105 protein-coding genes and 1 other RNA gene (1 of these 106 running past the window's edge) are annotated in these 114740 nt (G+C 70.2%); 34 read left to right on the forward strand and 72 right to left on the reverse strand.

The window, feature by feature from the left end; translation table 11 throughout:
- Positions 1 to 216 precede the first annotated feature (216 nt).
- The 3 genes from BA895_RS03015 to BA895_RS03025 form a co-directional block, all read right to left on the reverse strand.
- The gene (locus tag BA895_RS03015; RefSeq protein WP_070190429.1) at positions 217 to 1032 is read right to left on the reverse strand and encodes a DUF6299 family protein; all 816 of its coding nucleotides are present in this window, start codon (positions 1030 to 1032) and stop codon (positions 217 to 219) included.
- Positions 1033 to 1181: 149 nt separating this feature from the next.
- Positions 1182 to 1847 carry an IclR family transcriptional regulator gene (locus BA895_RS03020; protein ID WP_070190430.1) on the reverse strand — a complete coding sequence of 222 codons (666 nt, stop codon included), beginning with the start codon at positions 1845 to 1847 and terminating at the stop codon, positions 1182 to 1184.
- Between the two features lies 1 nt (position 1848).
- The gene (locus BA895_RS03025; protein ID WP_070190431.1) at positions 1849 to 3138 is read right to left on the reverse strand and encodes a homogentisate 1,2-dioxygenase; all 1290 of its coding nucleotides are present in this window, start codon (positions 3136 to 3138) and stop codon (positions 1849 to 1851) included.
- 88 nt (positions 3139 to 3226) lie between these two features.
- Here BA895_RS03025 and BA895_RS03030 point away from each other — a divergent pair, with 88 nt between their 5' ends.
- Complete coding sequence (locus BA895_RS03030; RefSeq protein ID WP_070190432.1) at positions 3227 to 4078, forward strand: hypothetical protein; 852 nt, start codon at positions 3227 to 3229, stop codon at positions 4076 to 4078.
- Positions 4075 to 5301: a fumarylacetoacetase gene (gene fahA / locus BA895_RS03035; protein ID WP_254666295.1), complete on the forward strand. Its 1227-nt coding sequence runs from the start codon at positions 4075 to 4077 to the stop codon at positions 5299 to 5301. Before BA895_RS03030 ends, fahA begins: the two co-directional genes overlap by 4 nt.
- Positions 5302 to 5343: 42 nt before the next feature.
- Here the strand turns inward: fahA and BA895_RS03040 are convergent, their stop codons facing one another.
- The gene (locus BA895_RS03040; RefSeq protein ID WP_070190434.1) at positions 5344 to 6237 is read right to left on the reverse strand and encodes an RDD family protein; all 894 of its coding nucleotides are present in this window, start codon (positions 6235 to 6237) and stop codon (positions 5344 to 5346) included.
- Positions 6238 to 6318: 81 nt separating this feature from the next.
- Complete coding sequence (gene hppD, locus BA895_RS03045) at positions 6319 to 7551, reverse strand: 4-hydroxyphenylpyruvate dioxygenase (RefSeq protein ID WP_070190547.1); 1233 nt, start codon at positions 7549 to 7551, stop codon at positions 6319 to 6321.
- 108 nt (positions 7552 to 7659) lie between these two features.
- Here hppD and BA895_RS03050 point away from each other — a divergent pair, with 108 nt between their 5' ends.
- Positions 7660 to 8160 (forward strand): Lrp/AsnC family transcriptional regulator, encoded by a 501-nt coding sequence (locus BA895_RS03050; protein ID WP_070190435.1) that lies wholly within the window; start codon positions 7660 to 7662, stop codon positions 8158 to 8160.
- An 85-nt stretch (positions 8161 to 8245) separates the two neighbouring features.
- Entirely contained in the window at positions 8246 to 9565 is a 1320-nt protein-coding gene (locus BA895_RS03055; RefSeq protein ID WP_070190436.1) for an alpha-amylase family glycosyl hydrolase, read from the forward strand.
- Here BA895_RS03055 and BA895_RS03060 read toward each other — a convergent pair.
- The 3 genes from BA895_RS03060 to BA895_RS03070 all read right to left on the reverse strand — a co-directional run bounded on the left by BA895_RS03060 (position 9553) and on the right by BA895_RS03070 (position 13284).
- The gene (locus BA895_RS03060; protein ID WP_070190437.1) at positions 9553 to 10824 is read right to left on the reverse strand and encodes an SLC13 family permease; all 1272 of its coding nucleotides are present in this window, start codon (positions 10822 to 10824) and stop codon (positions 9553 to 9555) included. The two genes, BA895_RS03055 and BA895_RS03060, sit on opposite strands and share 13 nt — an antisense overlap.
- The gene (locus BA895_RS03065; protein ID WP_070190438.1) at positions 10821 to 11318 is read right to left on the reverse strand and encodes a CBS domain-containing protein; all 498 of its coding nucleotides are present in this window, start codon (positions 11316 to 11318) and stop codon (positions 10821 to 10823) included. The genes BA895_RS03060 and BA895_RS03065 overlap by 4 nt, the downstream gene beginning before the upstream one ends.
- A 79-nt stretch (positions 11319 to 11397) precedes the next feature.
- Entirely contained in the window at positions 11398 to 13284 is a 1887-nt protein-coding gene (locus BA895_RS03070; RefSeq protein ID WP_070190439.1) for a bifunctional UDP-sugar hydrolase/5'-nucleotidase, read from the reverse strand.
- A 161-nt stretch (positions 13285 to 13445) separates the two neighbouring features.
- Between BA895_RS03070 and BA895_RS03075 the strand changes: the two genes are divergently transcribed.
- On the forward strand, positions 13446 to 13703 hold the full coding sequence (locus tag BA895_RS03075) for a hypothetical protein (RefSeq protein ID WP_139142494.1): 258 nt from the start codon (positions 13446 to 13448) through the stop codon (positions 13701 to 13703).
- Between the two features lie 5 nt (positions 13704 to 13708).
- Here BA895_RS03075 and BA895_RS03080 read toward each other — a convergent pair whose 3' ends face one another.
- The 7 genes from BA895_RS03080 to BA895_RS03110 all read right to left on the reverse strand — a co-directional run bounded on the left by BA895_RS03080 (position 13709) and on the right by BA895_RS03110 (position 21624).
- Positions 13709 to 15490, reverse strand: coding sequence for a DEAD/DEAH box helicase (locus tag BA895_RS03080; RefSeq protein WP_070190441.1), 1782 nt, complete (start codon positions 15488 to 15490; stop codon positions 13709 to 13711).
- Between the two features lie 94 nt (positions 15491 to 15584).
- Positions 15585 to 16556 (reverse strand): zinc metalloprotease, encoded by a 972-nt coding sequence (locus BA895_RS03085; RefSeq protein WP_070190442.1) that lies wholly within the window; start codon positions 16554 to 16556, stop codon positions 15585 to 15587.
- Between the two features lie 129 nt (positions 16557 to 16685).
- Positions 16686 to 17009, reverse strand: a complete 324-nt coding sequence (locus BA895_RS03090; RefSeq protein ID WP_070190443.1) for a DUF3039 domain-containing protein — start codon at positions 17007 to 17009, stop codon at positions 16686 to 16688.
- 52 nt (positions 17010 to 17061) lie between these two features.
- Positions 17062 to 17859, reverse strand: coding sequence for a glutamate racemase (locus BA895_RS03095; protein ID WP_070190444.1), 798 nt, complete (start codon positions 17857 to 17859; stop codon positions 17062 to 17064).
- Position 17860: 1 nt separating this feature from the next.
- Positions 17861 to 18421, reverse strand: coding sequence for a YqgE/AlgH family protein (locus tag BA895_RS03100; protein ID WP_070190548.1), 561 nt, complete (start codon positions 18419 to 18421; stop codon positions 17861 to 17863).
- 40 nt (positions 18422 to 18461) lie between these two features.
- Positions 18462 to 20963 carry a DEAD/DEAH box helicase gene (locus BA895_RS03105; protein WP_070190445.1) on the reverse strand — a complete coding sequence of 834 codons (2502 nt, stop codon included), beginning with the start codon at positions 20961 to 20963 and terminating at the stop codon, positions 18462 to 18464.
- 289 nt (positions 20964 to 21252) lie between these two features.
- Complete coding sequence (locus BA895_RS03110) at positions 21253 to 21624, reverse strand: VanZ family protein (RefSeq protein WP_070190446.1); 372 nt, start codon at positions 21622 to 21624, stop codon at positions 21253 to 21255.
- 89 nt (positions 21625 to 21713) lie between these two features.
- Here BA895_RS03110 and BA895_RS03115 point away from each other — a divergent pair, with 89 nt between their 5' ends.
- The 3 genes from BA895_RS03115 (at position 21714) to BA895_RS03125 (ending at position 23318) form a co-directional block, all read left to right on the forward strand.
- Positions 21714 to 22385 carry an SIMPL domain-containing protein gene (locus BA895_RS03115; protein ID WP_070190447.1) on the forward strand — a complete coding sequence of 224 codons (672 nt, stop codon included), beginning with the start codon at positions 21714 to 21716 and terminating at the stop codon, positions 22383 to 22385.
- 80 nt (positions 22386 to 22465) lie between these two features.
- A complete protein-coding gene (trxA, locus tag BA895_RS03120; RefSeq protein ID WP_070190448.1) occupies positions 22466 to 22858 on the forward strand; it encodes a thioredoxin in 393 nt (130 codons plus the stop codon).
- A 10-nt stretch (positions 22859 to 22868) separates the two neighbouring features.
- Entirely contained in the window at positions 22869 to 23318 is a 450-nt protein-coding gene (locus BA895_RS03125; protein ID WP_070190449.1) for a YccF domain-containing protein, read from the forward strand.
- Between the two features lie 93 nt (positions 23319 to 23411).
- On the opposite strand, the gene ssrA is transcribed toward BA895_RS03125, so the two are convergent.
- Positions 23412 to 23778, reverse strand: a transfer-messenger RNA (tmRNA) gene (gene ssrA, locus BA895_RS03130).
- A 211-nt stretch (positions 23779 to 23989) separates the two neighbouring features.
- On the opposite strand from ssrA, the gene BA895_RS03135 reads away from it, so the two are divergent.
- The gene (locus tag BA895_RS03135) at positions 23990 to 27364 is read left to right on the forward strand and encodes a pyruvate carboxylase (protein ID WP_070190450.1); all 3375 of its coding nucleotides are present in this window, start codon (positions 23990 to 23992) and stop codon (positions 27362 to 27364) included.
- A gap of 128 nt (positions 27365 to 27492) precedes the next feature.
- Here BA895_RS03135 and BA895_RS03140 read toward each other — a convergent pair whose 3' ends face one another.
- From BA895_RS03140 to BA895_RS03180, 9 genes are all read right to left on the reverse strand, one after another.
- Positions 27493 to 29451, reverse strand: a complete 1959-nt coding sequence (locus tag BA895_RS03140) for a DUF2207 domain-containing protein (protein ID WP_254666296.1) — start codon at positions 29449 to 29451, stop codon at positions 27493 to 27495.
- Between the two features lie 71 nt (positions 29452 to 29522).
- Entirely contained in the window at positions 29523 to 29996 is a 474-nt protein-coding gene (gene smpB, locus BA895_RS03145) for an SsrA-binding protein SmpB (RefSeq protein ID WP_070190452.1), read from the reverse strand.
- Positions 29997 to 30129: 133 nt separating this feature from the next.
- On the reverse strand, positions 30130 to 31719 hold the full coding sequence (locus tag BA895_RS03150) for a M23 family metallopeptidase (protein ID WP_070190453.1): 1590 nt from the start codon (positions 31717 to 31719) through the stop codon (positions 30130 to 30132).
- Between the two features lie 119 nt (positions 31720 to 31838).
- Entirely contained in the window at positions 31839 to 32744 is a 906-nt protein-coding gene (gene ftsX, locus BA895_RS03155; RefSeq protein ID WP_070190454.1) for a permease-like cell division protein FtsX, read from the reverse strand.
- A gap of 12 nt (positions 32745 to 32756) precedes the next feature.
- The gene (ftsE, locus tag BA895_RS03160) at positions 32757 to 33734 is read right to left on the reverse strand and encodes a cell division ATP-binding protein FtsE (protein WP_070190549.1); all 978 of its coding nucleotides are present in this window, start codon (positions 33732 to 33734) and stop codon (positions 32757 to 32759) included.
- Positions 33735 to 33896: 162 nt separating this feature from the next.
- Positions 33897 to 35009, reverse strand: coding sequence for a peptide chain release factor 2 (gene prfB, locus BA895_RS03165; protein WP_070190455.1), 1113 nt, complete (start codon positions 35007 to 35009; stop codon positions 33897 to 33899).
- A 59-nt stretch (positions 35010 to 35068) separates the two neighbouring features.
- On the reverse strand, positions 35069 to 35431 hold the full coding sequence (locus BA895_RS03170; protein WP_139142495.1) for a hypothetical protein: 363 nt from the start codon (positions 35429 to 35431) through the stop codon (positions 35069 to 35071).
- 160 nt (positions 35432 to 35591) lie between these two features.
- A complete protein-coding gene (locus BA895_RS03175) occupies positions 35592 to 37046 on the reverse strand; it encodes a C2 family cysteine protease (protein WP_070190457.1) in 1455 nt (484 codons plus the stop codon).
- 79 nt (positions 37047 to 37125) lie between these two features.
- Positions 37126 to 37698 (reverse strand): heme-binding protein, encoded by a 573-nt coding sequence (locus BA895_RS03180; protein ID WP_070190458.1) that lies wholly within the window; start codon positions 37696 to 37698, stop codon positions 37126 to 37128.
- A 113-nt stretch (positions 37699 to 37811) separates the two neighbouring features.
- Here BA895_RS03180 and BA895_RS03185 point away from each other — a divergent pair, with 113 nt between their 5' ends.
- Together BA895_RS03185 and BA895_RS03190 are read left to right on the forward strand one after the other, a co-directional pair.
- Positions 37812 to 38171: a hypothetical protein gene (locus BA895_RS03185; RefSeq protein WP_139142496.1), complete on the forward strand. Its 360-nt coding sequence runs from the start codon at positions 37812 to 37814 to the stop codon at positions 38169 to 38171.
- Entirely contained in the window at positions 38171 to 38743 is a 573-nt protein-coding gene (locus BA895_RS03190) for a hypothetical protein (RefSeq protein ID WP_070190460.1), read from the forward strand. Before BA895_RS03185 ends, BA895_RS03190 begins: the two co-directional genes overlap by 1 nt.
- A 26-nt stretch (positions 38744 to 38769) precedes the next feature.
- On the opposite strand, the gene BA895_RS03195 is transcribed toward BA895_RS03190, so the two are convergent.
- The 8 genes from BA895_RS03195 to BA895_RS03230 form a co-directional block, all read right to left on the reverse strand.
- Entirely contained in the window at positions 38770 to 39234 is a 465-nt protein-coding gene (locus tag BA895_RS03195; RefSeq protein ID WP_070190461.1) for a lamin tail domain-containing protein, read from the reverse strand.
- Between the two features lie 167 nt (positions 39235 to 39401).
- Positions 39402 to 39896, reverse strand: coding sequence for a pilus assembly protein TadG-related protein (locus BA895_RS03200; protein ID WP_070190462.1), 495 nt, complete (start codon positions 39894 to 39896; stop codon positions 39402 to 39404).
- Complete coding sequence (locus BA895_RS03205) at positions 39893 to 40360, reverse strand: pilus assembly protein TadE (protein ID WP_070190463.1); 468 nt, start codon at positions 40358 to 40360, stop codon at positions 39893 to 39895. Before BA895_RS03205 ends, BA895_RS03200 begins: the two co-directional genes overlap by 4 nt.
- Positions 40357 to 40728 (reverse strand): TadE family protein, encoded by a 372-nt coding sequence (locus BA895_RS03210; RefSeq protein ID WP_256388427.1) that lies wholly within the window; start codon positions 40726 to 40728, stop codon positions 40357 to 40359. The genes BA895_RS03205 and BA895_RS03210 overlap by 4 nt, the downstream gene beginning before the upstream one ends.
- Before the next feature lie 106 nt (positions 40729 to 40834).
- Positions 40835 to 41056 carry a hypothetical protein gene (locus BA895_RS03215; protein ID WP_070190465.1) on the reverse strand — a complete coding sequence of 74 codons (222 nt, stop codon included), beginning with the start codon at positions 41054 to 41056 and terminating at the stop codon, positions 40835 to 40837.
- A gap of 54 nt (positions 41057 to 41110) precedes the next feature.
- Positions 41111 to 42088: a type II secretion system F family protein gene (locus BA895_RS03220; protein WP_070190466.1), complete on the reverse strand. Its 978-nt coding sequence runs from the start codon at positions 42086 to 42088 to the stop codon at positions 41111 to 41113.
- Positions 42085 to 42954: a type II secretion system F family protein gene (locus BA895_RS03225; RefSeq protein WP_070190467.1), complete on the reverse strand. Its 870-nt coding sequence runs from the start codon at positions 42952 to 42954 to the stop codon at positions 42085 to 42087. The genes BA895_RS03220 and BA895_RS03225 overlap by 4 nt, the downstream gene beginning before the upstream one ends.
- Positions 42954 to 44192, reverse strand: a complete 1239-nt coding sequence (locus BA895_RS03230) for a CpaF family protein (RefSeq protein WP_070190468.1) — start codon at positions 44190 to 44192, stop codon at positions 42954 to 42956. Before BA895_RS03230 ends, BA895_RS03225 begins: the two co-directional genes overlap by 1 nt.
- A 261-nt stretch (positions 44193 to 44453) precedes the next feature.
- Between BA895_RS03230 and BA895_RS03235 the strand changes: the two genes are divergently transcribed.
- Entirely contained in the window at positions 44454 to 48767 is a 4314-nt protein-coding gene (locus tag BA895_RS03235; protein WP_070190469.1) for an FtsK/SpoIIIE domain-containing protein, read from the forward strand.
- Between the two features lie 72 nt (positions 48768 to 48839).
- Here the strand turns inward: BA895_RS03235 and BA895_RS03240 are convergent, their stop codons facing one another.
- Positions 48840 to 49781 carry a DNA-3-methyladenine glycosylase gene (locus tag BA895_RS03240; protein WP_070190550.1) on the reverse strand — a complete coding sequence of 314 codons (942 nt, stop codon included), beginning with the start codon at positions 49779 to 49781 and terminating at the stop codon, positions 48840 to 48842.
- An 82-nt stretch (positions 49782 to 49863) separates the two neighbouring features.
- Between BA895_RS03240 and BA895_RS03245 the strand changes: the two genes are divergently transcribed.
- A complete protein-coding gene (locus tag BA895_RS03245) occupies positions 49864 to 50298 on the forward strand; it encodes a nitroreductase family deazaflavin-dependent oxidoreductase (RefSeq protein ID WP_070190470.1) in 435 nt (144 codons plus the stop codon).
- 18 nt (positions 50299 to 50316) lie between these two features.
- Here the strand turns inward: BA895_RS03245 and BA895_RS03250 are convergent, their stop codons facing one another.
- From BA895_RS03250 to BA895_RS03260, 3 genes are read right to left on the reverse strand one after another with little or no spacing between them, the layout of a single operon-like run.
- On the reverse strand, positions 50317 to 51321 hold the full coding sequence (locus BA895_RS03250) for a lysylphosphatidylglycerol synthase domain-containing protein (protein WP_070190551.1): 1005 nt from the start codon (positions 51319 to 51321) through the stop codon (positions 50317 to 50319).
- A 13-nt stretch (positions 51322 to 51334) separates the two neighbouring features.
- A complete protein-coding gene (locus BA895_RS03255; RefSeq protein ID WP_070190471.1) occupies positions 51335 to 53326 on the reverse strand; it encodes a glycosyltransferase family 4 protein in 1992 nt (663 codons plus the stop codon).
- A 41-nt stretch (positions 53327 to 53367) separates the two neighbouring features.
- Positions 53368 to 53913, reverse strand: coding sequence for a hypothetical protein (locus tag BA895_RS03260; protein WP_070190552.1), 546 nt, complete (start codon positions 53911 to 53913; stop codon positions 53368 to 53370).
- 280 nt (positions 53914 to 54193) lie between these two features.
- On the opposite strand from BA895_RS03260, the gene BA895_RS03265 reads away from it, so the two are divergent.
- On the forward strand, positions 54194 to 55147 hold the full coding sequence (locus BA895_RS03265; RefSeq protein WP_139142497.1) for a LysM peptidoglycan-binding domain-containing protein: 954 nt from the start codon (positions 54194 to 54196) through the stop codon (positions 55145 to 55147).
- Positions 55144 to 55668: an Rv3235 family protein gene (locus BA895_RS03270; RefSeq protein WP_083282920.1), complete on the forward strand. Its 525-nt coding sequence runs from the start codon at positions 55144 to 55146 to the stop codon at positions 55666 to 55668. The genes BA895_RS03265 and BA895_RS03270 overlap by 4 nt, the downstream gene beginning before the upstream one ends.
- 106 nt (positions 55669 to 55774) lie before the next feature.
- On the opposite strand, the gene secA is transcribed toward BA895_RS03270, so the two are convergent.
- The 17 genes from secA to BA895_RS24295 all read right to left on the reverse strand — a co-directional run bounded on the left by secA (position 55775) and on the right by BA895_RS24295 (position 75887).
- Complete coding sequence (gene secA / locus BA895_RS03275; RefSeq protein ID WP_070190473.1) at positions 55775 to 58630, reverse strand: preprotein translocase subunit SecA; 2856 nt, start codon at positions 58628 to 58630, stop codon at positions 55775 to 55777.
- 176 nt (positions 58631 to 58806) lie between these two features.
- Entirely contained in the window at positions 58807 to 60024 is a 1218-nt protein-coding gene (locus BA895_RS03280; RefSeq protein ID WP_254666297.1) for a winged helix-turn-helix domain-containing protein, read from the reverse strand.
- A gap of 38 nt (positions 60025 to 60062) precedes the next feature.
- Positions 60063 to 60884 (reverse strand): response regulator transcription factor, encoded by an 822-nt coding sequence (locus BA895_RS03285; protein WP_083282921.1) that lies wholly within the window; start codon positions 60882 to 60884, stop codon positions 60063 to 60065.
- Positions 60885 to 60913: 29 nt separating this feature from the next.
- On the reverse strand, positions 60914 to 61555 hold the full coding sequence (gene hpf / locus BA895_RS03290) for a ribosome hibernation-promoting factor, HPF/YfiA family (protein ID WP_070190476.1): 642 nt from the start codon (positions 61553 to 61555) through the stop codon (positions 60914 to 60916).
- A 219-nt stretch (positions 61556 to 61774) separates the two neighbouring features.
- The gene (locus BA895_RS03295; protein ID WP_070190553.1) at positions 61775 to 62533 is read right to left on the reverse strand and encodes a ComF family protein; all 759 of its coding nucleotides are present in this window, start codon (positions 62531 to 62533) and stop codon (positions 61775 to 61777) included.
- A gap of 97 nt (positions 62534 to 62630) precedes the next feature.
- On the reverse strand, positions 62631 to 64616 hold the full coding sequence (locus tag BA895_RS03300; RefSeq protein WP_070190477.1) for a GerMN domain-containing protein: 1986 nt from the start codon (positions 64614 to 64616) through the stop codon (positions 62631 to 62633).
- Complete coding sequence (gene mtrB / locus BA895_RS03305; protein WP_083282923.1) at positions 64499 to 66310, reverse strand: MtrAB system histidine kinase MtrB; 1812 nt, start codon at positions 66308 to 66310, stop codon at positions 64499 to 64501. Before mtrB ends, BA895_RS03300 begins: the two co-directional genes overlap by 118 nt.
- A gap of 1 nt (position 66311) precedes the next feature.
- A complete protein-coding gene (gene mtrA, locus BA895_RS03310) occupies positions 66312 to 66989 on the reverse strand; it encodes an MtrAB system response regulator MtrA (RefSeq protein ID WP_070190478.1) in 678 nt (225 codons plus the stop codon).
- Between the two features lie 129 nt (positions 66990 to 67118).
- Positions 67119 to 67670 (reverse strand): hypothetical protein, encoded by a 552-nt coding sequence (locus tag BA895_RS03315; protein ID WP_070190479.1) that lies wholly within the window; start codon positions 67668 to 67670, stop codon positions 67119 to 67121.
- A 136-nt stretch (positions 67671 to 67806) separates the two neighbouring features.
- The gene (locus BA895_RS23835) at positions 67807 to 68397 is read right to left on the reverse strand and encodes a hypothetical protein (RefSeq protein ID WP_175442244.1); all 591 of its coding nucleotides are present in this window, start codon (positions 68395 to 68397) and stop codon (positions 67807 to 67809) included.
- 127 nt (positions 68398 to 68524) lie between these two features.
- The gene (ahcY, locus tag BA895_RS03325; protein WP_070190480.1) at positions 68525 to 69961 is read right to left on the reverse strand and encodes an adenosylhomocysteinase; all 1437 of its coding nucleotides are present in this window, start codon (positions 69959 to 69961) and stop codon (positions 68525 to 68527) included.
- 188 nt (positions 69962 to 70149) lie between these two features.
- The gene (locus tag BA895_RS03330) at positions 70150 to 71082 is read right to left on the reverse strand and encodes a DUF808 domain-containing protein (protein ID WP_070190481.1); all 933 of its coding nucleotides are present in this window, start codon (positions 71080 to 71082) and stop codon (positions 70150 to 70152) included.
- Positions 71083 to 71124: 42 nt separating this feature from the next.
- Positions 71125 to 72552, reverse strand: a complete 1428-nt coding sequence (locus BA895_RS03335; RefSeq protein ID WP_254666298.1) for a mycothione reductase — start codon at positions 72550 to 72552, stop codon at positions 71125 to 71127.
- A 28-nt stretch (positions 72553 to 72580) separates the two neighbouring features.
- The gene (locus BA895_RS03340) at positions 72581 to 73768 is read right to left on the reverse strand and encodes an SIS domain-containing protein (RefSeq protein ID WP_070190482.1); all 1188 of its coding nucleotides are present in this window, start codon (positions 73766 to 73768) and stop codon (positions 72581 to 72583) included.
- A 7-nt stretch (positions 73769 to 73775) separates the two neighbouring features.
- Positions 73776 to 74009, reverse strand: a complete 234-nt coding sequence (locus BA895_RS03345; RefSeq protein ID WP_070190483.1) for a Trm112 family protein — start codon at positions 74007 to 74009, stop codon at positions 73776 to 73778.
- Entirely contained in the window at positions 74006 to 75460 is a 1455-nt protein-coding gene (locus BA895_RS03350) for a phosphomannomutase/phosphoglucomutase (protein WP_070190484.1), read from the reverse strand. Before BA895_RS03350 ends, BA895_RS03345 begins: the two co-directional genes overlap by 4 nt.
- Positions 75461 to 75476: 16 nt before the next feature.
- Positions 75477 to 75887 (reverse strand): DUF3499 domain-containing protein, encoded by a 411-nt coding sequence (locus tag BA895_RS24295; protein ID WP_070190555.1) that lies wholly within the window; start codon positions 75885 to 75887, stop codon positions 75477 to 75479.
- Between the two features lie 76 nt (positions 75888 to 75963).
- On the opposite strand from BA895_RS24295, the gene BA895_RS03360 reads away from it, so the two are divergent.
- Positions 75964 to 76464, forward strand: a complete 501-nt coding sequence (locus tag BA895_RS03360; RefSeq protein WP_254666299.1) for a metallopeptidase family protein — start codon at positions 75964 to 75966, stop codon at positions 76462 to 76464.
- Here BA895_RS03360 and BA895_RS03365 read toward each other — a convergent pair whose 3' ends face one another.
- The 3 genes from BA895_RS03365 to BA895_RS03375 are packed head-to-tail and all read right to left on the reverse strand — an operon-like array spanning position 76465 to position 81531.
- Complete coding sequence (locus BA895_RS03365) at positions 76465 to 77952, reverse strand: DUF5719 family protein (RefSeq protein WP_070190485.1); 1488 nt, start codon at positions 77950 to 77952, stop codon at positions 76465 to 76467.
- On the reverse strand, positions 77949 to 81215 hold the full coding sequence (locus BA895_RS03370; protein WP_070190557.1) for a glycosyltransferase family 2 protein: 3267 nt from the start codon (positions 81213 to 81215) through the stop codon (positions 77949 to 77951). The genes BA895_RS03365 and BA895_RS03370 overlap by 4 nt, the downstream gene beginning before the upstream one ends.
- A gap of 52 nt (positions 81216 to 81267) precedes the next feature.
- A complete protein-coding gene (locus BA895_RS03375) occupies positions 81268 to 81531 on the reverse strand; it encodes a WhiB family transcriptional regulator (protein ID WP_070190486.1) in 264 nt (87 codons plus the stop codon).
- A gap of 426 nt (positions 81532 to 81957) precedes the next feature.
- Between BA895_RS03375 and cofD the strand changes: the two genes are divergently transcribed.
- A complete protein-coding gene (gene cofD / locus BA895_RS03380; protein ID WP_070190487.1) occupies positions 81958 to 82953 on the forward strand; it encodes a 2-phospho-L-lactate transferase in 996 nt (331 codons plus the stop codon).
- Positions 82950 to 84035 (forward strand): coenzyme F420-0:L-glutamate ligase, encoded by a 1086-nt coding sequence (locus tag BA895_RS03385; protein WP_070190488.1) that lies wholly within the window; start codon positions 82950 to 82952, stop codon positions 84033 to 84035. Before cofD ends, BA895_RS03385 begins: the two co-directional genes overlap by 4 nt.
- A 163-nt stretch (positions 84036 to 84198) precedes the next feature.
- Here BA895_RS03385 and BA895_RS03390 read toward each other — a convergent pair whose 3' ends face one another.
- From BA895_RS03390 to BA895_RS03405, 4 genes are all read right to left on the reverse strand, one after another.
- Positions 84199 to 85167 (reverse strand): zinc-binding dehydrogenase, encoded by a 969-nt coding sequence (locus BA895_RS03390; protein ID WP_070190489.1) that lies wholly within the window; start codon positions 85165 to 85167, stop codon positions 84199 to 84201.
- 9 nt (positions 85168 to 85176) lie between these two features.
- Positions 85177 to 86391 carry an NADP-dependent malic enzyme gene (locus BA895_RS03395; RefSeq protein WP_070190490.1) on the reverse strand — a complete coding sequence of 405 codons (1215 nt, stop codon included), beginning with the start codon at positions 86389 to 86391 and terminating at the stop codon, positions 85177 to 85179.
- 178 nt (positions 86392 to 86569) lie between these two features.
- Positions 86570 to 87865 (reverse strand): HD-GYP domain-containing protein, encoded by a 1296-nt coding sequence (locus BA895_RS03400; RefSeq protein WP_083282924.1) that lies wholly within the window; start codon positions 87863 to 87865, stop codon positions 86570 to 86572.
- Positions 87865 to 89205: an HD-GYP domain-containing protein gene (locus BA895_RS03405; RefSeq protein WP_070190492.1), complete on the reverse strand. Its 1341-nt coding sequence runs from the start codon at positions 89203 to 89205 to the stop codon at positions 87865 to 87867. The genes BA895_RS03400 and BA895_RS03405 overlap by 1 nt, the downstream gene beginning before the upstream one ends.
- Before the next feature lie 447 nt (positions 89206 to 89652).
- Between BA895_RS03405 and BA895_RS24850 the strand changes: the two genes are divergently transcribed.
- Entirely contained in the window at positions 89653 to 89727 is a 75-nt protein-coding gene (locus BA895_RS24850) for a 50S ribosomal protein bL37 (protein ID WP_371327687.1), read from the forward strand.
- 85 nt (positions 89728 to 89812) lie between these two features.
- Here BA895_RS24850 and rsrA read toward each other — a convergent pair whose 3' ends face one another.
- Genes rsrA through BA895_RS03425 form a run of 4 tightly spaced genes read right to left on the reverse strand, consistent with a single transcriptional unit; the run spans position 89813 to position 92499 of the window.
- Positions 89813 to 90097 (reverse strand): mycothiol system anti-sigma-R factor, encoded by a 285-nt coding sequence (gene rsrA / locus BA895_RS03410; protein ID WP_070190493.1) that lies wholly within the window; start codon positions 90095 to 90097, stop codon positions 89813 to 89815.
- Positions 90094 to 90876: a sigma-70 family RNA polymerase sigma factor gene (locus tag BA895_RS03415; protein WP_083282925.1), complete on the reverse strand. Its 783-nt coding sequence runs from the start codon at positions 90874 to 90876 to the stop codon at positions 90094 to 90096. Before BA895_RS03415 ends, rsrA begins: the two co-directional genes overlap by 4 nt.
- Positions 90877 to 90917: 41 nt before the next feature.
- Positions 90918 to 91658, reverse strand: coding sequence for an alpha/beta family hydrolase (locus BA895_RS03420; protein WP_175442245.1), 741 nt, complete (start codon positions 91656 to 91658; stop codon positions 90918 to 90920).
- A gap of 4 nt (positions 91659 to 91662) precedes the next feature.
- Positions 91663 to 92499: an SOS response-associated peptidase gene (locus tag BA895_RS03425; RefSeq protein WP_070190495.1), complete on the reverse strand. Its 837-nt coding sequence runs from the start codon at positions 92497 to 92499 to the stop codon at positions 91663 to 91665.
- Between the two features lie 125 nt (positions 92500 to 92624).
- Here BA895_RS03425 and BA895_RS03430 point away from each other — a divergent pair, with 125 nt between their 5' ends.
- From BA895_RS03430 to BA895_RS03455, 6 genes are all read left to right on the forward strand, one after another.
- Entirely contained in the window at positions 92625 to 93140 is a 516-nt protein-coding gene (locus BA895_RS03430; protein WP_070190496.1) for a DoxX family membrane protein, read from the forward strand.
- A gap of 31 nt (positions 93141 to 93171) precedes the next feature.
- Positions 93172 to 94551: a 3-phosphoshikimate 1-carboxyvinyltransferase gene (aroA, locus tag BA895_RS23840; RefSeq protein WP_070190497.1), complete on the forward strand. Its 1380-nt coding sequence runs from the start codon at positions 93172 to 93174 to the stop codon at positions 94549 to 94551.
- Complete coding sequence (gene rsgA / locus BA895_RS03440; RefSeq protein WP_070190498.1) at positions 94548 to 95585, forward strand: ribosome small subunit-dependent GTPase A; 1038 nt, start codon at positions 94548 to 94550, stop codon at positions 95583 to 95585. Before aroA ends, rsgA begins: the two co-directional genes overlap by 4 nt.
- An 89-nt stretch (positions 95586 to 95674) precedes the next feature.
- Positions 95675 to 96454, forward strand: a complete 780-nt coding sequence (locus tag BA895_RS03445; protein ID WP_070190499.1) for a bifunctional 2-polyprenyl-6-hydroxyphenol methylase/3-demethylubiquinol 3-O-methyltransferase UbiG — start codon at positions 95675 to 95677, stop codon at positions 96452 to 96454.
- Between the two features lie 103 nt (positions 96455 to 96557).
- Positions 96558 to 97358 (forward strand): histidinol-phosphatase, encoded by an 801-nt coding sequence (gene hisN, locus BA895_RS03450; protein WP_070190500.1) that lies wholly within the window; start codon positions 96558 to 96560, stop codon positions 97356 to 97358.
- Positions 97351 to 97926 carry a GNAT family N-acetyltransferase gene (locus BA895_RS03455; protein WP_070190501.1) on the forward strand — a complete coding sequence of 192 codons (576 nt, stop codon included), beginning with the start codon at positions 97351 to 97353 and terminating at the stop codon, positions 97924 to 97926. The genes hisN and BA895_RS03455 overlap by 8 nt, the downstream gene beginning before the upstream one ends.
- 79 nt (positions 97927 to 98005) lie before the next feature.
- On the opposite strand, the gene BA895_RS03460 is transcribed toward BA895_RS03455, so the two are convergent.
- Genes BA895_RS03460 through BA895_RS03470 form a run of 3 tightly spaced genes read right to left on the reverse strand, consistent with a single transcriptional unit; the run spans position 98006 to position 101337 of the window.
- A complete protein-coding gene (locus tag BA895_RS03460) occupies positions 98006 to 99391 on the reverse strand; it encodes a pitrilysin family protein (RefSeq protein ID WP_070190502.1) in 1386 nt (461 codons plus the stop codon).
- Positions 99388 to 100677 (reverse strand): pitrilysin family protein, encoded by a 1290-nt coding sequence (locus tag BA895_RS03465; protein ID WP_070190503.1) that lies wholly within the window; start codon positions 100675 to 100677, stop codon positions 99388 to 99390. The genes BA895_RS03460 and BA895_RS03465 overlap by 4 nt, the downstream gene beginning before the upstream one ends.
- A gap of 9 nt (positions 100678 to 100686) precedes the next feature.
- Entirely contained in the window at positions 100687 to 101337 is a 651-nt protein-coding gene (locus BA895_RS03470; RefSeq protein WP_070190559.1) for a class I SAM-dependent methyltransferase, read from the reverse strand.
- Positions 101338 to 101474: 137 nt separating this feature from the next.
- Here BA895_RS03470 and BA895_RS03475 point away from each other — a divergent pair, with 137 nt between their 5' ends.
- Positions 101475 to 102974: an NAD(P)/FAD-dependent oxidoreductase gene (locus BA895_RS03475; RefSeq protein ID WP_083282927.1), complete on the forward strand. Its 1500-nt coding sequence runs from the start codon at positions 101475 to 101477 to the stop codon at positions 102972 to 102974.
- A gap of 33 nt (positions 102975 to 103007) precedes the next feature.
- Here BA895_RS03475 and BA895_RS03480 read toward each other — a convergent pair whose 3' ends face one another.
- A complete protein-coding gene (locus BA895_RS03480; protein ID WP_070190504.1) occupies positions 103008 to 103643 on the reverse strand; it encodes a CDP-alcohol phosphatidyltransferase family protein in 636 nt (211 codons plus the stop codon).
- A 226-nt stretch (positions 103644 to 103869) separates the two neighbouring features.
- Between BA895_RS03480 and BA895_RS03485 the strand changes: the two genes are divergently transcribed.
- The 5 genes from BA895_RS03485 to BA895_RS03500 are packed head-to-tail and all read left to right on the forward strand — an operon-like array spanning position 103870 to position 108063.
- On the forward strand, positions 103870 to 104862 hold the full coding sequence (locus BA895_RS03485) for an ABC transporter substrate-binding protein (protein WP_217493809.1): 993 nt from the start codon (positions 103870 to 103872) through the stop codon (positions 104860 to 104862).
- Between the two features lie 21 nt (positions 104863 to 104883).
- Positions 104884 to 105180, forward strand: a complete 297-nt coding sequence (locus BA895_RS24130) for a hypothetical protein (RefSeq protein WP_217493810.1) — start codon at positions 104884 to 104886, stop codon at positions 105178 to 105180.
- Complete coding sequence (locus BA895_RS03490) at positions 105177 to 106034, forward strand: ABC transporter permease (RefSeq protein ID WP_070190505.1); 858 nt, start codon at positions 105177 to 105179, stop codon at positions 106032 to 106034. Before BA895_RS24130 ends, BA895_RS03490 begins: the two co-directional genes overlap by 4 nt.
- Before the next feature lie 5 nt (positions 106035 to 106039).
- The gene (locus tag BA895_RS03495) at positions 106040 to 106960 is read left to right on the forward strand and encodes an ABC transporter permease (protein WP_217493811.1); all 921 of its coding nucleotides are present in this window, start codon (positions 106040 to 106042) and stop codon (positions 106958 to 106960) included.
- Positions 106957 to 108063, forward strand: a complete 1107-nt coding sequence (locus tag BA895_RS03500; protein WP_070190507.1) for an ABC transporter ATP-binding protein — start codon at positions 106957 to 106959, stop codon at positions 108061 to 108063. Before BA895_RS03495 ends, BA895_RS03500 begins: the two co-directional genes overlap by 4 nt.
- A 94-nt stretch (positions 108064 to 108157) precedes the next feature.
- Here the strand turns inward: BA895_RS03500 and BA895_RS03505 are convergent, their stop codons facing one another.
- Entirely contained in the window at positions 108158 to 109576 is a 1419-nt protein-coding gene (locus tag BA895_RS03505; protein ID WP_070190508.1) for a radical SAM domain-containing protein, read from the reverse strand.
- 188 nt (positions 109577 to 109764) lie between these two features.
- On the opposite strand from BA895_RS03505, the gene BA895_RS03510 reads away from it, so the two are divergent.
- Entirely contained in the window at positions 109765 to 110424 is a 660-nt protein-coding gene (locus BA895_RS03510) for a hypothetical protein (RefSeq protein WP_070190509.1), read from the forward strand.
- 225 nt (positions 110425 to 110649) lie between these two features.
- On the opposite strand, the gene spxB is transcribed toward BA895_RS03510, so the two are convergent.
- Both spxB and gap read right to left on the reverse strand, forming a co-directional pair.
- Positions 110650 to 112407 carry a pyruvate oxidase gene (spxB, locus tag BA895_RS03515; RefSeq protein ID WP_070190510.1) on the reverse strand — a complete coding sequence of 586 codons (1758 nt, stop codon included), beginning with the start codon at positions 112405 to 112407 and terminating at the stop codon, positions 110650 to 110652.
- A 69-nt stretch (positions 112408 to 112476) separates the two neighbouring features.
- Positions 112477 to 113481 (reverse strand): type I glyceraldehyde-3-phosphate dehydrogenase, encoded by a 1005-nt coding sequence (gap, locus tag BA895_RS03520; RefSeq protein ID WP_070190511.1) that lies wholly within the window; start codon positions 113479 to 113481, stop codon positions 112477 to 112479.
- A gap of 320 nt (positions 113482 to 113801) precedes the next feature.
- Here gap and BA895_RS03525 point away from each other — a divergent pair, with 320 nt between their 5' ends.
- Both BA895_RS03525 and BA895_RS03530 read left to right on the forward strand, forming a co-directional pair.
- On the forward strand, positions 113802 to 113990 hold the full coding sequence (locus BA895_RS03525; RefSeq protein ID WP_070190512.1) for a hypothetical protein: 189 nt from the start codon (positions 113802 to 113804) through the stop codon (positions 113988 to 113990).
- 101 nt (positions 113991 to 114091) lie between these two features.
- Positions 114092 to 114740: the 5' end (the start) of an aminotransferase class V-fold PLP-dependent enzyme gene (locus BA895_RS03530; protein ID WP_070190513.1), read on the forward strand. Its footprint extends 1058 nt past the window's final position; 649 of the gene's 1707 nt are visible here — the first part of the coding sequence; the start codon lies at positions 114092 to 114094; its stop codon lies beyond the right edge, outside the window.

The raw sequence follows: 114740 nt of genomic DNA on the forward strand, positions 1-114740 counted from the left end.
CGCAAGCGATCCACCGCTCAGCCCGTTCGAGCGCTACCTCACCGACCTCATCGCCAGCTGAGGCGGGCACACGGTGGCATGTCTGGTGGCTGTCCATCTCTAGGGCCCGGCTAACGCAACCTGATCCCCGCATCCTGACCCCGGGTGCTGGACGCGTGAAGGGGTGCGCCACGACCCCGAGCGGTCTTGGCGCACCCCTTCACCGAGGCCCTGGCGTCAGTGAGCCTTGGTGACCGTGAGCTTGCGGTCGACGGACTGCTCGGCGCACTCGAGCAGCCCGCAGGCGAACACGGTCGACGAGCTGGTCGCCCGACCGGAGGCGAAGTAGCCGTTGTCGCTCGTGGCCGTCGCCTTCCACGCGCGCACCTTGCCGTCGCAGGTCAGTCCGTCGATGAAGAAGTAGCCGTTGATCTTCAGCCGCCCGGCGCGCTGGGTGGCCTGCCCCTGGATGGCACTGTTGAAGGAGTCGGCGTTGGTGCACGAGTAGGTGCCGTGCACCTTGAGGCTGCCGTTCTTCGTGGCCACGGCGTCCTTGGCCACGGTCAGGGTCGCGGTCGGCGACGGGGGAGCCTCCGAGAAGGTCGCCTTCAGCTGTCCGCCGGTGACGCCGGCGGTGTCGGAGAAGGCCATGACGAAGTACGTGGTTCCGGCTGCGCCGGTGGCCGCAGCCATGCCCGGCCCGCAGGCGACGAGCGCGCCCCCTGAGGTCGGGTTACCGGCCACGATCATGACGCCGGTGGCGTAGTTCGACGCGGACGTGTCGACGAGCAGGCCCTTGCCGCTCTTGTCGACGTACTTGAACCAGACGCTGCCGTTCGTCGCGGGCGCCCCGCAGAAGGCGTTGAGGTCACTGTCCACCGAATCGGTCGTGGCCGACGTGGTGTTCTGCGTGATCGTCTTCGGCGGCGAGGCGATGGTGCGCGCCCCCGAGACCGTGTCGTTGTTGGGCGGTGCGGCGACGGCGACGAGCGCCGAGGCGGGAACGAGCAGTGCGGTGGTGGCCGCTGCGACGAGAACGTGCCTGATCTTCATGTCTACCCCTTGTCAACAGGATGCTCGCCGTTGAGCACCTGCGACAAGAACTACTCCCTGTCGTCTTCACGCGCCGGACTAAACGCCCATTTCCTGACCAACTCTTTACGGTGTGAACAGGCTTGGTACCAGAAGACATGGCTGCCGGCTCAGCGCAGCAGTTCACCCAGGGTTCGGGCGGCCGCGAGAAGCCGGGGGCTGACCTCGGGGGCCAAGGGTTCGAAGGAGACGACTCCCACCGAGGCGTCCAGCGTCGGCGCCGCAGGGGTGCTGGGTTGCAACGGGCATGCAAGACCGTGGGCTCCTGACTGCAGCTCGCCGTCGGTGGCCACGACCTCGAACCTTCCGGCACGACCGGCCAGGATGGCCCGGCCCGCGGCACCCTGAGTGAGCGGGTGGCGAGCGCCGGACCGGTAGGCGACGTGCACGTCGGTCCACGTCGGTTCCACGACGACGAGGGCGAGCGCCTGGTCGCCATCGGCGACGGTGAGGTGCGCCGTGGCACCGCAGGCATCCGCCAACCGCCGCAGCACCGGCAGGGCCTCCGTCTGGATCACCGGCGTGACCCCCGCGGCGAGACGAGTCAGACCGAATCCCAGGCGAACTCGGCCCCCGTCACGTCGCACCACGAGACGGTGCTGCTCGAGGGTCGCGACCAGTCGATAGACGACCGGCCGCCCCACCTCGAGCCCGGCGGCGAGCTGAGTGATGGTCAGGCCGGCTGCGGCGTCGGGGGTCAGCAACAGCTCGAGCAGTCGGATGCCGCGGTCGAGGGTCTTGGACGACTCCCCCGCAGACGTCGCCCGGTCTACCACCTCACCCCTCGCTGTGGATGCCGTTGACCTGAGGTGGGGCCGCGGCGCCCCGAGCAGCGCCGCTGCGCGACCACGAGAGCGCGTACTGCCCGTCGTCGACCGCGGACCCACCCTCGCCGAGCTCGAGAGGTCGGAAGGTGTCGACCATGACGGCGAGCTCGTCGAAGCTGTGCACGCCGATGGAGCCCTCGGTGGCGCCCGGCTGGGGGCCGTGGGCGTGGCCGCCGGGGTGCACCGAGATCGAGCCCTTGCCGATGCCCGAGCCCTTGCGGGCCTCGTAGTCGCCGTCGACGTAGAACATGATCTCGTCGCTGTCGACATTCGAGTGGTAGTACGGAACCGGGATGGCGAGGGGGTGGTAGTCGACCTGGCGCGGAACAAAGTTGCAGATGACGAAGTTCGCGCCCTCGAAGACCTGGTGCACCGGCGGCGGCTGGTGGATGCGACCGGTGATCGGCTCGAAGTCACGCACGTTGAACACATAAGGATAGAGGCAGCCGTCCCAGCCGACGACGTCGAGCGGGTGGTGCGGCAGGGTGTGGATCGTGCCGACCACCCCGCCGGGGCCGTTGCCACGGTGCTTGATGAGCACCTCGGTCGTGTCGTCGGCGGAGGCCCCGACGTCTTCGGCCAGCAACGGCCCGTCGGGCAGTCGGAGGTCTCGCTCACAGTAGGGCGAGTGCTCGAGCAGCTGACCGTACTTGCTGAGGTAGCGCTTCGGCGTCGCGATGTGGCTGTTGGCCTCGATGCAGTAGGCGCGTAAGGGGTCCTTCGTCGACCTCTTCGGAACCCACCGGTGCGTCGTGGCCCGCGGGATGACCACGTAGTCGCCCTCCCCCACGTCGAAGGCGCCGAACACCGTCTCGACCCGTGCTCGGCCGCGCTCGACGTAGACGCACTCGTCGCCGATGCCGTTGCGGTACCAGGGGCTCGGCCGGGCCGCGACGGCGTACGAGATGCGCACGTCACCGTTGCCGAGCACCAGGCGCCGACCGGTGACGACGTCAGTCTCGCGAATCGTCTTGGCGTCGAAGAGGTCGTGCAGTTTCAGGTGCCGCGGCACGAGCGGATGGTTCGGGCTGGTCGACTGGTCGGGCAGCTGCCAGATGCGCGACTCGCTGATCGTCGAGGGGATGTTGCGGTGGTACAGCAGCGAGCTGTCCGAGCTGAACCCCTCCTCGCCCATGAGCTCTTCGTAGTAGAGCTCGCCGACCTTCTTGCCCCGCGACGGGCGACGGTGCTGTGTGTGCCGCTTCGGTGGGATGCTGCCGACCGCCTGGTAGTGCGCCATGTCGCTCCTTGCTCACCTGCATGACCACAACGTCCGCTCATCGGACGTCGATGTCTCTTGAGAGAAACACTGCGATACGCTGGCCCGCATGTCAAGGACGCCGCTGTTCGACCATCTCGTCGACGACGCTGCCGTTTTCCCGCCGGGTGACGCTGCACTCGAGGTAGCCGTCTCCGAACACCTGCAACGACGCGACGGCTCGGATGCCGCTCACCTCGGCCCGCTGCTCCTGCGCGCTGCCGACGCGGCCGGGGTGGCCCGCCTAGCGGTGGCCGACGACCGCACCGAGAAGCGCCCTCTTGAGGTCGCCCTCGTCGTGCGACCGGGCTCGCCGGTCTCGCTGCTGACCGATGGCGTAGTGGTGTTGAGTCGCGAGCCCCGGGTGCACGTCGTGGCCGTGGAGCTCGGCTGGTCTCCCGGCTGGCGCTCGGCCCTCGCCCTCGACCTGCCGGTCGTCGTCGAGGTCGCTCGTGGCCCCGAGCAGAAGAGCGCCCTCGACGACATTGCCACCGCCGTCGACGAGAACGCCACGGTGCTCGCCAAGTTCCGCACCGGAGCGACCCCGGAGTGGCCATGGCCCGATGAGACCGCGCTGGCCGAGTTCCTCGACGCGACCATCCTGCGCGGTCTGGCGTTCAAGCTGACCGGCGGTCTGCATCACGCGGTGCGCGGCGACCACGAGGGCGGGGCCCAGCACGGCCTGCTCAACGTCATCCTCGCCACCCACGAGGCGCTTGACGGCGCCGAGGCACACGAGCTCGCCGAGATCCTCGGGAACCGCAACGCCGAGGTGCTGACCGAACGGGTCTCTCGACTCACCGCCGTCGAGGCAGCACGGGCCCGCGGCAGCCTCACCGCCTTCGGCTGCTGCGGTGTGCTCGACCCCCTCACCGAGCTCGAGGCGCTCGGTCTGATCCCATGCGAAGGACGAACATCGTGAACACCTGGCTCGACGTGCCACCGAACCACCCCTTCGGCCCACAGACCCTCCCCTACGGGGTCTTCAGCACCGGGCCGGACGGGCGAAGGCGGGCCGGGGTGCGCGTCGGCGACCACGTCATCGACGTCTCAGCCGTGGCCGCGCTCGGTGGAGACCCGGGTGACGGGCCGAGTCTCGCTGCGGCGTGGGCGAACCCGACCCTCAACCCGTTCATCGCCCTCGGGTCCGAGGTCTGGCGGATCGCGCGCGAGTGGCTCACCGAGATCGTCACGAACGACGTGCACCGTGAGGCCATGCTGCCGCACCTCTACCCGCTCGAGGCGGTGAGCCTGCACCTGCCCATCGAGGTGGCCGACTACGTCGACTTCTACGCCAGCGAGCACCACGCGAGCAACGTCGGGAAGGTGTTCCGTCCCGACAACGCCGCGCTGCCCCCCAACTGGAAGCACCTGCCCATCGGCTACCACGGTCGCGCCGGCACCGTCGTCGTCTCAGGCACCGATGTGGTGCGCCCCTCCGGTCAGCGCAAGGGCCCGAACGACCCCCAGCCGGTGTTCGGGCCGAGCATCCGCCTCGACATCGAGGCCGAGCTCGGCTACGTCGTCGGCGGCGCCACCGAGCTCGGCACGAGGCTGAGTGTCGACGAGGCCGCCGACCACCTGTTCGGCGTCGTCATCCTCAACGACTGGAGCGCCCGGGACCTGCAGGCTTGGGAGTACGTGCCGCTCGGCCCGTTCCTGGGCAAGTCGTTCGCGACCTCCATCTCAGCCTGGGTGACGCCCTTGGCCGCGCTGGATGCCGCTCGGGTTCCCCTCCCCGGCCAGACCGACCCCCTGCCCCTGCCCTACCTGCGCGGCGACGCCTTCGGCCTCGATGTGCACGTCGAAGTGTCTCTCAACGGCGCCGTGATCTCCCGCCCCGAACACGCGGCCATGTACTGGTCGCCCGCCCAGATGCTGGCCCACCTGACGGTGAACGGTGCCTCGACGCGCACCGGCGACCTGTTCGGTTCGGGAACCATCAGCGGGCCGACGAAGGGCTCGCGCGGAAGCCTGCTCGAGCTTACGTGGAACGGCACCGAGCCGCTCGAGCTGGCGGATGGCAGCAGACGCGGCTTCCTGGAAGACGGTGACACCGTGACGATGACGGCGTGGGCGCCTGGCCCTGCCGGCAGTCGGGTCGGTCTGGGCGAGGTGACCGGCACCGTCCGAGCCAGCCCCTGACCCTGCCCTGCCCCTGACCTGCCCTGACCTGCGTTGGCCGTGTCAGCCCCGGGGACCGGCACCGGCCTTGGGCTGCTTGCCCATCACGACCTGGGTCTGGGCGACCTTGTCGTGCAGCGACTGGCGCTTGTCGTCCCACAGCGGCCAGAGATAGTCGATCAGGAAGATCAGGAAGTAGATGCCGCCCACGACCGGCAGGATCTGCACGATCGAGATCAGCCGGCGTCGCACTGAGGTGAGCAGGTCGAGCGGCCCTGGCTGGCCGGCCCGGCGCACGCTGATGCCGACCGCCATCTTGCCGGGGGTCTGCGCCGTGGTCGTCCAGAAGGCGATGCAGTAGACCGCCGTGATCACCCAGGAGAGCAGACCGGCCTTGGCCGACTCACTGGTGAGCTGGCTCACCAGGGCGTTCATCGCGGCCTGGTCCTGGTTTCCGGCCGCGTCGACGAACTGCTGCACCGTGTCGAGGTAGCTGGGCACGAAGACTCTCGCCCCGATGTAGGTGAGGATCACCAGGATGACCCCGTCGATGAGCCACGCCCCGAGCCGGCGGCCCCACGACGCCAACGGGACCCCGTCGGAGGTGACCTTGATGCTGTGCATCCAGTTCGCCGCTCCCGGAGCGCCCGGGTACTGCGGCTCCTGACCGAACTGACCCTGCTGGACCTGCTGCCCCTGCCAGCCCTGCTGAGGCGGCTGCGACTGGTCCTGCCAGCCGCTGCCCTGGGGCATCGGGGGCGGCGGCGCCTGGCTCGGCTGCCGAGGTGCCGAAGCGGCACTCGGTCGCTGACCCTGGTAGTCAGGCCCGCCCGACGACGACGACGCGGTGGGTGACTTGCGCGGCGCTGTGTGGCTGCTCCACGTGACGCCGTCCCAGTAGCGGAGCATGTCGGGGTTGCTCGGGTCGTCGTACCACCCGGCGGGCTGCTGGCTCATGCGCCAACTGTGTCACGAAACAGGGCTCGCCCCGCACACGAGGTGCGGGGCGAGTCGCCACGGTCTACCGGTGGCCGAGAGTCAGAGGTTGCCACGCTTGTCCTGCTCGCGCTCGATCGCCTCGAAGAGGGCCTTGAAGTTGCCCTTGCCGAAGCCGAGCGACCCGTGCCGCTCGATGAGCTCGAAGAACACGGTCGGCCGGTCGCCGAGCGGCTTGGTGAAGATCTGCAGCAGGTAGCCGTCCTCGTCGCGGTCGACGAGGATCTTGCGCTTCTGCAGCTCCTCGATCGACACCCGTACGTTGCCGATGCGCTCGCGCAGGGCGGGGTCTTCGTAGTAGCTGTCGGGGGTGTCGAGGAACTCGACGCCGTTGGCCCGCAGCGCGTCGACCGAGGCCAGGATGTCGCCGGTCGCGACTGCGAGGTGCTGGGCACCGGCGCCGCGGTAGAACTCGAGGTACTCATCGATCTGGCTCTTCTTCTTCGCGATGGCCGGCTCGTTGAGCGGGAACTTCACGCGGTGGTTGCCGTTCGCGACAACCTTGCTCATCAGCGCGGAGTAGTCGGTGGCGATGTCGTCGCCGATGAACTCGGCCATGTTCACGAAGCCCATGACGCGGTTGTAGAAGCTGACCCACTCGTCCATGTGGCCGAGCTCGACGTTGCCGACGATGTGGTCGAGGGCCTGGAAGAGGCGCTTGGGCTGCCCGTCGCGCTTGACGAACGTCGAGGCCGCCGCTGTGTAGCCGGGCAGGTAGGGACCGGCATACGTCTGGCCGTCGACCGTGCGCTGCACGAGGGTGTGGCGCGTCTCGCCGTAGGTGGCGATCGCCGCCAGGCGCACCGTGCCGTGCTCGTCGGTGTGGTCGGCCGGCTCCTCGAGCACGGTCGCACCCGCCCGACGGGCCTGGGCGATGCAGCGGTCGACGTCAGGCACCTCGAGGGCGATGTCGACCACGCCGTCTCCGTGGCGGCGGTGGTGGTCGGCCAACGGGCTGTCGGGTTCGACGGCGCCCTTGATGACGAAGCGGATCGAGCCGCTCTTGAGCACGAACGCCTTGTGGTCGCGGTTGCCGTTCTCGGGGCCGGAGTAGGCGACCAGCTCCATACCCCAGGTGTTCTGGTAGTAGTGCGCGCTCTGCGTGGCGTTGCCCGACACGAAGACGATGGCGTCCCAGCCCGTCACGGGGAAGACGTCCTTGTCCTCGTCGTACTCGACGAGGCCGACGAGCTGCTTGAGCTGGTCGAGGTCGAGGTTGGCCTCGCGCTCCTGGTCGGTGAGTTCGCGTTGCGGGTTCGAGATCGTCTGGCTCATGAGTGCGAGCGTGACCCACCCGAACCGACTGGTCAAGAGTGGCAGTTTACGGTGCGCATCCTGCGCAGGTTGTTGCCCGGATGACGGTCGAGGCTGGACAATGTGCCTATGTCCAACCCGACTCCACCCAGCGTCGACGCCCTCGACTGCCGCATCCTGCTCCTGCTGCTCACCGAACCGGGGGTCGGCGTTCTCGGGGCCTCCCGCCGGCTCGGGGTGGCCCGCGGCACGGTGCAGGCACGCCTCGACCGGTTGCAGGAGCGCGGGGTGCTGCGCTCGCTGGCTCCGCAGGTCGACCCTGCCGCGCTCGGCTACCCCGTCACGGCCTTCTGCACCCTCGAGATCCGGCAGGGGCAGGGGCACCAGCGCGTCGTCGACCACCTGGCCGGCATCCCCGAGGTGCTCGAGGCGCACACCATCACCGGCTCCGGCGACGTGCTCATCCGCATCGTCGGGCGCGACAACGCCGATCTTCAGCGGGTCATCGACCAGGTGGTCGACGACTCACACGTCACCCGGGCCTCGACGGCGATCTCGCTCGCGACCCGTCTCGACCCGCGCACGGTGCCCCTGGTCGAACACCTCCTCGCCGAAGCCACCCGATCCTGACGACCATGAACTCCGACGGGTCGCGACGTGAGGCTCAAGGCGCGCCGGTTTCACCCGTCGACGCCTGGGACGACAGGATGGGCCCGTGAGTGACAACCCCTACCGGCCGACCCCCGACGTTCAGCTGACCCACCCGGAGTGGTCGAAGGACGCGACGATCTACCAGATCAACCAGCGTCAGTTCACCCCGGAGGGGACCTTCCGGGCCGCCGAGGCGCACCTGCCCCGCATCCGTGACCTCGGCGTCGACATCGTGTGGCTCATGCCGGTCAACCCGATCGGCGCGCAGAACCGCAAGGGCCCGCTCGGCAGCCCGTACGCCGTCTCGGACTACCTCGCGGTCAACCCCGAGTTCGGCGACCTCGACGACCTCAAGCACTTCGTGGCCGTGGCGCACGACCTCGGGCTGCACGTCATCCTCGACTGGGTCGCCAACCACACCGCCTGGGACAACGTGCTCGTCGAACGGCATCCGGAATGGTACGTGCGCGACTGGAAGGGCGACTTCTGCCCGACGCCCTGGTGGGACTGGGACGACGTGATCGACCTCGACTACAGCAACGAGGGTCTGCGCGAGTACATGACCGAGGCCATGAAGTTCTGGGTTCGCGAGGCCGGCGTCGACGGGTTCCGTTGCGACGTGGCGGGCTACGTGCCCGTCGACTTCTGGAACAACGTGCGCCGCGAGCTCGATCAGATCAGGCCGGTGTTCATGCTGGCCGAGTGGGAGACCCGCGACCTGCACAGCCGCGCCTTCGACCTCACGTATGCGTGGAGCTGGAACGAGACCATGCACAAGATCGCCCACGGCAAGGCCGACGTCGATGCCCTCAAGGTCTACTACGCCTGGAACGAGCGGGCGTGGCAACGCGACGCCATGCGCATGACGTTCGTCAGCAACCACGACAAGAACGCGTGGGAGGGCACCGAGTACGAGCAGTTCGGCGAGGCGCTCGAGGCCGCGATCGTGCTGTCCGTCGTCGGCGAGGGGATGCCGCTGATCTACAACGGCCAGGAGGCCGGCAGCGACAAGCGGCTGGAGTTCTTCGACAAGGACGAGATCCAGTGGCGCGAGCACGAGCAGGGGCAGCTCTACCGCACCCTGTTCGCCCTGAAGAAGGCGCACCCTGCCCTGTGGAACGGCGCCTGGGGCGGGCGGATGGTCCGCGTGCCGAACGACGCCGAGAGCTCGGTGCTGAGCTTCGTGCGCGCCGTCGACGACGACCGGGTGTTCGGCGCGTTCAACTTCACCGCGGCCGAGGCAACCGTCACCCTGGGCGACGGCCCGCAGGCCGGTGACTGGGTCGATGCCTTCACCGGCGAGCCGGTAACGCTGGCCGTCGGCGAGCCGCTCACTCTCCCGGCGTGGGGCCACCTCGTGATGACCGCAGCTCAGAGGGCGTAGCGCAGCAGCACGTAGGCCCAGGTGATCAGCAGGGTCACGGCGGTGACGACGAGGCCGTAGCGGGTGAAGTGCCAGAAGCTGATGCGGATGCCGTTGCGCGCGGCGATGCCGATGATGACGACGTTCGCGCTGGCTCCGACTGCCGTGGCGTTGCCGCCGAGGTCGGAGCCGAGCGCCAGCGACCACCAGAGCGTGGGGTCGCCGGTCGAGGAGACGAGCTGCTCGACGATGGGGCTCATCGTCGCCACATAGGGGATGTTGTCGACGATCCCCGACAGCACACCCGAGCCGATGAGCAGGGCCGAGTGCGCCACGACGAGGTTGTCGCCGATGAGCCCCGCCGCCCACTGGCCGACCGTCTCGATGACACCGACCTTGACCAGGGCGCCCACCATGATGAACAGGCCCGCGAAGAACACCAGCGTCGGCCATTCGACCTCGTGGAGGTAGACGGAAGGCTGGCTGCGCGAGAGGGCGACGAGCAGGCCGGCGCCGAGCAGCGCCACCATCGAGGGCTCGATGCCGATCAACGGCCGCAGCACGAAACCCGCCAGCACGAGCAGCAGCACGACGCCGCAGAGCACGAGCAGTCGCTTGTCCTCGATGGCCTCACGTTCGTCGAGATCCATGATCGACTCGGCCCGCTCGATGTCGACCTGCAGCTTCCGACCCCAGAGCAGCCAGGCGAGACCCACGAACACCACCAGCAGCAGCACCACGATGGGGCCGAGGTTGACCAGGAACTCGTTGAAGGTGATCCCGGAGCGACCCGCGATGATGATGTTGGGCGGGTCACCGATGAGCGTCGCGGTGCCGCCGATGTTCGAGGCCATCGCCTCCGCGAGCAGGAACGGCACCGGTGAGGTGCCGAGCCGCTCGCACACGAGCAGCGTGACGGGCGCGACGAGCAGCACCGTGGTCACGTTGTCGAGCAGGGCCGACGCCACGGCGGTGAGCACGATGAGCATGACCATCACCCGGAAGGGCCGGCCGCGGGCGCGCTTCGCCGACCAGATCGCGATGAACTCGAACACGCCGGTCTGTTTGACGATTCCGACGATGATCATCATCCCGAGCAGCAGGAAGATGACGTTCCAGTCGATGCCGGTGTCTTCGGAGAAGAAGGCGCTCTCGGCGTTGACGGCGCCGAGCACGACCATCGCCCCGGCGCCCCACAGTGCCGCCGCGACCCGGTGGATGCGCTCGGTCGCGATGAGCACGTAGGCCGCGACGAAGGCGGCGATGACCAGGAGTGTCACGCAGGCGACCGCTCATCGCCCAGGGCCGGGTTCGAGGCAGGGCCGGCTTCCGGAAAGAGCACCTCCAGCAGGCGTCGGATCGTGATGGTGCCCACGATCTGGTCGCCATGCCCCACGACGACGATGGGGCTGTGGTGCGACGCCATGACGGCACAGACCTCGATCAGGGTGTCGTCGTCGTTGACCCGCGGAACGGCCGCCAGCTCGCGACGGGCCGGCATCACATCGCCGACGGTGCGCCCAGCGAGCTTGGTGGCCATCAGGTCAGCAGCCTTCTCGTCGAAGACCCGGGCGAGTGCCGGGTTCTCCTGCACGTACGTCGGGATGACGAAGCGCAGCACCTGCGAGGCCGGCAGCACGGTGTACGGGTGCTTCGCGTCGCCGCGGATCACCAGCCCGGGCAATGACAGGCGGGCCATCAGCCGGGCCGCCTCGAGGGCGTCGGTCGACTCGTCGACCATCGGATGCTGCTCGGTGATGTCGATGGCGCGCAAGAGTTCCCCTTCATCGGCTGACGTGTTCGGCGGGCACCCAGCCTAGTGGGGCCCGCCGAACCGTCGAGAACGCAACCGCTCAGCCGGTGATGGTGATCGAGCTGCCGTTGCTGACGAGCTTCCAGTCGATGCTGGCGAACACGCTCGGGTCGATCTCGCCGTTGGCGGTGGCCCAGTCGATGAGCAGCTGACGGATCTCGATCTGCCGGTTGTAGACCACCGGGGCCGTCTTGACGTGCGGGAAGCCGCCCCCGCCCGACTGCCGGTAGTTGTTGATCGCGATCACGAACCGTGCGGCCGGGTCGATGGGCGACCCGGCGTAGGCCAGGTTGGCGATGCGCGAGCCCGGGGCCTGGGCGATGTCGATGTCGTAGGTCAGGTCGGCGTCGAGACCGCCCATGATGTCGTAGTTGTAGTCGGGCGTGCCGTTCGGGGCGAGCACCGTGACCGCGTTGGTCAGCTGGTCGGGCGTGAACGGCCCGGTGCCGCTGACCTGCTTGAAGTAGGTGGCCGACTGCTCGAGGTAGTCCTTCACCTCTGCACCGGTCAGGGTGATGCCAAGCAGGGTGTTGTCGTAGATGTAGAGACCGGCGACGTCTCGCACCGTCACCTCGCCCGCCGGGATGGCCGCCTCCTTGTTGAAGGGCGCCGCGATCGAGAGCACCGGCAGGTCGGCCTCGGGGGTGCCCGCGAGGGCGGCCTTGACGGCATCCGCCTGCACGTAGTTGATGAAGTCGATGGCCGCGGTGTCCTCGTAGCGCGACGTGGCCGCCGACATGGCCGTTGTCGAGGTGCCGATCACTCCGTTGACGTAGGCCAGCACGGTGCGGTGAGCCTTGCGCACGGCGCCGATGACGGCGGCGTCGGGCTCCACCTCGTTGGAGTTGTAGAGCCGAGAGGTCGACCCGACGACGTGCCAGCGGCCCCGGCGCTCCTCGACGTCGATCGACATCTCGGTCACCCTCATGCCCCAGTAGTAGGGCTCAGAGAGCAGCACCTGCCTGCCTGTCGTGGTGTTGGTGACGTAGCGCTGCTCGATCTCCTTGTGGGCATGCCCGACGAGGATGGCGTCGATGTGGGGAACCTGCTCGGCCAGCAGGCTGCTCGCGTTCTCGGGGTAGGGCAGCGCGTCACCGTACGACGACGAGGTGTCGGCGCCCGAGTGGCACGAGACGATGACGACGTCGGCGCCGGCTCGCTTGAGTCGCGGCACGAAGATCTTGGCCTGCTCGACGATGCCGGGGAAGCGCACCTTGCCCTCGACGTTGGCACTGTCCCAGATCGCGACCCCCGGGGTGACGAGGCCGAGAATGCCGACCTTGATCGGGGCGCGACCGCGGCGCCTGACCGTCTTGATCACCCACGGCTTGAAGGCGGGCCGACCCGTGTTCCAGTCGACCGAGTTCGCCGACAGCAGCGGAAAGTTCAGCTGCTTCTCGAACGCGCGCAGGGTGTCGAGTCCGTAGTTGAACTCGTGGTTGCCGAGGGCAGCGGCGTCATAGCCGACCTTGTTCATCGCGGCGGCCATCGGGTGGGTGGCACCGCCGGTGATGGGGTCGACCTTGGCGTAGTAGTACGCGAGCGGGGTGCCCTGGATAATGTCGCCGGCATCGAGGGTGATGCAGGTGGCGGCCCCGACCACGCCGCGCACGGCCTTGATGATGGTGGAGGCTCGGGCCAGGCCCACCGCGTTGCCGGCGGCGTCGGAGTAGTCGGCGTTCTTGAAGTAGTCCCAGTTGTAGACGTTGCCGTGCAGGTCGCTCGTGCCCAGAACCGTGAGCCGAACCGCCCCCGCGGGCACACCCGGGCGTCGGGCGCCGAGCCGCTCGGTGGCCGACGCACTCGCGGCCGCACCGACGGACGCGACCCCCACCCCGCCCACGGCGGCCATGGCCAGCAGCTGGCGCCGACTGGAGCCGCGTGAGCTCGTGGAACGGGCCTGGATGTCGTCTGGTGATGAAGTCATGGCTTCCCTCGTCTGTCGGTTCGCGCGTGGCGCTGCGTGCGGCATTCGTACCCTAGTTCGGAGCCGGTGACGGCGCGCTCCGAGCCGGGCCTCAACGAGACGAACATCAGGCGTCGGTCGTGACGCTGGACGTCGGCCGCGACCAGGCGCACACTCGAACGATGAACACTCGGGAGCGACTGTCGCAGCGCACCACCCTGGCCGCGGTCGTGGCCACCGCGGTGGTGGCCCTCGGTGCCCTGGCGGCCTCCCCTGCCGTCGCGGCTCCCGTCACCCCCGTGCGGGCGACAGCGTTCGTCTCGACCGCTTCCACCACGGCGGCCCTGCCGGTTCTGCCGGTCCTCACCCCCGCTCGGGAAGACGCGACCATGCGAGTGGCCCGCCTCGGGTCGTGCTCGGCCGCGATGATGGACCTCTGACGAGCTCAGCGGCGCCCGACCAGCCAGAGCCGGATCTTCTCGATGCGCGCGGCGACCTGCTCCGAGCTCGCGGCGGCGAGATCGGGGCCTCCGCACGTTCGGCGCAGGTCGGTGTGCACGTTCGCGTGGGGCAGCCCCTTCTTGCGCGCGAAGGCGGCCACCAGCTGGTTCAGCTCCTTGCGCTGCGCCGCCAACGCGCGGTGGGCAGCCACGGGGGCCGGGCCGGCCGACGTGGTCGCGGCCTTCTGGGGTGAGCGCCTGACCTGGGCGCTCTGACGCTCACCGAGCAGGGCTGCCATCTGGTCGGGCTCGAGCAGCCCGGGCAGGCCCAGGTACTCCTGCTCGTCGTCGGAGCCCACCTGGGCATGCAGCCCCCACTGCTGCTTGTCGAACAGCACGTGGTCGAAGTGGGCCTCTGACCCGAGTGCCTCGAAGGCTCCCTCGTCGAGGGCGCCGCTCGCACGCTCGGCGCGGTTCGCGTCGTCGATCAGCTCCTGCTCCTGCGTCCACATGGCCGCGACGTCGTCGGTCGGCTCGCCGCCCGGCGCCCGGTCGAGCACGTGGTCGCGCTGCTCCTCGAGCCGCGCCGCGTGGTCGAGCACGACCGGCACCGAAGGGAGGAACACCGATGCCGTCTCGCCGCGCCGACGGGCGCGCACGAACCGCCCGACCGCCTGCGCGAAGTAGAGCGGCGTCGAGGTCGACGTGGCGTAGACCCCGACGCAGAGCCGCGGCACGTCGACGCCTTCGGAGACCATCCGCACCGCCACCATCCACCGCGAGGTGCCGGCGCCGAACTCCTCGATGCGCGCAGAGCTGCCGGTGTCGTCGGAGAGCACCACCGTCGGGCGCTCACCCGTCAGCGTGGTGAGCAGGGCGGCGTAGGCCCGGGCCTGGGTCTGGTTCGAGGCGATCACGAGACCACCCGCGTCGTCGACGTGACGGCGCACCTCGGTCAGGCGTTTGTCGGCAGCAGCCAGCACCGCGGGGATCCACTCACCCTTGGGGTCGAGCGCCGTGCGCCACGCGTTCGCCACGGCGTCGCGCGTCATCGGCTCGCCGAGCCGCGCCTCGAGCTCGTCGCCGGCCTTGGTGCGCCAGCGCATCGTGCCGCCGTAGGCCAGGAAGAGCACCGGCCGCACCACACCGTCGCGCAGCGCCTCGGCGTAGCCGTAGCTGTAGTCGCTGCTGCTGACGAGGGCGCCTTCGAGGTCGAGCTCGTAGGTGACGAACGGGATCGGTGAGGTGTCGGAGCGGAACGGTGTGCCGGTCAGCGATAGCCGCCGGGTGGCCGGCTCGAACGCCTCCCGGATGCCGTCGCCCCAGCTCTTGCTGTCACCGCCGTGGTGGATCTCGTCGAGCACCACGAGGGTGTTGCGGGCCTGGGTGAGCTCTCGGTGCAGGGCGGGTCTCGCCGAGACCTGGGCGTAGGTGACTGCGACGCCGTGGTAGTCCTCGCTGTGTCGGCCGACGCTGTTGCTGAACTTCGGGTCGAGGCTGATACCCACCCGAGCAGCGGCATCGGCCCACTGCGTCTTGAGGTGTTCGGTGGGGGCCACGACCGTGACCCGGCTGATCACGCCGGCGTTCAACAGCTCGGTCGCCACCCGCAGGGCGTAGGTCGTCTTGCCGGCTCCGGGGGTGGCCACGGCCAGGAAGTCTCGTGGGGACCTCTCGAGGTAGCGGTTCAGAGCCTCCTGCTGCCAGGCGCGCAGCTTCGCGGCAGTGCCCCAGGCGGCCCGCTCCGGGAACGCGGGTGGCAGATGGAAGGCGGCACCGGAACTCATAGGCCAGTCACGTTAGCCGGTTCCGGGAGGCGACATGCCGGGGCCCCGTCGCAACGGACGGGGCCCCGGTGTGTGCTAGGAACGGCCTGGCTGGTCAGGCGCGGTAGGCCGTCCACTGGGCCTTCATCCGCGAGACCTGACCAGCGGTGAAACTGGTCATGCAGGAGTCGTAGGTGTAGTCCATGTAGTTCTTGATCGGGTCGAGTCCGGGGCTGGTGCAGGTGTTGCGCCCCGTCGGGCAGGCGTACGCGGGGCTGGCCTCGGCCGGGGTGTCGGCCACCCGGTCACCCTGGCCGCTGCAGCCCCCCTGGAAGGTGTGGTAGAGCCCGAGCCAGTGGCCGACCTCGTGGGTGGCCGTGTCGCCCTGGTTGTAGTTGGTGGCCGACCCGCCGGGCAGGGAGGCGTTCAACATCACGACGCCGTCCTGGGTGCCGATGCCTGAGGTGGGGAAGGTGGCCCACCCGAGCAGGCCGTCACCGATGTTTGCCGCGTAGAGGTTGAGGGCGGCCTTGCCCCCCTGGTGCAGCGCCGCCTTCATGGCCCGCTCCGCTGACGTGCCCGGGGTCACCCCGTACCAGCTGGCGTTGTTCGTCACGTTGGTGCCCACCAGCCGGAAGCTGAACCTTGAGCCCGCGTAGGCGGAGTTGAGCACCGCGACCTGGCTCGTGATGCGGCTCGCGCTGATGGCGCCCTGTGAACCACTGGTGATGGTGTGGAAGTAGACGTCGATGGTGACCGGGGCGAAGGCCTTGGCCCGCGGAGCGAGGAGGCTGTTGCGGGCGAGAGCACCAGAGGCATCTCGTTTGAGGCCCTTCGCCGCGAGGGCCTGCTTCAGGGCGGCATCCTGGGCTGACGCCTGGGCCTCGGTGAGGTCGTGCGGGTCGCGCGCCCTGGTGTGGGCGCCGCGAGCGGCGGTCGAGGCGGAGGCACCGACCGACGCCGGGTCGAGGCAGTGAGCCACCGCTGAGACGTCTCGGTCGATGACCGGAGAGGCCTGCGCCGGCGTGACCAGTGACGCCGCCACGAGGGCGAGCGGGGCGGCGAGCGCGACAGGACGAAGCTTCATCAGGGAGGTCCTTTCCAGGTGGCGCGGCCCGGTGGGGCCGTCGGACCGACCGACTCTTGCACCTGACACCCCAACGGCGTGCCCACGGGCGGTAAAGACTCGGTACGAACCTTCCCGAAGAGCGGGGGGTCAGCCCTCGCCGCCTCCGCCGCCCTTGTCGCCACCGTCTTGGGGCTCGCGCAACCCGTTGTAGATCTCCTTGCACTCCGGGCACACGGGGAACTTCTGCGGGTCGCGGTTGGGCACCCAGATCTTGCCGCACAGAGCGACGACGGGGTCACCGCTCAGGGCGCTCTCGAGGATCTTCTCCTTGCGCACGTAGTGCGAGAAGCGCTCGTGGTCGCCGGGCTCGGCGAGCTCTTCGCGCACCTCCTCGCGCTCGATCGTCGCGGTGCTGGTTCCGCGCAACGGCTGCGGCTGCGGCTCGAAGGGGTCAGGAGGCATCGTGCTCATGACGGAAGTGTAGGCCGCATCCGAGGCCCCCTCCCCCTACTGAACCCCGCGTTCAGGTGGGAGGGGTGAGCAGAGCGGCGCCGGCAGGGTAGGCCGCCACGGTCGCGGGCAGCTCACCGGCTCGCCCGCTCAGCAGCACCGCCTCGACAGCGGGCACCGCGCGTTGAAGCGACGGGGCGGGACCGTCGGGGCTCAGCCCGACTCTTCGCAGGGTCTGCCTGGCCACCGCCACCGGGGAGTCGAAGATCGTCACGTCAGGACCCAGCGCGGCGGCGATACGGTCGGCGACGAGACCGTAGTGGGTGCAGCCGAGCACCAGACCGCGGATGCCGGTGGGTGTCTGGCCGGCAGCGGCCTCGATACAGGCGTCGACCTGGCGCAGGTCGGCTGCGTCGATCGCCTCCGCCAAGCCGAGCGCGGCCACGGTAGTGGTGTCGATGTCGGCGGCGAAGGCGTCGACCAGACCACGCAGGTAAGCGCTCGCAACGGTTGCCGCAGTGGCCCAGACCGCGACCGGGCCACCCGCCAGCGCTGCGGGTCGAATGGCGGGCACGGTGCCGATCACCGGAATCCCCGGCTCGAACTTCGTGCGTAGCGAGTCGAGACCGTGCACCGAGGCGGTGTTGCACGCGACGACGATGGCGTCGGGCCGGTAGGGCAGCGTGGCCTGCGCCGCTTCGAGCACGAGCTCGCGTACCTCGTCGGGGCTACGGGGGCCGTAGGGCATGTGGTCGGGGTCCATCGACAACACGAGCGACAGGTCAGGCCGCAGCGCGCGAAGCGCCGCGGCGTGGCCGATCAGCCCCAAGCCACTGTCTACCAGGGCGATTCGTCGCACCGACAGCGCCATCTCAGTTCATCGACGGGTCGTCGGGAAAGTTCGCGACAAAGGCCAGCGAGTCACTCTGCCGTCGCAGCACCTCACGCCACAGCGCCCCGGGAGTCGTGGTGAACGGGTCACGCACCTCGACGTCGACGACGTACCAGTCCCCTCGCCCGATCTCACCCTCGAGCTGGCCGGCATCCCATCCGGCGTAGCCGGCGAAGATGCGCATGCCCGCGAGCTCGGCCTCGACCACGGGGGTCGGCACGTCGAGGTCGACGATCCCGATCGAACCGAAGAGTCGTTTGACCGCGAGCGGTTCGAGCTCGTCACCGGGAACCGTGACCAGGCCGAGCGCCGAGGTGGTCGACACGGGGCCGCCCTGGAAGAGCACAGGCGGAGCGGTCACCACCCGCTGCCAACCCGGCAGCACCGAGTCGACCTCGGCCGTCAAGGGCTTGTTGAGCACCACGCCCTGGGCTCCGTCGCGGTCATGGTGCAGCACGAGCACCACCGAGCGGCCGAACACCTCTCCCTCGACGGCAGGGGTGGCCACCAGCAGGCGGCCGGTGTGGAAAGCGGAGCTCACGGGCTCAGCCTTCCACACCGGCGCTCACGCAGGCTCAGGGTCAGCTGCGGCCGCGACGGGTGTCGTCGGACCAGCTCGTGACCAGACGGTCGTCGCGGTCGCGGCGGCCACCCGTTGGGCGACCAGCGTCGCGCCCGCGTCCGTGCCCCTGACCGCCACGGCCGGAGGAAGCCGGTCGCGGTCCGCGCGGACCGGCCGGGGCCCGCCGGGCCTTCGGCGCTGCGACGAGACGGTTGAACACCGCCTCGTCGATCGGCGTTCCCGACGGCCGGGTCGCGCCGGTGGCGGCGATGACGTCGTCGCCGGGGGCGGCCTTCACGGGGAGCAGGTCGAGACCGGCATCCTTCAGCTGGCGCTCCATGGTCTTGCGCTGATGCGGGAGGGCCAGGGTCACCACGGTGCCCTTCTCGCCCGCACGGGCGGTGCGGCCGGCGCGGTGCAGGTAGTCCTTGTGGTCGGCCGGCGGGTCGACCTGAAGCACGACCGACACGTCGTCGACGTGGATGCCGCGGGCGGCGACGTCGGTCGCGACGAGCACCCGCAGGCCGCCGTCACGGAAAGCGCCGAGCACCCGGTTGCGCTGGCCCTGGTTCAGGCCGCCGTGCAGCGCCGCCGCCATGACGCCCTGCTCGCGCAGCTGGAGCGCGATGCGGTCAGCGCCGAGCTTGGTGCGGCAGAACACGAGGGTGCGCCCGTCGCGGTTGGCGACCTCGGCCGTGATCAGCTTCTTGTGCTGGGGATCGATGAGCAGCACGTGGTGGTCCATGCCTTCGACCGAGGCGGTGGCGTCGTTCGTCGAGTGCGTCACCGGGTCGGTGAGGTACTTGGCCACGAGCTTGTCGATGCCGTTGTCGAGCGTGGCCGAGAAGAGCAGCCGCTGGCCGTCGGACGGGATCTGGTCGAGGCTGGTGGTGATCTCTGACATGAAGCCCATCTCGGCCATGTGGTCGGCCTCGTCGAGCACGGTGATCGAGATGTCGTTCATCTCGACGGCGCCCCGCTCGAGCAGGTCGTTGAGCCGGCCCGGGGTGGCGATCAGGATGTCGACACCCTTGTTGAGGGCGTTGATCTGCGTCGTGTAGCTCAGGCCTCCGGCGATGAGCTTGTGTCGCAGGCCGGCGACGTGCACGAGCGGCTCGAGCGCGTCAGAGATCTGCATCGCGAGCTCGCGCGTCGGGGTGAGGATCAGAGCGTGCGGTCGGCGCGGTAGACGGCGCTGACCGGCCTCGAGAAGGCGGGCGATGAGGGGCAGGCCGAAGGCGAGCGTCTTGCCCGACCCGGTCTGGCCCCGGCCGAGCACGTCCTTGCCCAAGAGGGCATCGGGAATCGTCGCCGTCTGGATCGGGAAGGGCGTGGTGATGCCCTCGCGCGCCAGGCGCTCGACGACCTTCTCGGGCAGGCCGAGGGCAGCGAAGCCGTTGTCAGACGCGACCTCGACGGGCCCGTCGCTCACGTCGGCGCGGGTCGACTTGGTCCAGGTGTCTGCGTCCATCCGCTCGGCCTCGGCGTCGTGACCGAAGTGGTCGTCACCAAAACCACTGGTGCCGCGGGCGCCACGGTCATCGCGGCGCTGGTAGCCGCCACGCGAGTCGCGGTCGTCGCGGTTGGTGTTGTACGACGGGCGCGAGCTGCGATCGTCACGGTTGTTGTACGAGGGCCGCTCGCCGCGGTCGTCGCGCTTGAACGCGGGCCGGTCGTCGCGGTTGGTGTTGTACGACGGGCGCGAGCTGCGATCGTCACGGTTGTTGTACGAGGGCCGCTCGCCGCGGTCGTCGCGCTTGAACGCGGGCCGATCGTCGCGGTTGGTGTTGTACGACGGGCGCGAGCTGCGGTCATCGCGGTTGTTGTTGTACGACGGGCGCGAACCGCGGTCGTCACGGTTGTTGTACGAGGGGCGCTCACTGCGGTCGTCGCGCTTGAACGCGGGCCGGTCGTCACGGTTGCTGTTGTACGACGGGCGCGAGCTGCGGTCGTCACGGTTGTTGTACGAGGGCCGCTCGCCGCGGTCGTCGCGCTTGAACGCGGGCCGGTCGTCACGGTTGCTGTTGTACGACGGGCGCGAACCGCGGTCATCACGGTTGTTGTACGAGGGGCGCTCGCCGCGGTCGTCGCGCTTGAACGCGGGCCGGTCGTCACGGTTGCTGTACGACGGACGCGAACCGCGGTCATCACGGTTGTTGTACGAGGGGCGCTCGCCGCGGTCGTCACGGCTGTTGTACGACGGGCGCGAACCACGGTCGTCACGGCTGTTGTACGACGGACGCGAACCCCGGTCATCGCGGTTGTTGTACGAGGGGCGCTCGCTGCCTGACGTCGCGCGGTCGTTGCGCTCGAACGACCGGTGCTCATCGCGTGGAGCGCGCCACTCGCGGCCACCCACGTGCGACGACGTGGCTGATGCGGGCCGGGAGGTACGACCGGCATGGGCGGTGTGGCCGCCTTGGCTACTCTGGCCGCGATGCGGCTTCTTCGCGGCGATCGACTTCTTCTCGGTCGACCAGCGGGCCTTCTTGGGCGCGCCGGACTCAGACTTCTTGGGCATGCGTATTCAACTCTCTTCGCTTGACTCGAGCAGACTTCGCCTCGAGCCGCGAATGACTGAACGCGACCATGCAGACGAGCCTCAGGCGCATCGACTGCGCCCCATGGACCCTGGCCACGGCATCTGTGCCGCCCAGGTTTTCGGATCCGCTCCGTGTCGGGTACCGGGCCGCGCCAACTGGCAAGCTTCCGGTGGGTGTCACCTCGTCGGCCGGGCTCCGTCTCCGGTCATCACCGAAAGCCGCCCGTCCGTCGATTCCGAGGAGACCTCGGAGTCGGATGCGTCCATTTTACCAGCGTTCGCGCCGAGCCCTGACCAGCAGCAGGCTCGCGGCCAGTGCGACCCCGATCACGTCGACCACGGCGTCCCAGATGTCGCCCGAACGGCCGGGGAGCAGAAAGTGCTGAACCAGCTCGCTCAGAGGGGCGTGCACGAGGAAGATCGCGACCACCCGACCGACGCGGCGCAGGGCCCAGCCGGCCAGGTAGGTGGGCACCGCGAAGACGAACACGTGCACCACCTTGTCGGTCCAGCTGACCGGGCCCTCGACGGTGACGACCGGCCAGTAGAGCACGCACAGCTGAAGCACCACCGCCACAGCGGCTGCGACCTTGACGAGGTCGCGCGTGCGAGCAGGGAGAGGCGTCACGGGTCTGGGCATGGCGTGGTCAGTGTAGATAGGTTGCGAAGCGGGATCCAACGTCGATCGACGGTCGGCTGACGGCATCTCGCCTACGACTCGGAGGACTCATGGGAAAGCGAACGGTCACCGTCATCGGCTCGGGCTCGGTGCGGGTCTCCCCCGACGTCGTGCGTCTCGACCTGCGCGTCGGTCACGACGCCGCCGATGTTGCCGAAGCACTCACGGGCGCGACGCGCAGCCTCACCTCGGTCATCGAAGCGGTTCGCGCTGCCGGGGTCGCCGAGTCTGACCTCCGCACGCTCGACGTCTCGGTGAACCAGCGCTGGGACAACAACGGCACCGCCGTCGGCTTCACCGCCCAACAACAGCTCGGAGTCGTCGTGCGCCGCCTCGACGCCACCGGCGAGATCCTCGAGGCCGGAGCCGCGGCCGTCGGCAACGCCCTGCTCGTCGACCAGGTGCGCCTCGACGTCTACGCCCGCGACGACGCCGAGCAACGGGCGCGCGCCGCCGCCTTTGCGAACGCGCGGTCGAAGGCCGAGCAGTATGCCGCTCTCGCCGGCGCCGAGCTGAGCGAGGTGCTCGGCGTGTCCGAGTTCGGCGCCACACCGGTTGGAGCTCAGCGCCAGAAGGGCTTCGCCGCAGACATGGCGATGGCGGCGAGTGCGATGCCGGTCCAGGGCGGTGACCTCGACGTCACGGCGGCGGTCAACGTGACGTGGGCGCTCTGGACGTCCAGGAAGAAGCGCAAGTCCGGGCACCGGAAGCATCGTGGGTGAACCGGCTCGGTCGTCATCGCCTGCGGCCGGGCCACTCGGGCGTCTGGAATATCGGCTTCAACCCGTCCGTTGGCAGTGATATGGCTACCACAGAACTGACCGCGCAGACGTTCGAGCAGACCGTGCTCGACCACGACATCGTGCTCGTCGACTTCTGGGCGTCCTGGTGCGGCCCGTGCCGCCAGTTCGCACCGGTCTACGACACCGCATCCTCGAGTGACGACAACGACGGCATCGTGTTCGGCAAGGTCGACACCGAGGCCGAGCAGAGCCTGGCCCAGGCCGCGAACATCACCTCGATCCCCACCCTGATGGCCTTCAAGGAGGGCGTGCTCGTGTTCGCCCAGCCCGGCGCGCTGCCCCAGTCGGGGCTCCAGGACGTCATCAACCAGGTCAAGTCGCTCGACATGGCCCCGATCAAGAAGCAGATGGCGGCCGAGGCCGCTGCCGGCCCCGGCACCACCACGGCCTGAGGCACGACTGATGAAGCTGCTGCTCAACATCATCTGGGTGGTGTTCGGTGGCCTCGTCCTGTGCCTGGGGTACCTGCTGGCGGGGGTGGTCGCGTGTGTGACCATCGTCGGCATCCCGTTCGGGCTGGCTGCGTTTCGCATCGGCTGGTTCGCGCTGTGGCCCTTCGGGCGCACCGTTGTCGACCACCCCGCGGCCGGCGCCGCCTCGGCCGTCGGGAACGTGCTGTGGGTGATCTTCTTCGGCTGGTGGCTCGCACTGGGTCACATCGTGACCGCGGTGGCTCAGGCGGTCACGATCGTCGGCATCCCGTTGGCCCTGGGCAACCTCAAGCTCGTTCCGGTGTCACTGTTCCCGTTGGGCAAGCGCATCGTTCGGGTGGGCGGCGGCTACTCCTCGTTCGGCCCAGACCTCATGGGCCCCGGCCGGTCGTCCACCGGTGAGAACCTGCACCTGAACTGACTGAACCGGCCCCCGCCGAACGAGAAAGAGGGCGTCCCGTGAAGGGACGCCCTCTTTCGTTGGCCGCAAGAGCGTGACGTGGCCACCACGAAGTGGTGGAGGTGGCGGGAATTGAACCCGCGTCCGATGACGAGAAACCAGGGCTTCTCCGGGTGCAGTGCGCTACGGCTTTTCTCGGCCCCAGGGCTCGCACGCACGCGTCCCCTGACAGGCCCAGTTGAGTAAGAGTCCCGCGCGGCCCCCCAACATGACCGCGCAGCAAGTTTCCTAGCTGATGCCAGACACTGAGTCGGAAACTAGCTCAGGCTGACAGACTTCGAGGCTCGCTCAGGCAGCGAGGGCGAAGTCGGTGCGCTTGGAATTGGCACCTATGGTTTTGCAAGGAGCGTTTACGAGATAACCCTGCATCCTCGACCCGCTTCCCCTGATGTGTCGACCACCGTCGAAACCGATCACCCCCATGAGGGGCGTCCACGTCACGCTGTTCACTTCTCAACCTGCGGTACTACTGGTCCACAGTACCCCGGTCAACGACGCCTGGGTCCAGGTCATTCCCGTCTCTGGCGTCTCAGCCCCGCAGCGGCCCCCGGATGCCGTCCCCTACGCGGCTAGGCTGCCCATCACGCCCGCTCCACCCGTCGCGCACACGCACCGCCGCCCCTGGAGGTCTGATGTTCCGCAAGGTCCTTGTCGCCAACCGAGGCGAGATCGCCGTTCGGGCCTTCCGCGCCGCGACCGAGCTCGGCGCCCGAACGGTGGCGGTGTTCCCGTATGAGGACCGCAAGAGCGAGCACCGGTTGAAGGCCGACGAGGCCTACCAGATCGGTGAGCAGGGGCACCCGGTGCGGGCCTACCTCGACCACGAGGCCATCGTGGCCCAGGCGGCCCTCGCCGGGGCCGACGCGATCTACCCCGGCTACGGCTTCCTCTCCGAGAACCCGCTGCTCGCCGAGGCGTGCGAGGCGGCCGGCATCACCTTCGTCGGCCCACCGGCATCCGTGCTGCACCTGACGGGCAACAAGGCCCGGGCCATCGCCGCGGCCCGCGAGGCCGGCCTGCCGACGTTGCAGGGCTCCGAGCCGGGAACCGACCTCGACGCCCTGGAGGCCGCCGCCCCCTCGATCGGCTTCCCGATCTTCGTCAAGGCGGTGTCAGGTGGCGGTGGTCGCGGCATGCGCCGGGTCGAGACTCCCGAGGCGCTGCGCGACGCCCTCGAAGCCGCCCAACGCGAGGCCGAGTCGGCGTTCGGCGACCCGACCCTCTACCTCGAGCAGGCCGTGCTCAACCCGCGGCACATCGAGGTGCAGGTGCTGGCCGACGGCACCGGCGAGGTGCTGCACCTCTTCGAGCGCGACTGCTCGCTGCAGCGGCGCCACCAGAAGGTCGTCGAGATCGCGCCCGCCCCCAACCTCGACGCGTCGACGCGCGAGCAGATGTGTGCCGACGCCGTGGCCTTCGCCCGTTCGATCGGCTACGTCAACGCCGGCACGGTGGAGTTTCTGCTCGGCGAGGACGGCCGTTACGTCTTCATCGAGATGAACCCCCGCATCCAGGTCGAGCACACGGTGACCGAGGAGGTCACCGACATCGACCTCGTCGTGAGCCAGCTGCAGATCGCGTCGGGCGAGACCTTCGAGTCGATGTCGCTGCGCCAGAGCGACATTCGCACCAAGGGCTTCGCGATGCAGTGCCGCATCACCACCGAAGACCCGGCCAACGGCTTCCGGCCCGATGCCGGCACGATCACCGTCTACCGATCGGCCGGTGGCGGCGGGGTGCGCCTCGACGGCGGCACGGTCTTCGTCGGCGCCGAGGTCAGCGCCCACTTCGACTCGATGCTCGTCAAGCTCACCTGCCGCGGACGCACGTTCCCGATCGCGGTGCGCCGAGCGCGACGAGCTTTGGCCGAGTTCAGGATTCGCGGAGTGTCGACGAACATCGCCTTCCTCGACGCCGTGCTCTCCGATCCCGTCTTCCAGAGCGGTCTCGCCACCACGTCGTTCATCGACGAACGCCCCGAGCTGCTGGCCCCGCGCGTCAGTGCCGACCGGGCCACCCGGTTGCTCAGCTACCTTGCCGACGTCACCGTGAACCAGCCGAACGGGCCGGTCACGACGCAGGTACGGCCACGGAGCAAGCTTCCCCCGCTGCCGGATGCCGCTGTGCCGCCGGGCGCACGCGATCGCCTGGTCGCCGAGGGGCCGGCGGTGTTCGCCCGGTCGCTGCGCGCCGCGAACGAGGTGGCCGTGACCGACACGACCTTCCGCGACGCCCACCAGTCGCTGCTGGCCACCCGGATGCGCACCCGTGACCTGCTCCACGTGGCGAAGCACGTGTCGCATCTGACCCCGCAGCTGCTGTCGATGGAGGCCTGGGGCGGCGCCACCTACGACGTGGCCCTGCGGTTCCTGGCCGAAGACCCGTGGGAGCGGCTCGCCGCCTTGCGCGAGGCGATGCCGAACATCCCTCTGCAGATGTTGCTCCGCGGCCGCAACACGGTCGGCTACACGCCGTACCCGACCGCGGTGACCGACGCCTTCGTGGCCGAGGCCGCCCGCACCGGCCTCGACATCTTCCGCATCTTCGACTCGCTCAACGACGTGTCCCAGATGCGCCCGGCCGTCGAGGCCGTGCTCGAGACGAACACTGCCGTCGCTGAGGTCGCGCTCTGCTACACCGGCAACCTGATGAGCCCGGGCGAGAAGCTCTACACCCTCGACTACTACCTGCGCCTCGCCGAGCAGATCGTCGACACCGGCGCCCACGTGCTCGCGATCAAAGACATGGCCGGCCTGCTGCGGGCCCCGGCCGCCGCCCGCCTGGTGACGGCCCTGCGCGAACGGTTCGACCTGCCCGTGCACCTGCACACCCACGACACCGCCGGCGGGCAGGTCGCCACCCTGCTCGCGGCCATCGACGCCGGGGTGGATGCTGTCGACGCCGCCACCGCCACGATGGCCGGCACCACGAGCCAGCCCTCGTTGTCGGCTCTCGTCGCGGCCACCGACGACACCGACCGGCCGACCGGCCTGGTCATCGAGAACGTCTTCGCCCTGGAGCCCTACTGGGAAGCCGTTCGTCAGGTCTACCGGCCGTTCGAGTCAGGTCTGAGCTCTCCCACCGGCCGGGTCTACTTCCACGAGATCCCCGGTGGCCAGCTGAGCAACCTTCGTCAACAGGCCATCGCGCTCGGGCTCGGCGACCGCTTCGAGGCCATCGAGAACATGTACGCAGCCGCGAACGGCATCCTCGGCAACCTCGTGAAGGTGACGCCCAGCAGCAAGGTGGTGGGCGACCTCGCGTTGGCGCTCGTGGGGGCGGGCGCCGACCCGGCCGACTTCGAGCGTGACCCGCAGAACTACGACATCCCCGACTCGGTGATCGGCTTTCTCAACGGCGAGCTCGGCGACCCACCCGGCGGGTGGCCCGAGCCGTTCCGCAGCAAGGCGCTGCAGGGCCGCCAGGCCAAGCCGCGGCTCACCGAGCTCACTCCCGAGCAGCAGACGGCGCTGGGCGACGAGCCGCGGCGCACCCTGAACCAGCTGCTCTTCCCCGGCCCGACGAAAGAGTTCGAGAGCTCACGCGAGGCCTACGGCGACCTGTCGGTGCTCGGTACGAGCTTGTTCCTGCACGGCCTCGAGACCGAGCAGGAGTACGAGGTCGAGATCGAGCAGGGCAAGCGGCTGCTGATCGGTGTGCAGTCGATCGGCGAGGCCGACCCCAAGGGCATGCGCACGGTGATGTGCACCCTCAACGGCCAGTTCCGCCCGATCCAGGTTCGCGACCGTGGCGTCGAAGCCGACGTGAAGTCGGCCGAGAAGGCCGACCCCACGGCATCCGGTCAGGTGGCGGCGCCGTTCGCCGGAGTGGTCACCCTGGCCGTGGCCGAAGGGGACGCGGTTGCGGCCGGGGCTGTGGTCGCGACGATCGAGGCGATGAAGATGGAGGCCAACATCACCTCACCCACGGGTGGCACCGTCTCTCGCGTGGCCATCGGCAGCCATCAGCAGGTCGAGGGCGGCGACCTCTTGGTCGTCATCACCTGAGCTGACCCGCCCCCTGCTTCCCCCGCCGTCTCCCCCCTACTTCCCCGCGAACGACTCGTTCGAGGTCGAACGCGTCGGTACACCGCGGCGTTCGACCTCGAACGAGTCGTTCGCGGTAGACGGGCGGGCTACCAGGAGCCGGAGGAGGATCCGCCACCGCCGCCACCGCTGAAGCCGCCGCCACCGGAGAAGCCCGAGCCGCCAGAGCTGCCGGGAGTGGAGGTGAAGGTGCCGGTCGAGGTGGTCGAGAAGCTCTCGACGCCGTTGGCGATACCGCCGAAGTCGGGGAAGGCACTACCGCTCCAGAGGTACCAGGTCGGCATGACGAGAGACTGGTTCGCGGCCTCGGCGGCCTTGGCGACGTCGGCGAAGGTCGTGGCCCAACGGTCGGCCACCCCGAACACCACGGCGTAGGGCAGGTAGCGGCTGAAGATGTTGCTCGCCTCGTCGAAGGCGATCTGGGACGCCTCGGCCGTGACGAGATACTCCTTGAAGCCGAGCGACTGGGCGTAGACCGCCGAGCCCTCCGCCGTCTTGGCCGCCATCTTGCCGCCGAGCACGTACACGATGCCGCCCGCGACGATCAGGCCGACACCGAGGGCCGCTCCCCCGGTGAACGAGCCACCGAGCAGCGACGAGAGCGCGCCGCGACCCCAGAACAGCAGCGCGCCACCGGCGACGGCGAGCAGAACGGCGAAGCTCTGCCAGGTGGCCCGTTGTGCCTGCGGAGACGCCCGGAACCAGCCGCGCTGCACCACCTCGCGGTACATCTCACCCTGAACCGACTTCAGGGTCGTGGCGAAGGTGTTCTTCAGGTCGGAGAGGGCCACCACGTCGCCCCGGCTGGAGAAGATGCCGTCGAGCAGCATCCGCTCGTAGGTCAGCAGCCGCTCGTTCGCCGGCGGGTCGAGCCGGGTGAGCGTCCAGTCGGTTCGACTGAACATGCCCTCCTTGCCGGTCTCCTCGATCTGCAGAAAGCCGCGCACGGCGAGGTCGATGACGGTGGCCGAGACGTCGATCGGGTTGGCGGTCTCGTCGAGCACGGTGCCGACCATGCCCGGTTGCACGCCCTGCGGCGGGGTGAACTGCACCGCCACCGTGGTGCGCCCTCCCCGCGTCGTCGCCGCCGCACCGGCGGTACCCACCGACGGTGAGAGGCCGGGCGTGAGGTCGGCGTACTTCTCGTCACGGCCCCGGGTGTAGACGAGCGTGCCCATGACCGCCGCCGCCAGCACCGGGGCGCCGATGCCACCGGCCCACGCGGCCGCGTTCACGGCCGGGGCGGCGCCGGAGCCCACCGAGCTGCTGCTGTCTCCGTCGCGCACATCGGCCTTGAGGTCGCTGTCGAAGGCCGAGGCCGGGTAGGAGGCGATGACCGTCATGGCATCACCGGAGCCCAGCGTGCCGGCCGTGAACGTGGCCGGGTCGCCCTTCGCGCCCTGACAGGGCGTGGTCGAGTTCGCCTCCCCCACGAAGCAGAGCACCTTGGTCGAGGCGGCCGGGCCCGCGACGCTGACCGAGACCTTGTCGCGCTCGGTGAACTCGTTCGTGCCGAACACGTTGTAGTTGAGCTCGACGGTCGACGCGTCGCCGGCCGTCGCGGCGGGCTTGCCGTCGGCCCCGATCGGGTTGAGCACGTCGTGGAGGGTGTAGTCGATCTCGTAGACCTGCGTGCCGCTCGTCGTCTCGCTCGGGCTACCGATGCGGATCTTGTTCGACGCACCGTCCTCGCTGACCGTGAACTGGTCGGGGGCGCCCGTCGGGCTCGACACCGCCATATCGGTCATGTCGTAGTAGCGGTACTTCCCGGGTTCGTCGTTGAAACCCATCCGGACGACGATGTTGCGGAAGATCCCGTGCTTCTGCTCTCCGCTCGGGAACTGCCAGGTGACCGTCTCCTTGACCTTCATGCTTCCGTCGGCCTGAAGCTCGTACGCGGCCTTGAAGTCGGTCATCCGCTCGCCACCGGCCGCGCTCGCCGAGGTGGCCGGCAACAGCACGAGGAAGGCGGTCACGACCATCAGGCCCAGGGCGGTCAGGAACCGCCGCAGTACCCCGGCTCTGCGGGCAGGTTCACGAGTGCTCATCATCAGGTCCCTTCACGCGCGGCGAGCCCGGTCGGCGCTCGCTGCTCCCCAGCACCGACGACAGGGCCGGGTCATCGGTTCCGGTGGGCAGAGCTCATGGCGCGATCTGCCTCGCGCTGGTCCTGACGCTCGCGGAGGGCGTGCCGCTTGTCGTAGTTCTTCTTGCCGGTGGCCAGGGCGATCTCGACCTTGGCCCGGCCGTCCTTGAAGTAGAGGGCCAGCGGCACGATGGTGCGTCCGCTCTCGCGGGTCTTGTTCGCGATCTTCGTCAGCTCGGCCCGGTGCAGCAGCAGCTTGCGTCGACGCCGCGGAGCATGGTTGTTCCACGTGCCGTTGAGGTACTCGGGGATGTGCACGTGCTCGAGGTAGAGCTCGTCGCCCGAGAACTGCGCGAACCCGTCGACGAGCGAGCACCGCCCCATCCGCAACGCCTTGACCTCGGTGCCGCTGAGCACGATGCCGGCTTCGAAGGTGTCCTCGATGAGGTAGTCGTGGCGCGCCTTGCGGTTGCTCGCGACGAGCGAGCGCCCCTTCTCCTTCGGCACCAGGCTTCCCTCTCGACTCGCAGCTGACCACGCCCCACCCGGGACGGGAGGTCAACGCTACCCGACGCGCCGCCTGGCTCCGACCGGGTTTGTCACCTGGCCATCGGGGCTGACGTTCGCCCTGGAGCAGCCCTCAGAGCCACTTCCTCGGGTTGACCGGGGTGCCGTCCTCGTAGGTGCCGAAGTGCAGGTGGCAACCGGTGGAGTAGCCGGTGGTGCCGGAGTAGGCGATCAGCTGGCCACGCTTCACCGAACCGCCGAAGTCGACGATCTTGGACAGGTGGTTGTAGCTGGTCACCAGGTCGACCCCGCGACGGATGCCGTGGTCGATGAGCACCTGGTTGCCCCAGCCGCTCTCCTTCCAGCCCGCCCGGATGATCGTGCCGTCGGCGGCGGCGTAGACGGGGGTACCGCAGGCCACCCCCCAGTCGAGCCCGTCGTGCAGCATCCACTTCTTCAGCACCGGGTGCCAGCGCATCCCGAACCCGGAGGTCGTCGGGCCGTTGGCGGGGTAGCTGAGAAAGTTCGAGGGCGTCGACGGGGCCGACACCGGGGGGAGGTTCTCGGACGGCGTACGGGTGACGCGCGGGGGCGGCTTGGGGGTGTACGTGCGCCCCTTCTTCGCCGCGGCGGCGGCCTTGGCCCGCTCCGCCCTGATCTGCGCGGCACGCTGGGCCGCGGCCTTGGCCCGTTCGGCTCGAATCTTCGCCGCTCGCTCGGCCTTCAGCTTGGCGATCCGCTTGGCCTCGGCGATCCGGGCCAGCCTCGCCCGTTCGACGAGCACCGCCTTGAGCCGCGCCGACTCGGCCTGCGCAGTGGCGAGGTCTTGCTTCTCTCCGGCCTGTTCAGTCTTGAGGTCGGCCGCATAACCCACCTGCTGGGTCTTCAGCGTGTCGAGTGAGGCCTTGGCCGAGCTGGCGTTGTCGGCAGCCACGACGGCGTTGTTCTTGGCCACGACGGCCTGCTCGCGGGCCTGGGCAGCAGCGGCAGCAGCAGCCTCGGCGCCCTTGAGAGCCGCCTCGGCCTGTCGCTTCAGGGTGGCGATCTCACCGCGCACGGCGGTCAGGTAGGAGCTGGTCGACGTGTTGTCGGCCGTCATGGTGGCCAGTGAGTCGATGGTGTCGGCCGCCACGTTGCTGGCCGTGTCGGCCATGATCACCCGGTCAGCGAAGTCCTGCGGGCTGGTGGCGCCGAAGACCAGACCGAGCTGGGAGTCGTCGCCTGCGCCCTGGAAGACGTCGGCAGCATAAGCGTCGAGGGCGTCCTGAGAGCTGACCAGCTCGGAGCCGCTCTTGGCCAACAGCTCGGTGGCCCGCTGCTGCTTGGCCTGGGCCACCGCGAGCTTCTGAGCCACGGCCTCGTTGTGGGCCCGCGCCTTGGCCTCGGCGGCGACCGCTCGAGCCTCGGTGGCCTCGGCCTGAGCCTGGGCGGTCAGAGCCTGGCTCTGCACCTGCTGGGCGGCGGTGAGCTTGGCCTGGGCGATCGGAAGCGACGCGTTGGTGCGCTCGAGGTTGATGTAGGCCTTGGCGAGGTTGGCGTTGGTGCCCTCGAGCTGTTGACCGAGGGCAGCGATGCGCGCATCGGCCTTCTTCTTCTGGTCGCTCACGTCGTCGGCGCGCGCCACGAAGGCGTTGCCGAGCGAGATCGTGCACGCCAGCGCCACGCTCGCGGCCATGATCTTGGTCGCGGGCGTGACGGTGTCAGATCGCCTCTTGAGCCACATAGGTCTCATTGCTACCACAGGTAGGGGCACTTGTGGCGGCTGAGCACCTGTGGGATCACAGTGACGGCTGGCCGTCGGGAGGATGGAAGGAGGGCCGGCGGGTGCTGCTCGTTAGCGGGTCAGACGCGCAGATACCGCCGCAGGGTCACCCACGAGGTGAGGATGGCGAGCACCACGACCCCGCCGATGACGAACGGCGCGACGTAGAAGACGTCGACCACCCCGATGAAGGCGGTGTCGGTGAGGGTCTCGCTGAGAAAGCCGACCACGCCGTACTTCACCGTGGCCCAGAGCATCACCATGGCCAGCACCGCGCCCGTGGCCGCCGCGATGACCGTCTCCATCACGAACGGGACGCGGATCGTGAAGTTGGAGGCACCGACCAGGCGCATGATCCCCGTCTCGCGTCGTCGGCTGAACGCGGTCTGCCGGATCGTGGTCGAGATGAGCATGACCGCGGCCAGCACCATCAGCGAGCTCAGCGCGATGGCGGCCCAGCTCACGGTGTTCATGAAGGTGAAGAACTTCTCGAGCAGCTTCTTCTGGTCCTGCACGTCGGCGACGCCCGGCATCCCCTTGATCGAGCTGGCAACGACGTCGAACTTGCTGGCGTCGTTGAGGTTGACGCGGTACGAGTCGGCGAAGTACGACTCCCCCGCCCGGGCCAGCGGCGAGTTCTTGTAGGTGTCCTTGAACCGGGTGAAGGCCTCGTCGCGCGACTCGTAGAAGACCTCCTTGACGGTCGGCTTCAGCTGCTCGAGCTCGGACTTGATGGCCGCTCGCTGGGCGTCGGTGGTCGCGTCGCCGGCGCAGTTGGTGTACCGCGTCTTCTCGGCGCAGAGCAGCACGGTGACCTGCACCTTGTCGTACCAGTAGTCCTTCATAGTGTCGACCTGGCGCTGGCCCAGCAGGCCGAGGCCGAGCAGGAACATCGAGATCATGGTGACGATGACGACCGAGACGGCCATCGAGAGGTTGCGTCGCAGACCGTTGCCGATCTCGCCGAGCAGGAACTGGATTCGCATGAAGGCTGCCGATCAGCTGCTGGTGTGGGCGGCGCCGGAGCGACCGCGTCGGGAGGTCGAGCCGGCCTTGTCGCGGCGGCGACGCAGCAGCCCGGTTCGTTCGTGGGTCGCTGAGCTCTCGCCTCCGACCGGCACGAGCTCAGCGGATGCCGCTGGGCCAGCAGCAGCGGCGGCAGCGTTGGTTTCGGGACCGGGCGGAACGGCATCCGGCACCGTCATCCCGTCGTCGTAACCGTCGGCCACCTCGGGTTCGTCGGTGCGCGCCGGCACACCCTCTCGGACGTCGATCCGCACCCGCGGGATGCTGCCCGTGGTGTACTCCCCCGCCTGCTGGTCGCGCACGAGGTCGCCGTCGACGAGCTCGACCACGCGCTTGCGCATGGCGTTGACGGTCGCGGTGTCGTGGGTGGCCATGACCACCGTCGTGCCGGTGCGGTGGATGCGGTCGAGCAGCTGCACGATCTCGAGGCTGGTGGCCGGGTCGAGGTTTCCGGTGGGCTCGTCGGCGAGCAGGATCGAGGGCCGGTTGACGAAGGCCCGCGCGATGGCGACGCGCTGCTGCTCGCCGCCGGAGAGCTGGTGCGGCAGGCGCTTCTCCTTGCCGGCCAGGCCCACGAGCTCGAGCGTCTCGGGCACCGTCTGGCGGATGCGCGACCGCGAGCTCCCGAGCACCTGCAGGGCGTAGGCGACGTTCTGGAAGACCGTCTTGTTCGGCAGCAGCCGAAAGTCCTGGAAGACGCAGCCGATCTCGCGTCGCAGCGCCGGCACCTTGCGGTCGGGCAGACGGCCGAGGTCGCGCCCGGCGATGAGGATGCGCCCCTCCGTGGTGTCCTGCTCCTTGAGCACCAGCTGGAGCATGGTCGACTTTCCCGAACCCGACTTGCCGACGACGAACACGAACTCGCCGCGGGGAATCTCGAGGGAGACGTCGCGCAGGGCAGGGCGCTTCGTCTTGGGATACGTCTTCGTGACGTTCTCGAAGAGGATCATGACGACGGGCCTCGCTCGCACTGCGCGGTGGGCGGGCGGGCGCCGGTCGGCGTTCACCCGAGCACTTCGAGATCCGGCTGACTGCCGGTTGGTGCCGCCTACGAGGTTACGGCCGAGACGGGAGAAACCGGTGTTACCCGTGTGCCGGGCGTGGCGTGAGCCTCAGGCGTTGGCCTTGTGCTGACCGATCTGCCACCGGATGCCGGCCTCGATGAAGCCGTCGATGTCACCGTCGAACACGGCGCTCGGGTTGCCGGTCTCGTAGTCGGTGCGGAGGTCTTTGACCATCTGGTAGGGGTTCAGCACGTACGAGCGCATCTGGTCGCCCCAGCTGGCCTTCACGTCGCCGGCCATCTCCTTCTTCACCGCGGCCTCCTCGGCCTTGCGCTGCAGCAGCAGCCGCGACTGGAGCACGCGCAGTGCAGCGGCCCGGTTCTGGATCTGGCTCTTCTCGTTCTGCATCGACACGATGATGCCGGTGGGGATGTGCGTCATCCGCACGGCCGAGTCGGTCGTGTTGACGCTCTGCCCACCGGGGCCGGAGGAGCGGAAGACGTCGACCTTCAGCTCGTTCTCGGGGATCTCGATCGAGTCGTCGCTCTCGATGAGCGGGATGACCTCGACGGCCGCGAAGCTGGTCTGGCGCCGGCCCTGGTTGTCGAACGGGCTGATCCGCACGAGGCGGTGGGTGCCCGCCTCGACCCCGAGGTGCCCGAAGGCGTAGGGCACGTTGACCTCGAAGGTGGCCGACTTCAGGCCCGCCTCCTCGGCGTAGGAGGTGTCCATCACCTTGGTCGGGTAGCCGTGCCGCTCGGCCCAGCGCAGGTACATGCGCATCAGCATCTCGGCGAAGTCGGCGGCGTCGACGCCACCGGCGCCGGAGCGGATCGTCACGACGGCCTCCCGCTCGTCGTACTCCCCCGCAAGCAGCGTGCGCACCTCGAGCTCGCCGACGGCCTTCTTGAGCTTGACGAGGTCGCGCTCGGCCTCGTCCATGGTGGCCTGGTCGGCCTCCTCGGTCGCCATCTCGACGAGCGTCTCGAGGTCTTCGATGCGGGCGTCCATCTCGAGCACCCGGTCACGCTCGGAGTTGGCGCGGCTGAGCGCACTCGTCACGACCTGGGCCTTGTCGGGGTCGTCCCACAGGTTGGGAACGCTGGCCTGCTTCTCGAGGTCGGCGATCCGGGTCGCGAGCGTGTCGAGGTCAGTCACCTCGCGCACCGAGTCCATGGTCGCGTGGAGCTCTTTCAGTTCTTGCGAGAAGTCGACAGCCACAGTCGCTCAGCCTACGGCAGTGCCGACGCGAGCCTGACCTGGACGTTGGGCGGCTCTGCTCAGCCGGTGGATGCCGGGCCGCCCGTACCGGTGTTGGCGCCGGACTCTCCGAGGGTGAGCACGACCCGGTCGGGGCAGGCGTCGCGCACGGTGATCGTCTGGCCGGCCACGTTCAGGGTGTCTCCGCGCTTCAGGTCGTGCGAGCTCGAGGCGCCGCCGGCCAGGAACATCACCTTCCAGGTGACCGGGCTCTGGCTCACCTGGAACTGCAGTCCGGCCCGGATCGTCGCCTGGGCGTCGACCGGGAACGTGCCTCCCTTGAGCACCGAGACGTCGCCCGGCTGCACGTCGCAAGCGGCTGCCGTCGTGTCGCTCTGGTTGCCGGTCTGGCTCCCGGTCGGGCTCGCGGTTGGTGTGGTCACAGGCTGCTCCTTCTGGCAGGCGCCGACGCCGACGAGGCAGGCGAGGCTGAGCGCGACGGTCGTGATTCCGCGCAGCACCGGCCGGGCGGGTCGAGCGGGTGATGCGAGCGCGGTGGCTCGCCGGTGGCAGCCCGTGGGCCGCGTGTCGAGGCAGGTCATCTCAGGCCTTCGGCTTCATGGCTTGGGGGTCGTTGAACAGCCGGTCGAAGTCGGCCTTGTCGACGGTGATCTTCTGGGCGTCGGGGCCCCACGGGTTGCCCATGGTCACGGTTCCGTCGGCGTTGACACTCTCGACGTAGTAGACGTGGCGCGTCACGTAGCCCGGAGGTGCGTCAGTGGGAGCGATGGCTGGGGTGCTGACGATGACTCCCGACTTGTCGTTGAAGGCCTCGACCGCGCCGTCGTAACCGCCGACCGACCTCGGTTCGCTGCCGGTGATGTACGAGGGCGCCTTGTCGTTGTAGTCCCACTCGATGGCGCCGTAGGTGCCCTGTTCGGTGACGTCGTAAGGCGGGCCGCTCTTGCCGTCGGGGGCGCCGCCCTGGTCCTCCCCGTAGACGACGGCGAACGCCTTCTCATAGTAGGCCGGCCAGGTCTGGCCGTCGGTGCCGTGGGCGCCGACCACGTTGCCGTCACCGTTGAGGGGCACGTCGGGGGTCACCGTGACGATCCTTGGGTTGCCGTCGTGGTCGAAGAGCCGCACGTTGACCGTGCCGTTGGGGTTGACCGAGATGTTGTTCTCGACGAAGTCGGGGTCGGCCTGGGCCGTGGCCGTCATGGAGGCGATCGCCCAGCAGTCGCCGAAGCTGCCCTGGTTCATGTCCTGGGCACTGAGCGTGTCGGCGCCGAGCCGGCCCGGCGGGAGGCCGTAGTGCATGCCGTCCTGCTGCTCACCCACCTGGCTCTGCTGACCGCTGAGGGCGGCGTCGGTGGTCGCGAAGCCGGGCTGGCTCCACGGCATCGCGGTCTGCAGCTTGGCGGCCGACTCGGGGGTGAGCTTGCTCAGCAGCCCGCTCGTGACGTCAGACCGGTCGAACGGGTCGAACCCGTTGTCGACCCACAGCACGTCGCTCTGGTCGCGCATGATGGTCGCCAGCTTCGCAAGGTCGTCTGCGCTCAGCTGCTGAACCAGCGCTTCGGCTTCGGCCGGGGTGAGGGCGGCGATGCGCTGCTTGGCGGTCAGCAGGTCGTCGCGGTTGCCGTCGAGGTCCCAGAACCCCGGCCCGTCGAGCACGTCGTCGACAGCGGCTCGGGCCCGGTCGACGTGGGTCTGGTCGAGCGGGCCGGGCGGCACGTAGGTGGCGGGGTAGCCGGGGACGGATGCCGGGACGCCACCGGCGCCGGAGGCGCTCGTACCCTCCTGTTCGCCTGCCTGTCGGTCGAGCAGGCGGCTCAGCCGCGAGATCGTGTCGTGCGTCGCGCGGATCTGTTGCTCGACCGCGGGCCATCGGCTGGTCAGGGCGTCGAGGTCCCCTCCGCCCCAGCTCGCGCGCAGGGAGATCACGGCCTGGCCGGCGTTGTCGCACACCTCGTTCGCCGTCGCGGCACAGTGCTCGAGCCGGCGCGCTGACCCTCGGAGCGCAACCGGGTCAGCCCCCTTGCGGTAGATCGCCATCCTGTCGCCCTCCCCTGTGGGCCCCGACGATACCGGGCCGGCTGCCGAACCTCCGTTGCGCCGCTCGCCTGGATCGCTCTCAGTCGGGTGGCGCGTCGTCGTCGCGGACGTCCTGGACGACCTCGTTGCGGCGCAGGAACCACGGCTTGTAGGGCGGGTCGAAGCGGGCGTAGCGACGCTCGCCGACCGGTTCGAGGCCGGCCTGCTCGATGGTGGCGAGCAGCTTGGCCTCGTGCTCGCGAAAGGCCTGCTCGCTCGAACGACCACTGAACGTGACGGCGACCGAGAGTCGCTGTGGCACCTCGCGCAGCTCGACCTCGGGGTTGGTCGGCTCGGGCGCCGTGTCGATCGTGAGGTCGTCGGGCAGCACGAAGGCCACGACGAACCGGTCGCCACTGCCACTCTGGGTGACCGGTGCCGTCATGGCGATCTTCTGCGAGCTGCCCTCCTGGGTGACCGGCGCCGTCATGGCGATGTTGGCCTTGGCCGTGTTCTGCCCGCCGATGTAGCTCGCCAGGCGACGGAAGGCGGCGCTGCCGGCATCCTCGAAGCTGGCCGTCACCGTGGTCTGCGCCACGACATGGCGCGGGTAGCGGCGCACCTCGACGTCACCCAGGGTGCGCTCGACGACGTACGGCTGCTGTTCGGTCATACCGTCACCGTATGCCGCATCGCTTCCGGCCGAGGGGCGGCTGGCTCGCGGTACGTTCGACGCGGGCTGAGATCGCGAGCCGACGCGGTCGGGCTGCGATGGAGGGGGTCTGGATGGGTGAGCACTGGCCCAGCACCGACGTGCGGTGGGAGGAGCCGGCCTACCTACCGGCCAACACGGCGCGCTGGCAGTGCGCCGTCGACGACGCGCTCGCGGAGGCTACCTTGAGCCTCGAGCCGACCGATCACCACGACTTCGTCGTGCTCGTCGGGGCCTGCCCGCGGTGCGGCCACCGGCTGCAGCAGACCCTGGAGTTCGAGGTGTTCCGCTCGATCGACGAGCCGGTCGAGACCGGGGTGGGGCGCTTCAACATCGACTGCAGCTGCCCGAACCCGCACGAGGGCCGGCTGCCGGGGCGGGTGGGCTGTGGCTGGGGCGGGCCGCTGCCCGTCACCCTCTGCCGGGGCGCCTGATGGCTGACGAGGTGGAGTTCTGGAAGCAGCAGGTGCTGGCCCGTAACCGCGACCAGCTGACGACCGTCTCGCGGGCGGCCACGGCGTGGTCGGCCCTGTTCACGGGCGTGCTCGGCGTCTTCAGCACCGTGGCCTTCGCGGGCGGGCTGACGGCCGTCGACCGGCTCGCTGACCCCTGGGCCGGGCTCGTCAAGGCAGCCACGCTCGTCGCTGTGGTGCTGGCGTTGCTGGCGACGGTCTTGGCCGGGCTCGCTTCGGGCGCCTCGGTGTCGGTGACCAACGACAGCACGTGGGACGGCCAGCGCGACTGGGTCAAGACCCAGGCCGCGACCGCCTACACCCGGTTGGGCGCGGCGAAGAAGCTCGGGACCGCGGCCGGTGTGGTGGTGCTGCTCGGCTCAGCGGGCGTGCTGCTCGCCGATGAGGCGGCGCCGACGGCTCCGACCGTCGTCGTGGTCGTCGACGGTCGGGCGCTCTGTGGGCCGCTGCTCGCCCGGGGCGACGGGCTGGCCGTCGGTGGCACCGAGCTGACCACGGTCACCTCGCTGACCGTGGTGGAGGCGTGCCCCTGAGGCCTTGGCCGGCTGCGCCAGCGACGTCAGCAGGTCTTGGTGCCGGTCTTCGAGGTGGTCCACGTGCAGGTGTGCACGTTCACGCCGCGGCTGTCGCGCAGGTAGGCGGTGTCGCCGGTGTTGTTCCAGACGTACCCGCTGGTGTTGTAGTAGCGGTGCGCCGACGTCGCGGTGCCCTTGCCCGAGTGAACGGTGACCGTGGCCCGCGCCTTCAGGGTGAAGGTCGGGAAGGTGTAGACGTGGTTGGAGCGGTCGCGCAGGGTGAAGCCCTTGAGGTTGCGGGCGGTGCCGGTGGTGTTCGTGATGCGCACGTACTCGGCGTTGAGGCTGGTGTTGCTGCCCTTGTCGGAGCCGGGCGAGTCGAAGTAGACGTAGCTGATCTTCACCGCCGGCGTGGTCGCGGCCTCGCTCGAGGCGGCGAAGGTGAGCGGCAGGGCGGTGAGCGAGGCGACCGTGAGGGTGGCGGCGGCCAGGCGAGCGGCGAGGGGCATGAGCCAGAACCTAGGTGCTCCCGAGCACGCGTGTGACCGTTTTCGACGGATCTGCCACCTAACGTGACGCAGGTCTCGCGAGACGGTCGTTCGCGGTGGTGGCTCGGGTTGGTGGCTCGGGTTGGTGGCTCGGGTTGGTGGCTCAGTCGAGGCTCCGGCTGGTGGGCTCAGCCGAGCGGCGCGCGGGCCCGTGCGGTGACCGTGATGGTGACGCCTCCTCCGAGGCTCTGCAGGAACCAGCCCGTCATGGGCAGGTCGGCGTGGCCGCTGACGGTCACCACCGCGGTCGCACCGTCGGGCGACCCGGTGTGCGGCACCACGGCCCAGTCGCTGACCCCGACGGGTCGTGGGGTGCGGGCGAGCAGGTCGGTTGCCGACTGCCGCACGCTGGCGTCGGTCAGGGCCACCCGGTCTCCCAGGCCCTGCTGATAGGCCGACTGCTCATCGAGCGCATCAGCGGCGTCGAGCGCGACGGCGTCGGCCGTGTCGAGCAGACGCATCCGGGCCAGCTGCGCCGCGGTGACGTCGATCGCGCCGAGCACGAGCGCGGTGACGAGCAGGAAGAGCCCGAGGATCAGGACACTGATCTGTCCCTCGTCGCGCCGGCCGAACGGCATCCTCGGAGGTCGCAACCCTGCCCCCGACCGGCTATGCCGGCTCATCGGGCGACGAACCGGTCGACGGTGGCCACGTGCGACGACGAGATGGTCACCGAGCTGGGTAGTCGTTCGGCCAGGAAGTCTGGGATGAGTGGCAGCTCGACCTCGATGGTCGCGGTGCTCGTGACGGTCCCCTCGGGGCGCAGGCAGGGCGACCCGTCGCAGGAGAGGGCGAGTGAGGTTCCCGCGGAGAAGGCGAAGTCGGTGAACGCCAGCCCGGCGGCTGCCTGTGCGCGGGCTCGTGCCGCACCGTCACTCTCGGCCGTGACGAACGCGCGCCCCGACTCGCGCCCGGCCAGCGACGCCGAGAAGGCAGCGGCCTGCAGCCGGGCCGCGGTGAGCACGAGGTAGACCAACGGGAGCAGGAGCAGGAGCCCGAGAAAGACGAACTCGATGATGGCCCGCCCTTCGTCAGCCCGGCCGAGCCGGCGACGGAGCCGGGCGGCCGCTCTCGCGGGCCACCTCATGGCCCGGTCCCGATGACCTGCTGCTCGCTGAACGCCCGCCCACTGACGCTCATGGCGCCCGACGGGCCGATCACCCCGAGAATCGGGAAGGGCGCTGAGACGGTCACCTCCACGACGCGCACACCCCCACTCGTGACCCGCTGCGCGGCGCTGACGTCGGCCGCGTAGGAGGGGTTGAGCGCAGTGGTGATCAGCTCGACGGTGCGGCTCGACGCATCGCCCGGGCCGGCATCCGCGCGAGCGCCATACCGAGCGCCTTCGGACGCGGACGCGATGAGCGTGTTGCGCACATAGAGCGTCAGCCCGAGCTGGAAGACCGCGAGCGCGACGAACATCAGCAGCGCCGCGACCATGACGAACTCCGCGATGGCCGACCCGTGGTCGGCCTCGCTTCGTCAGGGCAGGCAGGCGCGCATCATCGCTGTTGGTCGTCGCTGTCGGTCGTCGTTGTCGGTCGTGGTTCGGGTCTGCCGGCTACTTGCCAGGGCCTGAGACGCCCTTGATGGCGGTCTCGAAAAGGGCGCTGAGCTGGGGGCCGGCGATAGCCCAGATGGCCGTGACGAGGCCGGCCGTCATCAGGGTGATCAGCACCCAGCCGGGCACGTCGCCCCGATCACGGCGACCGCCGAGTCGTGCGACAACGGCCGCGGCCAGTCGCTCCTGCTGACGTCGGGTGGCGCTGACGATGGCGCTCATGAGATCTCCTTGGCTGGTGGTGCGGTGAGTTGATCTGGTGCTGTTGTGGTTCGGTCAGAGCTGAAAGCTGAGAAAGCTGATTCCCGGGTAGATGGCGAAGAGGATCGTTACGGGCAGGATCAGGAACACCACGGGCATCATCATGAAGATCTCCTTCTTGCCGCCCTGCTCCATCAAGGAGCGGCGGCCCTCCTCACGGACGTCCTGCGCCTGGGCTCGGAGCACCTCGGCCAGGGGTGTGCCCCGCTCGACGGCGATCACGATTCCGTCGACGAAGCGGCTGAGGCTCATCAGCCCGGTGCGATCGGCCAGGCCCTGAAGCGCGGTCGGCAGGTTGGCGCCGGCCCGGGCGTCGGCGAGGCAGCGCCGCAGCTCGTCGGACAGCTCACCGTGTGAGAGCCGGCAAACCCGTTCGAGTGCTCCGGTCGCACCTTCACCGGCGCTGACCGCCAGCGCGAGCAGCTCTGCCGTCGTGGGAAACTCCACGAGCATCCGCTGCTCGCGTCGAGACGCCGTGCTCGAGAGGGCAGTGTCGCGCAGGATCACACCCAGGGCCGCTCCGAGCACGGTGAACATCACGAGCAGTGGAACCGACAGCTCACGACGCGATGCCGCCAGCAGAGCGGTGCCGACCAGGCCGGCGACGGCTCCGCCGGCACCCCAGAGCACCTGCTCGGCACGAAACCGTTCGACATCGGCCGGTTGCCCGGCGCGCAGCTGACGACGGGCCACGGACGGCGCCCCACCCAGGACCCGCTCGATCATGGCGCCCAGCTTGGCCACGTGAGGGGCGAACAGCTCACCGAAGCCGAAGGGCCCACGAGCCGGCGCCGGCGCCATGAGCAGGGTCGACGGGCGCGGGGTGTCGCGCAGGTACGGCTCGAGCCGGTCGTCGAGGGTGGGCTGCCGGTAGACCGGCAGACCGGCCACGACGAGCGCGACCCCGGCCAGTATGAGCAACCCGATCAGGGCGCCGGGCCACGACCAGCCGTCGCCGAAGACGGCGAGAGGAGCGGGGAGGGCGCTCTTCATCGCAGCACTCGTTCCTCGTCGGGCAGCCGGCCGATCCACACCATGATGCGGTAGGCGAGCAGCGTGAGCCCGCCGCCGATGGCGAGGATGAGCCACCCGGTGGGCGATGAGTAGGCCGAGAGGGACCCACCCTTGAACGCGAGCATGCCCAGCACGATCCAGGGCGCCGCGACGGCGAGCCGGGCTGCGTTCACCGTCCACCCCTGCCGGGTCTCCAGCTCTGAACGCGTGCGTGAGTCCTCCCGCAGAAAGGTGGACAGGGTGCGCAGCAGCTTGCCGAGGTCGCTTCCACCGACTTCGCGCGCAATACGAAGCGACTCGACCAAGCGATCGGCGACCGGGTCGCTGAGGCGGTGCTTGAGACGGTCGAGGCAGTCGTGAAAGCGTCCGGTGGCCCGGTAGTCCTCGGCGAACGCGGCAAAGGCCGGCCGTAGCTCCTCGGGACCGTGCACGGCCAGCTGCGCGAGCGCCTCGGGCAGGGCCAGACCCGCCCGTACGCCCGAGGTGATGTTGTCGACGGCGTCCGGCCACAGGTCGCGCATCTTGTTGCGGCGCTCGCGGGCTCGCATGCGCACCAACGAGATCGGTACCGCCCCGGCGAAGAGAGCGAAGCACAGGGCGATGGGCACCACGCGTGTGACAACGGCGCCGAAGACAAAGACGAGCACGAACAGCACGACCGAACCGACCACGATGTTCGTCGGGGTGACGGAGGGGTAACCGGCCTGGTTGAGATGGTCCTGCAACCGCGCCATGAAGCCGTGGCGGGCCCTCGGCGACTTCGACCGGCCGTCCTGCGGCCAGAACGACCAGTAGATGCAGAAGACGCCTGCCCCCAGCACAAGGCCGATGACGACGGGCGACATCACGGGTCGCCTTGGGCCAGCAGGGCCGCGAGCTCAAAACCGGCCCGCTCGAACGACTCTCGGTGGGGAGGGAAGCCATCGGCGCGGCGAAGCCGCCCGCCCCGCGTGACGAAGAGGTCGGCGACCTCGATGATGTCGCCCTCGGCCCGACCTGGCACGGCCACGATCTCGCGCACGCGGCGTACTCCGTCACGCTCGAGGGCGACCTGCACGACGATGTCGATGGCCGCCGCCACGGTGGGCACCACGAAACGGCTCGATACGTTCTCGCCGGCGAGGAGGGGGAGCGTACACATTTTTGTAACGGCCTCGCGAGCACTGTTGGCGTGCACCGAGCACATACCGGGGATGCCGCTGTTGAGCGCGATGAGCAGGTCAAGGCTCTCTTCCTGACGCACCTCTCCGACGATGATGCGTGAGGGCCGCATACGGAGCGCCTCCTTCACCAGGCGGCGCAACGGCACCTCGCCCGTGCCTTCGAGGCTGGGTTGCCGGCACTGCATCGAAGCCACATCGCGCAGGGGGATCTTGAGCTCGAAGACCTCTTCGCAGGTGATCACCCGTTCGCGCGGCGGGATCGCGGCCGCGAGGCAGTTGAGCAGCGTGGTCTTGCCAGCCTGGGTGCCTCCTGCGACGAGCACGTTGAGACCGCTGGCCACCGCGGCCCCGAGGAAGGTCGCCGCCTGCTTCGTGACGGTGCCGAGCTTGACCAGGTCGTCGAGGTGGTCGGCCTTGACCACGAACTTCCTGACGTTCACCTGCCAATGAGCGCGCGCGATGTCGGGAATGACGACGTGAAGGCGCGAGCCGTCCGAGAGGGTGGCGTCGACGAAGGGCGAGCTGAGGTCGACCCGTCGACCTGACGCCTTGAGCATCCGCTCGACGAGGTCACGAACCTCATCGGCCGTCAGGATCGTGGTGGTCAGCTCCGCCACCCCTCCGCGGGCCACGAAGATCTGCGATGGGGAGTTGATCCAGATCTCCTCCACGGTGGGGTCGTCGAAGTACTGCTGCAACGCTCCGTAGCCGGCCACCACCGCAAGAATCGCGTGGACGGCCGATCGCTGGTCGCCGAGTGGGGGCAGCCCACCGTGCAGTGAGCGGTCGTCATAGTCGGCAACCGCGTCCTGCACGAGCCGACGCACACCCACGATGTCGTGAGCGGGGTCGATCCCCGAGCGGCGAATCAGCTCGCGGACCTCACCCTCGACGTGCCGTTGGGCCTCGTGCGTCGACATCCCTGACCCCCTGACTGGTCACATTCGGGGCAGGTCCTGCCCCGCGTGGTTGCTTCCTGCCGCCGAAGCGTAATTCACCAGGCGTCGCGCGCAGCGACCAAAAGCTCAAACCTGTGGACAACCTTGTCAAGTCGCCGCGCCGGGGCCAGACGATACCGGATCGGGCGCCGACGCTGATCTGGTCGTCCACAGCTGTGGACCAGCCCCGACGTGAGGTGGCCCGCTGCGCTTGGCTGACAGCGCCCACGAAGGAGACCCCCCATGCGACTGCGCTTGCGCCTCATCGATCCCCGCTCGAACCCCAGCGGCCACCTCGACGTGCTGGTCGAGTGCGCGCCGGCCACCCCGTTCGGCGTCCTGCGCGGCCGCCTTGCCGAGCTGGTGGTCGACGCGTCCGACGGTTTCGAGGTGGACGGCATTCTGGTGAGCGACGACGCCGAGTGGGGGGCCCCACCCTTGCTTCAGGGCGCGGCGCTCACGGCCCGTGCCAGCGGGTTCACCTCCGGCCGCACCCCTGGCCGCACACCCAGCCGCCCGGTCGGGCTGCTCGAGCTGCACGTGGTCGGTGGGCCGGGAGCCGGTCGTCGCGTCCCGCTCAGCCGAGGCGAGCACGTACTCGGGCGGGCGCCCCACTGCGCTGTCCGGCTCGATGACGCAGGGGTGTCACGGGCACACGCCACACTGACCGTCGGCGACGACGGGGTGACGCTGCGTGACGTCGAGCCGACCAACCCCACGATGGTGAACGACCGGCCAACACCGCCCGCCGGAGTGCCCCTCGCGGTGGGCGCCAGGGCCCGGCTCGCCTCCACCACGCTGGTGCTCCGACGACCCACGTCGACGCCGGCCCCGATCACCCTCGACGCCGGCCTCCTGCGCCTGCACCGACGGCCGCGGTTCGTCTCGACGGCATCCCCCGTCGTGGTCGCGTTCCCGGCACGTCCGAAGCGCTCCGAGCGAAGCCGGATGCCGCTGCTCGCGTCACTCACGCCGCTCGTCGTCTCCGGGGCGCTGGCTCTTGCGCTGCACTCACCCATCATGCTGCTCTTCGCCCTGATGTCACCGGTGATGCTGCTGGGGCAGTGGTGGAGCGACCGTCGGCACGGGCGCACCTCCTTACGGCGGCAGCTCGCCGACCATGCCGTGGCCGTGGCGGCTGCCGAGCACCAGCTGCACAGCGTCGTGCAGCGAGAGGAGCACGAGCGGCGGGCCGAACACCCTGACCTCGCTGAGGTGGCGTTGGTCGCAGAGCTGCGTGACGCACGGCTGTGGCAACGCACCCCCGGTGACCCGGACGACCTCGTCGTACGGCTCGGAAGCGCCGACCTCGAGGCGCGCGCCACCGTGACGGGAGAACCCACGAGCCCGACACCGACCTGCCACGACGTGCCGGTCACGTGCGACCTGGCCGACGCGGGCGTGGTGGGCGTCGCGGGCCCACGGGAACGGGTGCTCGCCGTCGCCGGGTCGATGCTCGCCCAGCTGTGCGTGTGGCACTCACCGCAGCGCGTCGACCTCGTTCTGCTCACCACCTCTGCCAGCCCCGAAGCCGACTGGGCGTGGCTCACCCGCACCCCCCACCTCGACGGGGCCGACCGGTCGGTGGCCAGAGTCGGCACGCTCGGAGACGGGCTCTCGATCGCAGCGCGCGTCAGCGAGCTCACCGAGCAGGTGGCCATGAGAGCCTCCGCCCGCGCGGCCCACGACGACGGCAAGCTGGCTGCCCTGCCGACGGTCGTCGTGGTGCTCGACGGCGCTCGAGAGCTGCGCGCCGTCGCCGGCGTGGCCGAGCTGCTGCAGTCAGGCCCGGCGCTCGACGTCCGCTTCATCTGCCTCGACGTGTCGATCTCGGCACTACCTGCCGAAACAGTGAGCCAGATCGAGGTGCACTCGTCCACCGAACCCCGGGCGACCCTGACAACGCGCCGGGGTGTCGTGGGTGAACCGGCCGGCATCGTGCCCGACCTACCCACCGGTGGTTGGCTCGAGCGCCTCGGCAGCTCGCTGTCACCGCTGCAGGATGCCACTCCTCGCCGCGGCGACGCCGGCCTGCCGGAGCAGCTCGGGTTCCGCGAGCTCGCCGCTCAGGAAGGCAACGACCCCGCAGCGGCGACCGACCTGGTGCGGGCCTGGGCCGATGGTGGCCGTCCTCGGGCCTTGGTCGGGGTGACGCGCGAGGGGCCGTACTGGCTCGACCTCGCCCACCACGGCCCCCACGCCCTGGTGGGCGGCACGACCGGGGCGGGCAAGTCCGAGATGCTGCAGACACTGGTGGCCGGGCTGGCCGTGTCGAGTCGGCCCGACGACCTCGGCTTCGTGCTGATCGACTACAAGGGCGGGTCGGCGTTCAAGGAGTGCTCGCGCCTGCCCCACGTGGTGGGCCTGGTCACCGACCTCGACGAGAGCCTGACCTCACGCGCCCTCACGTCGCTCGGCGCCGAGCTGAAACGCCGCGAACGGGTGCTGGCGGCCAGTGGCGCCAAAGATGTCGACGACCACCGGCGACGCCGCTTGGCCGACGCGTCGCTGCCCCGCCTCGGCCGACTGGTGATCGTCGTCGACGAGTTCAAGATGCTCGCCGATGAGCTGCCCGACTTCGTGTCGGGGCTGGTGCAGCTCGCGGCGGTCGGGCGCTCCCTCGGGGTGCACCTGGTGCTGGCCACCCAGCGGCCCGGGGGCATCGTGAGCGCCGACATGCGCGCCAACGTCTCACTGCGGGTCGCGTTGCGCGTACGTGACCGTTCCGACAGCGACGACGTCATCGAGGACCCCAGGGCGGCGACCATCAGCGACCGGATACCGGGACGAGCCTTCGTACGCACCGCCGACCAGCGGCTCGTCGAGGTGCAGTTCGCGCACGTCGGCGCGGTGCTGGAGGCTGCGCGTGAGGCTGGCACCGAGGCGATGCTGTGGCCGCTGCGCTGGTCGAACCTGGCCGAAGCGGCGCCGACGGCGACCACACGCAAGGCCGGAGAACGTACCCAGCTTGCGGCCGTCGTCGACGCGACCCGAGAGGCCGCCGCGGCGCTGTCGATCGAGGCCACTCCGGCGCCCTGGCTGACACCCCTGCCTTCCTCGCTGCCGGTCTCGTCGTTGCCCAGGGCTGACGGTGGGGTTCCGATCGGTCTGCGCGACGAGCCCGAGCAGCAGAGCCAACCAGTGCTGACCTGGCATCCCGAAGCGGACGGGCACCTCGGCATCGCCGGCAGCTCGCGAACCGGACGGTCCACGGCGCTGCGTTCGCTCGTGGTCGGCCTCACCGAACGCCACTCCCCCGCCGAGCTGCACGTCCACGTGCTCGAGGGACGCCGCGGAGCGCTCACCGACCTGCTGGCCCTGCCCCACGTGGGCTCGGTGACCTCAGCCGATGACCCCGTCCTGGCCAGGCGAGTGGTCTCGCACATCTCAGACGCCACCCGGTCCAACGTCTCGAATGACCGACGCGCACCCCGCACGGTGCTCGTCGTCGACGGCTGGGAGGCCATCGAGGATGCGTTCTCCGACCTTGACCACGGGGCGCCGACCGACGAGCTGCTGCGACTCGCCCGCGACGGGCTGTCGACCGGGCTGCGACTGGTCGTCGCCGGAGGCCGGGCGGTGAGCACCGGTCGCCTCTCCGGGCTGCTGCAACGCCGCATCGTGCTGGCGATGCCAGACCCGCTCGACCTCACCCTCGCGGGCGTCGACGCTCGGCGAGCGAGCACTCCGCTGCCGCCCGGACGAGGCTTCGAGCTGCCCGGAGGCCATCTCGTGCACCTGGCCCACGTCGGCACCTCGGTCGAGCAACCCAGCCAGGTCGCAGCCGTGGAGTCGGCGGCCGACCTGGCTCACCTGCGCAGCCACGACGTGCCACCCCAACGGCTGCCCTGGCGGGTGCGGGCCCTACCCACGACCGTCGCCCCGACCGAGCTGCAGCCTGACGGGCAGTCCCTCTGTATAGGGCTGGGCGGTGACGACGCCACGACAGTGCACCTCGACCCGGCCGCCTCCGGGAGGCGTCTGCTCGTGGCCGGGCCCGCGCGCAGCGGCCGGTCCACCATCTTGGCGCTGATCGCCCAACAGCTCGTGGCTGCCGGGCGACCCGTGGCCGTCGTCATCGGGCGCCGCTCACGGCTGGGCGAGCTGGCCGGCCTGCCCGGGGTGCACCTGCTCGACGCCTCAGCCCGTGACGGGTTCGTCGAGCTGCGACGGGCGACCCCCGAGCTCGGCATCCTCGTCGACGACGCCGAGAACCTCGTCGGAACCCCGATGGAAGCTGCCCTGCTCGAGGCGACCGCCATCGTGGACACCGCCGAGGGCGTGGTCGTCGTCGCGGCCGAGACCCAGCGCGCCCTGGGCCTGTTCCGGGGCTTGGTGCCAGAGGTGTCCCGCGACGGATGCGGCATCCTGCTGTCGCCCGCGTCGGCCGCCGACGGCGACCTGCTGCGGGTGCGCGTCGACGTGCCGAGCGAGCGACGACCCGGGTTCGGGTTCGTCGTGGTCGACGGCTCCTGCACTCCCGTTCAGGTCGCCGACGCCTTTGCTCTTCCTGCCCTTGCCGGTCAGCATCCACCTCCGCCGACCGTTCGATCGTGACCAGAGACAGCCCTCAGCGGTCGAGGTATCCCACCGCGCTCCGCCGCGTCGGAATACCTCGAACCCGGAACGTCAGCGGATGCGGGTGGGCAGGTGGCGGCGTGGAGCCATCCGGGGTGCCCGCCTCGGGCGGTGGTGGCCAGCCAGGCCGAGCAGGTGCTGCACGCGGTAGCGGTGACCGGCGTACGGCTCGAGCAGCTCGGCCAGGCCGTCGTCGTCGACCGGTGTACCCGTCAGGGCCCAGCCGATGTCCTTGGCGACGTGGTAGTCGCCGAAGCTCGGCGAGTCGGGGTCACCGAGGGCGCGCTGAGCCACCTCGGCCGCGGTCCACACCCCGACCCCCGGCAGCGCTCGCAGGCGGCGGTGCGCTTCGGCCACGGACACGGTGGCCCCCTCCTCGAGACGACCGGCGTGCCCGGCGGCGCGCACGAGGGTGCGTGAGCGCTGGCCGTCGACGGACGCCTGCAACCAGGCCCACGACGGGATCGTGGCCCAGCCCCGGGCTGTCGGCGGCGCGAACAGGCCCCGGCCGGCGGAGTCGTCGCCGAACGGGCCCGGCGCCACCGTGCCGAAGCGCCGCACCAGGGCTCGGTAGCCGGCGAAGGCCTCCTGCCCGGTGACCTTCTGTTCGATGACGGCCGGGGCGAACGCGTCGAAGACGAGGCCCGACCGGGGCACCCGCCAGTGCGGGAACCGCCGCCACGCCTCGGCGACCAGCGCGTGGTGGCCCACGAAACCCGACACGTCATCATCGTCACCGAGCAGGGCCGGGACCGACTCGAGCAACCACTCGGCGCCGGAGCCCCACGCTCGCGCCTCCACGACCGCCTCGTCGGGGCAGCACCACAGGTGCAGCGTGCCCGCACCGGCCGGGGTCTGCGCCGCCCGGGTGAACGACCCGTCGGCGCCCCAGCGCGAGGTCGGGTCGCCACTGCCGCGCCGGAACACACCGAGCTGCGCACGCAGCCGGATCTCGCGGTCGGTGCGCCAACGACGCAACAGCGGCTCTGACACGAGACCAGTCTCGCTCACCACACCTTGAGGTCCGGTGAGAGGATGCCGATGACGTTCCGACCGCTGCCCCGACGGAGAACCCATGACGACAGACCCGAACTACCTGCCCAGCCCGTCCGAGTGGGTGCGCGACCAGGTCGCCGAGATCGAGCGCACCGGCACCACCACGTCGGTACACATCCAGAACCTCCCCGTCGTGCTGCTGACGATGACGGGGGCGAAGTCAGGCGGCGTGCGCAAGGTGCCCCTCATGCGCGTCGAGCACGACGGCCGTTATGCCGCTGTCGCCAGCCAGGGCGGCGCCCCCGAGCACCCGCAGTGGTTCCACAACCTGGTGGCCCACCCCGACATCGAGCTGCAGGACGGCACCGAGACCAGCCCGGTGCGGGCCCGGGAGCTGGAGGGCGAAGAGCGCGAGCAGTGGTGGCCGCGGTGCGTCGCGGCCTTCCCGCCCTACGCCGAGTACCAGACCAAGACCGACCGGCTCATTCCGGTGTTCGTGCTCGAACCGCGCTGAGAACCTTCCGTAAGCAGGTCAGGCCGACACGTCGTCGCTGACCCCACCACCACCTCCAGTGCCGCGCGCCACTCGACGGTCGGCGACCAGGTGGTGAGACCGCGCGTACAGCCAACCGGCGAGCGCCGCGACGACGTCGACGATGGTCACGATGAAGCGCGAGGTGATGGCGACGGCCGCCGCCGCAGGAGTGGGCAGGGCCGTCGCGAGCACGAGGGTGAGCAGACCCTCGCGGGCCCCCAGCCCCGCCGGCAGCACGACGGTGAGCATGCCGAGAGACACCGACAGCGCGTAGCCGCTGATCGCGGCCACCGTGAGACCTGGATGGGGCAGCGCGTCGCCCGCCACGGCCCGGGCGAGCAGCAGGGTGTGCACCCCGAAGGCCAGCCACGCGAGCACCATGACCACCACGGTGCGCACCACCGCAGGGCCCGACAGCCCGTGCTCGAGCGGTGCCCGCCGCAACAGCCGCAGGCAGGAGGCGATGATCGCGTTGAGCAGCCGGGGCACGCAGAGCACCACGATGACCGGCACGGCCAGCAGCACCCACCAGTCGAAGCCGCCCGAACCGCCCGAGCCCGCCGAACCACCACCGAGGAGGAGGGACGCCGCAGGCAGGCCGATGAGCCCACCGGCCAGCAGAGCGAAGCCGATCGCGAGAAAACCGGCCACCGCGGTGCGCCGGCGCGGCACCCCGAGCCGCCCCGCCATGTCGGCCTGCACCAGCACCGACCACACCGAGCCGGGCAGGTACTTGCCCAGCTGCCCCACGAAGAACACGCCGCTCGCCGGCGCGAGATGCAGGTCGGAGCCGAGATCGGCCAGCACCACCCGCCAGCCCAGCATCGTCAGCCAGGTGCCGACCGCGGCGGCCAGGGTCGACAGGGCGAAGGTGCCGGCTGAGATCTGGCTCAGGTGCACCGAGACGTCCGCCCAGTTTCGGACGACCGCGTAGACCACCGCGGCGAGCACCACGGCCGCGATGACGACGCGCGCCACCGAGAAGAGGCGTTGCCGGTTCATGAGACCGTCGCTCTCACCGGCGCCGAAGCGTGAGACGCACCAGCCCGTAGGCCGCGTCGTCGGCCCGAGCCCGCTGGGCGGCATCCCGCATGCGGGCGTTGACCGTGCCGTCGAGGTCGCCGATCAGCACGAAGCCCAGGTCATCGGCACGAGCCAGGATGCCGCGCACGTCAGACGGGCTGACCGCTCCGTCGGCTCCGGGCGGGCCGATCGGCACCGTGATGATGAGCAGACCGTGCGAGCGCAGCGCCCAGGCCGCCTGCTCCAGCACGTGGTCGACGTCGGCCCCGTCACAGCCGCGCGGGTGGATCCGCACGATCACGTCGAGGGAACCGGTGTCGACGTCGAGGGCAGCGACGCTCGGATGGGCCCCGGTGAAGTCGATCTCGACCGGTGCGAAGCCGACGGCTCGGGCCCAGCGTGAGAACAGCGACCGAGCGCCCGTCTCGTCGACGATGACGGCGCTGCGTCGCCCGTCGTCACGCACGCGCACGATCGCGGCCAAGGCGCCCAACGCGGCCCACGACGCCACCCGGTCGAGGGAGCGGGGCAGTCCGAGCGCCCGGGCCAGCCGTTTGACGTCGTCGGCCTCCGAGGGCTCCCCCAGCACGTCGGTGGTGAGCACCCAGTCGGGGAGGTCGTCGCGGTCGAGGGCCACGACGGCGCGGCGGGAGGAGACCCGGTTCGCGACCCGACGGCGCGCAGCCGCCCACCGCGTGCCCAGCAGCACCGGATCACCAGGAGCGGGTGGGTCGGGGGGGCCGTCGAGCACGAACGTGTCGACGGACAGCGCCTCGAGGGTGCCCAGGTAGTGCGCCCACGGGCCGGAGAGATCGGGGGTCTTGACCCCTTCGGCGAGACGGTGACGCACCTCGGGCTCGAGCAGTTGGCGCAACGCCCGAGCCAACGCCTGCTCGTCGCCGGGAGGCACGAGCAGCCCGTTGACCCCGTCGACCACCTGCTGGGTGAAGGGCGCGACGGCGCTGGCGAGCACGGGAAGGCCGTGCACGTGGGCGAGCACGACGTTGGAGGTGGTCGTCGCGCTGCGGTAGGGCAGGGCGAGCACGTCGTGGTCGGCCAGCAGCGCCGCCAGGGCCTCGGACGGCACGTAGCCGTCACGGATCTCGACCCGGCCGGCCAACCCCGGATCACTGGCGAGCTCGCCGATGACCTGACGGCTGGGCCCCCACAGCTCGCCGGCGATGGTCAAGGTGACGTCGGGCACTGAGCGCATCGCCCGGAGCAGCACGTCGATGCCCTTGTGCTCACGGATCAGGCCCAGGGCGAGCAGGCGAACCGGCCCCGGCCGGGAGTCGCGCGACACGGGCGCGCCGCCCCGGACGTGCGGCGGCAGGTCGGCCACCGAGATGCGCCGGGCCCCGAGATCGTGGGCCACCAGGGCCTGCTCGGAGGTGTGCACGAGCACCGAGTCGGCCCGACCGAGCAACGCTGCCATCAACCTCGCGTCACCGGTGCGAGGCTCGAGCGGCAGCACGGTGTGGCACACGACGATCGACTGCGGCCGGCTCGGCGAGACGCCGGGCCGGGCGGGCGAGCCGGCGTGACTGGTCGACCCCGACGAGACCTCAGACCCTGAGGAGCCCGGCAGGGCGCCGGCCGCACGCAGGAGCGCGAGGTGGGCCGGAACGACAGCGGGGAGAGCGTGCACGATGATGACGGCGTCGGCCCCGCGCAGCCGACGCCCCACCCGCACCCAGGAGTCGGGCCGGGCCCAGCTGAGGGCGCGGATCGTTCGCGGAAAGGGCAGCACCTCGGGGCTGTCGGTGGGCAGCGCCGCTTCGGCCTGACGGCGCCTCGACGGCTGCAGGTGCGCCCACGACACGAGCGTGACGTCGTGACCCGCGTCGGCCAGGTGGTGGGCGAGCATTGTGGTGTGCGTGGCCGCGCCGCCCTGGTGCGGGTGCGTCGGACCCACGACGGCGATCTGCAGGGCCGCCGAGCCCGGCGCCTCCAGGGCGAAGTCGTACGTTCGGGCATCCGTCATGATGGTTCGACTCTAGTTCGCGAAGGTTGCGGAAGCATGCGTCAACGCAGGCGGCGCACCGACTCGATCGCGGCGAAGGGCACCAGGTGGCGGGCCACCACGTTGCCCGCCCGACGCAGCTCGTCAGAGGGGTGCTCGGCGATCTCGAGATGGTCGGCGCCCACCACGTCGATCGTGCCCACGGTGACCCTCGAGTCGATGTCGGTGAGAGCCACGGTGGCCCGGTCGCGGCTCACCGCCCGCAGCGCCGCACCGAGCGCGAAGCGGCGGGCGACGACGGTCGGGGTGACCGCCCCCGGGGCCAGGCCCGTGACCGATCGCAGCGCGGTCAGGGCGACCAGCACCGGCCACTCCGGACGCAACTCGAGCAGCAGCCAGTCGGGGCCCACGTCGGTGACGACTCCATGGATCACGCCCGATCTCAGTCGGGCGCCGACCAGGGCGCCCTGGTTGGCGAGCAGTCGTGACTGCAGGTCGAGCGCAGCGCGTTCCCGCCGAGTGCGGTCGGCGACCTCGGCATCGAGCTCGCGCGAGCCCTCCTGCTCGAGCTGGGCCTCCAGGTCGTCGAAAAGCCGGTCCCAACGCACCCGAGCCTCCTCGCCGGCCACCCTTGTGGCGCCGCTGCCGACCAAGCATAGCGAAGGACCTCCTTCAGAGGCTAACAAATGTGAACGTCATTCATCTTGACCAAACGTAAGCAAACGACGTTGAATGAACTCTATGACCACCGAGCAGACCTCCATGCCGCTGGGCCGGCCCACGGAACAGCGCAGGAAAGGGCGTGGCCAACGGCGTACACCATGTCGCCCGGGCGGCGCCCGAGGTCTCGGCCACCCCCACGGTCGGATCCGTCGAGTGCTCCGCGCCGTGAGCGCGGTCTCAGCCCCCGTCGCGGCCGTCGCAGCGCTTCGGCTGCTCTACGGGGCCGCCCTGCACGCGTGGCCGCCCGGAGGGCTGAGCGGCTCGTCCACCGTGGACGAGGTCGTGCTCGGCCTGCTCGCGTGGACGGCCGTCGCGCTGTGCGCCTGGTTGGCGCTGGGCGTCACCCTGACAGCCCTGACGACGATCCCCGGTCGCATCGGTCGGTGGGTCGAGGTGGTGGCCGACCGGGTCACCCCGGCTGTGCTGCGACGGTCCCTGGCGATGCTGCTCGGAGTCTCGGTGAGCACGGTGGCCCTACCGACCGGCACGGCCTCCGGCGCCGTCTCCAGCCTTGGTGGCACCGGCACCTCAGTCGGCACCTCAGTCGGCACCTCGGTCGGCTGGACGGTCACGGATGCCGGGCCGGGCCGGCGCCAGACCAGCCCGCTCGCAGAGCCCTCGCCCGCGTATCGCGCCAGCCGGTCGAGCGCCCAGAACGCGAGCCCCACCGCGAGCCCCACCGCGAGCGACCGCCGTAGTTCCATCAGTAGTGCCAGCGGTAGCCGCACCACTGGCAGTGCGGCTCCCGGTCCCGGCTTCCGCGTCAGCGACCAGGAGGGCGACCGACAGACCAACCAGGAGGCCGGCCAACAGCCCGACCATCAGCAGGGTCCGGGTTGGCGGCCCACGGCCCCGGTGCGCACGGCGGGCGAACCATCCACCCTGCTCACCCCGGCCCCGCGCACCGCATCAGCACCCGTCGAACAGGTCACCGTCAGGCGCGGCGACAGCCTGTGGTCGATCGTTGCGCGGCATCTGGGCCCCGGCGCCTCCGACGCCGAAATCGCCCACGAGTGGCCGCGGTGGTTCAACGCCAACGCGGCTCTCATCGGCGATGACCCCGACCTGATCCTTCCCGGCCAGCAGCTGGTTCCGCCCCTTGCGGGAGCACACCCGTGAGCGGCGAGCCCGGAGCCTACCCGGGCCCCCGCAGCTTCGCGGTGCGCCCGATCCCCGAGAACGCACCGCGGATCATCAGCGCCGACGAGGCCTGGGCCGCGCCGGCCCCCTGGGCGCAGTCGGCTCTCGCGCTCGACTTTCGCCACCAGCACGACGACGACGACTTCGGGCCCCAGCCGACGGGCACGAGCGCACTACCTGACCCGCACCCGCTCGTCTCGCAGCTCGCCCAGGCCGTCATGGAGGTGGTCTCTGGCCAACGCCCTCCGGCGCAGCTGATCCGCCACCTGGCCCCGACCGTCTACAGCGTCCTCGCCCGTCGGGCGCTCGTCGCGGCTCGCCGCCAGCAGCCGGGCGCCCGCCGAGCGGCCGTGGTGCGCCGTGTGCGGCTCTGTCAGCCGACCGACGGGGTCGTCGAGGCGTGCGCCGTCGTCGTGGCCCATGGCCGGGTGCGGGCCATGGCGATGCGCCTGGAAGGCATCGACGGCCGCTGGGTCGTCACGGCCGTCACCATCGGCTAGGTCGGCCAAGGAGACCGGGTCGGCGGGTGTCGCGACCTGACGGCGGATGCCGCCCTCCCCTGAGGGAGGGCGGCATCCGTTCGCGTGCGCTCGTGTTGCCAGCCGGTCAGCGCCGCTTCCGCTTGACCTTCTTGCCACGGCGGTCGGCCTTGCGCTCGAACGGCTTGGCCTCATCCGTCTCGACGGCGAGACCGTCCTCGCCCGGCGCCGAGTAGCGCAGACCCGACGGACGGTGCTCCTCGGTGGCAAGGTCGACGCCGGAGACGCGGATGCCGAAGTCACCGGCAGGTACCGACGCCACCTCACGCTCGCGAGAGTCGGCCTCGTTCGGGGCGTCAGCGGCGCTGAGCGCGTCCCTCGTGGGGTCGGGAGCGCCCCCGGAGGCGGCGGCGAGCCCGCCCACCATGTCGGACACCGACATCGGTCGCACGCCTGGTGCCGACACCGCATCGGCGGTCGGCATCTGCACCTCGACCGAGAAGAGGTGGCTGACCGACTCCTCCTTGATCGCCTCCATCATCGCCTCGAAGAGCTGGAAGCCCTCCCGCTGGTACTCGATGAGGGGGTCGCGCTGGGCCATGGCCCGCAGGCCGATGCCCTCCTGGAGGTAGTCCATCTCGTAGAGGTGCTCACGCCACTTTCGGTCGAGCACCGAGAGCACGACCCGCCGCTCCACCTCGCGCATCGTCTCGGCGCCGAGGCTCTCCTCGCGGCGGTCGTAGGCCGTGTGCGCGTCGCTCATCAGCTGCTCTCGCAACAGCTCGGCACTCACCAGCTGTCGGCCACCGGCCCATTCGTCGACCTGCTCGATCGTCAGCGACACCGGGTAGACCTGCCGCAGCGCGTCCCAGAGGTGCTCGAGGTTCCAGTCGGCGGCAAAGCCCTCCCTCGTCGCCGCGTCGACGTACGAGCCGACGACGTCGTTGACGAACATGCGCAGCTGGTCGTGCAGGTCCTGCCCCTTGAGCACGGCCCGGCGCTCCTCGTAGATCACCTGGCGCTGGCGGTTCATGACGTCGTCGTACTTGAGCACGTTCTTGCGAATCTCGTAGTTCTGGGCCTCGACGGCGCCCTGGGCCTTCTGGATCGAGTTCGTGACCATCTTGCTCTCGATCGGCACGTCGTCCTCCATGCCGGCCGTCTGCATGAAGCGGTCGACCATGCCCGAGTTGAACAGGCGCATGAGGTCGTCGTTGAGCGAGAGGTAGAAGCGTGACTCGCCGGGGTCACCCTGACGGCCGGAGCGGCCTCGCAGCTGGTTGTCGATGCGTCGCGACTCGTGCCGCTCGGTGCCGAGCACATAGAGGCCGCCGAGGTCGGTGACCTCCTCGTGCTCGGTCTTGACCGCGCGTTCGGCCTTGGCGAGGGCGTCGTCCCACGCGTTCTCGTAGTCTTCGGGCGTCTCCTGCGGGTCGAGGCCCTTCTGCTTGAGCTCGGCCACAGCGCGGAACTCGGAGTTGCCGCCGAGCATGATGTCGGTGCCTCGGCCGGCCATGTTGGTGGCCACGGTGACCGCGCCGCGACGGCCGGCCTCGGCCACGATCGCGGCCTCACGCTCGTGCTGCTTGGCGTTGAGCACCTCGTGCTTTATGCCGCGCTTCTTCAGGCGCTGCGAGAGGTACTCGCTCTTCTCCACCGACACGGTGCCGACGAGCACGGGTTGGCCGGCTTCGTGGCGCTCGGCAATGTCGTCGACCACGGCCTCGTACTTGGCCGCCTCGGTGCGGTAGATGAGGTCGCGCTGGTCCTGGCGGATCATCGGCATGTTCGTCGGGATCGGGATGACGCCGAGCTTGTAGATGGAGTTCAGCTCGGCGGCCTCGGTCTGCGCGGTTCCCGTCATTCCCGAGAGCTTGTCGTACATGCGGAAGTAGTTCTGCAGCGTGATGGTGGCGAGCGTCTGGTTCTCGTTCTTGATCTCGACGCCCTCCTTCGCCTCGATGGCCTGGTGCATGCCCTCGTTGTAGCGCCGGCCGGCCAGCATGCGGCCGGTGTGCTCGTCGACGATGAGGATCTCGCCGTTCAGCACGACGTAGTCCTTGTCCTTCTTGAACAGCTCCTTGGCCTTGATGCTGTTGTTGAGGTAGCCGATGAGCGGGGTGTTGACCATGTCGTAGAGGTTGTCGATGCCGAGCAGGTCCTCGACGCGAGCGATGCCCGACTCGAGCACGCCCACGGTCTTCTTCTTCTCGTCGACCTCGTAGTCGCCCTCGCCGTCCTCCCCCCGGGTCAGGCGGGCCGCGATGCGCGCGAACTCGACGTACCACTTGGTCGCGAGGTCGGCCGGCCCCGAGATGATCAGGGGGGTGCGGGCCTCGTCGATGAGAATCGAGTCGACCTCGTCGACGATGCAGAAGTGGTGGCCGCGCTGCACCAGCTCGGCCGGTTCCCAGGCCATGTTGTCGCGCAGGTAGTCGAAGCCGAACTCGTTGTTCGTGCCGTACGTGATGTCTTTCGCGTACTCGGCGCGTCGCTGCTCGGGGGTCATCGCGGAAAGGATGACGCCGGTCTCCATGCCGAGCGCGCGGTGCACGCGGCCCATCAGCTCGCTCTGGTACTCGGCCAGGAAGTCGTTCACCGTGATGACGTGCACACCCTCACCCGTCAGGGCGTTGAGGTAGCTCGGCAGCGTCGCGACGAGGGTCTTGCCCTCACCGGTCTTCATCTCGGCCACGTTGCCCTGGTGGAGGGCGACGCCGCCCATCACCTGCACGTCGAAGTGGCGAAAGCCGAGCGTGCGCTTGCTGGCCTCACGCACGGCCGCGAAGGCCTCGGGCAGCAGGTCATCGAGGCTCTCGCCGGCCGCCAGTCGTGCGCGGAAGTTGGGCGTCTCCTGTCGCAGCTCCTCGTCGGTGAGCCCTTCGAAGTAGTCTTCGAGGCCCGTTACCTGCTTGGCGATCGCCTGGAGCTTCTTGAGGGCCCGGCCCTCTCCGGCACGAAGCAGCTTGTCGATGACGGCCATCTGTGATTTCTCCCGACTGGAACGTTCGATCCCCGACGTGGGCGGGTGGCATCGCCCGCGGGTCGCCTGGTGTGGGCCCGATGTAGGCACGAGGTGGCCTGACCCGCCTAGGTTAGCCGCCCGTGCGGCTCCCCCACCAACGTGCCGGGATGCCGTCGGGTTCCTTACGGTTCACCTCAGCCGACTCGACCGACCTCGACCGACCCGAGGCCGAGCCAGCGGGCCATCGACTCGAGGTTGCGGCCCAGCGCATCACGGGCATCGGCGGACGCAGCGCGGGCACCCCCCTCCCAGGTGACCTGGTGGCAGCGCAGCACGCCGGCGGCCCGGTCGGCCTTGAGGTCGCAGCGGGCCACGAGGCGGTCACCGAAAAGGAAGGGCAGGACGTAGTAGCCGTGCACCCGACGGTGGGCCGGGGTGTAGATCTCGAGGCGGTAGTGGAAGTCCCAGAGGGCGAGGATGCGCTCGCGTTGCCAGACGAGTGAGTCGAACGGGCTGAGCAGGGCCTCCGCGTGCACCGCGCGGGGCACGCGGGCGGCGGCGTGCAGCCACGCGGGCTGCCAACCCGGCACCGTGACGGGAACCAGCTCCCCCTGCCCGACGAGCGTCTCGACAGCGGTGCGGGTGCGGGCCCGCGGCATCCGGAAGTAGTCGGCCAGGCACCGTTCGGTACCGACCCCGTGAGAACGGGCCGCGATGCGCACGAGCTCGACGTCGCGGGCGGCATCGGCCGCAGCCCCCGGCCGGTTCGACCATGACTCACGCAGCCCGGGGGGCGCCGTCACCTCGAGCGCGGCGTAACGGCGCTCGAAGGAGGCGGTGCGACCGACAGAGCTGATGCGCCCGGCCCAGAAGAGGTACTCGAGAGCCTGCTTGACCTCCGACCAGTTCCAGCCCCAGTGGCCGCTCTCGCGGGGCCGGTCGTGCGACAGGGCCCGCTCGCACTCTCGAGAGGTGAGTGGGCCCCGCCGCTCGACCTCGGCCTGTACCGCATCGACCCAGTCGGGCCGTTCGGCGAGGATGCGACGCATGCCACCCCACGCCTGGTCGGCGGCGGCACCCCGCATGCGGAAGTCGAGCAGTGGCCAGGTGCCGGGCGGGATGAGGCTGGCCTCGTGGGCCCAGTACTCCACGAGTCGACGCGGGGCCCGGTCACGCGCGCGGTCGAGCAGGGCGGTGTCATACGGCCCGAGGCGGGAGAAGAAGGGGAGGTAGTGGCTGCGCGTCAGCACGTTGACGCTGTCGATCTGCACCACCCCCACCCGGTCGACGACCCGCTGCAGGTGGCGGGTGGTCGCCTCGAAGGGCGCCGGTCGGGCATCGAGCAGGCCCTGAGCCGCGATCGCGACGCGGCGAGCCTGCGGGATCGAGAGCCGGCGGGTCGCCACGCTCAAGGAGACCAGCTCATGCGCACCGGCTCATGACGACCCGCTCATTCGCCCGGGTCGATGAGCCGCTGCCGCACGGCGTACATCGCGGCCTCCATGCGGGAGTGCATCTGCAGCTTGTCGAGGATGTTCCGGATGTGGTTGCGTACCGTGTTCTCACTGATGAACAGCTCGGCCGCAATCTCGCGGTTGAGCCGGCCGCGCGCCACGCGGCGCAGAATCTCCAGCTCGCGCTCGGTGAGCCGGGGCAGCTCGATGCCGGCAGCGGGCGCGGCGGCGGCGGCGATCGCCTGGGCGCTCATCTGCGCGAACTCCGTGAGCAGCTTGGAGGCCATCAGCGGCGACACCAACGACTGGCCGTTGTGCAGGCTGCGGATGGCGACCGCCACCTCCTCGGGAGGCACGTCCTTGAGCAGGTAGCCGTTGGCCCCGGCCCGAACAGCCTCGAACAGGTTCTCCTCGTCGTCGGAGCTCGTGAGCATGAGGATCCGCGCCGACGGCACCCGTTGCTTGATGACCCGGCAGGCCTCGATGCCACCGCGTTTCGGCATGCCGACGTCCATCACGATGACATCGGGCAGGGTCTCCTCTGCCTGGGCGACCGCCTCGATGCCGTCGGCCGCCTCACCGACGATATCGATACCGTCCTCGGTGCCGAGCACCGTCTGCAGGCCGCGCCGGTAGAGCGCGTGGTCGTCGACGATGAGGACACGGATCAGCTCGGGAGGGGGCGGGCTCACGGGGCCATCCTCGCAAAGATCACCGACGGTGGTGGCCGACGCAGCTCGAGTGGTCGGGTCGGCGGGGTGGAAGGTGCTCGGCCGAACGCCGGCCCGCCCCCCGAGCGACCCCGAAGGAGTCGCCACGAGGGGCGGGCACAGCCAGTGGTTCGGCCTCAGCCGGTGGCGGCCTCGAGGTCGGAGGCGACCGACGTCTCCAGGTGGAGCACGCCATAGCTCCACCCCCGTCGCCGGTAGACCACACTCGGGCGGTCGGTATCGGAGTCGTGGAACAGGAAGAAGTCGTGTCCGACGAGCTCCATCTGGTTGAGGGCGTCCTCGAGAGTCATCGGCGCTGCGGTGTGCACCTTCTCGCGCACCTCGATGGGCGAGTTGCCTACCGCGCCGAAGCGGTCGAGGTCATCGGTGGGCTCGTTCACCGAAGCCGGCTCGGCGCCGTCGCGAGGCAGCTCGGTACGCGCGGTCGCCTGCGCCACCGACTCGGGGACGCGTCGGCCCGTGCGGCTCACCTGCCTCTTGCTGTGAAGTCGTCGGAGGCGGTCCATGAGCTTGTCGACGGCGGCGTCGAGGGCGGCGAACTTGTCACCCTGGCTGGCCTCGGCCCGGATCACCGGGCCCTTGGCGTAGCAGGTGATCTCCACCTTCTCCGAGTCTCTGGCCACCTTCTCGTGGGTGACGACGACGTCGATGCGGTGCACCTTGGGCGCGAGGGCCGACACCTTGGCCAGCCTCTCTTCGAGCTGCTCACGAAACTCATCGGGGATCTGGACGTGGCGTCCAGTGACGACGATCTCCACAGTTCCTCCTTGATCGCACGGACTGAGATGCTCTGGGCTCTCGGCAGAACCCGTTGTCGCCTCGGCTCCACCTCCTCTGCGGTCACTCACCGGCCCGGTGCGAGACGGTGCGCTCGGGGAGCGCCGCTCGACCACTGTGGCCCATGGGGATGACTCGACCCTACTTCGCCCCGTGTGCCGACGGAAGCAAGGGGTCCCGGTCGGAGCGCCTCACCGGCATCAAGGCGGCGGTCGCCCACTGCCGGGCCCGAACCGGCGGGGCGTGGCCGCGATGACCGCGGCCTCGACATCGCTCGCTCCGGCCTCGAGCAGGGCCCGCGCGGCCTCCGACAGGGTGGCTCCGGTGGTCACGACATCGTCGACGACGACGCAGCGGCGGCCCTCGACGCAGCCGAGCCAGCGGGCCCCCACGCCCATGGCCCCGGAGAGGTTCTCGCGCCGCCGCTCGGTACCCAACCGCGACTGGTCGACGACGACCCGTTGGTGGGTGAGCGCTGGCACGAGCCGCAGAGCGCCTGTGGTCGCTGGTGCCGGCTCGGTCAGCGCCTGCGCCAGCAGCCCCATGAGGGGCGCGTCGCCGCGCCGCCGCACCGACGCGCGCGAGGAGGGCACCGGCACGAGCAGCCACGGCCGGGCCCCCGGCGCGGAGCCGGACGTCGGTCTGTCGCCTGACCCATCCGTCGCCCGGTGGATCGACTGAGCGAGCAGCGGCGCGAGCAGCCTGCTCAGGTCGCGCCTGCCGTCGTCCTTCCAGGCGGTGACGACCGAGTCGAGGGGCGCCGCGTACGCACCCCACGCCCAGACCGGTAGCGTCCGCCACGTCGACACGCCGACCGGAACCTCGACCCGGGCAGGCCTGGCCAGCCGCCGCAGGGCCCGGTCGCACCGGGTGCACCACCGGGTGCCCGGGTGGCGGCAGGCGGCGCACTCGAGGGGCACGACGAGGTCGAACAGGGCTCGGAGGTCGAAACGCGACATGAGCACCATCCCACCCGCTCGGCGCTCCTCCGAGGGCCGACCGGAGCACTGTGGTGCACGGACCGCCGACGCGGGCAGGGGTGTGGACGAGCGGTCGTCAGCGACCGGGAACGAGCAGGTTGGTGCCCGACGCGACCCGACGCCACGAGGCACCGGCCCGCGCGAGTACCTCCCCACCGCTGGTCACGACGATCAGACCCCGGGGCCCGCCGACGGAGGTGATGACCCGCCCGTCTGCGACCGGCGCGAGACGGTTGGTGGCAGGGTCGGGTGAACCACGACGGCGCACCCCCTCAAGCCCGGCTCCGACCGAACCCAGCCACGGACGGACCGGACCCGTCGGGTCGACCCGACCCAGCACCGCGTAGTCGGTGGCATCGAGCCAGACCGCGTCACGCACCAGGGTGAGGGGCTGGCCTTCCCGAAGCGGTGCGTCCAGCTTGGTCGGTTGGCCGTTGGACGAGCGGGTGATCCCGCTGACCCCGAGCTGAGCCTTGCTCCCGTCGGGCAGCGCTGTCGCGACGAGCAGACGGGCCCCGTCCGGAGAGACGTTGAGGCTGACGACCCGCCGGCCCGCCAGCCACGCCGCCGGCACCGGCACCGGCTTCGGGGGCACCTCGCCGACGGCCGGAGGGAAGACGAAGATCTGCGGCGCGCCCAGCAGATCGAGCGCTCCGACCCAGAGGTAGCCCGACGGGTCGTAGGCCGGCCGGGTCAGCTCCGTACCGAAGGGTGCGACCTTCAGCGTCTTCGACTTCGCCTGCCAGAGCGAGAGGTCCTTGAGATCCCCGCCCACCGCCGCGATCTGTTTGCCGTCGGTCGACAGGGCCAGGGTCGTCCATCCCTTCGGGATGGAGGCGACGTCGACGTCGAGGCGCTTGGTGTCGGGGCCGCGGGCACCGACGGTGCTGTCGGGAACATAGCGGGGGTCGATCCGTCGGATCTGGTCACCGGTGCGCAACAGTGCGGTGTCGAACGACAGCGTGGGCAGCTGGCTGAAGCCCAGCTGGTCGGCGGAGCTGGCCGTCAACCTGCCGTCAGGCGGCTCGAGGCCCGCGCCTTCGGCGGTCAGCGACACCTGAGTCACGCTCGCGACCTGCGACAAGGTGGCGGTCAGCTGTGCCCACATGGCGGTGCGGGCGTCGGGGTTGGCCTCGAGGGCGGCAGCGCTGAGGTCGACTACCGCTCGGCCTCCGTCGTCGACCGGCACCGCGTTGACGGCGAGCTTGGCCTTGGGCGGCACCCCGGTGAACACCGCACCCTGGAGGTAGGGCGGGACCGGCTCGAGCTGGGCTCGAGCCAGGGAGGTGGTGAGGCGTGGCCCCGCGGGGAACCAGCGGGGGTCGGGCACGAGGACCCGCCCCGTCAGCGTGACGTAGTAGACGTTCTGGTTGACGTAGAGCCGGTCGAAGGAGCTCGTGTCGAGCCAGAGCCCGAACCCCGTCGCCGGCAGCTGGATGCGCCACTCGCCACCCACCTTGCTCAGCCCGAAGTCGGCCTTGACGGTGGTACCGGGCGCCAGCTCCTCGTAGCGCCCTTCTGGCGTCACGCGCGCGATCGCCTGCACCGAGACCTGCACGCGGTCGGCGCTCATCTTGCGCACCGTCAGGCCGTCGGCGAGGGAGTCGTAGACCACGATGTCGGCGGTCGACCACCGCCAGAGGTCGACCGACTGCGGCGTGAGGAACTCCTTGCCGGTCTGCCTGGTCTCATCGGTGTCGGCGCCCGCACGCACGAAGCCACCCGCGATGCTCTCCTGCGTTGCGCCGGGGTTGGGCCCCTGCACGGAGACGCGCACGGGGTCCTGGACCGACTCGCCGAGCCGTCGACCATCGACCACCGGGCCGGATGCCGGCAGCCCGCCGCATCCGGCCAGAGCCGCGGTGAGCAGCGCGGCCAGCGCCACGACGAGGGTTCGGGAGCGCCGGCCGGTCGGCCGCGCCGCCTGGCGAACCCGCAGGCGTCTCACGGCAATGCCCCGTCGGAGCCGCCGGGCCGCGTCGGAGCCGTCGAGGCGACCGGGTCGCTGCTGCCGACGGATGCCGACCCACCCGTCGCGCCGCTGCTCGAGACACCGTTCCACCCGCCCGCCGCACCCGTCGAGCCCGCTGAGCCTGCCGATCCTGCCAGAGCGGCGACCGCCGCCCGGGAGGTCAGCGGGCTGAGCGGCAGCGGCGAGGTCGTGATCGTGGCGTCGGCCTGCCGGGGCAGGGTCAACCGGAAGCAGGAACCCTGGCCGAGCGAGCCCCAGGCCTCGAGACGCCCGGCATGCAGGCGGGCGTCCTCCAGGGCGATGGCGAGGCCGAGCCCGGTGCCACCCGTGGTGCGCGCCCGCGCCGGGTCGGCTCGCCAGAAGCGCGTGAAGACCAGGGCGGCCTCACCCGGGCGCAGCCCCACCCCGTGGTCACGAACGGTGACGGCCACGGCCGAGTCGTTGGCGCCCAGAGTGATCTCGACCGGCCGACCCTCACCGTGCTCGATGGCGTTCGAGAGCAGGTTGCGCAGCACGCGCTCGATGCGCCGCGAGTCCATGTCGGCGATGACCGGGTCGGGCGCGTCGGACACCAGCAGGCGGGTGCCCTTGCGAGCGGCCAGCGTGCGGTGCGCGTCGACGGCCCGCTCGACGCAGGCCCGCAGGTCGGTGGCCTCGATCTCGAGCACGGCGGCGCCGGCGTCGAAGCGCGAGATCTCGAGCAGGTCGGTCAGCAGCGACTCGAACCGGTCGAGCTCGTGGTACATCAGCTCGGACGAACGCGCCACCGTGGGCTCGAAGTCGCGCCTCGAGTCGTAGATGAGGTCGGCCGCCATGCGGATGGTCGTCAGCGGCGTGCGCAGCTCGTGCGAGACGTCGGAGACGAAGCGCTGCTGCACCCTTGAGAGGTTCTCGAGCTGGGCGATCTGCTGCTGGATCGAGGCGGCCATCGCGTTGAAGGAGTTGCCGAGCCGGGCCAGGTCGTCCTCGCCCTTGGCGCGCATGCGCTCGTTGAGGTTTCCGTCGGCGAACCGCTCGGCGACGAGGGCCGCCCGCCGCACCGGGTCGGCCACCAACCGGGTCACCACGAACGCGATGGCCCCCACCAGCAGGATGAGCGCGATACCGCCGAAGAGAAAGGTCTGGCCGATGGAGTTGATGATCTCGCGTTCGCGATACATCGGGTAGATGAAGTAGAGCCCGTAGTCACCAGCCACCGGCAGGGTGATCTTCTGCCCGACGACCACCGCCGAGATCTCGCTCGCCCCCTCGCCGATGGTGGTGACCTGCAGGTGCTGGCGGTCAGGTTCACGCGCCACCGCGGAGCGCAGCTCCTCGGGCACGTAGCGCAGCCCGACGCTGCCGCTCTCGATCGGCCCGATGACGAGCGGCAAGGAGTTCGTCTCGAGGCGCGACAGCACGACGTAGCGAATCTCGTTGCCGGTGTCGCGCCGGTAGTTGTTGACCAGGTCGGTGCCACCCTGGGTCAGCAGGGCCTGGGTCGCGACCTTGTCGTTGAAGTCGAAGTACTTCTGGGCGGCGTTGGCGTCGCGCAGGCTGTCGTCGGCCGCGATCCGCTGGCGGCCGTCGACCAGGCCCTGCGCGATCGAGCCGTACAGGTAGGTGCCCACCGCCGAGAGCACGAGCACTCCGAGCAGCATCGTGACGATCACCACCCGGAACCCCAGCGACGCCCGCCACTGGTGCACGAAGCGTCGCAACCCGTTGCGCGCGGTCGCAACCAGCGCTGACCCTACGCGCGAGGCGAGCTCGCGCACGGTGGCTGAGGTACCCGCGCCACTCATCTCAGGACGGGCCGGCCTTGTAACCGACGCCGCGCACCGTCACGACGATGTCGGGGTGCTCTGGGTCGTGCTCGATCTTGCTGCGCAACCGCTGCACGTGCACGTTGACCAGCCGCGTGTCACCGGCGTGCCGGTAGCCCCAGACCTGCTCGAGCAGCACCTCTCGGCTGAAGACCTGCCACGGCTTGCGAGCAAGCGCCACGAGCAGGTCGAACTCGAGCGGCGTCAGAGACAGGGTGACGTTGCCGCGTCGCACGGAGTGCCCGGCCACGTCGATGTCGAGGTCACCGATGGTGAGCTTCTCGGGCGCCGGCTCGTCGCCTCGACGTAGCCGCGCCCGAACCCGAGCGATGAGCTCTTGCGGCTTGAAGGGCTTGACCACGTAGTCGTCGGCCCCCGACTCGAGGCCGACCACCACATCCACCGTGTCGGTGCGAGCCGTCAGCATGACGATCGGCACGCCGCTCTCGGCTCGGATACGGCGGCATACCTCCATGCCGTCGAGGCCCGGGAGCATGACGTCGAGCAGCACGAGATCGGGGCGGCTCTCGCGGAAGGCTGCGACCGCTTCCGACCCGTCGGCCACGTGGGTGACCTCCAGGCCCTCGTTGCGCAGCACGATGCCCAGCATCTCAGCCAGAGCGAGATCGTCATCGACGACCAGAACCCGACCCTTCACCGAACGCTCCCTCCGCGAGGCACGCTCCTGCGCCACGCTCTGTCTTCCCGATCATCACACACGACGGCGGCCCACCCGAGCGACTCGGGAGGATTCACGATGCCTGCGGTGCGGAAGTGACGCGAGGGCTCATGGTGTCGTGACGTACCACTTCGAGCCGATCTTGACGGCCGCGAGGCTCTTGATCACCTGAGCGGCCAGCTCGGGCTTGGTGGTGGCCTTGTCGAAGGTGGCCTTGTCGCCGGTGATGGTGGCGCCCTTGATGGTCAACCCGTCGAAGAGCGAGCCGGCCGACTTCAGCGAGCCGGCGAGCGTGCCCAGGCTCTTGGTGCACTGCTCCTGCCCGCCCGAGACGTCGGAGACGAGCTTGCCACCGACCGCGGTCAGCGTGCAGATATCGGCGGTCTTGCCGTCGACCAGCGCGTTCAGCCAAGCGGTCATGACCCCCTCGGGGGTGCTCTGGTCGATGCTCCCTGCAGCGGCCGGTTCCTGCGATGTGGTCTCTGGCGCGCTGCTCGTCGGCGCGTCGGACGACTCGGTCACCCCGCTGGCCGAGGGCGCGGCGGGGGAGGCGCTGCTCGGGGGGGCGCTGGTGTTCGAGGCCGGCTCGGTGCTGCTCGAGCAGGCGGTGAGCGAGGCGGCGAGGCCGAGGGCGAGGGCGCCGGTCATGAGCTTGTTCATCGAGATTCCCTGTCAGTTGTCGTGCGGTGCGTGGTGCATTTCGTCGTGCAGTGGGTCACGTGCCTGCGACGGTGGGGGGCGGCGAAAGGATCCACCGGTTGTGTTGTTTCGGGCGAACAGCGGGCACCGGGCCGGATCACGGCGTGACGTACCACTTGGAGCCGACCTTGACGGCCTTGAGCCCGCTGATCACCTTGGCGGCCAGCACCGGTTGCGTGCTCGCCTTCTCGAAGGTGGCTTGGTTGCCCTTCACGCTGGCGCCCGTGATGCGCAGGCCGGCGAAGGCGCCGCCGACCTTCTTCAGCTCGGTGACGGTGGGCGCGATCATCTTTGAACAGGTCGCTCCGGCACCCTCGATCTCGGTGATGGGCTTACCGCCACTGGCCATCAGGCCGCAGACCGCTGTGCTGTCACCCGACACCATCGAACCGAGCCAGGCGGCCATCGCCCCTTCGGGAGTGCTCTGGTCGATCGTCACCGGTGGCGCCGTGCTCGTACTGCTCTTTGTGCTCGACCCGCTCGAGGTGGAGGCCGTCGACGACGGGCCCGAGCTCGTGGCTCCCTCGGGGCCCGGGGTGGCGGGGGTGCTGGAGGTGCCGGCTGGGCTCGAGCTGGGCAGGCTGGCGGCCGCCGTGGTGGACGGGCTGACGGGGTCGCTCGCGCCACCACACGCGGCCAGGGCTGCGCAGAGCGCGAGCGCCGACGCGCCGGTCACGAGCTTGTTCATGGGGTCCTGTCCTGGTCGGGGCCGTGAAGAACAGCGTATGCCGCCCTCCCGGGGGAGAGCGGCATACGCGACACGACAGCGGGCTCGAGGCCGCGCCTGCAGGGCAGGTGTCATACGGCCACTGGGCTCAGTAGCGGTAGTGCTCCGGCTTGTACGGGCCGGCCACGTCGACGCCGAGGTACTCGGCCTGCGCCTTGGTCAGCTCGGTCAGGTTCACGCCGAGGGCATCGAGGTGCAGGCGAGCGACCTTCTCGTCGAGGTGCTTCGGCAGCGTGTAGACCTCGTTGGCGTACTCGCCGGGCTTGGTGAACAGCTCGATCTGGGCGATCGTCTGGTTGCTGAAGCTGTTGCTCATGACGAAGCTCGGGTGGCCGGTGGCGTTGCCGAGGTTCATCAGTCGGCCTTCCGACAGCACGATGATCGAGCTGCCCGAGTCGAAGGTCCACTCGTGCACCTGCGCCTTGATCTCGGTCTTCTTGATGCCGGGCACCCGGGCCAGACCGGCCATGTCGATCTCGTTGTCGAAGTGGCCGATGTTGGCGACGATCGCCTTGTTCTTCATCGCCAACATGTGCTCGGCGGTGATGACGTCGTAGCAGCCGGTGGTCGTGACGAAGATGTCGGCGGTTTCGACGACGTCCTCCATCCGGGCGACCTGGTAGCCCTCCATGGCGGCCTGCAGCGCGCAGATCGGGTCGATCTCGGTGATGATGACCCGAGCGCCTTGGCCCCGAAGCGCCTCGGCGCAGCCCTTGCCCACGTCGCCGAAGCCGGCCACGACAGTGACCTTGCCGCCGATGAGCACGTCGGTGGCCCGGTTGAGGCCATCGAGCAGCGAGTGGCGCGTGCCGTAGGTGTTGTCGAACTTGCTCTTGGTGACCGCGTCGTTGACGTTGATCGCCGGGAACAGCAGCTCGCCCGCCTCGGCCAGCTGGTAGAGGCGGTGCACGCCGGTGGTGGTCTCCTCGGTGACGCCCTTGATGGCAGCCGCGACGGTGGTCCACTTCTGCGGGTCGGTCTTGAGGGTCTCGCGCACGAGGTCCTTGAAGACGCCGGACTCCTCGGAGTCCTCCTCGGTGGTGGCGGGCACCTGGCCGGCCGCCTCCCACGCCTTGCCCTTGTGTACGAGCATGGTGGCGTCGCCGCCGTCGTCGAGAATCATGTTGGCGCCCTCACCGGAGGGCCAGCTGAGGATCTGGTCGGTGCACCACCAGTACTCGGGCAGCGTCTCGCCCTTCCAGGCGAAGACGGGCACACCCTGCAGGTCGTCGGCGGTGCCGTGCGGGCCGACGACGACCGCGGCGGCGGCCTCGTCCTGGGTCGAGTAGATGTTGCAGGAGGCCCAGCGCACCTCGGCGCCGAGCGCCGTGAGGGTCTCGATGAGCACGGCGGTCTGCACGGTCATGTGCAGCGAGCCGGCGATGCGGGCGCCCTTGAGGGGCTGGCTCTTGGCGAACTCCTCGCGGATGGACATCAGGCCGGGCATCTCGTGCTCGGCGAGTCGGAGCTGGTGTCGGCCGGCCTCGGCGAGGCTCAGGTCGGCAACCTTGTAGTCAAAGGACATGGCGAATCTCTTCCGTTGATATCGGTTTGCTGACCCGGCGCGCCCTTCTGGGCTGTCATAGGTGGGTCGTCTCCCACGCCGGCGACCTCCAGTCTACCGATGCGGGCCCGATCTCTCGAACTGATGGCCTCGGTGCCTCCCCCTGCAGCCGGCCGTGAACGGCATCCAGCCGGATGCCGTTCTGCCGCTCAGTGCGCGGCAGCCGCCTTCGCGCGACGCGGGATGACGTGCATGACCGCCACGACCACAGCACCGACGATGAGCCCGATCAGGGCGGAGGCGAGCGTGTTGACGCACCAGGCGAGGAAGCCACCGACACCGGCGACACCGGTCACGCCCTCCTCCAGGTGGTGCACGACGTCGTAGAGCCCGTGCCAGCCGAGGTCGTCGACCCCGACGAGCAGGATGTGTCCGCCGACCCAGAGCATCGCTGCGATGCCGACGGTCGAGAGCGTCGACAGCAGCTTGGGCATGGCCTTGACCAGGCCGCGCCCCAGTCGCTGTGAGGTGCCCGACTCGCGCAGCGCCAGCTTGAGGCCCAGGTCGTCCATCTTGACGATGAGCCCGACAACGCCGTAGACGAGCGCGGTGATGAGCAGCGCCACGATGGCCAGGATGATCAGCCGTGACACGAACGGCTCGGTGTCGACCTCGTTGAGGGCGATGACCATGATCTCGGCCGAGAGGATGAAGTCGGTGCGCACCGCACCTGAGACGACGGTGTTCTCATCGACCTCGCCGCCCGCCGCCTCCTGCTCCCGGTGACCCGAGACGATCTCCCACACCTTCTCAGCCCCTTCATAGGCCAGGTAGGCGCCGCCGACCATGAGGATCGGCGTGAGCAGCCAGGGCAGGAACTGGCTGAGCAGCATGATGACCGGCAGGATGATGAGCAGCTTGTTGCGCAGCGAGCCGAGCGCGATCCGCTTGATGATCGGCAGCTCGCGCTCAGGCTTGAGGCCCTGCACGTAGCGCGGCGTGACCGCGGTGTCGTCGACCACCACCCCGGTGGCCTTGATGCTCGCCTTGGCCGCCGCGGCCCCGATGTCGTCGACGGAGGCAGCGGCCAGCTTCACCAGGGCAGCCACGTCGTCTAGAAGAGCTACCAGTCCACCTGCCATGCGCACATCGTAGGGGGCGGACGGCCGACGAACCGACTCCCTCTAGTCGTCCAGCTCGAGCCCGAGCAGCGCGTTCTCGACCACCTCGGCCAGTGCCGGGTGGATCCAGTACTGCCCCCGGGCAACGTCGTCGGCCCGCGTGCCGAACGCCATGGCCTGGATGAGGGGCTGGATCAGGCTCGAGCTCGACGGCCCGAGCAGGTGGGCGCCGAGGAGCAGACCGGTCGCCGGGTCGGCGATGACCTTGCAGATGCCGGTGGTGTCCTCCATGGCCCAGCCGTACGCGACGTCGCCGAAGTTCTGCACCTTGGTGGTGAACCGCAGACCCTGCTCGAGGCACTCCTGCTCGGTGAGGCCGACCGAGGCGACCTGAGGGTGGCTGAAGATCGCCGACGGCACGTGCTCGTGCGGAAAGGCGCGCAGGTCGTTCGGGTGCACGAGATTGTGGGCGACCACCCGAGCCTCGGCGTTGGCGACGTGCTTGAGCTGGAACGGTGAGCTGACATCGCCGAGGGCCCAGACCCCGTCGGCGCTGGTGCGGCCGTGCTCGTCGACGACCACGCGCCCGTCGTCATGCAGGTCGACGCCTCCGGCGGCGAGGCCGAGATCGCCGGTGTTGGGGTTGCGACCGGTGGCAACGAGTACTGCGTCGGCATCGACGGTCGTGCCGTCGTCGAGTCGGGCCACGACCCGAGTGGTGCCGGCCGGCCCCTCGACCGTCTCGAGGCCTTCGACCTGGGTGTCGGTACGCACATCCCATCGGCCTCGCGCCACCTCGGTGAAGCGTTCCGACAGGTCGTCGTCGAGGTGGCGCACCAGCCGGGAACCGCGAGCCACGACCGTCACCTCGGTGCCGAGTGACCCGAACACGTGGGCCATCTCGACCGCGATGTAGCCGCCGCCGATGATGAGCAGCCGCCGTGGCAGGTCGTCGATGCGCATGATGGTGTCGGAGGTGTGGAAGGGCACCCCCGACGTGCTCACGACCTTGGGCACCATCGGGTGCCCGCCCGCGGCGACGACGACCTGGTCGGCGGTGATGCGAGCCACCCCTCCGTCGTTGAGAGAGATCTCAAGCTCGCGGTCGCCGGTGAAACGGGCCCAACCGAGGTAGGCGGTGGTGTTCGGCCCGTCGACGCGCCACTGCTTCCCACCCTCGGAGATCGGGTCGATGCGGCCGAAGATGCGGTCGCGGATGTCGGCCCAGCGCACTCCGTCGAGGGTGGCGTCGACCCCGAAGCGGGCCGCGTCGGTCACGTGGTCGGCCACGTCCGAGGCGTAGACGAACATCTTCGTGGGAATGCACCCCACGTTGAGGCAGGTGCCGCCGAAGGTGCCCGCTTCGATGACCGCCACCTTCTTGCCGTCGAAGTCTGGTGTCACCAACGAGTTGCCGGAGCCGGTACCGATGATGGCCAGGTCATAGTGCTGCACGTCGGGGGTCACGTCGGAAGTCGCGTCAGAGCTCACCCCGGAAGCGTACGGGCGAGCACGGGGCTCAGCGCAGGCTGCCCCTCGTGCCGCGCAGCAGCGTCACGTGGGGGGAGGTCGACGGGTCGAAACCGTGACCGATCGCGAGGTAGGTGGCGGCGAAGTCGGTCACGGCGACGTGCGCGGCCAGGCGCAGCAACGGGTCGGCTTGAGGGGCATCGACGAGCGAGACGCGCACCCCGGCATCCGCGGCGGCCGAGACAACCGTGTCGGTGAGCAGCCGCCCCGCTCGCGCCTCGTCGCTGGCGCGGCCCCCTTCGTCAGAGGAATCACGCAACATGACCAGACGCAGCGGAGCCCGGGCCGGGCCGTCGAGGTAGGGGTCGGCGAAGATGCCGTCGGCCTCCCCGGCCCCCGCTCCCCCGGCGGCCAGGGGGCCGTCGAAGCAGGCGACGATCTGGCTCGCCGAGTCGGGAAGCACTCCCGAGGCGATGGGGACCCGCCCGGTGCGTCCGAACATCTCGGCCGCGCGACGAGCCGCGACACCGCCGAACGACCCCGAGCCGAGCACGATCGGCACCGACTCGGCGACCTCGGCAGCGAGCAGCTTGGCCGGGTTGCTGAACGACTCCGAGCTCGGACCCGCCTGCTGGGCCCGTTCGTCGAGCACGTCGGCCAGGGCGGCGATCGTGGCCATCGGCACCGACGCCAGGCCGAGCACGTCGGCGGCCATCAGGGCCGGGGTGGCCTGGGCCCACATCGAGGTGCGCGACGAGGCTCCCTCCACCCGGATCGGAACGTGGATGCCGCGGGCCTGGGCGCAGACCTGGGCCAACGGAGAGTCGGCGGCTCCGACGGTGAGCAGAGACGCCCCTCGACGACCGGCCTCGGCCGCCAGGGCCAGGGCGCCGGAGCTGCGGCCCGACTGCGAGACCGCGATCACGAGATCGAGGGCGCCGACCCAGCCGGGCAGGGGCCCCGCAGCGCAGGCCTGCACGGGTACGGCGCTGCCCCCGCGGGTCAACGCGTCGAACAGGTCGGCCACGGCAGCGGATCCGCCCGCTGCCGCGACGACCACCCCCCGGGGCTCGAGCCCTGAGAGCCGACCGATGCCGGCCTCGTCGCTCACCCGGGCGGCGACCCGAACCTGCGCACCGGCACCGGCGAGCGCACGCAGCGTGCCGGCCCGGTCGAAGCGTTCGATCGACTGCTCGTCGTCGAGCAGCCGGTCGAACGCCTCGTCGAAGCCAGACATCTGCCGGTCAGGCCCCGATCGGGTGGGCCAGCTCGATGAGCAGCACCGGCACGCCATTCTCGATCGGGTAGGCGAGCAAGCACGTCTCGCAGTGCAGCTCGGCGCCGGCAGCGTCGACAGCGCCGTCTGACCCCGCCGGTCCCCCGCCGGGACTGACGTCGCTCAGCTCACCCTTGCATTGCGGGCAGCGCAGGATCTCACGCAGCCAGGGGTCGATGCCGGGGCTGGTCGGGTGGTTCACTGGGGGCCTCCTGCAGCAGGCGGAACGTCGTCGGCCCGGATGAGGGCCAGCAGCTCGTCACGAATCGCCACCATGGTCTCACGGTCGTCGGCCTCGACGTTGAGGCGCAGCAGTGGCTCGGTGTTGGAGGTGCGCACGTTGAACCACCAGGCGGGGCTGCTCCCCTCGGGGCAGTGCACCGTGAGCCCGTCGAGCTCGTCGATGCTGCTCCCACGGCCGGTGGCCCAGCCGCGAACGCGCTCCACGACCGCGGCCGGCTCGGCCACCGTGCTGTTGATCTCGCCGGAGGCGACGTAGCGCTCGTACTCTCGGGCCAGCTGCCCCAGCGGAAGGGGCTGCTCACCGAGGGCCGCCAGCACGTGCAGGGCCGCGAGCATGCCGGTGTCGGCGAACCAGAAGTCGCGGAAGTAGTAGTGCGCCGAGTGCTCTCCGCCGAAGACGGCTCCGACGCGGGCCATCTCAGCCTTGATGAAGGAGTGCCCGACGCGGGTGCGCACCGGCGTCGCGCCGTGCTCCCGGATCACCTCGGCGACGGCGGCGCTGCTGATGACGTTGTGCACGACGGCGATGTCGTGGTCTCCCCCGGCCCGGGCGCGGGCGATCTCTCGGGCCGCGACGAGCCCGGTGATCGCACTCGGCGAGACCGGTTCGCCGTCGGCGTCGACCACGAAGCACCGGTCGGCGTCGCCGTCGAAGGCGATGCCGAGGTCGGCGCCGTGCTCGCGAACGGCGGCCTGCAGGTCGACAAGGTTGGCGGGGTCGAGAGGGTTCGCCTCGTGGTTGGGAAAGGTGCCGTCGAGCTCGAAGTAGAGCGGAACCACCGTGAGGGGCAGCTCGGGAAGGCCTGCTCCCGTGCCGAGCACGGCCGGCACGGTGTAACCGCCCATGCCGTTGCCGGCGTCGACGACGACCGTGAGCGGTCGCGACCCGGAGACGTCGACCAGCCCGCGGAGGAAGCCCGCGTAGTCGGCGAGCAGGTCGCGTTCGTCGACCCGGCCGGGGCCGCCCGCAGGGGCCGGAAGGGTCGAGCCGCTGTCGAGGAGCCACTGGGCGAGGTCGCGGATCTCGGTCAGGCCGGAGTCCTGCCCGACCGGGCGCGCTGCCGATCGGCACAGCTTGATGCCGTTGTAGCGGGCCGGGTTGTGGCTGGCGGTGAACATGGCACCAGGCACGTCGAGGGCGCCACTGGCGTAGTAGAGACCGTCGGTCGAGCAGAGCCCGATCATCGTCACGTTGACGCCGCGGGAGGTCACCCCCTCGGCGAAGGCGGCCGACAGCTCGGGCGAGCTCGGGCGCATGTCGTAGCCGACCGCGATCCCGGTCTGTCCGTCGGGGATCGCGACCACCTCCGCGAACGCGGCCCCGATCGCGGTGGCCACCGCCGGCGAGAGCTGTTCGGGCACGAGCCCGCGCACGTCGTAGGCCTTGACGAAGTCGGCGAGAGTCGGCATCCGACGACCCTAGTGCTCAGGTGTCGCGCAGGATGCGCAGGTGGCCACGGCGGCCGGACTCGACCGCGCCCGAACCGGCCTCCGCCGCCACCTCCGTGGCGGCTTCACGTCGCGCCCCGTCGGAGCGGACGGAACGCCCCGTGCTGTCGGAGCGTCGGCCCGGCCCGGCCTCACGCACCGCGTCGGCGAGCGCCAGCAGGTCGTCGGTGGCCTGGGCCGGCTCAGAGAACTCGCCCACCCGAACGACGTCCCAGCCCCGGGGGGCCGTCATGCGCTCGGCATGCACGAGGCAGAGGTCGTAGGTGTGCGGCTCGGCGTAGGTCGCGAGCGGTCCGAGCACGACGGCCCGGTCGGCGTACGCATAGGTGAGCGTGGCCACAGCGGGGCGAGAACACCCCGTCTTGGAACAACCACGTCGCAGACCCACGATCGTGGACTCTAGTCGTGCCGCTGTGGCGTGGTGGCGCACCACGCCGCGCAGCCCCCGACCTAGAGTGGATGCCGTGAGCCAGAGTTCCCCCTCGTCGCCTCCCCCCGGTGGCGATGACAGCAGCGGCCGCAGCCGCACGGTCCACGGCAGCCGACCCGCTCGTCCCGCCGGGAGCGTGCGGCGCGACCGGCACGGCCGAGGACACCGCGGCCCCCTCGCCTGGCCGCCGGTGCCGGTCATGACCTCGCGGCGGGATGCTTTCGACGGCTTCGTGCTCGACGCGGCGGCCCGGCTGGAGGCCACCTGTGGCCAGGCGTTCCCGCGCGTCGAGTTCGCCGTCGAGGACGTGCCCCGCGGGCCGGCGCCCTGGGACCACCTGGAGGTGGCGCTCGGTCGGCTCTACCCGGCCGTCGGATCGAGCGCGGCCCGCATCGTGGTCTACCGACGTCCGGTCGAGACCCGGGTCACCGACCGTCGCGACGTGGCCGCCCTGGTGGCCGACATCGTCACCGAGCAGGTGGCGGGGCTGCTCGGGGTGCCGCCCGAAGAGCTCGACCCCGGCTTCGGCGACTGATCAGTTCGCCACCTGCCGAACCGGGATCGACAGGGCCGTCAACGGGGCCGAGCTGAGGGCCGCGATGGACAGTCGGGGAACGCCCGAGGCGAGCCCCGACACGCTCACCGCCGCACGCACGTCGCCCCCGGGCTGGCTGACCCAGACCTGGTCGGCAGCACCGAGCCCGATCGAGACGACCGAGTCGGGCGCCACCACCGTGGGCAGGGCGCGGTCGTCGCCACCGGTCACGATGTGCACCACGACCTTGCCGCCGCGGCTGCCTCCCGCCAGGAGCAGCGAGCTCGCACTTCCCGAGGCGCTGAGGCCGGGAAGCGCCAAGCCCGCCAGCCCGTTCACCGGCCGGGTAGCCGGTGCCCAGCCGAAGTCACCCATGCGGTCGGCCCCGGTGGTCATCCGTCGCTCGACGTAGGCACCGGCGACGATCGGGTGGTCGGCGGTGAGGTGCAGCCCGGTCGGACCCGCCGGCAGGTCGAGGGCGACGTCGGTCGTCGAGCCCGCGGGAACGCGCACCGCACGCAGCTCAGCCGGTTGGGTCGGCCCCTGGGGCAGCAGCACCCGTACCTGCACGAGAGACTCGGTGTCGCCAGGGTTGACCAGCCGCACCATGGCGGCTCCTGACACGTCAAGACCGGCGATGACCTGGTCGGTCGAGGGCGCCGCCGATCTGGTCGCGTCGTCGACGCCTCGCGCGGTGGCGCCGTCGATCCACGCGTCGTCGAGCACCGCCGAGACGACGCCGCCGGTGGCCACGACGTGCACGCTCGGGCCCGGCTCCTCGGGGGCCAGCGCGTCGAGGGAGACCACGGCCCTCGACCGGGGCGGAATCGAGATGGCGCGGTTCTGCGCCGAGGCGACCGGCCCTGCTGCGCCGAAGACCTCGAACGACACCGAGACGGCGTTGGCGCCCGGGTTGCCCACGATGACGCGCTCGGTGCGTGAGGGTCCGCCTCCGCCGCCGACCAGCCAGACGTCGGAGGACGCGAGCCCGCACGGGGTCACCGCCAGGCCACGGTCGTCGTCACCGCGGCGTTCCCACACCTGTGTCGCCGCGAGCCCGGGCGCCAGGCCCAAGGTGGCGCCCGCCGTCACCATCTCCGGCCTGGTGAGAGGCGTCTTCACCGGTTCGCCCCGCTCAGCGGCGGTGGCGGCGGGCCGAGACCCTCCCACGGAGAGCGTCACCACACCGCTCGCCGCATCGGCCGGACGGTTGACACCGGCATCCGTGAGCGCGTCGACCGGCGGGGCCGACGCGGCCGCGCTGGACGTGCCAGTGACGTCGCGCAGGCCCTGGGCCCCGACCCGCTGTGGGCCGGGGCAGACCAGGGTTGCTGAGCTGACGAGCACGGTCGAGGAGGTCGCCAGGCCCGCTCGCTCGTGGGTCGCCGCGACCTGCACCGAGCCCGAGGTGCGGGTGGCGCCGAAGGCGACAGCGCCGACGGCCAGGGCCACCGAGCCCACTCGGACCAGGCCTGCGACATTCTTCACGAGCGCCTCCTCGAGCGGCGGTTGCCGAAGGGCAAGGCCATGAAGACGACGAACCCGAGCAGCACGCCCTGGCCCAGGCGCCACCACGGCGCCGCAGCCGCCAGGTCGACGCGTAGCTCGCCCGCGGTCTGCGGCAACGCGTAGGTCGGCTGGTCGGCGCCCGGCACGGCGACGAGCGGCACCTCGTTCCAGGTGACCAGCGCCTGCTGGGCCCAGCCCTCGGGTTCGGCCACGACCAGTCGTCTCGCCACGGGCGAGGCGGTGAGGTTCCCGTCGACCGCGGCGTGTGGGCCGACTGTGGGCACCGCCGCGAGCAGGGCGCCCTTGGCGTCGACGATCCGCACGCGTGACGGGGCGGTGGCCGGGGTGACCCCCGGGGCCGCCGCGAGCGGTGACACCTTCCAGAGGATGCCGTGCTCGCTGGTGCCGAGACGGCTCAGGCCCTCGGCGGCGTCGAGACGCCGCGCCAGGGGCGTGTCGGCGTCGCCGCGCACCTGCACGAAGCCGATGGCGAGCCGGGCCAGGCCGGCCGAGTCGAGCGAGTCGGCGTTGCGGCCGCCGACCATCTCGGCCACGGCCTCGACGAGCGCTGCGTCGTCGGTCGCGGCGGGCCGGTCGAGGTCGCGCAGCAGCTCTCCCGGCTCCTGCCCGACGAGCACGAAGTCGGTCACCGAGTCGGAGGGGCGCAGCAGGAGCAGCCGGTTGCCGAGTGGGCCGCTGCCCTGCTCGACCGCCACGGCCGGGAGGGTGGCCTGGCCCACGGTGAGCCGCTGCCCCAGGCCTTCGGCGCCCCAGCTCGCCGCCTGGGCGAGCGTGGACATCGCGGCGACCCCGATCACCGAGACGGCGACCGCGACGCGGAGGCGGTGGCCAGGTGACCTCAGCCAGGCGAGCACCGGGCGGCTTCCGACGAGAACACCGACGAGGATGCCGGCCAGCCACAGGTCGAGGCCCACGCCCGACCACAGATGGGCCGGGGCGGACACGCCGGCGCCGGTCTCGGCCGAGCCGAGCACCACCCGGCTCGCGCCCAGTGCGAGCACGACCCCGGCCACCGCGATCACGGCTCCGGAGGCCAGCGCCACGTTCTCGGCCCGGCCGCGGCCACGGACGGCGTAGCCGATGACACCGAGAACCACGACGGGGGCGATCAGCCAGGACGCGTGGGTGGCAACGGAGTCGGGCTGCGCCAGCAGAGCGCTCAGAACCGAGGTCTGCGGCGATGTCGTCACCAGGCCGGGGCCGGACAGCAGCAGCCGCCAGTCGTCGACGAACCGGGTGACCCACGGGCCGAGCAGGGCCACTGGCACGACGAGGAGCACGAGGCCGCGCCAGCGGCGGGTGCCCGGCCCGATCACGAGCAGCAGGAGGGCGGACACACTGGTCAACGCGAGCAGGGGTGGCGCGAAGCCGCCGAGCACCCCCGCGGCGAGCGCAGTTGCGAAGCTGGCGGTGTAGGTGCCGTCGCGGCGAGCCGCGAGCACGAAGCCCGCCAGCACGAACGGCAAGATGATGTGCGCGACGGCAAAAGTGACCCGACCCGAGGAGACAGCAGCCGTGATCACACTGCTCGACCCCCAGACCAGCGCCACCACGGCCCGGGCCCATCGCGAGGAGGTGACCACCCGGGCCGCAAGGTAGGTCGCCCACGCCGACAGCGGGGGCGCGAGGAACAGCAGCCAGGCGATCACGACGCCGGCGCTCGATCGACCGTCGGTGACGCCGGGGAGGCGCTCGGCCAACCAGGTCAGGCCCGAGAGCACGGCGAGGTGGGGGCCCGACTCGACTCCGGTGCCGAGGCCGGCCCCGTGCCAGGCATCCCGGAAGGCGTGCCACAGGCCGCTCGACCCCGTGGTCACCGCCCGCAGCTCACCCCCGGCGAGACCGGTGTTCGTCGGCGACAGACCCCCGGCGCGGATGGTGGCGCGCCACGCCACCGACGTGGCCACGGCGACAGCGACCACTGCGAGAAAGCCCGGATGCGTGGCGATGCGACGCGGCAGCGACGCCGGCAACGCAACCGGTGAGGCCGCGTCGTCGTCGACCGGACCGGTCTCGGTGGCCGGGGCCGACTCACGGCGGGGACGTGACCGCTCGGGCGTGACGGCATCCTGGATGTGGTCGAGCGTCGTGCGGGCGGCTGCCCCCGGGGTGACGAACAGGGTGGCGAGGTCGTCACGTCGGAGCTTCTTGGAGGTGCGTCCGCGCCAACGGGCACCGAGCACCTTGACCGGGTGCACCAGGGCGGCGAGGTCGGAGAGCTCGCGCCAGGCCTGCCGCGGTCGTTTGGCCAAGAGCAGGGCCAGGGCCGAGACCACGGCCGACAGCGCCATCCAGATCGCGAGGAAGGGCATGGCGAACGGCGAACACCGGGCGAGCACGACCTGTCGCGCGGCGCGGCGGCTGCCGCTCGCAGCATCGCGCCGGGCCCGGGCGACCGAGGGCGGGGGCGGCTCACCGGGCGACTCGACGAACGACCCGTCGCGCACCACAGCACTGGGAACCACGATGACCCGGTGGTCGGCGAGCTGGGCGCGCCAGCCGAGGTCGAGCGCGGCGCCGTGGCCCAGGAAGCTCGGGTCGAACCCGCCGATGTCGTCGTGGGTGGAGCGTCGTAGCAGCATTCCCGCCGTGCCGACGGCCAGCACGTCGGTGCGACCGTCGTGCTGCCCCTGGTCGGCCTCACCGGGCGCCGGTGAGGCGATGAGCCGCCCCGTTCGGGTGAGCGAGACTCCCATCTCGACCAGCTGTCGGGAGTCGACCGCGCTGACCACCTTCGGACCGGCCACCCCGACCGAGGGCGATCGCAGCACCGCCTCGAGCAGCCGGGCGAGCGTGGTGCGACGCGCGATGGTGTCGTGATGCAGCAGCCACACCCAGCCGGCCCGCGGGTCGCCCACCACGGGCAGCGCCTCGATGGCCCGGTCGATGGCCTCGCCGATGCCGACCTCGGCATCGAGACGAAGCACGCTGACCTCGGTGACCACGCGGCGCACGCCCTGGTGGGCCGACGCGATCGCGATCGAGCTGTCGGTGCTCGCGAGGTCGACGATGACGAGCCGCTCCGGTGGCAACGTCTGGGCCGCGATGGCGTCGAGGCAGCGCACCAGCACGTCGGCGCCGTCGCGCACGACGAGCACGGCGTCGAGGGTCACCCCGGCCACGGTGCCACGGGGCGGAGCCGGTGGGGTCATGGCTGCGCCGGCGTCGACCGGTGCCGCCCCCGTGGGAGCGGCGAGGGTTGCCATCAGCTCGTCGGGCACAGCGACCACCTCTGCCCGGACACCGCGAGGCGCCGGGGCTCGTCGGGCACGCTCAGACCGCGCGCTTCTTCAGCTTGCGCCTCTCGCGTTCGGACAGGCCGCCCCAGATGCCGAAGCGCTCGTCGTGCGCCAGGGCATACTCCAGGCACTCGGAACGCACGTCGCAGCCGACGCACACCTTCTTGGCCTCCCGGGTCGATCCCCCCTTCTCGGGGAAGAACGCCTCAGGATCGGTCTGCGCGCAGAGCGAACGCTCCTGCCACGACACCTCTCCCTCTTCGTCGATCTGATCCACCAACGCCACCAGTTCGTGCATGACCCCTCCTCGACCCTGACGTCCACACCTGTGTGTCAGCACTCGCTGTGTCCGACGCCGCCCTGACCCCGGATGGACCCACTGCGAAGAACACAACAATGGAATTACAAGCGTGTCATACGCCTCACGTCAAGCCCTGCATGATATTTGCTTGCGATTCGACCCAACTGATAAGGCCCTTCCGGCGGAGCACGGACCAGCTGGAAGACGAGCGCACGAAGACCGCATGACGACTTCGGGCCGAGTGCGGGCCGAGTTCGGGCCGAGTCCGATCCGAGTCCGATCCGGTTCGCCGCAGGCTCTCGGCCGGCGCCGCACGGTTCCCGCTGGTGGGCGGGGGCGGCAGGCGGGCTTGGGTCGGCTGGGGCGGGCTGTCGGTCAACCCTGGTTGGCCGGGGCGGTTCGAGTGCTGAGAGGATCGTCCTCATGCGCATCACCGCTCTCGCGGGTGGCGTGGGCGGCGCCCGGTTCCTCCGTGGCCTGCGCCGACACCTCGCCCAGCACCCAACACCGGGCTCCTCCGACGAGCCGGTGTCCCTGACCGTCATCGGCAACACCGGTGATGACATCACCCTGTTCGGGCTGCGCGTCTGTCCCGACATCGACACCCTGCTCTACACCCTCGGCGGGGGTGTTCACGAGGAGCAGGGTTGGGGGCGGGCCGATGAGACCCACTCCCTGTCCGACGAGCTCGCCGCGCTCGGCGCCGAACCCCAGTGGTTCACCCTGGGCGACAAGGACTTCGCCACCCACGTCTACCGGTCACAGCTGCTGGCCCAGGGTGTGCCGCTCAGCCAGGTGGTCGCTCGCCTGAGCGAACGGTGGGGGCTCGGGCAGCAGGGGGTCACCCTCCTGCCGATGACCGACACCCCCGTCGAGACGCACGTGGTGATCGACGACGGCGGCGACCAGCGGGCGATCCACTTCCAGGAGTGGTGGGTTCGCCATCGGGCAGCCGTGCCCGCGAAGCGTTTCGTCGTGGCCGGGCTCGACCGGGCCACGGCCGGCCCCGGAGTGCTCGAGGCGATCCGCGAGGCTGATGTCGTGCTGCTCCCACCGAGCAACCCCGTCGTCTCGATCGGGATCATCCTCGGGGTGCCGGGTGTCCGCGACGCCTTGCGTGGCACCCGTGCCCCCGTCGTCGGGGTGTCTCCGCTCATCGATGGTCGCCCCGTGCGCGGTCACGCCGACGTGTGCCTCCAGGCCATCGGGGTGGCGGCCACGAGTGAGGCCGTCGCCGGGCTCTACGCCGACTTCCTCGACGCCTGGCTGGTCTCCCCCGATGACCCCATGCAGTCGCGTCCCGGGCTGCACGTCGAGCACCGGCCACTGCTCATGGGCTCGCTCGACGCGGCCGCCGACCTCGCCGGGGCCGCCCTGGCTCGCGCCACCCGCCTCGGGCCGGGGCGGACCACGGCGTGAGTGCGTTCCCCGCCGGTGAGCCTGCCGGCACGGTCACGATCACCCCGCTGGGCGGCATCCCCGAGGTTCACGAGGGCGATGACCTCACCACGCTGATCGGGCTCGGGCTGTCGGCGAGCGGGGTGCAGCTGAGAGACGGTGACGTCGTCGTCGTCTCGAGCAAGATCGCGAGCAAGGCGCTGGGCCTGGTCACCGACGACCCCGACAAGGATCGCGTCGTGGCGGGCGAGACCGAGTACGTCGTGGCCGAGCGGTCGCTGCCGGGGCGGGTCACCCGGGTGGTTCGCTCCAAGGCGGGGCCCATCATGGCGGCGGCCGGGGTCGACGGCTCCAACACCGGTGACCGGGGTGGCTGGCTGCTGCTGCCCCATGACCCTGACGGCGTGTGCGAGCGGTTGCACGACGGCCTCACGAACCGGTACCGGGTGCGGCTCGGGGTCGTGCTCAGCGACACCTCGGCGCGGCCGTGGCGGCTGGGCCACTCCGACTTCGCGCTCGGGGCCCACGGGCTGCACGTCGTCGACGACCTGAGGGGCGCCGTCGATGCCGATGGCCGTGAGCTCAGCGTGACGACGCGGGCGGTCGCCGACGAGATCGCCGCCGCTGCCGACCTGGCCAAGGGCAAGACCGGCGCGGTTCCCGTCGCGGTCGTGCGTGGCCTCGCCACGCTGCTCGTCGACGGCGACCCGCGAAGCCACCCACGGGGGCGCGACCTGGTGCGCACCGGTCCGCACGACTGGTTCGGCCACGGACGCGTCGAGGCGGTCAGGGCGGCTCTGGGTGTCGTGCCCGGCAGCGAGGAGTCGGTGGCGGTCGGCATCCCCCCGAGTGAACCGGGCCAGGACCAGCTCGAGGCGGTCGGGCGGGCGGTTCGGCTGGCACTGCACGGACTGGACTCGGGCACGGCCGACATCGGACAGCTCTCGGTGACCCTGGGCGCCGAAACACCCTTCGAGCTCGGGTGGCTGTCGGCTCGGCTCCACGTTGCACTGTGGAGCGAATGGCTCGAGGGGTCAGCCGGGTCACCGAGCGCCGACGGCGCCTCCCTGGTCGTGGCGATCGCCGCACGCTCGACCCCCTGACCGCGCCACACTTCTTGCGCGACGCGCGGCGCGACGCGCCAAAAGTGCTGGATTCACGACACCACCTGCGCGACGCGCGGCGCGACGCGCCAAAAGTGCTGGATTCACAACACCACCTGCGCGACGCGCGGCGCGACGCGCAGCAGGGGTCGGCGCTGGAGCGTCAGCTCATGGTGAAGACGACTTTGCCGAAGACCTCGCCCTCGATCATCTTCGCGAAGCCGTCACGTGCGTCGGCGAGCGGCATGACCGAGTCGATCACGGGCTCGATCTTCGCCTGCACCAGGAACTTGGTCAGTCGCGAGAGCTCGTCGCGCGTACCCATCGTCGAGCCGATCACCCGAAGCGGCTTGAAGAAGATCTTCGTCAGCTCAGCCTTCGGGCCGTCGCCTGAGGTGGAGCCCGAGATGACGAGAGTGCCGCCGGGCCGCAGCGAGTTCACCGAGTGCGACCAGGTGGCCGCTCCGACCGTCTCCATGACGGCATCGACGCGTTCGGGCAGCCGTTCGCCCGATGCGAACGCCCGGTCGGCCCCGATCTGCACGGCCAGCGCCCCCCGCGCCTCGTCGCGCGAGGTGACCCACATCCGGTAGCCGGCCGCCGAGCCCAGCTGCACCAGCGCGGTGGCCACCCCTCCCCCTGCGCCCTGCACGAGCACCGTGTCGCCGGGCTGCGCACCCGAGTTCGTGAACAGCATCCGGTAGGCCGTGAGCCACGAGGTCGACAGGCACGCTGCGCTCTCCCACGACAGACCGGCAGGCTTCGCCACGAGGTTGTGGCTGGGCACGGCAACCTTCTCGGCGAGGGTGCCGTCATGCACCTCCGACAGCAGCGACCGGCGGGGGTCGAAGGTCTCGTCACCCCGCCAGCCATCGGAGGCGACGACGGCGTGCACGATGACCTCGTTGCCGTCGGCGTCGACCCCGGCGCCGTCGCAGCCGAGAATCATCGGCAGCCGGTCGGCCGGCAGCCCGGCGCCACGCAGCGACCAGACGTCGTGGTGGTTGAGCGCGGCCGCCCGGAGGCTGACGACGGTCCAGCCGTCGCGGGGCTGCGGGTCGGGGCGGTCGCCGACGACGAGACCCGATAGGGGGTCGGTGGGCGACTGGGTGGCGGCGTAGGCAGCGAGCATCCGCTCAGCCTATGCCGACCGTCCTGGGTCCTGGGCCTCCCCGAGCGCTCGGGCCTGCCCCGCGACACCGACGCGGGCCGCCACCGCCATCGCCACGGCCGGTGCGACGCGACGGTCGAAGACGCTCGGAACGATGTGGGATGCCGTAGGCGCCTCCACGAGGGAGGCGATGGCTTCTGCGGCTGCGAGCTTCATCGACTCGGTGATCGACCGGGCCCCCGAGTCCAGGGCGCCGCGGAAGATCCCCGGGAACGCCAGCACGTTGTTGATCTGGTTCGGGAAGTCTGACCTCCCCGTGGCGACCACCTCGGCGAAGCGCGCCGCAACACTGGGGTGCACCTCGGGGTCGGGGTTGGCCAGCGCGAAGATGATGGCCCGTGGCGCCATCGCCAGCAGGTCGCGTTCGGCGATGGTGCCGCCGGACACCCCGATCAGCACGTCGGCGCCCCGCAGCGCGGCACCGATACCGCCGGTCACCCGCCGCGGGTTCGTGATCTGCGCGATCTCCCGCTTGTGGGGGGCCAGACCTGCGCGCGACCCTTCGATGACGCCGGTGGAGTCGACCACGATGACCTCGCCTATCCCCGCGGTCAGGAGGATCTTGGCCACGGCCACTCCGGCGGCGCCCGCCCCCGAGACGACCACCGTGAGGTCGTTCAGCCGCTTCTCGACCACAAGGGCTGCGTTGCGTAGCGCCGCGAGTGCCACGATCGCGGTTCCGTGCTGGTCGTCGTGGAACACCGGGATGTCGAGGAGCTCTTTGAGGCGTCGCTCGATCTCGAAGCACCGCGGGGCAGAGATGTCCTCGAGGTTGATGCCGCCGTAGGTCGGCGCGATACGCGCCACCGCTTCGACGATCTGTTCCACCGTGCCGGTCTGCATGCACACCGGCACGGCGTCGACATCGGCGAAGTGCTTGAACAGCACGGCCTTTCCCTCCATCACGGGCAGCGCGGCGAGCGGCCCGATGGCACCGAGCCCGAGCACCGCGGTGCCGTCACTGACCACGGCGACCGTGTTCTGACGGGTCGTGTAGCGGTCGGCCAGCGACGGGTCGGACGCGATGGCGAGACACACCTGCGCGACACCGGGGGTGTAGAGCAGCGACAGGTCGGCGGCGTCGCGTAGCGGTGCGCTCGCCTGCACGGTCAGCTTGCCGCCTTCGTGGGCCCGGAACACCGGGTCGGCAGGGTTGAAGCCACGACGGACAGGTAGGGCACTCATGAGAACACCTCGTTCACGACGGGAGAAAAGGGGGCCAAGGCCTGCACCGGGGTGGTCAGTGCTGGTTGCTGGCCTGGTCTGGCCGTCCGAGCTGGAACATCTCGCGTGGCGGGAGGTGGCCCGCGCCGCCAGTGTGACAGCGGATGCCGTCTCACCGGTGACGCGTGTGAGCGGCGTCTCAGCCGACCGGTCGAGTCTCGGCCAACGCCCGTTGCAGCGCGTCGACGACCCGCGGGTCGTACTCGTAGCCCAGGCCGAGATAGATGCGCTCGAGCGCCTGCTCGCGCGCCCGTCGACTGCGCGCCCCTGCGGTGAGATCCTCGTAGGCGTTGACGACCTTGACGATGCGGCTCGTCAGCGGGATCTGCTCGCCGAGCTCGCGCACCTGACGGTACGGGGTGGTCTGGTGTTCCAAGATGGTGGCCACATCATCGAGCACCCCGGTCTCGCGAACGATCGCAACGGTGTCGGCCTCGATGCGCCGCTGGTCGGCCGGAGCGGCGAGCACGGTCGCTCCCCCGGGGATGGGGTCGACGAGCGCCACCTGGCCGATGTCGTGCAGCAGGGCCGCGTACTCGAGGTCGAGCAGGGCACGCTCGGAGAGGCCGAGCTCGCGACCCACCGACACCGACAACGCCGCCACGCGCTCCGAGTGGCCCGAAGGGGTGTAGCCGGCAACATCCGTCAGGCGTGAGAGCGTTCGGATGCTCTGCAGGTAGGTCGCACGGATCGCGAGATATCGGCGGAAAGCGAACTGCGTCAGCACCAGAGGCGCGAGGAAGAACGGTAGCGAGGCTATCCCGAGTGGCTCGGAGGCGAGTGCGATCAGCACACCGGTGACGGCGACCGCCGTCGAGAGCGCCGCCGACGAGCGCACCTCGTCGACCACGAGCCGACGCAGGTTGTGCATGGCCGGAGCCGTGTGCACGGTCGCCGTGAACAGCAGGTCGGCCAGCAGGGCCACGACGGCGATGCCGAGCAGCAGCACGGCGAGCTGCCACGGAGGCAGGCCGTCATCGGGGGCCGGCGACTGCCCCTCCTGTCGGAGGTACAGCGTGCGGTAGAGCAGCGCGGCCACGACGACAGCCACGAACCGTCCGGTCGACTCAACGGCGCTCGCGGGGCGCCCGCTCGCCCGGCGCAGCGCCAGCCCGATGGCCATCGCCGTGCCCGAGACGGCGATGATGACCAGGGCGCCGTAGGGCAGTCGCTGCGTCTCGGGCAGGTCGACGACGAAGCACAGACCGAAGGCCGCAGCCATCGAGATGGGGGCTGAGCCGCGCAGTCCCGGAGCCGACAGCGCGAAGACCTCACCGAGCACGATGACGACGGCGAAGGCCGCCAACACCCCGAGGACCGCCCAGCTCGACCACACCGCCGGGCCGGTCGCACTCACGGCGGCCACGTCGGCCGCGACCAGGCTGGCACCGCCCAGCACCATGGTGGGCCCCTGCCCACCCCGCTGCGTCGCCATCAGTCGGCGACCGTGGCCAGGGCGACCCAGCCATGGCGGTCGAGCACCACCCGGGCCGCATCGAGCACGGCGGGGTCGTAGCGGCCGACCTCCTCGCGGAGCAGCTGGAAGGCCTCGACCGAACCGAGGGTGGCGTGACCGCCGCGTTCCTCGGTCAGCTCGACGAACCGGCCGGCCACGGCCACGACCCGAGCGGCCACCGGAATGTCGGGGCCGGCCAGCCCGTCGGGTCTTCCGCTGCCGTCGTAGTGCTCGTTCTGGTGCTGGATGCCGGAACGGGCGTCCTCGAGGAAGTCGATGCCCTCGATCATCCGGGCCCCGATAGCGCAGTGCTGGTCGAGCACGTGCCGCTCGCTGTCAGTGAGCGACTCGGCAGGACGGCGCAACAGCCGCGTCGGTACGCCGAGGCGGCCGACCTCGTGCAGGATCGCGGCGTAGCGCACGGTGCCGATCTGCGACGGCGCCAGCGCGAGCTCCTCGGCGATCCACTCGGCGATCCGGGCCGAGCTGCGGCTGCGGGCAGCGGCCCCAGGGTCCTTGCGCGCCAAGGCGGTCACGAGGGTCTCGATCGTGCGCTCGTGAGAACGTAGCTCTTCGCCGTACTGGATGAACGCCCACCGGGCGGCGAGCAGGGGCACGATCACCAGCAGCGCGCTGAACGCGCTCAGCTTGGCGGGGAACCAGAGGATGACGAACAGGAAGCCGATCACGCCGTAGCCGATGTAGGCCACGCCCGACGTCGTCAGGATCCGCCTTACGAGCCCCCCGAACGGTGCCCCGCCGTAGAAGTGCATCACGCCCGAGAGGAGCACCGCGTTGACCAGGCACTGCACGACGTCGGCCACCATGATGGGAATCCCCACCTGCACGACCAAGCCGGCGGGGCCAACCAGAACGGGGATTTTCGCCAACCCGCCTGCGTACACGTAAGCCCAGGCGCCAGCGGCCCCGATGATCGAGGTCATAGAGATGTTGAAGACCCAGCGAGACCAAGGAATTCGTTTTCGGACAACCGATACCGAGACCAACCCGACCACCCACGCGCCGCCCGGCCCGAGAATCGACGCCGACGCCAGCAGGATGATGCTCAGGAACGAGAACTCGACCCGTGACCCGACGTTAGGCTCTCTGAGGTTGAAGCTGAGGATCCCCAAGGCGCAGAGGATGAGCAGGGACCCCAGTTCGGGCGGCCGGCCGCGAGTGAACGAGAAGCCCCCGAGAACCGCGGAAAAGAGCACCACCAGCGCGATGTAAGCCATACCAGCACGCGGAATGGAGATGGCCTTCTGGGTGCCCTCCTCATCGGCCGGCAGGGCCGCCAACACCGCTGGTTCAGACACTGTCGCTCACCAGGCGAGAATGCGTCCCGGATAGGGGTGAAAGCAAGAGTGACGCCCTGCCAACGTCAGGTGGACGAAGCTCAGCCGCCCCAGGTCCAGGTGTTGGCGATCACGGTGAGTACCTGAACGACCGCGTGCGGGGTCATCGCGAGGGACGAGAGGATGGCTGAGAACATTGGGGACTCCTTCGAACGGCATGCAAGGGGACATACTTCGCTAAACGCCCATAACGAACATGGGGGGGAGGGTAACCATAACCTTCCTGCCCGACGTGTCAAACCTCGGGGAATCTTGAAGAGCAGTCATCCCCAAATCGGCGTCGCGCGGGCGAAACGTCGACCGGGCGACTGACCGTTTGGGACCGCCATACCGATTGTGACACACTGGCGTCTCGTGCCTTGCCGTCGAAGTGTCGGTCAAGGCCTTTTCCCGACGAAAGAGCCGACCATGAGCAAGCGCGCCCGCAAGCGTCGCTCCCGCAAGGGCAAGGCCGCCAACCACGGCCACAAGCCCAACGCCTGAGCCGCAGACGCGATGAGGCCCGCCCCTCCAACGGGGGGCGGGCCTCATGACGTTCGTGGGCGGCGGCGTGCTGGGGAGCGGCGCCTCAGAACCGGCGATCGATGCGATCCACGCTGACGACCGTCATCGAGATCCGGCTCATGATCGTCATGCGCAGGGCGTCGGGGGCACTCTCGCACCCGCACGAGCGCTTGATCAGGGCCTTGAGTGTGGTGTCGAGGTCGTACTCCTTGAGACAGGGACCGCACTCGTCGAGGTGCGCCTGGATCTTGGCGACGTCATCAGGCCCGAGCTCGCCGTCGAGGAACTCGTAGACCCGCAGCAACGCCTCGGAGCACTCCGCGCTGGGGCTGAGAGCGTGGTCGCTCATGACGGGCTTCCTTCCTGGCTGGCGCGGGCCACCGCGGTCTTGCCCGCTCCGCCCTTGGCGGTCGCGGTGGCGAAACCACGCTCACCGGCATACTCGGCGAGCAGCTCGCGAAGCTGGCGGCGACCGCGGTGGAGCCGGCTCATGACCGTGCCGATCGGGGTGTCCATGATCTCAGCGATCTCCTTGTAGGCGTAGCCCTCGACGTCGGCGAAGTACACCGCCAACCGGAACTCCTCGGGGATCGACTGGAGCGCACGCTTCACATCACTGTCGGGCAGGTGGTCGAGCGCCTCAGCCTCAGCCGACCGAAGACCGGACGAGGTGTGCGACTCGGCCCGAGCGAGCTGGTAGTCCTCCACCTGCGCGGTGTCGCTCTCCAGGGGCTGCCGCTGCTTCTTGCGGTAGCTGTTGATGTAGGTGTTGGTGAGGATGCGGTACAGCCACGCCTTGAGGTTGGTGCCGGGGCGGTACTGGTGGAAGGCGGCGTACGCCTTCGCGAACGTCTCCTGCACGAGGTCTTCAGCGTCACTGGGGTTTCGCGTCGTTCGCAGGGCCGCGCTGTAGAGCTGGTCGAGCAGCGGCATCGCCTCCCGCTCGAAGCGGCCGCGGCGCTCATCGGCGGTCTCGGAGGCGACGTCGGCACGGGCATCTGCGAGCGCGAGGTCCTCCGCCTCGTCGACGACGCGAACACCAGACTGCGCACCGACGGCCCCCTGGGTGGCGGAGTCGAGAACAGCCGTGGCCGACGTGGGGTCGAGATTCTTGTCCTTGGTGGTCATCGCCTCCCAGCCTAGCCCGCGACCGCTGGGCTGCCGTCGCGTCATTGGGGCGGCCCCGGTCGGGGGGCGTGGAGGTGAGATGACCATGATGGGTGCAACGGCGCCCCACCGAGCAGCATTCCCGACAGTGACCTCTCGACGGCCGTGAGGGTCTCGAGCAGGACCGTGCGGGAGCCGGCCGGGAAGCTGTGGGCGCCTGGCACCTCGAGCAGAGTGGCACCCGCCGGCAGGTGCGGCCTGACCTCGTCCGGCGTGCCGAACGGGTCTCGAGCGCCCTGCACCACCCAGGTCGGGTCGGGTGCGAGTGCGAGCTCATCGGCCCTGCTCTTCTCGGGCCGACCCGGCGGATGCAGCGGAAAGCTCAGCAGCAGAGCGGCATCCGCCCCGGTGGACTTTGCCGTGCGACAGGCGACGCGGGCCCCCGCACTGCGCCCACCGACGACCAGGGGGCGCGGCAGCCTGCCGCGGCCCCTGGTGAGGGCGTCCAGCATCGGCACCCAGGCGGCGTCGAGCGAGGCGGGACGCCCGGCGATCCTCCGGCCGGCGACCATCCACGGCTGCTCGACGAGCACGAAAGCCCAGCCGGCGGCCACGAGAACGTCGCGGGCGACAGTGAGGTCGAGCGGCCATGAGGCGCCGAGCGAGCCACCCGCCCCGTGAGAGAGAACCACCGTGCCGTGGGCGCGCGGGGGGCGCGAGACGTGGGCACGACCGGGGCCCTCAGGGGTCGCGATCTCCCGCACGGAGACAGCCGCCCGGCTCGCGCGCAGGGCCGGCGTCACGGCGTCATTCGCCGATGACCTCACCGGTCATCGGGTCGATGACCCCCACCAGCTCGCTGGGCGGGGGCGGGTCGAGCAGGCCCGGGCCGTTGTTGCGCGTCGCGCCCACGCCGCGGCCGACGGGGTGTGCCTCGAACCGTCCCGGCCGCGCGAACTCGAGAAAGGGGCGAACCGCCTCGGGGTCCACCTCGTCGGGGTCGAGCCAGGGCTCCCACTGCTCGCGTTCGAGCACCAGCGGCTGACGGTCGTGGATACGGTCCATCCCCGGGTCAGCGGCCGTGGTGATGATGGTGAAGGTGGTCAGCCAGGCGTTGGGGTCGTCGCGGTCGACCTCCTGGTCGCGCCAGAACTCGTAGAGCCCGGCGAACGCCACCGCGTCGCCGTCAGCACGGTGGATGAAGAAGGGCTGCTTGCGCGGCTTGCCCTTGGCGTCGAGGGCCGTCGGCGAGACCTGCCACTCGTACCACCCCTGCGCCGGCACGAGACACCGCCGGGATCGCGCCGCCTGAGCGAACGCCCCTTTGCCCAGCACCGACTCGGCCCGGGCGTTCGTCATCCGCAGACCCATCTTGAGGTCCTTGGACCACGACGGCACGAGGCCCCAGGTCAGAAGGCGTAGCTGACGGCGCGTTTCCGCCTCCGCCTCCGCCCCCCGGGAGGAGCGGGTGAGCACCACGGGGGCCTGCTTGGACGGGGCCATGTTCCAGTCGGGCTCGCCGGGCGGTGGGCTCTGCGGGTTCTTCAGCACCGAGCGCGTCGCCTCGTCGGTGCGGTCGTCGTCGACGTCGAACGCCCCGATGAGCTCATCGGGGCGAGCGCTCGCGGCGTACCTCCCACACATGGGGGCCAGCCTAAGCGGCCGACTGACGGCCGGGAACGTTGCTGGGCGGGTATGTCGCTACCGTAGGTGCCCACGGAACACGATGGCCGCGCCCGAGGGGGCCCGCGCCCGAGGAGGAAGTCTCAATGATCGTTCGTCGTCTGGCCCGCCCGCTCCTGGCCTCGGTGTTCATCGCGGGAGGCATCGACGCCCTGCGCCACCCCGGTGCCCGCACCGACCAGGCTGCCCACCTGCTCCAGAAGGTGCCCGGTGACTCGGTGCCGAACGACCCTGACCTCGTGGTGCGCGTCAACGGGGCGGCGCTGTTGGGCGGTGGGCTGCTGCTCGCCACCGGGCGGCTGCCGCGTCTCGCCTCGACCATCCTGGCCGCCTCGATCGTGCCGACCACGGCGATCGAGCACGCCTTCTGGGAGGAGAGCGACCCGGCCAAGAAGGCCCAGAGCAAGAGCCTGTTCCTCAAGAACGTCGGCCTGCTCGGGGGGCTGTTGCTGGCCAGCGTCGACACGGCCGGCAAGCCCGGCCTCGCCTGGCGGGCCCAGAACGCCGGCAAGACCACCCGCCGTGAGGCTCGCCACGCTAAGAAGGCGGCCTCCAGAGAGGCTCGCCTGCTGGCCCATCGAGCGCAGGACGTCGTGAGCTGAGTTGGCTTCCGCACACCATCCCAGGAGGGCCGTGGTCCCTCAGGACAGCCGCGACGAGACCCCCGACGGCACCAGTGACGACTGGGCCGCTCCCACCGCCGACGGGCCCCTCGATGCGACGGTGCTGCTGCCCGGCAGCAAGTCGCTGACCAACCGCTACCTCGTGCTGGCGTCGCTCGCGAGTGAGCGATCTCGGCTGAGGGCGCCGCTCCGTTCCCGTGACACTCTGCTCATGGCAGCGGCGTTGAGGTCGCTGGGCGTACGCATCGATGACGTTGCGGCAGAGGGAGACTCCGCGGCCAGCGTGACCGACTGGGTGATCACGCCACCGCAAACCCTGACCGGTGGGGTCGACATCGACTGTGGCCTGGCCGGAACGGTGATGCGGTTCCTGCCGGCCGTCGCAGCGCTGGCCGATGGCCGGGTGCGGCTCGACGGCGACCCACAGGCGCGCCGCCGACCCATGGCTCCGGTCGTCGACGCCCTGCGCACGCTCGGCGCCGAGATCACCGACGACGGCTCGGGCGGTCTTCCGATCGTGGTGGCAGGCACAGGGCGGATGCCGGGCGGCTCCGTCACGATGGACGCGTCGGCCTCCTCCCAGTTCATCTCGTCACTACTGCTCGCCGGGGCCCGCTACGACAACGGCGTGACGGTGCACCACGACGGCAAGCCGGTACCCAGCGAGCCGCACATCCTGATGACGGTCGAGACCCTGCGCGACGCCGGCGCCATCGTCGACGACTCCGAGCCGAACACGTGGCGGGTCGAGCCGTCGGAGATCAACGGGCTCGATGTGTCGGTCGAGCCCGACCTGAGCAACGCCGGCCCCTTCGTGGCCGCTGCCCTGGTCGCTGGAGGCACGGTGCGCGTGCCGGGCTGGCCGCAGTACACCACCCAGGCCGGCGATCTCATGCGCGAGATCCTCGACGCCATGGGGGCCGACGTGCGGCTCGACCGGGCGGGCCTCACGGTCAGCGGCACCGGGGAGCTGGTCGGCATCGACATCGACCTGCACGACGCGGCCGAGCTGACGCCCACGGTGGCCGCTCTCGCGGCCCTGGCCTCGACCACGTCGTGGATCCGCGGGGTGGCCCACATCCGCGGGCACGAGACCGACCGTCTGGCCGCCCTCACCCGCGAGCTGACGGCCCTGGGCGGGGTGGTGCAGGAGACCGAGGACGGCCTGCGCCTGACTCCCGCCCCTCTGCGCGCGCTGGGCGGTGGCCGCTTCCGCAGCTACCACGACCACCGAATGGCCACCGCCGGTGCCATTCTCGGTCTGCGCGTACCCGGCCTCAGGGTCGAGAACATCGACACCACGGCCAAGACGCTGCCCGACTTCACCGGCCTATGGAACGGCATGCTCGCCAGCGCGTCGCGCGTGGCCGACGACGCCCCGTCGCGATGAGCCGGCGCGAGCTCGACGAGAGTGATGTGCGAGTTCGCCCCAGCCGCAAAGGGTCTCGGCCCCGAACCAAGGAGCGACCCGCCCACGCCGACGCCGTGGTGTCAATGGTCATCGGGGTCGACCGAGGTCGCTACACCTGTCTCATCCCGAAGGGCGCCCTCGGCAAGAAGGAGCCGGAGCGGGTCGTCACGGCGATGAAAGCCCGTGACATCGGGCGCACCCGGGTGGTCGTCGGCGACGACGTCGCCCTCGTGGGTGACCTCGCAGGGGGGCCGGACGCGTTGGCCCGGATCGTGCGCATCGAGGATCGCCGTTCGGTGCTGCGCCGCACGGCCGACGACACCGACCCCTACGAGCGCATCATCGTCGCCAACGCCGACCAGCTCGTCATCGTGACCGCTCTCGCTGATCCCGAGCCCCGACCCAGGATGGTCGACCGCTGTCTCGTCGCCGCCTACGACGCCGACCTCGACCCGCTGCTTGCCCTCACCAAGGCCGACCTGGTCGACCCGGCCGACTTCCTCGCGCACTACACGCCGCTCGAGGTCGCGCACGTCGTCACCTCGAGCGCGGGCGGCGAGGTGGTAGGCGTGGATGCCCTGCGAGAGAGGCTCACGGGTCGGGTCTCGGTGTTCGTCGGGCACTCCGGGGTCGGCAAGAGCACCCTGGTCAACGCTCTGGTGCCGGGAGCGTTTCGCGCGACCGGAGTCGTCAACGACACCACCGGCCGGGGTCGGCACACCTCGACGAACGCGGTGGCCCTGAGGTTGCCCGACGACCCCGACGGCTGGGTCATCGACACCCCCGGCATCCGGTCGTTCGGGCTCGCCCACATCGACGTCGACCACATCATCGACCACTTCCCCGACCTGGCCGCGGGCACCGGCGACTGCCCTCGGGGCTGCACCCATGACGAGCCGGAGTGCGGCCTCGACGCCTGGGTCGAGGGAGGGCATGCCGGCCCCGCGGGCGTCTCGCGCCTTGAGTCGCTTCGGCGACTGCTGCGCACCCGCAACCCCGCAGAGGACCATTAGCCGTCGGCTGGGGCTCAAATCCGTCGGCGGGGTGACAGCGCTCCCGGCAAAGGTCGAACAGCAGCGCCTTGTCGGGCGATGATGGGCTTATGTCCGAGACGTTCGAGCTGATCCCCGAGACCTCTGCCGCGGAGCGCGAGGTTGCGGACCTCATGCCCATCCAAGCGGAACGGGGGCGCGCCGAGCGGGCCCGTGACTCGGTTCCACTCTGGTTCCACACCTTTGCCCTATCGCCCGGCGTCTACACGCCGGGGATTGCGCGCGATCACGTTTACCGTCTCCCCCTCCTCCACGCAGACCGCTTCGTAGGGCGCAGCGTGCTCGACATCGGAACGTTCGACGGTTTCTACAGCTTCCTGGCCGAGAGCCTCGGAGCGCGCCGCGTGGTGGCCGTCGACAACGAGCAGTACGTCAGCTGGGTGCGTGAGCGGTTCGACGTGACGTTGCCGGGCGGCGCCGGCTTTCGAGCGGTCGCCGACCTGCTGGGGTCGACGGTCGAGTACCGACAGATGGACGCGCTCGACGTGCGCGCCCTTGATGAACGCTTCGACGAGGTGCTCTGTTTCGGCATCCTGCACCGGGTCACCAACCCCATCGCGTTGCTTCAGGCCCTCGCCGACGTTCTCAGCCCGACGGGCGAGATCGTGCTCGAGACATACGGCTCGCACCTGCCCGGTGACATCCGAGCGATTGACGTGCACGCGCCGGGGGAGGTCTACCCCCGCGACAGCTTCCTCTACTGGGGCTTCCCGGCCGAGGGCCTGCGCCAGCTGGGTCGCATCGTCGGCCTCGACGACGTCGCCGTCGTCAGCACGACCGAGATCGACGGCCATCCTCGCATCATGGCCACGATGCGAGCCAGCCGCTGAACAGAGTCGTCAGCACGGGTGGATGCAAGGCCCCGCTCGGCTGGCTGGGTGTTGAGCCCCGGCGGATCCACGATCGTCAGCGTCAGGCGGCTAGGTTGACCCGGTGACCTCATACGACGACGACCTCCGGCTCGCTCACGTTCTGGCCGATGCCGTCGAGCGGCTCACCATGTCGCGCTACCGCGCCGAAGACCTCGTCGTCGAGAGCAAACCCGACCTCACGCCCGTGACCGACGCCGACCGGGGCGCCGAAGAGCTGATTCGGATGCAGCTGAAGCGCACCCGGCCCCGCGACGCGGTCGAGGGCGAGGAGTTCGACACCACCGGGCGCGGTCAGCGCCGCTGGATCATCGACCCCATCGACGGGACGAAGAACTTCGTGCGCGGCGTACCCGTGTGGGCGACCCTGATCGGGCTCGTCGACGACGGGCGTCCGGTGCTCGGTCTCGTGTCGGCCCCGGCCCTGCAACGACGGTGGTGGGCGGCATCCGGCTCTGGCGCCTGGACCGGTCGTTCGCTCACGTCGGCGCGGCGCATCTCCGTCTCGAAGGTCTCCGACCTGTCGGACGCCTCGCTCTCGTACTCCTCCCTCGGCGGGTGGCGTGAGCGCGGACGCGGAGCCGACTTTCTCAACCTCATGGACGACTGCTGGCGGTCCCGGGCCTACGGCGACTTCTGGTCGTACATGCTGGTCGCCGAGGGCGCGGTCGACATCGCCGCCGAGCCCGAGCTGGAGGTCTACGACATGGCCGCTCTGGTGACCATCGTCCAGGAGGCCGGCGGGCGCTTCACCGGCCTCGACGGCGCCGACGGCTGCTGGAGCGGCAGCGCCCTCGCCACCAACAGCCTGCTGCACGACGAGGTGCTGGCGCGCATCGGCGACGACCGGGGCGAGGATGAGTGAGCCCGGGCACCCCGGCCGCGCGGTCGACCCCGGCGCGGTTGACGCGACGGTGCGCCCCGCGACGTCATCCGACGTCGACGTGCTCGCCACGGTCGCCGCGGCCACCTTCGCCCTGGCCTGCCCGCCGCACCTGACCATCGACCGCATCGACGCCTTCATCGACGGCGTGCTCTCACGTAGCCGCTTCGAGGAGTATCTCGAAGACGCTACGAGGCGAGTGCTGCTCGCCGAGCGCAGCGGCCGCCCCCTCGGCTACGCCATGCTCGTCGATGCCGAACCGTCTGACCCCGACGTCGCCGCGGCGATCCGGCTCCGGCCGACGGTCGAGCTGAGCAAGATCTATGTGGTTCCCGAGGCGCACGGAAGCGGCGGGGCACGGTCGCTGATGGATGCCGGTCTCGACTGGGCCCGTACGCGCGGCGCCCTCGGCGTGTGGCTCGGGGTCAACCAGCAGAACGAGCGAGCGCAGCGGTTCTACACCAAGAGCGGGTTCACGGTGGTCGGAACGAAGCGCTTTCTCGTCGGCGACCGCCACGAGGACGACTTCGTCATGGAACGCCCGCTCTGACCCTGTACGAAAGTGGCCACTCGACCGGGTGGGGCTCGTTCCCGTCGAGTGGCCACTTTCGTACGTCGGTGAGATGGGGTCAGTCGTCGGTGACGACCGTGACCTCACCGAGCCCGAGGGCTTCGAGCGGCTCGCGGTGCTGTGACGCATCACCGACGACGACGATCGTCCAGCCCGCCCCCCGCGCACCCGACCCCACGCCGGCGAGACGTGTGAAGCGCTCGTAGGCGTCGGTGACCCGGTCGCGGTCGACCGTCACCAGGTCGTGCAGGTTGGCCGTCGTGAAGGCGGTCGTCCGACCGTCCATCGCCATCCCGACCGCCTCGTCGGCGATCGCGTCGGCCGTGGCGAACCGGCCCGGTGCGGTCTTGGCGATGTAGTCGACGCCGGCGCGAACCTCCTTCTCGGAGAAGCCGTCTCGACCCCCTTCGAGGATGTCGACGATGATGCCGATCGACTCCGCCGTGACGTCGGCCCGCACCGACCCGAACGTCAGGAAGCTGCCCCCTCCCCGTTTCGGGCGGAAGCTTGAGCGGGTGCCGTAGGTGTAGCCCTTCTCCTCGCGCAGCACGGCGTCGAGGCGGGCCGTGGGCGACCCGCCGAGCACATAAGCCAGCACGGGGTAGGGCGCCCATCCGCCCGGAGCCGACCGGTCAGGGCCGGGGGCACCAACGAGGAAGTCGCTCTGCACGGCCCCCGGGCGGTCGACGAGCACGACCCGAGAGCGGTGGTTCGCGTGCGTGGCCGACCGCTCGATGAAACGCGCGCGGGCGGGGCCGGACGGCCAGTCTGCGAGCGCAGCGTCGACGAGTGCCGGCACGTCGAGACCGCCGAGGTCTCCCGCCACCACGAGCGTCGAGCCGGATGCCGTGACGTGCTGTCGGTAGTGGGCCGCCACGTCGTCGCGGGTGATGGTGGAGACGGTCTCCGGGGACCCTCCGGTCGGCCGTGACGACCGGTCGGTCGGGGCGTAGAAGGTTCGTACGAACTCGAGCATCGAACGGTTCGCGCCGATCGAGCGCTCCTGCTCGATCTCGGCCAGCCGACTGCGCACGTGGCGCGCCACCTCGGCCTCGCGGAACACCGGCTCGGTGAGGATCTGGCGCAACAGGTCAAGGGCCGGCTCGAGGTTGCCCTTCACGACGTCGAGATCGAGGGACAGCCCGGCATCCGAGACGCCGGCACCGTAGCCGACCCCCTTGCGCTCGAGCAGCCGGGCGAACTCCTCGGCCGTGCAGGTTTCCGTGCCCTCGTCGAGGGTGCGGGCCATGATCGTGCCGACCCCCTCACGAAGGGTCGGCTCGGAGTCGAGCGGCACCGGCACCGCGAGGCGCACCGACACGACGTACTGGCCCGGCACGTCGTAGGTGACCAGGTGCAGACCGTTGGGCAGGTCGTGGGTCGTGGCTGCGGGGAAGTGCCACGGGGCGGGGGGCGCCACGGTGGGGCGCGTGACCTGGCTCATGCGGCGACCTCAGCCTCGTCGCGGGCCAGGTAGCGAACCACCGCCCGTGAGGAGGGGACCAGCCACACCGCGGCGGCCGCCCGCACCTCGTCGGCCGTGATCGCGCGGAGCCGGTCGACGAAGGTGTTGACGTAGGCAGGGTCGCCCGTCAGCAGCGCGTGGTGGCTGATGTGGTCGGCCCGTTCCTCGATGCTGGCCAGGGCGCTGAGCCACGAGCGTTCGGTGTCGGCGACCACCGACTCGAGCTCGGCCTCGTCGGGCCCCTCGTCGATGAAGCGGGTCAGCTCGTCGCAGATCGCCGCCTCGACCTCGTCGGGGTCGGCACCCTCGGCCACGTCGGCGGTGATGGCGCCGAGGCCCACCCCGTCGACCAGACCCATGGTCCAGCCCCCCACCGACGTGGCGGTCTCGTCGGTGCGCACCAGTCGGCGCATCAGGCGCGAGCTGGCCAGGCCGGCGACCACGTCGACGGCGATCGAGGCCGCCAGGTAGTCGGGCGTGGCGTCGACCGGCATCCGGAACGCGACGTAGAGGCGGTCGTTCGGCACGTCTCCCGCGCGGTCGACCCGCACCGGGGTCGCGAGGGGCTCCAGCTGCGGGAGCCGCTCCCGCCGCTGCAGCTCGATGGCCGGCAACGGGCCGAAGTACGTCTTCGCCGCAGCGAACCCCTCCTCGGGGGTGAGATCGCCGACGAGGGTGAGCACCGTGTTGTTCGGGCCGTAGTGGGCCCGGAAGAAGGCGTGCACGTCATCCAGCGTGGCTGCGTCGAGGTCGTCCATCGAACCGATGGTGGGGTGATGGTAGGGGTGACCCTCGGGGAACGCCGCGGCGTACACGTCGATGAGCGCCGAGCCGTACGGCATGTTGTCGTAGCGCTGGCGCTTCTCCTCCTTCACCACGTCGCGCTGGTTGTCGAGGTTCTCCTGGGTGAGCGCGTCGAGCAGGTGACCGTGCCGGTCGGCCTCGAGCCACAGGGCGAGGTGCAGAGCCCCGGTGGGCACCGTCTCGAAGTAGTTCGTGCGGTCGAACCACGTCGTGGCGTTGAGGCGCGCGCCCTGCTCCATCAGCGCCGAGAAGTGCTCACCCGAGGCGACATTGCGGCTGCCCTGGAACATCAGGTGCTCGAAGAGATGCGCGAAACCGGTGCGCCCGGGGCTCTCGTGACGGGAGCCGACATCGACCCAGAGGTTGACCGCGACGTTGGGCACGGTGTGGTCCTCCGAGACGACGACCCGCAGGCCGTTGGCGAGGGTGGTCTCCGCGAGCGGGTACGAGATCGCTGTCACGCATCGAGCCTATGCGACCGGGCCTCGGGGACCCGTCCAGGTGCCGGCCCAGACCTGCACGTGACCACCGCGCAGAGCCACGTGCGAGACGTCGACGCACTGCTGCGCCAGCGCCGTCCACGGATGGGCGTCGATGTCGGAGCCGCCGACGTGGGTGGCGAGCAGGGCGAGGGGCGTGAGCAGACGGGCCGGGCCGACCGGCCGCGCCATGTCGACCACGACGATGCGGGCGCCGGGACGGGCCAGCGACAGTGCGCCCGACCAGGCCGACCGCCACGGGACCATGACCGAGAGCGCGTAGGTGAAGAGAACCGCATCCGCTCGTCTCCGCTCGAAGGCCTGCCCAGGCGCACGCAACGCCTCGAGCGCGGTGGCGTCGTGCGCGACCAGCTCGACGTTGGGTCCCTCCTCGCCGAGCCGACGACGGGCCATGGCCAGCATCTGCTCACTCGCGTCGATGCCGACGACCTCCCCCGTGTCGGTCACGGCCCGACGCAACAGGGGGAAGTTCAGCCCGGTGCCACAGCCGACGTCGACGACCAGGTCGCCTGGCCCCAGTCGCAGCCTCGGGATGCCGGCGACGCGCCCTGCGCCGTAGACCGGCCCCTCCGCCGAGAGCAGGTCGTAGAGGGGAGCGACCGCGGTGTACTTCTGGGGCACGTGACCTCCCGGAGCGACGATGACGGTCAGACGGAGCCGGGTCGGCCCCGTCTCCCCGTGCCACACTAAGCGCGGCCGAACAGCGGCGCGGCGCTTACCGCCCCTGCCGTCGGCCCCACCCGCCACCCAGGAGCACCATGACCAGCAGCGTGGCCGAGACCGGCGCGACGACCACCCCCCAGCCCACGCTGGTCGAGCTCTCGAAGCAACCCCCCTGGGACCTCCTCGTGATCGGCGGTGGCACGGCCGGGATCGTGGGTGCGAAGACCGCCGCCCGGTTCGGGGCCCGTGTGCTGCTCGTCGACCGCGACCATCCGGGGGGCGACTGCCTGTTCACCGGATGCGTGCCGTCGAAGTCGCTGCTCGCGGCGGCCGCGGCTGCCGCAGCAGCCCGAACGGCGGGCCGGTTCGGGATCGACGTTCCGGTCGTCTCCGTCGACTTCGCCCGGGTCATGGCGCACGTGCACGGCGCCATCGAGCACATCGCCCCGACCGACTCGGCCGAGGCGCTCGAGCGGGCCGGCGTTCGCGTGGTGCGCGGACACGCCACCCTCGCCGGCCCCACCAGCGCTGTCGTCGAGGGCGTCGAGATCCCGTTCCGACAGGCGCTGCTCGCCACCGGCGCCGCGCCGATGCTGCCGCCCATTCCCGGGCTGGAGGCGGCTGAGGCGCTGACGAGCGAGACGGTCTGGCAGCTGCGTGACCTCCCGGGCCGACTCGCCGTGCTCGGCGGGGGCAGCATCGGCTGCGAGCTGAGCCAGGCCTTTGCCCGGCTGGGGTCCGAGGTCGTCGTGGTCGAGGCGACACCGACCCTGATCTCGCGCGAGGACCCCGAGGCTGCCGCGGTCGTGACGGCCGCCCTCGAAACCGACGGGGTGCGGGTGTGCACCGGCGCCGGGGTGGTCGCCGTGAGCGGCCGGAGCGGGCAGGGTGGCTCGCTCACTCTCGAGGATGGTGCACGCATCGACTACGACGTGCTGCTCGTGGCCGTGGGCCGCAGCCCGCGCACCGCCGGCCTCGGTCTCGAGGGCGCCGGGGTGGCGGTCGACGAGCGGGGCTACGTGGTCGTCGATGACCACCTGCGCACGACCAACCACCGGGTCTGGGCCGCCGGCGATCTGACCGGGCATCCGCAGTTCACCCACCTGGCCGGGGTGCACGCCTCGACGGCAGTCACCAACGCCGTTCTGGGACTGCGCCGGTCGGTCGCCGACGCCGTGGTGCCACGTGTGACGTTCACCCACCCCGAGGTGGCGGCGGTCGGAGCCCCCACCGGCTCTGCCGGCTCCGACCGCGAGGTCACGTCGTGGAGCAACGACGAGGTCGACCGCGCCGTCGCCGAGGGCGAGACGGCCGGCTTCACCAAGATCGTGACCGACCGCCGTGGGCGCATCGTCGGGGCGACCGTGGTCGGCCCCCGCGCCGGCGAGGCCCTCGCCGAGCTGACGCTGGCCGTCACGCGCGGCCTGACGACCACCGCGCTCGCCGGGTCGACCCACCCCTACCCCACCTACGGAGACGGGCCCTGGAACGCCGCGATCGCCACCGTGCAGCAACGCCTGCGTCGCCCGCTGACCGCCCTTGCCGTCAGAACGCTCGCGGCCACCCGTCGTCGGGTGGTCAGCCGGCGGGGTTGACCCGCTCCGAAAGCCCACGAGCCCGGATGCCGCTCAGCGCAGTGCCGCCCGGCCCGTCACGATGCGGTGCGCCGCGGTGACCCCGACAACCCCCGCCCAGACCGTCGCGATGGCCCCCGCCGAACCGGGCCAGACCAGCCAGAGGCAGTGCACGACGATGGTCTCGGCGCCCTCGGCCAGCCCGCCGAGAAAGCTCAGCGACCGACCATCGTCGATCTGCCGGTCGGTGCGTTCGGCGATCGAGGAGAAGGCGAGCAGGGCCGTGCCGTTGACGTAGTAGGCGAAGAGCACGAGCAGAAAGGGCCACCATGAGGCCCCCTCGGCCTGGGTCGCCCCGATGGCGACGCCGACGACGGTGGCCCCGTAGACCACGAAGTCGGCAGTGATGTCGAAGAAGCCGCCGGCCAGCGAGATCGTCTCTCCTCGCGTGGCGGCGGCCCGCTCCCGGCGCCGCGCCAGCGGTCCGTCGAGGCCGTCACAGGCCCGAGACAGCAGCCACAGCGCCAGCGCCGGCAGCCACCAGGCCGCTGCGGCCGCTGCGGCGCTGCCCAGCCCGAGAACCAGACCGGCCGCGGTCAGCCGGTCGGGTGAGAGCCATCCCACGTCGATGCGCTGGGCGGCCCGGTCGAGCGGCCCCTCGAGGCGACGGCGCAGACGCGCATCGATCATCAGCGTCGGGCCTGCGCTGTCGGCGGGTAGCGAGATGCCACGCAGACCGTGTTCCCTGACATGCGCGCTCCTCGAACCGGCCGGCAATCGTTACCCTGGCAACCGCCGAATCCGGGCAGTTGCCCACTATCCTGACAAGTCGACGTGGCGCGCGCCAGGCAGACGCGGTGATGTCCCGAGGTGCACACCGTACCCACCCCCCCGCTACGACGGAGTTCCGATCCCTGTGCACACTCGAACACCCACCAGCCATCGGCGCGTCCTGGAGAGCGCTCCCCCGGCACGACGCCCACCTCGGGCGCGCTGGGTCGCTCTTCTCGTCGGTGCGTTCGCCCTCGCCGCCTGCGCCGCTCCCGACTCCGGCCCCGCAAAGGCCGGCGCGGCGACCCCCGAAGCCTCACGGTCGTGGGCGCAGATCGGCGAAGCCGCGCGAGGGCAGACGGTGTCGTTGTGGATGTGGGGCGGTGACCCCCAGGGAAACGCCTACGTCGACACGGTGCTGGCCCCGGCGGTGGCCAAGCTGGGGGTCACCCTTCGCCGGGTGCCGCTGGCCGACACCAAGGACGCCCTGACGCGGGTGCTGTCCGAGCGGCAGGCCGGCATCACCGACGGCGCCGTCGACCTCGTCTGGGTCAACGGCGACAACTTCGCCACCGGCCAGCAGGCCGGGGCGTGGCGCTGCGGGTGGAGCGCCACGCTACCCAACATGAAATTCACCGACCCTGCCGACCCGTTACTCGCAAGAGACTTCGGAACTCCCGTCAAGGGCTGCGAGTCCCCTTGGCACAAAGCGCAGTTCACGCTCGTCTACGACTCCGCCAAGGTCTCGAGCCCGCCCACCACGCTGGCCGGTCTGCTCGCCTGGGCCAAGGCCCACCCCGGCCGGTTCACCTACCCCGCCCCACCCGACTTCACCGGGTCGGTCTTCCTGCGACAGGTGCTCTACTCGACCGCCGGCGGCTACCGCAAGGTCCCCTCCAGCTATGACAAGGGCGCCTTCGACCGGCTCACCCCCGCCCTGTGGACGACCCTCAACGACGTCAGGCCCAGCCTGTGGCGCGGCGGCAAGACCTACCCCCGCGACTCCGTGGCGCTCGACAAGCTGTACGCCGACGGTGAGGTCGACCTCACGATGACCTACGGCCCGGCCACCCTGACCGACCTCGTCGCCAAGGGCACCTTCCCCAAGACCACGAAGGTGCTGACGCTCGACGAGTGAACGGTCGGCAACGCCAGCTTCTTGGCGATCCCGGCCGGCTCGCCTCACGCGGATGCCGCGATGGTCGTCGCCGACGCAGCACTCAGCCCGGCGCAACAGGTCGCCAAGGCCGCCCCGTCGGCCTGGGGTCAGTTCACGGTTCTCGACACCTCGCGCCTCTCGGCCCCCGACGCCAAACGGTTCGCCGACCTTCCCGCCTCCCCCGTCGTACCGCCCTACGAGACGATCTCGAAGAACGCCAACCCCGAGCTCTCCGCCAGCTGGGTGGGGCCCATCGACGAGGGCTGGCGCCGACAGGTGCTCAGCACCTCCCCGTGAGGGGGCGCACCTCCACCCGGCCCTCGCACCGGGGTGCTCGATCGGCCCTGCCGGCCGTACTGCTCGTCGTGGTCGTGGTGGTGACGGCCCTGGTGGCCCTCGTGCTCACCGCCACCGGCCTCATGCCGCTGGTCGGGCGTCCGCACCTTCGCTCAGACGCCTTCGCCGCCGTGGCTCCTGACCTGCTCGTCCAGGCGCGAGAGAGTCTGCTTGTCGGGGTCGCTGCGACGGTGGTGGCCGTCGCTGTCGGCTTCGCCGTGGCTCTGCTGCTTCTCACCACCCGGTCCGGGAGCCGGGCTCTCTCCGTGGTTGTGACGGTGCCCATCCCGGTCGCCCACCTCGTCGGTGCCGCTTCCTTCGCCCTGCTGCTGACCGGTTCCGGGTTGGCCAACCGTCTGTTCGGCTCACCCCCCGACCAGTGGCCGAGCCTGGTCGGGGGCCCGTGGCCGGTCGCTGCCGTGCTGGCGTTCGCCTGGAAGGAGTCGGCCTTCGTGGCCCTGGTCGTCACGGCCACGCTCGCCGAGAACCTGACCGACTACTCCGAGGCGGCCGCGCTGCTGGGCGCCAGCCGGTTCGCTCGCGTGCGTCATGTCGTGCTGCCCCTGTCGGCGCCGGCGCTGATCGGAGCGGGCACCATCGTATTGCTCTACACCCTCGGTAACTACGAGGTGATGTGGCTGCTCGGGCGGGCCTACCCCGAGACCCTCCCGGTCGCGGCCAACCGCCTCTTCGGCTCCATCGACCTCACCTCTCGCCCCGGGGCGGCTGTGACCGCGCTCGCTACGACCGGCCTGGCGCTCGCCGCTGCTGCCGCTGCCGTTCCGCTCGTCCGACGAGCCGGGATGGCGCGGTGAGCCGGGTGGGGGTTCGAACCCGGCCCACCGTCGACGCGCTGGGTGCGTCGCGTTCGAGGTCGCAACCATCCGGCCGGGTCGGCCACGTCGGTCGTGGTCTGACGGCCCTGGTTGCACTCTGGTTCGTGCTGCCGCTGGTACCGATCCTGTTGTGGGCACTGGCCGACCAGTGGAACTACCCGGGGGTGCTGCCACAGCGGTTCGGCATACGCGGATGGGGCGCCGTCGCGAACACCGACACGCTCCTGGCTCTGGGCCGGTCGGCCGCCCTGGGAACGGGCGTCGCGATCGTCGCGACCGTCGCCGGGGCGGCCGCGGGGCGTGCGATCGGCTGGCGGCTGGTGCGCCGGCGAGGTCTGCTCGGGGTGGTACTGCTCGCGCCCGTCGCCCTGCCCCCGTTCGCCGTGGCGATGGGGCTGACCCCGGTGCTGCTCCGGGCGCGCGTTCCCGAGACGCTGGGGGTGGCGGTGGTGCTCAGCGTGTTCGCCCTGCCCTATACCTGCTACGTGTTCGCGGCGGCCTACGCCGGTATCGACCCAGCGTTGGAAGATCAGGCCCGCCTGCTCGGAGCCACCCCGCGTCAGGCTCTATTGCGCGTCACCCTGCCTACCTTGCGGCCGGCCATCGCCGCCGCGGCCTTTCTGGCGTTCCTCGTCGGCTGGAGCGACTACATCGTCACGCTCGTCATCGGCGGCGGGCAGCTGGTGACCCTGCCCCTGCTCATCGCCGCGGCCGCCTCCGGCAGTGGCAACGAACCGGTCCTCGCTGCTCTGTCGGTCGTCTCGGTGCTGCCGCCCGTGCTGGCCCTGCTCATCGGGCGCCGGCTCGTCGGGCGGCGTGCGCGCGGGTCCCTTCGCGCGAGTGGTGACGGCGACGGCGACGGCGACGGCGACGGTTACCAGCTGCGGTCGCAGGCCCTGTCGTGACCACGCCCCTGCGTCGAGCAGCCGCGCCGACCGGCTCCGTACGCGAGGGTGCCGACGACGCGGGCCTCGAGCTGCGCAGGATCACCTTCACCCACCCCGGCACCATCGAGCCGAGCCTGGCCGAGGTCGACCTCGCCGTCGCCTACGGAGAGATGCTTGCCGTGGTGGGGCCGTCAGGATCGGGAAAGACCAGCACCCTGCGGGTCACCGCGGGGCTCGCGCTGCCGGAGCGGGGTGAGGTGTTCGTCGGGGGCCAGAACCTGACCTCGTGCGCTCCAGAACGGCGAGGGATGTCGAGGCTCTTCCAGCGGCCGCTGCTCTTTGCCCACCTCAACGTGCTCGACAACGTGGGGTTCGCCGACCGGGTCGCGGGTCACTCCCGTCGCCGGTCGCGGGCCCGGGCGGCAGACTACCTCGGTCTCGTTCACCTCTCTCACCTGGCGGGTCGACGAACCCGAACCCTCTCCGGCGGTCAGGAACAGCGGGTGGCGCTCGCTCGTGCACTCGCCGCCGAACCTCGGGTGCTGCTGCTCGACGAGCCGTTCAGCTCGCTCGACGCCGGGGTGCGCGCCGACATGCACGAGCTGCTCGGTGAGGTGCGCGCCGTGCTGGCACCCACCACCGTGATCGTCACGCACGACCTCGACGAAGCTGCCCTCGCCGATCGGGTCGCGGTGCTGGTCGCCGGCCGCGTGCACCAGGTCGACTCGGTGACCGAGCTCTTCCGACGGCCCGCATCGCGTGAGGTGGCCCGCGTGCTGGGCGGATTCGTGGAGGTCGAAGGCACCTCGACGAGCAGGGGCACCACTCCCCGTTCGGGGTGCTCCCCTGGCCGCCGGCCGGTGGGGCCGTGGCCGACGACGGACCCCCGCCCGGTGCGGTCACCGCTCTCCTGCGGAGGGAGTCGCTGCGAACGACGAGCGCCGACGACACTGCCGCAGTGTTCGTCGGCGTCGTCGTCGCCGTGCGCCAGCGCGGTCTACGCCACTCCGTGGTCGTGGAGCCCGATGCCGGGCAGGGCTCCGGCCGCCCGCCACGGGTCGAGGTCGAACATCAGGCCGGCTCGGTGCCGACGCCCGGAGACCGCGTCGGAGCCGCCCTGACGGGCCTGCCCTACAGCCTTCTGCCGGCGACCACCGGTCAGAGGTGGTGACCTGAGGTCTCCCCCGTCGAGGTGACGCGAGAGCGTGCGCGGGGTCAGACCGCGACCGGTGTCTGGTCGAGCACGGTCAACGGCAGGAGGCGGCGCAGCTCGACGTTCTCGACCGGGTCGAGCACCCCGTGCTGGGCACAGGCCGGCACCAGCTCGCCCGTCTCGGGGTGGCTCATCGAGTACGTGCAGGCCTGCAGCCGTTCCTGCGTGGCCCGGACGCGTTCGTCGTCGGCCACGACACCGGACTTGAGCATCTCCCACGCGGGCGCGACGTCACCTGCATCCATGAACTGGTGCACCACGAAGGTCATCGGCGTCACCTCGCCCTTGCGGGCTGCCCGCACAAGGGTGGCGAGACCCCCGACTCGACCGATCACCGAGCCGGTCCAGCCCGCGATGACCACGATGTCGCGCGGATGCCGTGCCAGCACCCGACCGACCTTCGCCACGAGCAGGGCGGGTGGGGTGCCCCCGAAGCTCATACCGCCGAAGTGGTTCAGAAACACGTCGCGCGCGGCCGTCTCGGCGGGAATGTCGGCCTCACAGAGCGTGTGCCACGCCTGGCCGACCTTGAAGCCGAAGGCGGTTCGGTTGCACCGCCGGTCGCCGAACTGGAGCGCTCGCCACGACACCTTCTGGCCGAGGCCCTGCTCGAGCTCTTCCCAGACGGCGTCGATGTCGACGTCGTCGTAGCCGTCGTCCCAGCGCCGGTCGTCGCCGACGAACGCAGCCGGCTGGAACGAGAGCATCTGGTAGCCCATCCGCGAGACCGACGCCACGACGGACGCCACCTGTCGCAGGTTCGCCGGTGTGACCGTCATGTTGTGAGCCAGGTAGGAGCGCACCCCGGTCTCGCGCCGCAGCCGCGCGAACATCTCGACGAACGTCGCCCGGTAGCCGTCGAGCTCGGCCTCGTTGTACGGGCGCGGGATGCCGCGCCGGCCACGCATGAGGGAGTCGAAGTGGGCGGCGAACGACACCCGCGGCAGCCGCACCCGTCGATCGCCGTCGAGCACGACCTTCTCGAGATAGTCGTAGTCGAAGTCGCCGTGGGTCATCGACATGGGCTCACGCCCGTGGGCCCGCATCGCGAGCAGAGCGGCGGCGTGGTCGTCGGGCGCCAGGAGCGACACCTCCCCGCCGATGAGCTGCGCGTGGGCTCGGGGGCCCCGACGCTTCGCCAGGTAGGCCATCTGCTCGTCGATCTGGGTCACCGTGTGCGATCCGTCGATGCGCACCTTGTTGGCGTCGCGAGAGTGGTAGCACGGCGAGCAGGTCAGGTTGCACTTCGGGAACACCCCGTGCGTGCCCTCGCACCCGACGGCGTGCCGGCCGAGCAGCTGCTCCGGGGTGCGAACGGCCTCCGGCAGGGCGGCCCACCGGTCGCGAAGCACCTGCTCGGTGCGCTCGTCGACGGGGCGGGTTCGCTCGACCCACGCTTGTACGTTCTGCCTGAAGGTCATGTGGCTCCTGTTGGTTGCCGCGCGTTGCGATGCTCGGGTTCGCTGCGCTGACCCGGCACGACGTCTGGAGCAGCCGAGTGACCGGTTTGCCCCACCCTAGTCGCCGGACGGTTTCGCGGTGCGTGTCGGCTCCGGGCAGAATGTCCCCCGGCGCACAGCCGACTCACATCGATCAGGGGAGCCCACTCATGTCCGACCAGCCCACCGGAGCCCGTCCTCCCGCTGACGACTACCCCGTCGACCCTCTCGCCGGGTCGACCCTCTCGAGCGACGCCCTCTCGAGCGAGCCGTACTCGAGCGGGCCCACCGCGTCCGGGCCGGACGAGACCCAGCACGACGAGGCCCGGCACGAGGGCGCTCCGACCTCCATGACCGAGCCGATGCCATCCGAACCGGCCAACCCCTCGGTGCCTCCTGTGCCATCCATGGCTCCGGCGCCGCCTGTCCCTGCTGTACCCAGTGGCTTCGATGCCGGCCCGGCCGATGGGCCTCCGACCGACGCCGCCAAGGCCGGCAAGGCCGGCAAGAAGCTCTCCCCCGTGCTCAAGCGCGTCGGCATCGCGCTCATCGGCATCGTGGTCGTCGTCGTGGGGCGCACGGCCTTCGACCGAGGTTCTGCAGACGTGCTAGAGGTGGGCCAGTGCGTCTCGCGAGACGGCAACGAGATTTCGCAGGTCGACTGCGCCGACGACAAGGCCAAGTACAAGGTGCTGCTCATCCAGAAGGACACGACAGAGTCGTCGATCGAGTCGGTGTGCAGCGGGGCCCCGACGACGACGACCTCCTACTTCGAGTCGAAGGAGGGCGAGAAGCAGGGCAACGTCATCTGCCTGTCCGACCTGTCCTGAGAAGACCGCCTTCACACGCCTGGACGAGCTCGGCCCTGTCGTGGAGGGGCAGCGGCTCGGCCCGCGCCGGGCGGTCCTGGCGCGGGCTGCGGTGGGCGCTGGACGCGATCGTGGGTCAGCACCTGACCGTGGCCCGGGTCGCCAGACTCTTGCGGCGACAGCGCATTCGGCGCCGATTCACCTGCGAGCGAGGGTGATGGCGGGTCCGCCTCAGACGTAGCTGCATCAGCTGATCACAACGCCGTGGTCTGCGAGGGTCTCGGCGAACGGGCGGAGGGCCGATGCCTCGTATCGGGCGACGAACTCGTCGAAGTCCGGCCGATCTCCACGACGCAGCGGGTAAATCTCAGTCGGTAGCAGCCGGTCGTCGGTGACCTTCACGTCGATCAGGATCGGCTCGGTGGCGTCGAGCGCCTCCGCTAGCGCAGACCGCAGCTCCGGTATCGTTCTCGCGGTGATTCCGCGCACACCGAAGCCTTCGGCCACCCTGGCAAAGTCGATGTCCATCAGTTCGACCCCGGAATGCGGCTGTCCCTGGTCATCCTGCTCCCCCTCGATGAAGCCGAGCGACCGGTTGGTCAAGACGATGTTGATGATGCGTAGGTGGTAGAGGGCCTGTGTTGCCAGGTCCTGGGCCACCATCGCGAAACCGCCGTCGCCAGAAAGCGACCAGACCTGGCGCTCCGGGTACACCAAAGCGGCCGCGATGCTGGCGGGCAGACCGTAACCCATGGTCGCGTAAAGCGCGGAGGTGGTCATGGTGCGCTGTTCGGTCATGTGCAGAAATCGCGCCGTCTCGATGTTGATATTGCCCACGTCGACACCGAAGACAGCGTCGACGGCCGCGATCCGGTTGATCTCGGCGAAGACCGGTGGGATGCGAACCGGCACTCGAGTGTCGACCGATTGCGCGGCAATCCAGCTGTCCCAGTCTCGTTTGTCTTCCAGGGCCGACAGATACCAGCCGGCGTGGTTCTCGCGCGCGCACTCGCGGGCCCGGGCCGCCGCGAGTAGCTGACGCAGAAACTCTGGGCCATCCGCGCGGATCCCGAGAACCGTTGCGTGCCGGGCTCCGATGGCGGTCGCGTCTAAATTGACGTCGATGAAGCTTGCCTCGGGATCGAACATCGCGGTTCCGAATTCGTAGTTGGTGCCGATGAAGAGAATCAGATCAGCGGACTTGCCGACATCCGTACCCGGCTTTGTCGACACGCGGCCAGTGGAGATCATGTAGCCGGGATAGTCGTCAGGAAGTATCCCCTTAGCCAGATACGTCGACATCAGCGGCAACTGCATCAGCTCCGACAGCTCCCGGAGCTCGGCGGCCGCACCATCTGCCCCGCGGCCGAAGTAGATGATCGGTCGCGCAGCAGCCGAGATCAAGTCAAGGGTCTTCTCGACATCAGCGATCCGTGCGCCGAGCGTCCACTCCGGTTGAGCGTACGAGTTCGCGGATGAGATGTAGCCGTCGGTGATCTTGGTCCAGCCCAGGTCCCGCGGGATGACGACGACCGCAACGCCCCGCCGCTCGTACGCGTGCCGAATTGCGGTGTCGATAACGTCGGGTAGCTGCTCGGCGGTCGTCACCGTACGGTTGTAGACGGCTACGTCGGCGAAGATCGGATTCTCGGGCAGTTCCTGGAAGTAGTCCATGTTCATCAGCGGGGTGGCCACTTGACCGATCAGCGCGAGTACAGGCGCATGGTCGTGGCGTGCGTCATACAGACCATTGAGCAGGTGCACGGCGCCAGGACCGGCCGAACCGAAAGTCACACCGATCTTTCCGGTGAGTTTGGCCTCCGCGGCCGCGGCGAGAGCGCCCACCTCTTCGTGACGGACTCCGATATACCGGATGGTTTCCCTGAAGTCATGGAGAGCATTCATCGTCGAGTCGAACGAACCGCCGGGTAGACCGTAGACGTTTTTGACGCCCCAGTCCTGTAACACCTTCATCATCGCGTTGGACGCATTGACCAGCGTCATTTCTGTTCCTCTCGATCTATAGCAGCCGGTTTTACTGACCGTGCGCAGGCGCCGTGTCTCACCGTCAGGTCACAGACGCTCTGCGACATAGTTCGTGAGGTCGACCATCCGGTTAGAGAACCCCCACTCGTTGTCGTACCAGCTGGACAACTTCACCTGATCGCCAATCACACGAGTGAGGCCGGCATCAAAGATCGACGAGGCCGAGTTTCCGACGATGTCACGCGAGACGATCTCGTCCTCCACGTATTCCAGTAAACCTTTCATCGCTCCTCCCGCAGCTGTCCTATAGGCAGCCTGGACTTCCTCTACCGTCACGGGACGCGACGCCGTGACGGTCAGATCAGTGATCGAGCCGACGGGCACCGGAACACGAAGGGCGAAGCCATCCAATTTGCCGTTGAGCTCCGGCAGGATCAGTCCGATGGTTTTGGCAGCACCGCTGCTGGTCGGGATGATGGAGAGCGCGGCGGCACGGGCACGACGCAGGTCCTTGTGTGGACCATCGTGCAGGTTCTGGTCAGCCGTGTAGGCGTGCACAGTCGTCATCAGGCCATGTTCGATTCCAAAAGCGTCGTGAAAGACCTTCGCTAGCAACGCCAGGCAGTTCGTCGTGCACGATGCGTTGGAGATCACGTGATGATCTGCGGGTTCGTACGTCGCCTCGTTCGCCCCCAGAACGACAGTGACATCGGCCCGAGCAGCCGGGGCGGAAACGATGACCTTTCGAGCACCTGTGGACAGATGCGTGCGCGCGTCATCACCGCTCGTAAAACGGCCCGTCGATTCGATCACGATGTCGACACCGAGATCACCCCACGGGATTTTTGCCGGGTCACGTTCGCCCAGTACCTGGATCGGTGCACCGTCGACGATCATGCTCCGACCCTTGACATCGACCACCTTTCCGAGACGACCGCTCAACGAGTCGTATTTCAATAGATGTGCCAGCGTTGCTGTGTCTGAGAGATCGTTTACCGCCACGACGTCGAACTGACTTTCTTGGGCCAGCGCCGCGCGCAGATAGTTACGGCCGATCCTGCCGAATCCGTTTATGCCGATTCTCATTGCCATTTCTTGCCCCTCGCCAGTCGTCGTTGCCAGTTATCGAAGAAGATGCTCTCAGCGGCAAGACGGATTCTTCGAATCTTCACATCTTGCGGGTTCGTCCGGCGCGTCTCGGTCCACGTGGGTGACCCGACCACGTGAGTTCATTTCGACCCGAGTCTCGAAACAGGTGAGTGACCATAGACTACCGACGTGTCCGGCCGCTGTCAGCGGCCGGGAGTGAATTTCAGTCATGTGACTGAGGGCGAGCTGCGAATCGACGGCAATCACGCCGACGACTCGCTCATCTGCCACGCGGCAGAGCACTCGGTGGGGCGATTGACCAATTGCAGTCGATCGACTGTGGCCTCATCATCCCGACCCTCCTATTGTGGCTCTTCGCAAAGCAGGGTTACGGCGACCACCAGCTCGACCGCGCCCTGCACACGATCGCCGTGTCCCGCATCCGCTATGACCAACCCACCCGCGACTACCTCGCCCGACTGCTCGAACAGCGGCGGCCAACCGCCTCTTGACGACCCACGGGAGTGTCCGGATTCGGCAGGGTCCCCACTCTGACCCAAACGTCACGTTATGGTTTGAGCGAACAGCATCACCTGCGCTACGGTTCGGTGGCATGACCGACGACCGCCCGCGCTCTGCCCTTGTCGACACCATCCGCAAGGCCGTACTCGGTGACGACCACGTGATGCCAGGCCCGTACGGGCCGAGGCGGGTCACCTACGCCGACTACACGGCATCCGGTCGGGCGTTGTCGTTCATCGAGGACTTCATCCGCGACGAGGTGCTGCCCCGCTACGCCAACACGCACACCGAGAGCTCGGGCACCGGTCTGCAGACCACCCGGCTGCGCGAGGACGCGAGGCGGATCATCCGCGAGGCGGTGGGCGGCGACGACGCGACGGCCGTGATCTTCGCCGGCTCGGGGTGCACGGGCGCCATCGACCGGCTCGTCGGCATCCTGGGCCTGCGGATTCCCTCCAACTTCGAGGACCGCTGGGGAGCCAGCGCGCTCGTGCCTGCCGACGAACGACCGGTGATCTTCATCGGGCCCTACGAGCACCACTCCAACGAGGTCATGTGGCGCGAGTGCGTGGCCGACGTCGTCGTCATCCCGCAAGACCTCGACGGTCACGTCGACCTGCAGGCGTTGCGCGAGCAGCTGGTCGCGCACGCCGACCGCCCGCTGCGCATCGGCTCGTTCTCGGCCGCCAGCAACGTCACCGGCATCGTCACCGACTCCGACACCATCTCGAGCCTGCTGC

Origin of the sequence: Humibacillus sp. DSM 29435 (genome assembly GCF_001758225.1) — a bacterium.
Classification (GTDB): Bacteria; Actinomycetota; Actinomycetes; order Actinomycetales; family Dermatophilaceae; genus DSM-29435.

What these genes read in the sequence shown, in the direction of transcription:
- BA895_RS03015 (WP_070190429.1), bottom strand. Translation starts at nt 1,032, where the DNA reads ATGAAGATCAGGCACGTTCTCGTCGCAGCGGCCACCACCGCACTGCTC.
- BA895_RS03025 (WP_070190431.1), bottom strand. Translation starts at nt 3,138, where the DNA reads ATGGCGCACTACCAGGCGGTCGGCAGCATCCCACCGAAGCGGCACACA.
- BA895_RS03030 (WP_070190432.1), top strand. Translation starts at nt 3,227, where the DNA reads ATGTCAAGGACGCCGCTGTTCGACCATCTCGTCGACGACGCTGCCGTT.
- BA895_RS03040 (WP_070190434.1), bottom strand. Translation starts at nt 6,237, where the DNA reads ATGAGCCAGCAGCCCGCCGGGTGGTACGACGACCCGAGCAACCCCGAC.
- hppD (WP_070190547.1), bottom strand. Translation starts at nt 7,551, where the DNA reads ATGAGCCAGACGATCTCGAACCCGCAACGCGAACTCACCGACCAGGAG.
- BA895_RS03050 (WP_070190435.1), top strand. Translation starts at nt 7,660, where the DNA reads ATGTCCAACCCGACTCCACCCAGCGTCGACGCCCTCGACTGCCGCATC.
- BA895_RS03070 (WP_070190439.1), bottom strand. Translation starts at nt 13,284, where the DNA reads ATGACTTCATCACCAGACGACATCCAGGCCCGTTCCACGAGCTCACGC.
- BA895_RS03075 (WP_139142494.1), top strand. Translation starts at nt 13,446, where the DNA reads ATGAACACTCGGGAGCGACTGTCGCAGCGCACCACCCTGGCCGCGGTC.
- BA895_RS03080 (WP_070190441.1), bottom strand. Translation starts at nt 15,490, where the DNA reads ATGAGTTCCGGTGCCGCCTTCCATCTGCCACCCGCGTTCCCGGAGCGG.
- BA895_RS03085 (WP_070190442.1), bottom strand. Translation starts at nt 16,556, where the DNA reads ATGAAGCTTCGTCCTGTCGCGCTCGCCGCCCCGCTCGCCCTCGTGGCG.
- BA895_RS03090 (WP_070190443.1), bottom strand. Translation starts at nt 17,009, where the DNA reads ATGAGCACGATGCCTCCTGACCCCTTCGAGCCGCAGCCGCAGCCGTTG.
- BA895_RS03095 (WP_070190444.1), bottom strand. Translation starts at nt 17,859, where the DNA reads ATGGCGCTGTCGGTGCGACGAATCGCCCTGGTAGACAGTGGCTTGGGG.
- BA895_RS03105 (WP_070190445.1), bottom strand. Translation starts at nt 20,963, where the DNA reads ATGCCCAAGAAGTCTGAGTCCGGCGCGCCCAAGAAGGCCCGCTGGTCG.
- BA895_RS03110 (WP_070190446.1), bottom strand. Translation starts at nt 21,624, where the DNA reads ATGCCCAGACCCGTGACGCCTCTCCCTGCTCGCACGCGCGACCTCGTC.
- BA895_RS03115 (WP_070190447.1), top strand. Translation starts at nt 21,714, where the DNA reads ATGGGAAAGCGAACGGTCACCGTCATCGGCTCGGGCTCGGTGCGGGTC.
- trxA (WP_070190448.1), top strand. Translation starts at nt 22,466, where the DNA reads ATGGCTACCACAGAACTGACCGCGCAGACGTTCGAGCAGACCGTGCTC.
- BA895_RS03125 (WP_070190449.1), top strand. Translation starts at nt 22,869, where the DNA reads ATGAAGCTGCTGCTCAACATCATCTGGGTGGTGTTCGGTGGCCTCGTC.
- BA895_RS03135 (WP_070190450.1), top strand. Translation starts at nt 23,990, where the DNA reads ATGTTCCGCAAGGTCCTTGTCGCCAACCGAGGCGAGATCGCCGTTCGG.
- BA895_RS03140 (WP_254666296.1), bottom strand. Translation starts at nt 29,451, where the DNA reads ATGAGCACTCGTGAACCTGCCCGCAGAGCCGGGGTACTGCGGCGGTTC.
- BA895_RS03150 (WP_070190453.1), bottom strand. Translation starts at nt 31,719, where the DNA reads ATGTGGCTCAAGAGGCGATCTGACACCGTCACGCCCGCGACCAAGATC.
- ftsX (WP_070190454.1), bottom strand. Translation starts at nt 32,744, where the DNA reads ATGCGAATCCAGTTCCTGCTCGGCGAGATCGGCAACGGTCTGCGACGC.
- ftsE (WP_070190549.1), bottom strand. Translation starts at nt 33,734, where the DNA reads ATGATCCTCTTCGAGAACGTCACGAAGACGTATCCCAAGACGAAGCGC.
- BA895_RS03175 (WP_070190457.1), bottom strand. Translation starts at nt 37,046, where the DNA reads ATGGCGATCTACCGCAAGGGGGCTGACCCGGTTGCGCTCCGAGGGTCA.
- BA895_RS03180 (WP_070190458.1), bottom strand. Translation starts at nt 37,698, where the DNA reads ATGACCGAACAGCAGCCGTACGTCGTCGAGCGCACCCTGGGTGACGTC.
- BA895_RS03185 (WP_139142496.1), top strand. Translation starts at nt 37,812, where the DNA reads ATGGGTGAGCACTGGCCCAGCACCGACGTGCGGTGGGAGGAGCCGGCC.
- BA895_RS03190 (WP_070190460.1), top strand. Translation starts at nt 38,171, where the DNA reads ATGGCTGACGAGGTGGAGTTCTGGAAGCAGCAGGTGCTGGCCCGTAAC.
- BA895_RS03195 (WP_070190461.1), bottom strand. Translation starts at nt 39,234, where the DNA reads ATGCCCCTCGCCGCTCGCCTGGCCGCCGCCACCCTCACGGTCGCCTCG.
- BA895_RS03200 (WP_070190462.1), bottom strand. Translation starts at nt 39,896, where the DNA reads ATGAGCCGGCATAGCCGGTCGGGGGCAGGGTTGCGACCTCCGAGGATG.
- BA895_RS03205 (WP_070190463.1), bottom strand. Translation starts at nt 40,360, where the DNA reads ATGAGGTGGCCCGCGAGAGCGGCCGCCCGGCTCCGTCGCCGGCTCGGC.
- BA895_RS03215 (WP_070190465.1), bottom strand. Translation starts at nt 41,056, where the DNA reads ATGAGCGCCATCGTCAGCGCCACCCGACGTCAGCAGGAGCGACTGGCC.
- BA895_RS03220 (WP_070190466.1), bottom strand. Translation starts at nt 42,088, where the DNA reads ATGAAGAGCGCCCTCCCCGCTCCTCTCGCCGTCTTCGGCGACGGCTGG.
- BA895_RS03225 (WP_070190467.1), bottom strand. Translation starts at nt 42,954, where the DNA reads ATGTCGCCCGTCGTCATCGGCCTTGTGCTGGGGGCAGGCGTCTTCTGC.
- BA895_RS03230 (WP_070190468.1), bottom strand. Translation starts at nt 44,192, where the DNA reads ATGTCGACGCACGAGGCCCAACGGCACGTCGAGGGTGAGGTCCGCGAG.
- BA895_RS03235 (WP_070190469.1), top strand. Translation starts at nt 44,454, where the DNA reads ATGCGACTGCGCTTGCGCCTCATCGATCCCCGCTCGAACCCCAGCGGC.
- BA895_RS03245 (WP_070190470.1), top strand. Translation starts at nt 49,864, where the DNA reads ATGACGACAGACCCGAACTACCTGCCCAGCCCGTCCGAGTGGGTGCGC.
- BA895_RS03250 (WP_070190551.1), bottom strand. Translation starts at nt 51,321, where the DNA reads ATGAACCGGCAACGCCTCTTCTCGGTGGCGCGCGTCGTCATCGCGGCC.
- BA895_RS03255 (WP_070190471.1), bottom strand. Translation starts at nt 53,326, where the DNA reads ATGACGGATGCCCGAACGTACGACTTCGCCCTGGAGGCGCCGGGCTCG.
- secA (WP_070190473.1), bottom strand. Translation starts at nt 58,630, where the DNA reads ATGGCCGTCATCGACAAGCTGCTTCGTGCCGGAGAGGGCCGGGCCCTC.
- BA895_RS03295 (WP_070190553.1), bottom strand. Translation starts at nt 62,533, where the DNA reads ATGTCGCGTTTCGACCTCCGAGCCCTGTTCGACCTCGTCGTGCCCCTC.
- mtrB (WP_083282923.1), bottom strand. Translation starts at nt 66,310, where the DNA reads ATGAGTGGCGCGGGTACCTCAGCCACCGTGCGCGAGCTCGCCTCGCGC.
- BA895_RS03315 (WP_070190479.1), bottom strand. Translation starts at nt 67,670, where the DNA reads ATGAACAAGCTCATGACCGGCGCCCTCGCCCTCGGCCTCGCCGCCTCG.
- BA895_RS23835 (WP_175442244.1), bottom strand. Translation starts at nt 68,397, where the DNA reads ATGAACAAGCTCGTGACCGGCGCGTCGGCGCTCGCGCTCTGCGCAGCC.
- ahcY (WP_070190480.1), bottom strand. Translation starts at nt 69,961, where the DNA reads ATGTCCTTTGACTACAAGGTTGCCGACCTGAGCCTCGCCGAGGCCGGC.
- BA895_RS03330 (WP_070190481.1), bottom strand. Translation starts at nt 71,082, where the DNA reads ATGGCAGGTGGACTGGTAGCTCTTCTAGACGACGTGGCTGCCCTGGTG.
- BA895_RS03340 (WP_070190482.1), bottom strand. Translation starts at nt 73,768, where the DNA reads ATGTCTGGCTTCGACGAGGCGTTCGACCGGCTGCTCGACGACGAGCAG.
- BA895_RS03350 (WP_070190484.1), bottom strand. Translation starts at nt 75,460, where the DNA reads ATGCCGACTCTCGCCGACTTCGTCAAGGCCTACGACGTGCGCGGGCTC.
- BA895_RS03375 (WP_070190486.1), bottom strand. Translation starts at nt 81,531, where the DNA reads ATGCACGAACTGGTGGCGTTGGTGGATCAGATCGACGAAGAGGGAGAG.
- cofD (WP_070190487.1), top strand. Translation starts at nt 81,958, where the DNA reads ATGCGCATCACCGCTCTCGCGGGTGGCGTGGGCGGCGCCCGGTTCCTC.
- BA895_RS03390 (WP_070190489.1), bottom strand. Translation starts at nt 85,167, where the DNA reads ATGCTCGCTGCCTACGCCGCCACCCAGTCGCCCACCGACCCCCTATCG.
- BA895_RS03395 (WP_070190490.1), bottom strand. Translation starts at nt 86,391, where the DNA reads ATGAGTGCCCTACCTGTCCGTCGTGGCTTCAACCCTGCCGACCCGGTG.
- BA895_RS03400 (WP_083282924.1), bottom strand. Translation starts at nt 87,865, where the DNA reads ATGGCGACGCAGCGGGGTGGGCAGGGGCCCACCATGGTGCTGGGCGGT.
- rsrA (WP_070190493.1), bottom strand. Translation starts at nt 90,097, where the DNA reads ATGAGCGACCACGCTCTCAGCCCCAGCGCGGAGTGCTCCGAGGCGTTG.
- BA895_RS03415 (WP_083282925.1), bottom strand. Translation starts at nt 90,876, where the DNA reads ATGACCACCAAGGACAAGAATCTCGACCCCACGTCGGCCACGGCTGTT.
- BA895_RS03425 (WP_070190495.1), bottom strand. Translation starts at nt 92,499, where the DNA reads ATGTGTGGGAGGTACGCCGCGAGCGCTCGCCCCGATGAGCTCATCGGG.
- BA895_RS03430 (WP_070190496.1), top strand. Translation starts at nt 92,625, where the DNA reads ATGATCGTTCGTCGTCTGGCCCGCCCGCTCCTGGCCTCGGTGTTCATC.
- rsgA (WP_070190498.1), top strand. Translation starts at nt 94,548, where the DNA reads ATGAGCCGGCGCGAGCTCGACGAGAGTGATGTGCGAGTTCGCCCCAGC.
- BA895_RS03445 (WP_070190499.1), top strand. Translation starts at nt 95,675, where the DNA reads ATGTCCGAGACGTTCGAGCTGATCCCCGAGACCTCTGCCGCGGAGCGC.
- BA895_RS03455 (WP_070190501.1), top strand. Translation starts at nt 97,351, where the DNA reads ATGAGTGAGCCCGGGCACCCCGGCCGCGCGGTCGACCCCGGCGCGGTT.
- BA895_RS03460 (WP_070190502.1), bottom strand. Translation starts at nt 99,391, where the DNA reads ATGAGCCAGGTCACGCGCCCCACCGTGGCGCCCCCCGCCCCGTGGCAC.
- BA895_RS03475 (WP_083282927.1), top strand. Translation starts at nt 101,475, where the DNA reads ATGACCAGCAGCGTGGCCGAGACCGGCGCGACGACCACCCCCCAGCCC.
- BA895_RS03480 (WP_070190504.1), bottom strand. Translation starts at nt 103,643, where the DNA reads ATGATCGATGCGCGTCTGCGCCGTCGCCTCGAGGGGCCGCTCGACCGG.
- BA895_RS03505 (WP_070190508.1), bottom strand. Translation starts at nt 109,576, where the DNA reads ATGACCTTCAGGCAGAACGTACAAGCGTGGGTCGAGCGAACCCGCCCC.
- BA895_RS03510 (WP_070190509.1), top strand. Translation starts at nt 109,765, where the DNA reads ATGTCCGACCAGCCCACCGGAGCCCGTCCTCCCGCTGACGACTACCCC.
- spxB (WP_070190510.1), bottom strand. Translation starts at nt 112,407, where the DNA reads ATGACGCTGGTCAATGCGTCCAACGCGATGATGAAGGTGTTACAGGAC.
- gap (WP_070190511.1), bottom strand. Translation starts at nt 113,481, where the DNA reads ATGGCAATGAGAATCGGCATAAACGGATTCGGCAGGATCGGCCGTAAC.